120 protein-coding genes, 1 tRNA gene and 2 pseudogenes (2 of these 123 cut by a window edge) are annotated in these 108,606 nt (G+C 62.4%); 59 read left to right on the forward strand and 64 right to left on the reverse strand.

Going from position 1 to position 108,606, the window contains the following annotated elements; genetic code table 11:
• Positions 1–313 carry the 5' portion of a hypothetical protein gene (locus A3AU_RS0103990; protein WP_418001060.1) on the reverse strand. Its footprint begins 101 nt before the window's first position, so the window shows 313 of its 414 coding nt (coding positions 1–313); its start codon is at positions 311–313; its stop codon lies beyond the left edge, outside the window.
• Positions 314–414: 101 nt separating this feature from the next.
• On the reverse strand, positions 415–1,140 hold the full coding sequence (locus tag A3AU_RS0103995; RefSeq protein ID WP_027051644.1) for a DUF2259 domain-containing protein: 726 nt from the start codon (positions 1,138–1,140) through the stop codon (positions 415–417).
• A gap of 255 nt (positions 1,141–1,395) precedes the next feature.
• Here A3AU_RS0103995 and A3AU_RS0104000 point away from each other — a divergent pair, with 255 nt between their 5' ends.
• Positions 1,396–1,650 (forward strand): DUF2171 domain-containing protein, encoded by a 255-nt coding sequence (locus A3AU_RS0104000; protein WP_027051645.1) that lies wholly within the window; start codon positions 1,396–1,398, stop codon positions 1,648–1,650.
• Positions 1,651–1,735: 85 nt separating this feature from the next.
• Here A3AU_RS0104000 and A3AU_RS0104005 read toward each other — a convergent pair whose 3' ends face one another.
• Both A3AU_RS0104005 and A3AU_RS0104010 read right to left on the reverse strand, forming a co-directional pair.
• Entirely contained in the window at positions 1,736–2,758 is a 1,023-nt protein-coding gene (locus A3AU_RS0104005) for a P1 family peptidase (RefSeq protein ID WP_027051646.1), read from the reverse strand.
• Positions 2,758–3,825: a branched-chain amino acid ABC transporter substrate-binding protein gene (locus A3AU_RS0104010; protein WP_027051647.1), complete on the reverse strand. Its 1,068-nt coding sequence runs from the start codon at positions 3,823–3,825 to the stop codon at positions 2,758–2,760. The genes A3AU_RS0104005 and A3AU_RS0104010 overlap by 1 nt, the downstream gene beginning before the upstream one ends.
• A gap of 182 nt (positions 3,826–4,007) precedes the next feature.
• Here A3AU_RS0104010 and A3AU_RS0104015 point away from each other — a divergent pair, with 182 nt between their 5' ends.
• The 7 genes from A3AU_RS0104015 to A3AU_RS0104045 all read left to right on the forward strand — a co-directional run bounded on the left by A3AU_RS0104015 (position 4,008) and on the right by A3AU_RS0104045 (position 10,370).
• Positions 4,008–4,535 carry a flavin reductase gene (locus A3AU_RS0104015; RefSeq protein WP_027051648.1) on the forward strand — a complete coding sequence of 176 codons (528 nt, stop codon included), beginning with the start codon at positions 4,008–4,010 and terminating at the stop codon, positions 4,533–4,535.
• A complete protein-coding gene (locus A3AU_RS0104020) occupies positions 4,532–5,461 on the forward strand; it encodes an AAA family ATPase (RefSeq protein WP_027051649.1) in 930 nt (309 codons plus the stop codon). Before A3AU_RS0104015 ends, A3AU_RS0104020 begins: the two co-directional genes overlap by 4 nt.
• A 5-nt stretch (positions 5,462–5,466) precedes the next feature.
• Positions 5,467–6,720 (forward strand): vWA domain-containing protein, encoded by a 1,254-nt coding sequence (locus tag A3AU_RS0104025; RefSeq protein ID WP_027051650.1) that lies wholly within the window; start codon positions 5,467–5,469, stop codon positions 6,718–6,720.
• A gap of 49 nt (positions 6,721–6,769) precedes the next feature.
• Complete coding sequence (locus tag A3AU_RS0104030) at positions 6,770–7,108, forward strand: XdhC family protein (protein WP_027051651.1); 339 nt, start codon at positions 6,770–6,772, stop codon at positions 7,106–7,108.
• 3 nt (positions 7,109–7,111) lie between these two features.
• Positions 7,112–7,816: an XdhC family protein gene (locus tag A3AU_RS0104035; RefSeq protein ID WP_027051652.1), complete on the forward strand. Its 705-nt coding sequence runs from the start codon at positions 7,112–7,114 to the stop codon at positions 7,814–7,816.
• Positions 7,813–9,423 (forward strand): NTP transferase domain-containing protein, encoded by a 1,611-nt coding sequence (locus tag A3AU_RS0104040; protein WP_027051653.1) that lies wholly within the window; start codon positions 7,813–7,815, stop codon positions 9,421–9,423. The genes A3AU_RS0104035 and A3AU_RS0104040 overlap by 4 nt, the downstream gene beginning before the upstream one ends.
• A gap of 95 nt (positions 9,424–9,518) precedes the next feature.
• On the forward strand, positions 9,519–10,370 hold the full coding sequence (locus tag A3AU_RS0104045; protein ID WP_027051654.1) for an alpha/beta hydrolase family protein: 852 nt from the start codon (positions 9,519–9,521) through the stop codon (positions 10,368–10,370).
• Positions 10,371–10,396: 26 nt separating this feature from the next.
• Here A3AU_RS0104045 and A3AU_RS0104050 read toward each other — a convergent pair whose 3' ends face one another.
• Entirely contained in the window at positions 10,397–11,449 is a 1,053-nt protein-coding gene (locus tag A3AU_RS0104050; RefSeq protein ID WP_027051655.1) for a DUF1176 domain-containing protein, read from the reverse strand.
• Between the two features lie 140 nt (positions 11,450–11,589).
• Between A3AU_RS0104050 and A3AU_RS0104055 the strand changes: the two genes are divergently transcribed.
• Positions 11,590–12,096: a DUF1993 domain-containing protein gene (locus tag A3AU_RS0104055; RefSeq protein ID WP_027051656.1), complete on the forward strand. Its 507-nt coding sequence runs from the start codon at positions 11,590–11,592 to the stop codon at positions 12,094–12,096.
• A gap of 54 nt (positions 12,097–12,150) precedes the next feature.
• Here A3AU_RS0104055 and A3AU_RS1000000139705 read toward each other — a convergent pair whose 3' ends face one another.
• Positions 12,151–12,318 carry a hypothetical protein gene (locus A3AU_RS1000000139705; protein ID WP_167335220.1) on the reverse strand — a complete coding sequence of 56 codons (168 nt, stop codon included), beginning with the start codon at positions 12,316–12,318 and terminating at the stop codon, positions 12,151–12,153.
• Positions 12,319–12,699: 381 nt separating this feature from the next.
• Between A3AU_RS1000000139705 and A3AU_RS0104065 the strand changes: the two genes are divergently transcribed.
• From A3AU_RS0104065 to A3AU_RS0104075, 3 genes are all read left to right on the forward strand, one after another.
• Complete coding sequence (locus tag A3AU_RS0104065; RefSeq protein WP_051355278.1) at positions 12,700–13,176, forward strand: hypothetical protein; 477 nt, start codon at positions 12,700–12,702, stop codon at positions 13,174–13,176.
• Between the two features lie 124 nt (positions 13,177–13,300).
• The gene (locus A3AU_RS0104070) at positions 13,301–14,368 is read left to right on the forward strand and encodes an aldo/keto reductase (protein ID WP_027051658.1); all 1,068 of its coding nucleotides are present in this window, start codon (positions 13,301–13,303) and stop codon (positions 14,366–14,368) included.
• Between the two features lie 48 nt (positions 14,369–14,416).
• Positions 14,417–15,685 (forward strand): cysteine desulfurase-like protein, encoded by a 1,269-nt coding sequence (locus A3AU_RS0104075; RefSeq protein ID WP_032916784.1) that lies wholly within the window; start codon positions 14,417–14,419, stop codon positions 15,683–15,685.
• A 15-nt stretch (positions 15,686–15,700) separates the two neighbouring features.
• On the opposite strand, the gene A3AU_RS0104080 is transcribed toward A3AU_RS0104075, so the two are convergent.
• The 9 genes from A3AU_RS0104080 to A3AU_RS0104120 form a co-directional block, all read right to left on the reverse strand.
• Positions 15,701–16,729, reverse strand: a complete 1,029-nt coding sequence (locus A3AU_RS0104080; RefSeq protein WP_027051660.1) for a histone deacetylase family protein — start codon at positions 16,727–16,729, stop codon at positions 15,701–15,703.
• Positions 16,729–17,241, reverse strand: a complete 513-nt coding sequence (locus tag A3AU_RS0104085; RefSeq protein ID WP_032916849.1) for a GNAT family N-acetyltransferase — start codon at positions 17,239–17,241, stop codon at positions 16,729–16,731. Before A3AU_RS0104085 ends, A3AU_RS0104080 begins: the two co-directional genes overlap by 1 nt.
• A gap of 12 nt (positions 17,242–17,253) precedes the next feature.
• Positions 17,254–18,183, reverse strand: a complete 930-nt coding sequence (gene kce, locus A3AU_RS0104090; protein WP_027051662.1) for a 3,5-dioxohexanoate:acetyl-CoA acetone transferase — start codon at positions 18,181–18,183, stop codon at positions 17,254–17,256.
• Between the two features lie 4 nt (positions 18,184–18,187).
• Complete coding sequence (locus tag A3AU_RS0104095) at positions 18,188–19,573, reverse strand: aminotransferase family protein (RefSeq protein ID WP_027051663.1); 1,386 nt, start codon at positions 19,571–19,573, stop codon at positions 18,188–18,190.
• A gap of 1 nt (position 19,574) precedes the next feature.
• Positions 19,575–21,215: a N,N-dimethylformamidase beta subunit family domain-containing protein gene (locus tag A3AU_RS0104100; RefSeq protein WP_027051664.1), complete on the reverse strand. Its 1,641-nt coding sequence runs from the start codon at positions 21,213–21,215 to the stop codon at positions 19,575–19,577.
• An 8-nt stretch (positions 21,216–21,223) separates the two neighbouring features.
• Positions 21,224–21,988: an amino acid ABC transporter ATP-binding protein gene (locus A3AU_RS0104105; RefSeq protein WP_027051665.1), complete on the reverse strand. Its 765-nt coding sequence runs from the start codon at positions 21,986–21,988 to the stop codon at positions 21,224–21,226.
• Positions 21,985–22,644: an amino acid ABC transporter permease gene (locus tag A3AU_RS0104110; RefSeq protein WP_027051666.1), complete on the reverse strand. Its 660-nt coding sequence runs from the start codon at positions 22,642–22,644 to the stop codon at positions 21,985–21,987. Before A3AU_RS0104110 ends, A3AU_RS0104105 begins: the two co-directional genes overlap by 4 nt.
• A 12-nt stretch (positions 22,645–22,656) precedes the next feature.
• Positions 22,657–23,304: an amino acid ABC transporter permease gene (locus A3AU_RS0104115; protein ID WP_027051667.1), complete on the reverse strand. Its 648-nt coding sequence runs from the start codon at positions 23,302–23,304 to the stop codon at positions 22,657–22,659.
• 64 nt (positions 23,305–23,368) lie between these two features.
• A complete protein-coding gene (locus tag A3AU_RS0104120) occupies positions 23,369–24,151 on the reverse strand; it encodes an ABC transporter substrate-binding protein (protein WP_027051668.1) in 783 nt (260 codons plus the stop codon).
• A gap of 131 nt (positions 24,152–24,282) precedes the next feature.
• Between A3AU_RS0104120 and A3AU_RS0104125 the strand changes: the two genes are divergently transcribed.
• Positions 24,283–25,242 carry a LysR family transcriptional regulator gene (locus tag A3AU_RS0104125; RefSeq protein ID WP_027051669.1) on the forward strand — a complete coding sequence of 320 codons (960 nt, stop codon included), beginning with the start codon at positions 24,283–24,285 and terminating at the stop codon, positions 25,240–25,242.
• A gap of 15 nt (positions 25,243–25,257) precedes the next feature.
• Here the strand turns inward: A3AU_RS0104125 and A3AU_RS0104130 are convergent, their stop codons facing one another.
• On the reverse strand, positions 25,258–25,674 hold the full coding sequence (locus A3AU_RS0104130) for an acyl-CoA thioesterase (protein ID WP_027051670.1): 417 nt from the start codon (positions 25,672–25,674) through the stop codon (positions 25,258–25,260).
• 174 nt (positions 25,675–25,848) lie between these two features.
• On the opposite strand from A3AU_RS0104130, the gene A3AU_RS0104135 reads away from it, so the two are divergent.
• Together A3AU_RS0104135 and A3AU_RS0104140 are read left to right on the forward strand one after the other, a co-directional pair.
• Positions 25,849–26,097 carry a ParB N-terminal domain-containing protein gene (locus A3AU_RS0104135; protein WP_027051671.1) on the forward strand — a complete coding sequence of 83 codons (249 nt, stop codon included), beginning with the start codon at positions 25,849–25,851 and terminating at the stop codon, positions 26,095–26,097.
• A 134-nt stretch (positions 26,098–26,231) separates the two neighbouring features.
• Positions 26,232–26,717 (forward strand): SRPBCC family protein, encoded by a 486-nt coding sequence (locus tag A3AU_RS0104140; RefSeq protein ID WP_027051672.1) that lies wholly within the window; start codon positions 26,232–26,234, stop codon positions 26,715–26,717.
• A 34-nt stretch (positions 26,718–26,751) separates the two neighbouring features.
• On the opposite strand, the gene A3AU_RS1000000136770 is transcribed toward A3AU_RS0104140, so the two are convergent.
• Entirely contained in the window at positions 26,752–27,696 is a 945-nt protein-coding gene (locus A3AU_RS1000000136770; protein WP_245235411.1) for an isopenicillin N synthase family dioxygenase, read from the reverse strand.
• A 200-nt stretch (positions 27,697–27,896) separates the two neighbouring features.
• On the opposite strand from A3AU_RS1000000136770, the gene A3AU_RS0104150 reads away from it, so the two are divergent.
• From A3AU_RS0104150 to A3AU_RS0104170, 5 genes are all read left to right on the forward strand, one after another.
• On the forward strand, positions 27,897–28,292 hold the full coding sequence (locus tag A3AU_RS0104150; RefSeq protein ID WP_027051673.1) for a GFA family protein: 396 nt from the start codon (positions 27,897–27,899) through the stop codon (positions 28,290–28,292).
• 156 nt (positions 28,293–28,448) lie between these two features.
• On the forward strand, positions 28,449–28,646 hold the full coding sequence (locus tag A3AU_RS0104155; protein ID WP_027051674.1) for a hypothetical protein: 198 nt from the start codon (positions 28,449–28,451) through the stop codon (positions 28,644–28,646).
• A gap of 193 nt (positions 28,647–28,839) precedes the next feature.
• On the forward strand, positions 28,840–29,712 hold the full coding sequence (locus A3AU_RS0104160) for an undecaprenyl-diphosphate phosphatase (RefSeq protein ID WP_027051675.1): 873 nt from the start codon (positions 28,840–28,842) through the stop codon (positions 29,710–29,712).
• A 146-nt stretch (positions 29,713–29,858) separates the two neighbouring features.
• Positions 29,859–30,479 (forward strand): transglutaminase-like cysteine peptidase, encoded by a 621-nt coding sequence (locus A3AU_RS0104165; protein WP_027051676.1) that lies wholly within the window; start codon positions 29,859–29,861, stop codon positions 30,477–30,479.
• Positions 30,480–30,604: 125 nt separating this feature from the next.
• Entirely contained in the window at positions 30,605–31,396 is a 792-nt protein-coding gene (locus A3AU_RS0104170) for a phosphodiester glycosidase family protein (RefSeq protein ID WP_027051677.1), read from the forward strand.
• Here the strand turns inward: A3AU_RS0104170 and A3AU_RS0104175 are convergent.
• Together A3AU_RS0104175 and A3AU_RS0104180 are read right to left on the reverse strand one after the other, a co-directional pair.
• Entirely contained in the window at positions 31,380–32,015 is a 636-nt protein-coding gene (locus A3AU_RS0104175; RefSeq protein ID WP_027051678.1) for a DedA family protein, read from the reverse strand. The two genes, A3AU_RS0104170 and A3AU_RS0104175, sit on opposite strands and share 17 nt — an antisense overlap.
• Before the next feature lie 26 nt (positions 32,016–32,041).
• On the reverse strand, positions 32,042–33,004 hold the full coding sequence (locus A3AU_RS0104180; RefSeq protein WP_032916850.1) for a DUF1402 family protein: 963 nt from the start codon (positions 33,002–33,004) through the stop codon (positions 32,042–32,044).
• A 242-nt stretch (positions 33,005–33,246) separates the two neighbouring features.
• Between A3AU_RS0104180 and A3AU_RS0104185 the strand changes: the two genes are divergently transcribed.
• Complete coding sequence (locus tag A3AU_RS0104185; protein ID WP_027051680.1) at positions 33,247–34,332, forward strand: glycoside hydrolase family 25 protein; 1,086 nt, start codon at positions 33,247–33,249, stop codon at positions 34,330–34,332.
• A gap of 33 nt (positions 34,333–34,365) precedes the next feature.
• On the opposite strand, the gene A3AU_RS0104190 is transcribed toward A3AU_RS0104185, so the two are convergent.
• Positions 34,366–34,548: a hypothetical protein gene (locus tag A3AU_RS0104190; RefSeq protein ID WP_027051681.1), complete on the reverse strand. Its 183-nt coding sequence runs from the start codon at positions 34,546–34,548 to the stop codon at positions 34,366–34,368.
• Between the two features lie 458 nt (positions 34,549–35,006).
• Positions 35,007–35,159: pseudogene (locus tag A3AU_RS1000000140260) on the reverse strand (VOC family protein); the annotation flags it as partial.
• A gap of 198 nt (positions 35,160–35,357) precedes the next feature.
• Between A3AU_RS1000000140260 and A3AU_RS0104205 the strand changes: the two are divergent.
• Positions 35,358–35,807, forward strand: coding sequence for a lysozyme inhibitor LprI family protein (locus A3AU_RS0104205; RefSeq protein ID WP_027051682.1), 450 nt, complete (start codon positions 35,358–35,360; stop codon positions 35,805–35,807).
• Positions 35,808–36,139: 332 nt separating this feature from the next.
• Here A3AU_RS0104205 and A3AU_RS1000000138765 read toward each other — a convergent pair whose 3' ends face one another.
• The 7 genes from A3AU_RS1000000138765 to A3AU_RS0104245 all read right to left on the reverse strand — a co-directional run bounded on the left by A3AU_RS1000000138765 (position 36,140) and on the right by A3AU_RS0104245 (position 44,939).
• Positions 36,140–36,793: a hypothetical protein gene (locus tag A3AU_RS1000000138765; RefSeq protein WP_154674516.1), complete on the reverse strand. Its 654-nt coding sequence runs from the start codon at positions 36,791–36,793 to the stop codon at positions 36,140–36,142.
• Positions 36,794–37,082: 289 nt separating this feature from the next.
• Complete coding sequence (locus tag A3AU_RS0104220) at positions 37,083–40,865, reverse strand: vitamin B12-dependent ribonucleotide reductase (protein ID WP_027051683.1); 3,783 nt, start codon at positions 40,863–40,865, stop codon at positions 37,083–37,085.
• A gap of 671 nt (positions 40,866–41,536) precedes the next feature.
• Positions 41,537–41,848 carry a PilZ domain-containing protein gene (locus tag A3AU_RS0104225; RefSeq protein ID WP_027051684.1) on the reverse strand — a complete coding sequence of 104 codons (312 nt, stop codon included), beginning with the start codon at positions 41,846–41,848 and terminating at the stop codon, positions 41,537–41,539.
• A 116-nt stretch (positions 41,849–41,964) separates the two neighbouring features.
• Positions 41,965–42,453 (reverse strand): NUDIX hydrolase, encoded by a 489-nt coding sequence (locus A3AU_RS0104230; RefSeq protein WP_027051685.1) that lies wholly within the window; start codon positions 42,451–42,453, stop codon positions 41,965–41,967.
• Between the two features lie 210 nt (positions 42,454–42,663).
• Positions 42,664–43,164, reverse strand: coding sequence for a xanthine phosphoribosyltransferase (gene gpt, locus A3AU_RS0104235; RefSeq protein WP_027051686.1), 501 nt, complete (start codon positions 43,162–43,164; stop codon positions 42,664–42,666).
• 116 nt (positions 43,165–43,280) lie between these two features.
• Positions 43,281–44,114 (reverse strand): universal stress protein, encoded by an 834-nt coding sequence (locus A3AU_RS0104240; RefSeq protein WP_027051687.1) that lies wholly within the window; start codon positions 44,112–44,114, stop codon positions 43,281–43,283.
• An 81-nt stretch (positions 44,115–44,195) separates the two neighbouring features.
• Complete coding sequence (locus A3AU_RS0104245) at positions 44,196–44,939, reverse strand: competence/damage-inducible protein A (protein WP_027051688.1); 744 nt, start codon at positions 44,937–44,939, stop codon at positions 44,196–44,198.
• Positions 44,940–45,101: 162 nt separating this feature from the next.
• On the opposite strand from A3AU_RS0104245, the gene A3AU_RS0104250 reads away from it, so the two are divergent.
• Both A3AU_RS0104250 and A3AU_RS0104255 read left to right on the forward strand, forming a co-directional pair.
• Positions 45,102–46,103 carry an alpha/beta fold hydrolase gene (locus A3AU_RS0104250; protein WP_027051689.1) on the forward strand — a complete coding sequence of 334 codons (1,002 nt, stop codon included), beginning with the start codon at positions 45,102–45,104 and terminating at the stop codon, positions 46,101–46,103.
• Between the two features lie 54 nt (positions 46,104–46,157).
• A complete protein-coding gene (locus tag A3AU_RS0104255; protein WP_027051690.1) occupies positions 46,158–46,442 on the forward strand; it encodes a hypothetical protein in 285 nt (94 codons plus the stop codon).
• A gap of 101 nt (positions 46,443–46,543) precedes the next feature.
• Here the strand turns inward: A3AU_RS0104255 and A3AU_RS0104260 are convergent, their stop codons facing one another.
• The 4 genes from A3AU_RS0104260 to A3AU_RS0104275 form a co-directional block, all read right to left on the reverse strand.
• Positions 46,544–46,783, reverse strand: coding sequence for a DUF2188 domain-containing protein (locus A3AU_RS0104260; RefSeq protein WP_019857848.1), 240 nt, complete (start codon positions 46,781–46,783; stop codon positions 46,544–46,546).
• Positions 46,784–46,812: 29 nt separating this feature from the next.
• The gene (locus A3AU_RS0104265; RefSeq protein WP_032916788.1) at positions 46,813–47,091 is read right to left on the reverse strand and encodes a DUF982 domain-containing protein; all 279 of its coding nucleotides are present in this window, start codon (positions 47,089–47,091) and stop codon (positions 46,813–46,815) included.
• 133 nt (positions 47,092–47,224) lie between these two features.
• Positions 47,225–47,542, reverse strand: coding sequence for an SH3 domain-containing protein (locus A3AU_RS0104270; protein WP_027051692.1), 318 nt, complete (start codon positions 47,540–47,542; stop codon positions 47,225–47,227).
• Positions 47,543–47,671: 129 nt separating this feature from the next.
• On the reverse strand, positions 47,672–48,775 hold the full coding sequence (locus tag A3AU_RS0104275) for an NADH:flavin oxidoreductase/NADH oxidase (protein ID WP_027051693.1): 1,104 nt from the start codon (positions 48,773–48,775) through the stop codon (positions 47,672–47,674).
• A 158-nt stretch (positions 48,776–48,933) separates the two neighbouring features.
• On the opposite strand from A3AU_RS0104275, the gene A3AU_RS0104280 reads away from it, so the two are divergent.
• Together A3AU_RS0104280 and A3AU_RS0104285 are read left to right on the forward strand one after the other, a co-directional pair.
• Positions 48,934–49,512, forward strand: a complete 579-nt coding sequence (locus tag A3AU_RS0104280; protein WP_027051694.1) for an NUDIX domain-containing protein — start codon at positions 48,934–48,936, stop codon at positions 49,510–49,512.
• 116 nt (positions 49,513–49,628) lie between these two features.
• Positions 49,629–50,012, forward strand: coding sequence for a hypothetical protein (locus A3AU_RS0104285; RefSeq protein ID WP_154674517.1), 384 nt, complete (start codon positions 49,629–49,631; stop codon positions 50,010–50,012).
• Between the two features lie 78 nt (positions 50,013–50,090).
• On the opposite strand, the gene A3AU_RS0104290 is transcribed toward A3AU_RS0104285, so the two are convergent.
• Positions 50,091–50,176, reverse strand: a tRNA-Leu gene (locus A3AU_RS0104290).
• A gap of 281 nt (positions 50,177–50,457) precedes the next feature.
• Complete coding sequence (locus A3AU_RS0104295) at positions 50,458–51,126, reverse strand: outer membrane protein (protein WP_027051696.1); 669 nt, start codon at positions 51,124–51,126, stop codon at positions 50,458–50,460.
• A 185-nt stretch (positions 51,127–51,311) separates the two neighbouring features.
• Between A3AU_RS0104295 and A3AU_RS0104300 the strand changes: the two genes are divergently transcribed.
• Positions 51,312–51,698 carry a SecDF P1 head subdomain-containing protein gene (locus A3AU_RS0104300; RefSeq protein ID WP_027051697.1) on the forward strand — a complete coding sequence of 129 codons (387 nt, stop codon included), beginning with the start codon at positions 51,312–51,314 and terminating at the stop codon, positions 51,696–51,698.
• Between the two features lie 106 nt (positions 51,699–51,804).
• On the forward strand, positions 51,805–53,622 hold the full coding sequence (gene ade, locus A3AU_RS0104305; protein ID WP_027051698.1) for an adenine deaminase: 1,818 nt from the start codon (positions 51,805–51,807) through the stop codon (positions 53,620–53,622).
• Positions 53,623–53,643: 21 nt separating this feature from the next.
• On the opposite strand, the gene A3AU_RS0104310 is transcribed toward ade, so the two are convergent.
• Positions 53,644–54,798, reverse strand: coding sequence for an alpha/beta hydrolase (locus A3AU_RS0104310; protein ID WP_161633491.1), 1,155 nt, complete (start codon positions 54,796–54,798; stop codon positions 53,644–53,646).
• Between the two features lie 149 nt (positions 54,799–54,947).
• Positions 54,948–56,024 carry an alpha/beta hydrolase gene (locus A3AU_RS0104315; protein ID WP_027051700.1) on the reverse strand — a complete coding sequence of 359 codons (1,077 nt, stop codon included), beginning with the start codon at positions 56,022–56,024 and terminating at the stop codon, positions 54,948–54,950.
• A gap of 391 nt (positions 56,025–56,415) precedes the next feature.
• On the opposite strand from A3AU_RS0104315, the gene ilvA reads away from it, so the two are divergent.
• Together ilvA and A3AU_RS0104325 are read left to right on the forward strand one after the other, a co-directional pair.
• Entirely contained in the window at positions 56,416–57,672 is a 1,257-nt protein-coding gene (ilvA, locus tag A3AU_RS0104320) for a threonine ammonia-lyase IlvA (RefSeq protein ID WP_027051701.1), read from the forward strand.
• Positions 57,669–58,223 carry a DUF1697 domain-containing protein gene (locus A3AU_RS0104325; RefSeq protein ID WP_027051702.1) on the forward strand — a complete coding sequence of 185 codons (555 nt, stop codon included), beginning with the start codon at positions 57,669–57,671 and terminating at the stop codon, positions 58,221–58,223. The genes ilvA and A3AU_RS0104325 overlap by 4 nt, the downstream gene beginning before the upstream one ends.
• Before the next feature lie 5 nt (positions 58,224–58,228).
• On the opposite strand, the gene A3AU_RS0104330 is transcribed toward A3AU_RS0104325, so the two are convergent.
• Positions 58,229–58,516 (reverse strand): DUF2218 domain-containing protein, encoded by a 288-nt coding sequence (locus A3AU_RS0104330; RefSeq protein ID WP_027051703.1) that lies wholly within the window; start codon positions 58,514–58,516, stop codon positions 58,229–58,231.
• A gap of 139 nt (positions 58,517–58,655) precedes the next feature.
• Positions 58,656–59,096 carry a VOC family protein gene (locus tag A3AU_RS0104335; protein ID WP_027051704.1) on the reverse strand — a complete coding sequence of 147 codons (441 nt, stop codon included), beginning with the start codon at positions 59,094–59,096 and terminating at the stop codon, positions 58,656–58,658.
• 218 nt (positions 59,097–59,314) lie between these two features.
• Between A3AU_RS0104335 and A3AU_RS0104340 the strand changes: the two genes are divergently transcribed.
• The 3 genes from A3AU_RS0104340 to A3AU_RS0104350 are packed head-to-tail and all read left to right on the forward strand — an operon-like array spanning position 59,315 to position 61,285.
• Complete coding sequence (locus A3AU_RS0104340) at positions 59,315–59,911, forward strand: cold-shock protein (protein WP_032916789.1); 597 nt, start codon at positions 59,315–59,317, stop codon at positions 59,909–59,911.
• Between the two features lie 22 nt (positions 59,912–59,933).
• Positions 59,934–60,497, forward strand: a complete 564-nt coding sequence (locus A3AU_RS0104345; protein WP_027051706.1) for a DUF192 domain-containing protein — start codon at positions 59,934–59,936, stop codon at positions 60,495–60,497.
• A 20-nt stretch (positions 60,498–60,517) separates the two neighbouring features.
• Complete coding sequence (locus tag A3AU_RS0104350; RefSeq protein WP_027051707.1) at positions 60,518–61,285, forward strand: alpha/beta fold hydrolase; 768 nt, start codon at positions 60,518–60,520, stop codon at positions 61,283–61,285.
• 22 nt (positions 61,286–61,307) lie between these two features.
• On the opposite strand, the pseudogene A3AU_RS1000000137210 reads toward A3AU_RS0104350, so the two are convergent.
• Positions 61,308–61,595: pseudogene (locus A3AU_RS1000000137210) on the reverse strand (arginase family protein); the annotation flags it as partial.
• 9 nt (positions 61,596–61,604) lie between these two features.
• Here A3AU_RS1000000137210 and A3AU_RS1000000138770 point away from each other — a divergent pair.
• The gene (locus A3AU_RS1000000138770) at positions 61,605–61,907 is read left to right on the forward strand and encodes a LysR substrate-binding domain-containing protein (protein WP_245235412.1); all 303 of its coding nucleotides are present in this window, start codon (positions 61,605–61,607) and stop codon (positions 61,905–61,907) included.
• A 34-nt stretch (positions 61,908–61,941) separates the two neighbouring features.
• Here the strand turns inward: A3AU_RS1000000138770 and A3AU_RS0104365 are convergent, their stop codons facing one another.
• Positions 61,942–62,547 (reverse strand): HD domain-containing protein, encoded by a 606-nt coding sequence (locus A3AU_RS0104365; protein ID WP_027051710.1) that lies wholly within the window; start codon positions 62,545–62,547, stop codon positions 61,942–61,944.
• A gap of 144 nt (positions 62,548–62,691) precedes the next feature.
• Here A3AU_RS0104365 and cysE point away from each other — a divergent pair, with 144 nt between their 5' ends.
• Together cysE and A3AU_RS0104375 are read left to right on the forward strand one after the other, a co-directional pair.
• Positions 62,692–63,540, forward strand: coding sequence for a serine O-acetyltransferase (gene cysE, locus A3AU_RS0104370; RefSeq protein WP_027051711.1), 849 nt, complete (start codon positions 62,692–62,694; stop codon positions 63,538–63,540).
• A 152-nt stretch (positions 63,541–63,692) separates the two neighbouring features.
• Positions 63,693–63,896, forward strand: a complete 204-nt coding sequence (locus tag A3AU_RS0104375; protein ID WP_006200852.1) for a DUF3126 family protein — start codon at positions 63,693–63,695, stop codon at positions 63,894–63,896.
• Positions 63,897–63,949: 53 nt separating this feature from the next.
• Here A3AU_RS0104375 and A3AU_RS0104380 read toward each other — a convergent pair whose 3' ends face one another.
• Positions 63,950–64,681: a hypothetical protein gene (locus tag A3AU_RS0104380; RefSeq protein ID WP_027051712.1), complete on the reverse strand. Its 732-nt coding sequence runs from the start codon at positions 64,679–64,681 to the stop codon at positions 63,950–63,952.
• A gap of 123 nt (positions 64,682–64,804) precedes the next feature.
• Here A3AU_RS0104380 and A3AU_RS0104385 point away from each other — a divergent pair, with 123 nt between their 5' ends.
• On the forward strand, positions 64,805–65,143 hold the full coding sequence (locus A3AU_RS0104385; RefSeq protein WP_027051713.1) for a DUF6949 family protein: 339 nt from the start codon (positions 64,805–64,807) through the stop codon (positions 65,141–65,143).
• A gap of 120 nt (positions 65,144–65,263) precedes the next feature.
• Entirely contained in the window at positions 65,264–65,791 is a 528-nt protein-coding gene (locus A3AU_RS0104390) for a gamma carbonic anhydrase family protein (protein ID WP_027051714.1), read from the forward strand.
• A 49-nt stretch (positions 65,792–65,840) separates the two neighbouring features.
• On the opposite strand, the gene A3AU_RS0104395 is transcribed toward A3AU_RS0104390, so the two are convergent.
• The 5 genes from A3AU_RS0104395 to A3AU_RS0104415 form a co-directional block, all read right to left on the reverse strand.
• Positions 65,841–66,401, reverse strand: coding sequence for an ankyrin repeat domain-containing protein (locus A3AU_RS0104395; protein ID WP_027051715.1), 561 nt, complete (start codon positions 66,399–66,401; stop codon positions 65,841–65,843).
• Between the two features lie 119 nt (positions 66,402–66,520).
• Positions 66,521–67,279, reverse strand: coding sequence for an NYN domain-containing protein (locus A3AU_RS01000000134915; protein WP_032916790.1), 759 nt, complete (start codon positions 67,277–67,279; stop codon positions 66,521–66,523).
• A gap of 186 nt (positions 67,280–67,465) precedes the next feature.
• Complete coding sequence (locus A3AU_RS0104405) at positions 67,466–68,074, reverse strand: transglutaminase-like cysteine peptidase (protein WP_027051716.1); 609 nt, start codon at positions 68,072–68,074, stop codon at positions 67,466–67,468.
• A gap of 297 nt (positions 68,075–68,371) precedes the next feature.
• Complete coding sequence (locus A3AU_RS0104410; protein ID WP_027051717.1) at positions 68,372–68,989, reverse strand: PilZ domain-containing protein; 618 nt, start codon at positions 68,987–68,989, stop codon at positions 68,372–68,374.
• Positions 68,990–69,108: 119 nt separating this feature from the next.
• Positions 69,109–69,741: a PAS domain-containing protein gene (locus A3AU_RS0104415; protein WP_027051718.1), complete on the reverse strand. Its 633-nt coding sequence runs from the start codon at positions 69,739–69,741 to the stop codon at positions 69,109–69,111.
• Between the two features lie 449 nt (positions 69,742–70,190).
• Between A3AU_RS0104415 and A3AU_RS0104420 the strand changes: the two genes are divergently transcribed.
• Together A3AU_RS0104420 and A3AU_RS0104425 are read left to right on the forward strand one after the other, a co-directional pair.
• Positions 70,191–70,949, forward strand: coding sequence for a rhomboid family intramembrane serine protease (locus A3AU_RS0104420; protein WP_027051719.1), 759 nt, complete (start codon positions 70,191–70,193; stop codon positions 70,947–70,949).
• An 88-nt stretch (positions 70,950–71,037) separates the two neighbouring features.
• Positions 71,038–71,469, forward strand: coding sequence for a CBS domain-containing protein (locus A3AU_RS0104425; RefSeq protein WP_027051720.1), 432 nt, complete (start codon positions 71,038–71,040; stop codon positions 71,467–71,469).
• A gap of 50 nt (positions 71,470–71,519) precedes the next feature.
• Here A3AU_RS0104425 and A3AU_RS0104430 read toward each other — a convergent pair whose 3' ends face one another.
• A complete protein-coding gene (locus A3AU_RS0104430) occupies positions 71,520–71,777 on the reverse strand; it encodes a YjhX family toxin (protein WP_027051721.1) in 258 nt (85 codons plus the stop codon).
• Positions 71,778–72,059: 282 nt separating this feature from the next.
• Between A3AU_RS0104430 and gatB the strand changes: the two genes are divergently transcribed.
• From gatB to A3AU_RS0104445, 3 genes are all read left to right on the forward strand, one after another.
• Positions 72,060–73,559 carry an Asp-tRNA(Asn)/Glu-tRNA(Gln) amidotransferase subunit GatB gene (gene gatB, locus A3AU_RS0104435; protein ID WP_027051722.1) on the forward strand — a complete coding sequence of 500 codons (1,500 nt, stop codon included), beginning with the start codon at positions 72,060–72,062 and terminating at the stop codon, positions 73,557–73,559.
• A gap of 4 nt (positions 73,560–73,563) precedes the next feature.
• Positions 73,564–74,040: a GNAT family N-acetyltransferase gene (locus A3AU_RS0104440; protein ID WP_027051723.1), complete on the forward strand. Its 477-nt coding sequence runs from the start codon at positions 73,564–73,566 to the stop codon at positions 74,038–74,040.
• Positions 74,041–74,194: 154 nt separating this feature from the next.
• Positions 74,195–74,893: an AIM24 family protein gene (locus A3AU_RS0104445; protein WP_027051724.1), complete on the forward strand. Its 699-nt coding sequence runs from the start codon at positions 74,195–74,197 to the stop codon at positions 74,891–74,893.
• Positions 74,894–74,968: 75 nt separating this feature from the next.
• Here the strand turns inward: A3AU_RS0104445 and panC are convergent, their stop codons facing one another.
• A complete protein-coding gene (panC, locus tag A3AU_RS0104450) occupies positions 74,969–75,820 on the reverse strand; it encodes a pantoate--beta-alanine ligase (RefSeq protein WP_027051725.1) in 852 nt (283 codons plus the stop codon).
• Complete coding sequence (panB, locus tag A3AU_RS0104455; RefSeq protein WP_027051726.1) at positions 75,817–76,677, reverse strand: 3-methyl-2-oxobutanoate hydroxymethyltransferase; 861 nt, start codon at positions 76,675–76,677, stop codon at positions 75,817–75,819. The genes panC and panB overlap by 4 nt, the downstream gene beginning before the upstream one ends.
• A gap of 224 nt (positions 76,678–76,901) precedes the next feature.
• Between panB and A3AU_RS0104460 the strand changes: the two genes are divergently transcribed.
• The 3 genes from A3AU_RS0104460 to A3AU_RS0104470 all read left to right on the forward strand — a co-directional run bounded on the left by A3AU_RS0104460 (position 76,902) and on the right by A3AU_RS0104470 (position 78,463).
• The gene (locus A3AU_RS0104460) at positions 76,902–77,300 is read left to right on the forward strand and encodes an NADH:ubiquinone oxidoreductase subunit NDUFA12 (RefSeq protein WP_027051727.1); all 399 of its coding nucleotides are present in this window, start codon (positions 76,902–76,904) and stop codon (positions 77,298–77,300) included.
• A 136-nt stretch (positions 77,301–77,436) separates the two neighbouring features.
• On the forward strand, positions 77,437–78,018 hold the full coding sequence (locus A3AU_RS0104465) for a DUF2155 domain-containing protein (RefSeq protein WP_027051728.1): 582 nt from the start codon (positions 77,437–77,439) through the stop codon (positions 78,016–78,018).
• 61 nt (positions 78,019–78,079) lie between these two features.
• The gene (locus A3AU_RS0104470) at positions 78,080–78,463 is read left to right on the forward strand and encodes a hypothetical protein (protein WP_032916791.1); all 384 of its coding nucleotides are present in this window, start codon (positions 78,080–78,082) and stop codon (positions 78,461–78,463) included.
• A gap of 10 nt (positions 78,464–78,473) precedes the next feature.
• On the opposite strand, the gene aat is transcribed toward A3AU_RS0104470, so the two are convergent.
• The 6 genes from aat to A3AU_RS0104500 all read right to left on the reverse strand — a co-directional run bounded on the left by aat (position 78,474) and on the right by A3AU_RS0104500 (position 83,818).
• Complete coding sequence (aat, locus tag A3AU_RS0104475) at positions 78,474–79,091, reverse strand: leucyl/phenylalanyl-tRNA--protein transferase (RefSeq protein WP_027051730.1); 618 nt, start codon at positions 79,089–79,091, stop codon at positions 78,474–78,476.
• Positions 79,092–79,103: 12 nt separating this feature from the next.
• Positions 79,104–80,447, reverse strand: coding sequence for an acetyl-CoA carboxylase biotin carboxylase subunit (gene accC / locus A3AU_RS0104480; RefSeq protein ID WP_027051731.1), 1,344 nt, complete (start codon positions 80,445–80,447; stop codon positions 79,104–79,106).
• Between the two features lie 10 nt (positions 80,448–80,457).
• Positions 80,458–80,919 carry an acetyl-CoA carboxylase biotin carboxyl carrier protein gene (gene accB / locus A3AU_RS0104485; RefSeq protein WP_027051732.1) on the reverse strand — a complete coding sequence of 154 codons (462 nt, stop codon included), beginning with the start codon at positions 80,917–80,919 and terminating at the stop codon, positions 80,458–80,460.
• 26 nt (positions 80,920–80,945) lie between these two features.
• A complete protein-coding gene (gene aroQ, locus A3AU_RS0104490; RefSeq protein ID WP_027051733.1) occupies positions 80,946–81,380 on the reverse strand; it encodes a type II 3-dehydroquinate dehydratase in 435 nt (144 codons plus the stop codon).
• 145 nt (positions 81,381–81,525) lie between these two features.
• The gene (locus A3AU_RS0104495) at positions 81,526–82,362 is read right to left on the reverse strand and encodes a DsbA family protein (protein ID WP_027051734.1); all 837 of its coding nucleotides are present in this window, start codon (positions 82,360–82,362) and stop codon (positions 81,526–81,528) included.
• A 64-nt stretch (positions 82,363–82,426) separates the two neighbouring features.
• Positions 82,427–83,818, reverse strand: a complete 1,392-nt coding sequence (locus tag A3AU_RS0104500) for a tetratricopeptide repeat protein (RefSeq protein WP_027051735.1) — start codon at positions 83,816–83,818, stop codon at positions 82,427–82,429.
• Positions 83,819–83,965: 147 nt separating this feature from the next.
• Between A3AU_RS0104500 and A3AU_RS0104505 the strand changes: the two genes are divergently transcribed.
• Together A3AU_RS0104505 and A3AU_RS0104510 are read left to right on the forward strand one after the other, a co-directional pair.
• A complete protein-coding gene (locus tag A3AU_RS0104505; protein WP_027051736.1) occupies positions 83,966–85,114 on the forward strand; it encodes a pyridoxal phosphate-dependent aminotransferase in 1,149 nt (382 codons plus the stop codon).
• Positions 85,115–85,119: 5 nt separating this feature from the next.
• Positions 85,120–86,067, forward strand: a complete 948-nt coding sequence (locus A3AU_RS0104510) for a glutaminase (RefSeq protein ID WP_027051737.1) — start codon at positions 85,120–85,122, stop codon at positions 86,065–86,067.
• Between the two features lie 100 nt (positions 86,068–86,167).
• On the opposite strand, the gene A3AU_RS0104515 is transcribed toward A3AU_RS0104510, so the two are convergent.
• Positions 86,168–89,119 carry an Rne/Rng family ribonuclease gene (locus A3AU_RS0104515; RefSeq protein WP_027051738.1) on the reverse strand — a complete coding sequence of 984 codons (2,952 nt, stop codon included), beginning with the start codon at positions 89,117–89,119 and terminating at the stop codon, positions 86,168–86,170.
• Between the two features lie 650 nt (positions 89,120–89,769).
• Here A3AU_RS0104515 and A3AU_RS0104525 point away from each other — a divergent pair.
• From A3AU_RS0104525 to A3AU_RS0104560, 7 genes are all read left to right on the forward strand, one after another.
• On the forward strand, positions 89,770–91,032 hold the full coding sequence (locus A3AU_RS0104525; RefSeq protein ID WP_027051739.1) for an N-acetylmuramoyl-L-alanine amidase: 1,263 nt from the start codon (positions 89,770–89,772) through the stop codon (positions 91,030–91,032).
• Positions 91,033–91,246: 214 nt separating this feature from the next.
• The gene (locus tag A3AU_RS0104530) at positions 91,247–93,691 is read left to right on the forward strand and encodes a penicillin-binding protein 1A (RefSeq protein WP_027051740.1); all 2,445 of its coding nucleotides are present in this window, start codon (positions 91,247–91,249) and stop codon (positions 93,689–93,691) included.
• A gap of 126 nt (positions 93,692–93,817) precedes the next feature.
• A protein-coding gene (gene prfB / locus A3AU_RS0104535; RefSeq protein ID WP_154674518.1) for a peptide chain release factor 2 occupies positions 93,818–94,949 on the forward strand; the annotation gives its coding sequence in 2 pieces (ribosomal slippage) (positions 93,818–93,883 and positions 93,885–94,949; 1,131 coding nt in all).
• Between the two features lie 278 nt (positions 94,950–95,227).
• Entirely contained in the window at positions 95,228–95,605 is a 378-nt protein-coding gene (locus A3AU_RS0104540; protein ID WP_027051742.1) for a hypothetical protein, read from the forward strand.
• Positions 95,606–95,815: 210 nt separating this feature from the next.
• Positions 95,816–96,184 (forward strand): GFA family protein, encoded by a 369-nt coding sequence (locus A3AU_RS0104545; RefSeq protein WP_027051743.1) that lies wholly within the window; start codon positions 95,816–95,818, stop codon positions 96,182–96,184.
• Positions 96,185–96,334: 150 nt separating this feature from the next.
• A complete protein-coding gene (locus tag A3AU_RS0104550; protein ID WP_027051744.1) occupies positions 96,335–96,985 on the forward strand; it encodes an OmpA family lipoprotein in 651 nt (216 codons plus the stop codon).
• Between the two features lie 247 nt (positions 96,986–97,232).
• Positions 97,233–97,841 (forward strand): hypothetical protein, encoded by a 609-nt coding sequence (locus A3AU_RS0104560; RefSeq protein WP_027051745.1) that lies wholly within the window; start codon positions 97,233–97,235, stop codon positions 97,839–97,841.
• A gap of 67 nt (positions 97,842–97,908) precedes the next feature.
• On the opposite strand, the gene A3AU_RS0104565 is transcribed toward A3AU_RS0104560, so the two are convergent.
• Positions 97,909–99,489: a DEAD/DEAH box helicase gene (locus tag A3AU_RS0104565; RefSeq protein ID WP_027051746.1), complete on the reverse strand. Its 1,581-nt coding sequence runs from the start codon at positions 99,487–99,489 to the stop codon at positions 97,909–97,911.
• A gap of 192 nt (positions 99,490–99,681) precedes the next feature.
• Positions 99,682–100,452, reverse strand: coding sequence for an NAD kinase (locus A3AU_RS0104570; RefSeq protein WP_027051747.1), 771 nt, complete (start codon positions 100,450–100,452; stop codon positions 99,682–99,684).
• A gap of 214 nt (positions 100,453–100,666) precedes the next feature.
• Here A3AU_RS0104570 and A3AU_RS0104575 point away from each other — a divergent pair, with 214 nt between their 5' ends.
• Together A3AU_RS0104575 and A3AU_RS0104580 are read left to right on the forward strand one after the other, a co-directional pair.
• On the forward strand, positions 100,667–100,987 hold the full coding sequence (locus A3AU_RS0104575; protein WP_245235413.1) for a hypothetical protein: 321 nt from the start codon (positions 100,667–100,669) through the stop codon (positions 100,985–100,987).
• 184 nt (positions 100,988–101,171) lie between these two features.
• Complete coding sequence (locus tag A3AU_RS0104580; protein WP_027051749.1) at positions 101,172–102,143, forward strand: NAD-dependent epimerase/dehydratase family protein; 972 nt, start codon at positions 101,172–101,174, stop codon at positions 102,141–102,143.
• 13 nt (positions 102,144–102,156) lie between these two features.
• Here the strand turns inward: A3AU_RS0104580 and glf are convergent, their stop codons facing one another.
• Together glf and A3AU_RS1000000138780 are read right to left on the reverse strand one after the other, a co-directional pair.
• Positions 102,157–103,341, reverse strand: coding sequence for a UDP-galactopyranose mutase (gene glf, locus A3AU_RS0104585; protein WP_027051750.1), 1,185 nt, complete (start codon positions 103,339–103,341; stop codon positions 102,157–102,159).
• 17 nt (positions 103,342–103,358) lie between these two features.
• Positions 103,359–103,823 (reverse strand): hypothetical protein, encoded by a 465-nt coding sequence (locus tag A3AU_RS1000000138780; protein WP_154674519.1) that lies wholly within the window; start codon positions 103,821–103,823, stop codon positions 103,359–103,361.
• Positions 103,824–104,257: 434 nt separating this feature from the next.
• Between A3AU_RS1000000138780 and A3AU_RS0104600 the strand changes: the two genes are divergently transcribed.
• Together A3AU_RS0104600 and A3AU_RS0104605 are read left to right on the forward strand one after the other, a co-directional pair.
• The gene (locus A3AU_RS0104600; protein ID WP_245235414.1) at positions 104,258–105,037 is read left to right on the forward strand and encodes a hypothetical protein; all 780 of its coding nucleotides are present in this window, start codon (positions 104,258–104,260) and stop codon (positions 105,035–105,037) included.
• A gap of 144 nt (positions 105,038–105,181) precedes the next feature.
• On the forward strand, positions 105,182–105,382 hold the full coding sequence (locus tag A3AU_RS0104605; RefSeq protein WP_027051754.1) for a hypothetical protein: 201 nt from the start codon (positions 105,182–105,184) through the stop codon (positions 105,380–105,382).
• On the opposite strand, the gene A3AU_RS0104610 is transcribed toward A3AU_RS0104605, so the two are convergent.
• The 4 genes in view from A3AU_RS0104610 to A3AU_RS0104625 are tightly spaced (at most 3 nt apart) and all read right to left on the reverse strand, a layout consistent with a single transcriptional unit that may run on beyond the window.
• Positions 105,379–106,143, reverse strand: coding sequence for an MBL fold metallo-hydrolase (locus A3AU_RS0104610; protein ID WP_027051755.1), 765 nt, complete (start codon positions 106,141–106,143; stop codon positions 105,379–105,381). The genes A3AU_RS0104605 and A3AU_RS0104610 overlap by 4 nt on opposite strands.
• Before the next feature lie 3 nt (positions 106,144–106,146).
• Entirely contained in the window at positions 106,147–107,211 is a 1,065-nt protein-coding gene (locus A3AU_RS0104615) for an ABC transporter ATP-binding protein (RefSeq protein ID WP_027051756.1), read from the reverse strand.
• Positions 107,208–107,990, reverse strand: coding sequence for an ABC transporter permease (locus A3AU_RS0104620; RefSeq protein ID WP_027051757.1), 783 nt, complete (start codon positions 107,988–107,990; stop codon positions 107,208–107,210). Before A3AU_RS0104620 ends, A3AU_RS0104615 begins: the two co-directional genes overlap by 4 nt.
• A gap of 2 nt (positions 107,991–107,992) precedes the next feature.
• Positions 107,993–108,606: the 3' portion of an ABC transporter permease gene (locus tag A3AU_RS0104625; RefSeq protein ID WP_081709443.1), read on the reverse strand. The gene runs 268 nt beyond the window's last position; 614 of the gene's 882 nt are visible here — the last part of the coding sequence; the start codon falls outside the window, past its right edge; it ends in the stop codon at positions 107,993–107,995.

Genomic DNA, 108,606 nt, shown 5'->3' on the forward strand with positions numbered 1-108,606 from the left:
CCACCGCCATCGTAAAGGCGAGCTGAAACCCCCAGGTGAGGGTGAAGACGGGTGCATGCCATTCGGCATAGTAGGATCGGTATTGCAAGGCATAGAGCCCGGCTGTCAGCCCGATCGTCGCGGCGGCAAGGCACACCATCGCCGAAGCGAAGGCGACCTCCGGGCCTCTTGCGAGTGAGACCAGCCGTGCCGCGAACACGCCGACCGGAAAGGCCAGGGCGCCGCCGCCCGCAAACAGCAGCGACACCGTGCGGATCTTGTCCGGCGTCACCCAATTGTCCAGCAACAGGTTGACCAGCGCACTGGCACCCATGGCCACGGCCCACAAGAGCGATCCAAAAAGCGCTACGCGCCACCCTGGCAAGGCGCGGCGGAGATAGTTCAAATTGCGGCTGGGTGTGGCGGGGTGCGATGTCACAGGCGGCCGGTCACGGCAATCCAGCGAAAATCCGGCCCTTCGAAGCCATATTGGCGCACCGCGATCAGCACCGCATAGGCGCTGAGGCTGTCCATCGAGAATGTCTGCACCGCGCCGATGCGGTAGGTGTTCGGGCAGCCGCGGCTCTTGGGGATCGACTTATCCTCATGCAGAAGTCTGGTGGTGCCTCCATCCTGCGCTTCGATGCGCAACAGCCGGAAGCCATTGATCTCGCCCTGGCTCTCGCAGCCCTCGGTGTTGTTCATGCCGAGCTCGTCCAGCCGGAACTCGAGCGGCTGGTCGACCGGAGAAAAGATCGGCCGCGGATTGACCGCCATCCGGTGCGGATCAGCCGAAAGCTCGGTCACCGGGTTGAAACCCGCTGTGATGCCGCGATTGGCGTTGAGTTCGGCCTGGCTGACGATGGTTTCGCCTTTCTGCCGGGCCTGGAGGCGGGCAGTGCCGAGAGTCGCATTCTCGTCGTCGAGCCGGACCTTGATTGGCGTGCCCTTGAGAAAGCTGTCATTGCTCGTGTCGATGTAATAGCGGTTGGCATAGGGAAAGCCCGACCCGTCCTGGATGCCATACTCTTCGAAGGCGAAGACGCCGCCGCCCTTGCTGAAGCCGAGGATTTCGAGCTCGGCGACGTCGCCGGCCTGGGCGGCGATCGACGCCGCAAGCTGTGCGGCCAGGGAAACGACAAACAGGAAAAGCATTCGCATCGGTTCTTCTCTCCGGCAGCCGGGGTCGTTGCAATCCCTAAAGCAATTCCAGGAAAAAGTGTGAAACGGCTTTCCGGGAAAGACGCGTAGCGCTCCCATGGGAATTGCATCAAACAAAGAGATTGAGCAAGGCGCCGTTTCCGTGAAACGGGACTGCTCTGGCACGACGAAATCAAAACGTCGTGCCGGTCAAAAGCCAATGCATCCAATCGGCCCGTCATCTGTTATTGTCGGCAGTCCCAATGGAGAACCACCATGACCGACACCAGCAAAATTCGTGAGCATATGGAAGTCGTCGGCGCCGATGGCGTGCATGTCGGCACTGTCGACAAGGTCGACGGCCAGCGCATCAAGCTGACCAAGGCCGACAGCGGCGAGGGTGCTCACAAAGGCCATCACCATTACATTCCTCTGGCCCTGGTTGCCGAGGTCGACGGCAAGAAGGTGTGGCTGTCGGCGAATTCCGATGTCGCGGTGACGTTCGAGGAAGAAAAATCCGATCCGACCTGATCGAAGCTATTCCAGGAAGGTGTGAAACGGCTTTCCCGGTAAACCGCGTAGCGTTTTCCCTTGGGATTGTACTAAACCAAAGAGATTAACGACGCGCCAACCAGACCGGGAACAGGTCATTGTCGGCTGGCGTCGCGGCAAAAACGCCGCGGCTGATGGCGCGCGCCATGGTTGCGCCAGCCGCGGCGTAGACGTCGATTGCGGCGTCGGCTTCGAGCCGAATACCGCTCGTTCCCGTCGCCAGAGCGAACACCAGATCGCCGTCCGCCGGGGTGTGCGTCGGCCAGATGGCGCGCACGAAGCCGTCATGCGCCGACATCGCCAGGCGTTTTGCCGCCGCCTTGGTTAGAACGGCATCCGTCGCGATGACCGCGATGGTGGTGTTGCCGCCGGTTTCCATCTGCCTGCCTGCCCGCTTGTCGCGGTATTTCAGCAAGATCTCCGCGGCATCGTACGGCATCGGCGAGGGATAACCGAGCCCGCCGAACTCATCGCCGATTTCGAAGGGGGCCGCCCAGAAATGGCGGGTGCGGCCGACGGTCACCGATCCCGTCGGGTTGACGGCGGCCAGCGCACCGATGGTGACGCCATTATCGAGCAGCGTCGAGGCGGAACCGAGGCCGCCCTTCAGTCCCGAGGTCAGCGCACCGGTGCCTGCACCCGCCGTGCCGAGCTGGAACTCGGTGGCGGCGGATTGCGCTGCCTCATAGCCGAGGTCGCGGTAAGGGGGATAACGGCCCCAATCCTTGGCTCCCCCATTGCGCAGGTCGAACAGAATCGCCGCCGGCACGATCGGCACGCGAAAGCCGCCCACCTCGAAGCCGATGCCGCGCTCGCGCAGCGCCGCCTGCACACCGGACGCGGCGTCAAGGCCGAAAGCCGAACCGCCTGACAGCACCACCGCATGGACCGCCTCGACCAAATTGTGCGGTTCGAGCAGGTCCGTTTCGCGCGTGCCCGGCGCGCCGCCCAGGATCTGGACCCCGGCCACCGCCGGCTCGTCGCAAAGCACCGTCGTCACGCCGGACTTCAAGGCGACGTCGGAAGAATTGCCGACGCGCAGTCCGGCAACGTCGGTGATCAGATTGCGCGGACCGGTGCGGAACATCAATTGCTGTCCAGGGGCACGAAGCGGGTGCCGTCGAAGCGGAAGACGCGGTAGATGCTCCGGCTGAGGTCGCCCTTGGCATCGAAGCGGATCGGCCCGATCGCCGTGGGGTAGTCGTGACCTGTCAGCGCCTCGGTCAGCGGCTTGCCCGATGACAAGGCTAACGCTGCCTTGGCGATCTCGACCGCCGCATAGGCCGGCAGCGCGTAGCCGTCCGGCACGATTTTCTGCGCGGAGAAGCTTTGCAGCACTTTTGCGTCGGCGGCTTCGGCCCATTCGGGCGGCGCTATCATCAGCGTCCCCGTCGCATACGGCACGTCGCCGGGCGGCGTGCGCAGATTTTCACCGCCGGCAAAGACGATGCCGGCCTGGAGCTGTGCGGCATCGCGGCCCATAATGGAAATGTCGTCGCCGTCGCCGCCGGCAAAGACATGCGTGGCGCCGGCCTTCTTCAGCCGGCCGATCATCCCGATCTGGTTGTCGAGTTGCGGCCGGAACGTATCGACGAACACCGGCTTGAGCGCCGCTTGCTCGGCGGCGGCGCGAAACGTCTCGGCCATTTCGCGGCCGTAAATGGTGCCGTCGTCGATGATGGCGAACAGATCGTCCTGCCACAGGCGGGTGAGGGTAGCGGCTACCGCGTTGCGCTCATCGTCGCCGCGCGGCCCCAGCCGATAGACCGGCCAGCCGGTCTTGGCGCGGCGGTCGGTGAGGCTTTCCGTACGCACGCCGACGGTGATGACCGGAATGTTGGCATCCTTGAGGATCGGCATCGCTGCCTCGATCGCTTCCGTGCACAGAAAGCCGACGACGATACTAACCTTGGCTGCGGCGAAGTCCCTGGCCGCGGCGGCCCCGCCATCTGATGTGCAGGCGTCATCCTCGGTCTTGAATTCGATGCCGTTCGCCTGCGCTGCCAGCCCGGCACCGGCCTCGATTTGCTTCCCGAGGATGGCCGACGGTCCCGACAAGGGGGCGACGACGCCGATCGTGAGCGTCTGTGCGCTGGCTGCGCCGGCGAGGAACAACCAGGCCAGCGCGGCGGATATCGTTGTCCCGGGTCGCATGCTGCCGAAGAGTTCCTCCAAGCCCGCGAAGAATTGCGCGGGCACCAATTCCCGCCAAGACCTAAAGGCTGCCCGGCCTTGGTGCAACACGCGAATTTGGGGATATGGGTCAAGCACTTCGCTTGTGGCATGTCGTATGTCGCCATATATAGCGGTAGGGTTCTGGCTATGGACAATCTCCGGTGCTGAAGAAGAATGACATTGGGCCGCAGGCCTATCGCGACGCGATGAGCCATTTTGCCGGCCACGTCCATGTGGTCACCACAGACGGGCCGGCGGGCAAGCGTGGCACGACGGTGATCGCCGCTTGTTCGGTGTCGGATACGCCGCCGACCATTCTGGTCTGTCTCAACCGTGAAAATGCCAAGAACGAGTTGTTCGTGAAAAACGGCCGATTTGCCCTGAACACGCTGGCCTCGCACCAGGAGCCGCTGTCGATCGGTTTTTCCGGTATCACCGGCCTGTCGCTTGAAGAGCGTTTCGCGCTCGGCGAGTGGGATGTGATTTCAACCGGTGCGCCGACGCTGAAGGGTGCACTCGCGGTGTTCGACTGCGAACTGATCGACACCAAGGACCTGGCCACCCATCGTGTGCTTTTTGGCAAGGTGACAGGCTTGCGTATGGGCGATAATTTGCGGCCGCTGATCTATCACGCCCGCGGCTACCATGTCCTCGACAGCGGAGCGGCGGCGTTCACGGAGAAAGAATGACCGAGCAGAAACCGCGCCCCGTTCCGCGGACGATCGACGAGACGCTCGATCTCCTGACCGGCGCGGACTATGTGGCGGACCGGTCGCTGGCGACCGTGCTCTTTCTGTCGCTGCGGATGAACCGGCCATTGTTCCTCGAGGGCGAGGCCGGTGTTGGCAAGACCGAAATCGCCAAGGTGCTGGCACAGGCGCTTGGCCGCCGGCTGATCCGCCTGCAATGCTATGAGGGGCTCGATGTTTCCTCAGCCGTCTACGAGTGGAACTACGCCGCGCAGATGATCGAGATCCGAATGGAGGAAGCGGCCGGCAAGGTCGACCGCTCCGCCATGGAGCGCAACGTCTTCTCCGAAAAATACCTGATCCGCCGCCCTGTGCTCGATGCGCTGACCGGCAAGACGGGTTCCGCCCCTGTCTTCCTGATCGACGAGCTCGACCGCACCGACGAGGCGTTCGAGGCGTTCCTGCTCGAAATCCTTTCCGACTATCAGGTGACGGTGCCGGAGCTCGGCACCATCAAGGCGGAAGAACCGCCCATCGTCATCATCACCACCAACCGTACCCGCGAGATCCACGACGCGTTGAAGCGGCGCTGCCTCTATCACTGGGTCGATTATCCCAATGCCGAGCGCGAATTGGAGATCGTGCGACGCAAGGTGCCGCAGGCCAACCAGCGGCTTTCGGCGGAGGTGGTCTCCTTCATCCAGAAACTGCGCCAGATCGAGCTGTTCAAGGTGCCGGGAGTCGCGGAAACGATAGACTGGGCCGGCGCGCTGACAGAACTCGACAAGGTAGCTCTCGATCCGGAGACCGTATCCGACACGATCGGCGTGCTATTGAAATACCAGGACGACATTGCCCGCATCGGCGCGGGCGAGGGCCGGCGCATCCTCGACGAGGTCAAGGCCGAGCTCGCGGCGGCGGAGTAGCGGCAATGAAGGCGCCGGGAGAGGCCGACCCCAGAGAGGCGACGGCGGACGGACGCATCGCTGACAACATCGTCTATTTCGCCCGTACCTTGCGCAAGGCAGGCATGCGGGTCGGGCCGGCTTCCGTCAAGGATGCCATCGAGGCGGTGCTAGCCGCCGGGATTGGCTCACGCGACGATTTCTACTGGACGCTGCACGCGGTGCTGGTGTCCAGGCATGAGGACCACCCGACTTTCGACGAAGCGTTCCGGCTGTTCTGGAAATCGCGCGAACTGATCGAGAAACTGCTGGCGATGTTTTCACCGATGGCGCCGGACGCCAGGGAGAAGCAGAAGCCGCGCGCGGCCGAAAACCGCGTCAACCAGGCGATGTTCGAGGGCCACCAGAAGAACCAGCCACCCCAGGAGGTCCCCGAGATCGAGGTCGATGCCCGCTTCACCTTTTCCGGCAACGAGGTGTTGCGGGGCAAGGACTTTGCCCAGATGAACGCCGCCGAGATGGCCGATGCCAAGAAGGCCATCGCCGCGCTGCGATTGCCTTTCGACATGGTGCGGACCCGCCGCTTCAAGGCCGATGCGCATGGCCGCCGCATCGACCCGCGCGCCATGATGCGCCAGGCGGCGCGCACCGGCGGCGAATTGATCCTGCCGAAATTCCGCTCGGCCCGCGAAGTCCATCCGCCGCTGGTGGTTCTGGCCGACATTTCCGGTTCGATGAGCCAGTACACACGTATCTTCCTGCATTTCCTGCATGCGCTCACGGAAAAACGCCGCCGCGTGCACACCTTTGTCTTCGGCACCCGGCTGACCAACCTGACCCGGCAGATGCGCCATCGCGATCCCGATGCCGCCCTCGCCGACTGCTCGGCGGTGGTCAAGGACTGGTCGGGCGGCACGCGCATTGGCGACACGCTCGCCGAGTTCAATCTGATATGGTCGCGGCGCGTGCTGGGGCAGGGCGCGGTCGTGCTTCTGATCACCGACGGTCTGGAGCGCGACGATGTCGCTGGCCTCGCGGGAGAGATGGAGCGGCTGCACAAATCCTGCCGGCGGCTGATCTGGCTCAATCCCTTGCTGCGCTTCGACGGTTTTCAGGCCCGCGCCCGTGGCGTCAAGGCGATGCTGCCGCATGTCGACGAATTCCGTTCGGTGCACAATCTCGACGCGCTCGCCGACCTCTGCGCCTCGCTGGACAAGCAGTCGGCGCGTTCGGTAGACCCGCGACGGTGGATGGACGCTGGCGCCAGGCACGCCGCATAGCCATATGTTTTCTCGGCTCCCTGGAAAACAGACCCTGAGAGAAGCAACGATGAGCGACAACATTTATCTCGACGAGGCTCGCGATCCGCTGATCATCGCGGAAGGCTGGATGAAGGATGGCAAGGATGTCGCTATCGCGACCGTGGTCGAGACCTGGGGGTCGGCGCCGAGACCGGTCGGCAGCCACCTGGTCATCGACTCCGAAGGCAATTTCCACGGATCGGTGTCGGGGGGCTGCGTCGAGGGTGCGGTGGTGAGCGAGGCGGTCGACGTGATCGGCTCCGGCAAAGCCAGGATGCTGGAATTCGGTGTTGCCGATGAAACCGCCTGGCAGGTCGGCCTGTCCTGTGGCGGCCGTATCAAAGTCTATGTTGAAAGACTAGGCTGAACCATGGATCCTTATGCACTGAAGACGCTCAATACCGAACGCCGCGCCCGCCGCGCGGCGATCCTCGTCACCGATCTCGGTGATGGCCGCGATCGTGTCGTGCGCGAGGGTGACCAGGTCGCCGGCGATCTTGGAGCGGCGATCGCCAAGGCATTCCGATCGGGCAATTCCGGTTCGGTCCAGGCGGAAGGGCGGACCTTTTTTCTCAACGCGCATCTGCCGCAGCCGCGCCTGGTGGTGATCGGCGCTGTCCATATAAGCCAGGCGCTGGCGCCGATGGCGAAAATCGCCGGTTACCCCCTCGAAATCATCGATCCGCGCACCGCCTTTGCCACACCGGATCGTTTTCCCGATGTCGCCTTGCATGCCGAGTGGCCGGAAGACGTATTGAAGCGCCAGCCGCTCGACAGCTACACCGCGCTTGCCGCCGTAACCCATGACCCGAAGATCGACGATTTCGCGCTGAAGGCGGCCCTCGATGCGAATTGCTTCTATGTCGGGGCGCTCGGCAGCAGAAAGACGCATGCCAAGCGCGTCGAACGCCTGCTGGCGCTGGGCGCGAGCGCCAACCGGATCGCCCGCATCCACGCGCCGATCGGGCTCGACATCGGCGCCGCGAGCCCCGCCGAGATCGCCGTAGCCATTTTGGCGCAGACCATCTACGCCTTCCGTTCGCGCGGCCTCGATGCGAAAGGCGCCGTGGCGTGAAATTCGGTCCCATCCCAATTGAAACCGCCGAAGGCGCGGTGCTGGCACATGCCACCACCGCCGGCGAAAAACGTTTTCGCAAGGCGCACCGGCTGAGCGCGGACGACGTCGCCATACTCAAAACGGCAGGCATCTCGCAGGTCGTTGCGGCAGTGCTGTCCCCGGACGATCTCAGCGAGGACGCCGCGGCGCAACAAATTGCCGAGAGCATGACTTTCAGCGGCATCGAGGCGAGGCCAGCCGCCACCGGCCGGGTCAATCTCCATGCCAATGCATCAGGCATCTTCACGGTCAGCGCGGCTCTCGTCGACGCCATCAACGCCGTCGATCCCGCCATCACCATCGCCACGCTGGCGCAGCATGCCCCGGTCGAGAAAGGCCAGATGGTCGCGACGGTGAAGATCATCCCCTTCGCGGTCGCCTCCGCCGTGGTCGAAGCCGTCCTGCGGATCTGCGCCGGCGGTGAGATCTTTGCCGTCAACGCCTACAAGCCGGTGCGCGTCGGGGTCATCCAGACGGTGCTCCCGGGCATCAAGCCCGGCGTACTCGACAAGACGCTACGTGTCACCGAAGCGCGGCTGGCGCGCTCGGGCGGCAGGCTGACGGCGGAGCGCCGTACGCCGCATGAGGTCGCGCCGGTGGCACAAGCCGCCGCCTCGCTGGCGCGCGACAACGACATGGTGATCATCTTCGGTGCCTCGGCGATGAGCGATTTCGCCGATGTCGTTCCGGCGGCGATCGAGATGGCGGGTGGAACTGTCATCCGCGCCGGCATGCCGGTCGATCCCGGCAATCTGCTGGTGCTCGGAACGCTGGCCGGCAAGCGCATTATCGGCGCGCCTGGCTGCGCGCGCAGTCCTAAGGAAAACGGCTTCGACTGGGTGCTCGACCGTCTTGTTGCCGGGCTCGACGTCACTGCTAAGGATATTGCCGGCATGGGGGTCGGCGGGCTGCTGATGGAAATCCCGACGCGGCCGCAGCCGCGCGAACCGCTGCCGGCCAAAAGCCGGCTCAAGGTCGCCATCGTACTTCTGGCGGCGGGCCGGTCGAGCCGCATGGGCGGACCGAACAAGCTCATGGCGCTGTTCGACGGCAAGCCGCTGGTGCGCCGCACCGCCGAGCGCGCGCTCGGCTCGAAAACGTCGGGAACGATCGTCGTCACCGGCCATCAGCGCGAACGGGTGTGCGCGGCTTTGTCGGGTCTCGACGTCACCTTCGCCGACAATCCGGATTTCGCCGATGGCCTGTCCACCTCGCTGAAAGCTGGTATTGCCTATCTGCCTGAAGACACCGCCGGCGCGATGATTGTTCTAGGAGATATGCCTGGCGTCGTGTCTGACGATCTGGACCGGCTGATCGATGCCTTCCGCAAGGCCGGAGGCAATTCCGTGGTCCGCGCTTCGCATCAGGGCAAACGCGGCAACCCGGTGCTTCTGCCACGCTCGCTGTTCCCGGCCATCGCTCATCTCGAAGGCGATACCGGCGCGCGCCATCTGGTCGAGGCCGAAGGGCTCGACGTCATCGATGTCGAGATCGGCGAGGGTGCATCCGTCGATGTCGACACCCGCGAGGCGCTGGAAGGCGCCGGCGGCGTGCTGCAGGATTGACAAAGCAGAGCCGGAAAACGCATGGCTGAGCGATGTTTTCCAGTTCACCAGCCTTTGCGCTTCCACCCCCGGCATGCCGCGCTGCCCTCACAGCCTTGCTTTTCTTTTTTTGTTCGGCCGCCGATGCCGACACATTGTCCCTAAAATCCTTCAAGGACGATCTTTTCGCCTATCCGGCCACGCTTTCGTCCGACGGCAACGGCGCCTATACGGTCATCGACTACCGCGAGATGCGCGACATCAACCAGCGCGACGAGGTGCCGGAAAAGCGCGTGCACGCGCAATACACCGACACCAGCGTGCGCAAGGTGCAGCAGGATCTGCTTTTGAAGACCGATGCCGGCGATGTCAGGCATGTCGCCGTCGGCAAGACGCAAGGCGCCGGCATCATCGTGCTTTATCTGCACGGGCAAGGCGGCAGCCGCAAGCAGGGCGTCGACGATTTCACCTTCGGCGGCAATTTCAACCGCATCAAGAACCTGATGGCCGGCAATGGCGGTCTTTATCTCTCGCCTGATTTCCCCGATTTCGGCGACAAGGGCGCAGCACAAGTCGCGGCCTTGATCGATCACTATGCCGAACAGTCGCCGGGTGCGAAAATCTTCGTCGCCTGCGGATCTATGGGCGGTGCGCTGTGCTGGAAGCTTGCCGGACGCAAGGACACGGGCGGCCGCATAAATGGCTTGCTGCTGCTCGGATCGCTATGGGACGAGAGCTTTTTTGCCAGCCCCGCCTTCAAGCGCCGCGTGCCGGTCTTCTTCGGTCAAGGCAGCCATGACGTGGTCTTTCCGGTGGCGAACCAGGAAGCGTTCTTCCGCTCCATCCTGGCCAAGTCGAAGACCTACCCGACCCGCTTCGTCCGTTTCGAGACCGGCACCCACGGCACGCCAATCCGCATGGCCGACTGGCGCGGCACGCTCAATTGGATGCTGTCGAAGGCGCCTTGATCGACTGGCCTGAAGCCGTCCGGTGCTCAAGGCGCGGTGTTGTAGTCGACGACTGTCTGCGGGTTTTCCTCGCCATCATAGGACGCGTCGACATCGTACTGGACCAGCGAGAAATCGCCATTGCGGAACAGATATGTGCCCGATGAAGAGGCATCTCCGACGCCGCGCCATTTGTTGAACGTCGTTATCGTGTGGGCATCCTTGTCATAGTTGGAATTGGTCGCCCAGCCTGTTGTCCGGAAGCCGACGATGTGCATGGATTCGACCTTCCCTTCGCTGTCATTGTTGACGTAGCGAATGTCCATCTCGGGCTCGGTGAACTGCAACTGTTGTACCCCTGAGACATCGTCGCTCATGTAGTAGACGGAGTTTTCATTGTAGGCTGCGGCCGAGCAGGAGAAATGGAAAAGACGTGTTTCCTTGTCGGGGTCGGCGGGCTGCGCATTCGCGTCCTTGTACTTGATCGAAAAAGTCTCCGGCTCATTGGCCAGAAGCTCCTTGTCGCACTGGTCGCCGTAGGTTGCCAGGAAAGCCTTCTTGGCCTGCTCCAGAGCCGCATCCTTCTTGGGCGGCGGTGGGCCGTCGCCGCAGCTTGGCGGTACTGCCTCTTCGAAATCGGCGGTCGATGGTTTCAGCGCGCCCTTGTCGATGTGGATCGGATCGAAGGGCGGCGCCGCCTGGATCTGGGCATTCACCTGGCGCAGCGTGTAGCAGCCGGCGAAAACCTTCGCCTGGCCGTTCTTGTCGGTGGCCTGAATGGCAACCGGCACGTTGTAGTAGATGCTGCCGGCCGCACCCTCATCCGAGACGTCACCGGTTTTGACCTCCACCTTGTCGGTACCGTCATAACCCTTGACGAACGTATCGAAATCCTTTGCCGGTTTGGTGTCTCCATAGTAGCCCCAGGCCCGCGCGAATTCGTGCCGGTTGATGGCGCTGTAGAGCGAACGGATGACCGCTTCGGCGCTTGAACGGTCGTCGACATAGGGCGCGTCGGGTGCGTCGCCGGCTGCCAGCGCCGCTTGGCCGGATACGGCAAGGGAGAAAAGGGCAGTCGCTGCGAGAAGGACGCGTCTCATCGGGAATCTCCGCTCGATAACGGAAATTCTACCACGGCGATTGCGGCGGCGTGGTGACGCGGAGCCTGCAGCGCTTGAAGAATCGTGCGCACAGGCGCTACGTCGCTTCGCCGGCGCTCAGGCCGGACAGGAGGTTTGACGTGACGATATCCATGTATGAGGCATCCGTGCCCGTGTTTTCGGCCAGGCTGAAAGCACTTTCCAGTGTGCTAGCGGCCGCCGAACAGAATGCGCTTGACCGCAAGATCGACCCGCAGGTGTTTTTGACCGCGCGGCTCGCGCCCGACATGTTCGCCTTGACCCGGCAGGTGCAGATCGCCACCGACCATGCCAAGGGGGCCCCCTCGCGGCTGGTCGGCCGCGAGGTGCCGAAATACGAGGACAATGAGGCGAGCTTTGCCGATCTCGAAGCCCGGATAGCCAAGACGCTCGCGCTTCTGGCGACCTTTTCGGCCGCCGATATCGACGGTTCCGACGACAAGGTGATCGAGTTGAAGCTCGGCGGGCGCGAAACGACATTGGGCGGCATGCAGTATCTGCTGCATGTGGCCATGCCCAATTTCTACTTCCACCTCACCACCGCTTACGACATCCTGCGCCACAATGGCGTGCCGCTCGGCAAGGCGACATTCTTGGGATCGCGTTGAGGGGTAGACATTTGGAGATGTCCCGGATCAGTCCGGGACATCTCTGACATCCAATTAGCGAATGGACATTTCGCGGGCGATGCGCGGAAAATCGGCGGGCTTGATGCCGATGTCGGCGCGGTCGGCATTGCTCATCGAATGGAGCAATGCGAGCGCCGCGCGGTATCTCAGATGTTCCTGCGGGCGCGGCCGGGCGAACATTTCCGTGAAGAAACCCATCATTCAGGCTCCCTGGTTGGTCCTCCACGGCAGCCAATATAGGTGAATCGTGACAATTGTGCAGTGCAGCATTTGCATGCCTGCCATGTCCGGATGATTTGCATAAAATTTCTTTCGACCCGGTGAAACTTCCGCGTCGCGCGAATCGTAGCCTTCGAGGCTGGCACATGGCCAGTTTTTCCTCGCCACTCCTGGCGAATTTCCGGACTGCATGAAAGTGCAGTCCGGCTTTTGTTCGAGGGGCCGGCGTGTTCCCTCGAACGACTAAATTCATTGCGATCGATGGCATGTATTTTTAACGAGCCGGTTCTATGGTCTGGAAGCCTGACGGTCAGGCGAGGGGAGGCTGATATCGCTACCAGCGCCAAGCGTGATTTCGCTTCGCTGCTCGACGACCTCTTCGTTGCTTCCGACAAGGGTGACGGAACGGGGGGCGACAGCATCGAGGGCGACGAGGCCGGTGCGCGTCCGTCCATTCCATTCGACTATCTTTCGGTCGCCGATGAGCTCCATTCCGGCCGTATCAAGGTGTCGGCCGCCGAATATCGCGAGGCCGGTGCCGATCTGGCGAGCGAATTCGCCGCCTTGCTCGAACACGCCAAGCTGGCCCTCGCTGCCGAGGACCCGAGGCCCGAGGAAAAGCTGCCGCCGATCGACCCCGAATCGATAGCGGCCGAACTGGGATTGAACCAGCCTAAGAGCGCTGCCGATTTCGGCCGCATGCGCCGCAGCTTTGCCTTCACCAACCATCCCGATCGCGTCGCCCCGCATCTGCGCCAGCGCGCCATGATCCGCATGCAGGTGGCCAACATGCTGATCGACGAGGCCAAGCGCCGTGCCGTTGCCGGCGCCCGCCGCTAGCTAAGCGCCGCTGGCTCACGCAAAAGTCGGCTCGGCGAGGCTTGGAGAGCGCCGTGGCTTTCCTTATAGATGAGGTCTCCCTCCCGCGCCGCCGCGCACGCTTTTCCCTCCGGAGCAGAATCCCATGCAAAAACGCCGTCTCGGTCGGACCGATCTTCTTGTCACCCAGATTTGCCTTGGTTCGATGACCTGGGGCCAGCAGAACACCGAGGCCGAAGGCCACGCTCAGATGGACCTGGCCTTCTCGCGCGGCGTCAATTTCATCGATACCGCCGAACTCTACCCGATCCCGCCCAAGGCGGAGACGCAAGGGCGGACGGAAAAGATCATCGGCAGCTGGATGAAGGCCAAGGGCAACCGCGACAAGGTTATCCTTGCCTCCAAGGTCGTCGGCCGCACAGCCAATAGCTGGTTTCGCGGCGACAGGCCGTCGCAACTGGTGCGCGCCGATATCTTTGACGCGATCGACAAGTCGCTGGCCAAGCTCGGCACCGATTATCTCGACCTTTATCAAGTCCACTGGCCGGAGCGGGACATTCCCTGGGGCGCCAATCCGACGCGCGTCGGCGCGGTGGCGCGGCGCGCCGATGCCGACGGCGCCCCGGCCAACGAAACGCCGATCGCCGAGACGCTTGGAGTCTTCGATGAGCTGGTGAAGGCAGGAAAGATCCGTCATTTCGGCCTGTCGAACGAGAGTTCCTGGGGCGTGATGCGATTCCTGGCCGAGGCCGACAAAGGCATCGGCCCGCGCGTCGCATCGATCCAGAACGCCTACAATCTCGTCAACCGCACCTTCGAGGTGAATCTTGCGGAGGTCTGCGAGCGCGAACAGGTTTCGTTGCTTCCCTATTCGCCGCTGGCGCAGGGATACCTGACCGGCAAATACGACCATGGCGCCCGCCCGCAGGGCTCGCGGTCGCAATTGTTCAACCGCGGCCAGCGCTACGAGACGCCGAATGCCGCGGAAGCGCTGCTCGAATACAATGAACTGGCGCGCTCCTTTGGCATGGAGCCGGCGCTGTTTGCCAATGCCTATGTGTCGAGCCGACCCTTCGTCACGTCGAACATCATCGGTGCCACGACCCTATCCCAACTCGAAATGGCGCTGTCCTCGGTCGATGTGGTCTGGACAGAAGAGATGCAGAAGGCGGTGGACGCGATCCACCAGCGGGTTGGCAATCCCTGTCCTTGATCGGTTAGGGCGGGAAAATTGTCACGGAATAACAAAGGGGTGGACACGATGGTGGATTTTCCGATTGAGGCCGTGCGTGGAAAATTTCCAGCGCTTTCGCTGACCGACAAGGGCCGCCGCCGCATCTGTCTCGACAATCCCGCCGGCACGCAGGTGCCGCAGGCCGTCGCCGATGCGGTGTCGCACTGCCTGCTCACCACCAATGCCAATCTCGGGGGCTTTTTCGAAACGACGATCGCCGCTCAAGCAGTCGTCGACGAGGCGCATCAGGCGATGGCCGATTTGCTTGGCGCCGCGAGCCCTCAGGAAATCATCATCGGCGCCAACATGACGACGCTGACCTATCATATGTCGCGTACGATTGGCCGCACGCTAAAGCCTGGTGACGAGCTCATCCTCACCCGTATGGATCACGAGGGCAACGTCTCGCCCTGGCTGCAACTGGCCGAGGACCTTGGCCTAGTCGTGCGCTGGCTGCCGTTCGATGAAAAGAGCTGGCAGGTCGAAGAGGTGACGTTGGCCGGGCTGCTGTCGGACAAGACACGGTTGGTCGCGTTGAATTATGCCTCGAACCTGACCGGTTCCATCAACCGGGTCAGGTCTCTGACCGCCATCGCCAAACAGGCCGGTGCGCTGGTTTATGTCGACGCCGTCCAGTTCGCGCCGCATGGCCTGATCGACGTGCAGGAACTCGGCTGCGATTTCCTGATCTGCTCGGCCTACAAGTTCTTTGGCCCGCATATGGGCATAGTGTGGGGACGGCGTGACATCATCGATGGCCTTAAACCCTACAAATGCCGCTGTTCATCCAACGGCCTGCCGGAACGCTTCGAGCTTGGCACGCCGCAGATCGAGCTGATGGCCGGGCTCACGGCGGCGGTCGACTATTTTGCTGAGCTTGGCACAGCGGCGGGTGAGGGCGGTTCGCGCAGGCAGAAGATTGCCAGGGCGTTTGAAGTCTCCATCGCCTATGAAAACCCGCTGGCGCAAAGGCTGATCGACGGCCTGTCCGACATTCCGGGCCTGACCATCCACGGCATCACCGATCGCAAGCGGCTCGGCGATCGCGTGCCGACTGTTTCCTTCACGGTGGACGGCATCGTTCCGGAGACGATCGTGCGCCAGATGAACGCTGAAAACATCTTCCTGTGGTCCGGCCACAACTACGCCTGGGAAATCGTCCACCAGCTCGGCATTCCAGCCGACCAGGGCGTCGTGCGCATCGGCATCGCGCACTACAACATGGCGGCTGAGATCGACGAGACGCTGGAAACCGTGCATCGCGTCATCGCGATGCTCAGGCAGCAACGCTCGTGACACGAGCTTGACCTGTCACCTCGCCTTGCCGCCGAACCCGGTAAGGAAGGCGGTGAGATTGTCGCCGAGTTCGTCGCAGAGATAGCCGCCTTCCTGGACGATGACCGTCGGCAGGCCGAGCTTGGCAATCGCCTCACCAATGCGGGAGAATCCTGGCGTCGTCACCGAAAGCCCGCCGAACGGATCGCCTTCGAAGGCGTCGAGGCCGAGCGCCACGACAAGCGCGTCGGGCGAGAAGGACCGGATGCGCTGGAACGCAACGCCGAGCGCTTCCAGAAATGCCGCGTCGGCGGATTTGCGCGGCAGTGGCAGGTTGAAATTGTAGCCCAAGCCCGGGCCTTCGCCACGCTCGTCGGCGTGGCCCCAGAAAAATGGGTAAAAGCGTACCGGATCGGCATGCAGCGAAGCGGTCAGCACATCGGGCCGCGCATAAAAGATGCCTTGCGTGCCGTTGCCGTGGTGCAGGTCGACATCGAGGATGGCCACCCGCGCTGCCTGCTTGCGCAGCACCTGTGCCGCAACGGCCGAATTGTTGATGAAGCAGAAACCGCCGGCGACATCGGCAAAAGCATGATGGCCGGGTGGGCGGCACAGCGCATAGGCAGCCGGCGCGCCAGCCATCACCGTTTCCGCCGCCTCGACGGCGCTCCAGGCGCTCCACAGCGCGCTTTGCCAGGTTTCGCCCGAGATCGGGCACGCTGTGTCGGCCATGTGGTAGCCGGCCTGGCCGACCGCGGAGGCGGGGTAGGAGCCGGTGCGAGCGATCGGATGGATATTAGGGATTACTTCCGCCGAGGCGCCATCGATGCGCTGCCAGCGCTCGAAAATGTGCTCGAGGAAGTCGAGATATTCGGGTGTATGCACGGCTGAGACTGGGCCGAGCCCGTGATCACGTGGCCGCTCTATCGTGCAGCCGGCGGATTTTGCGCCAACCAACAATCGCTCGATACGCTCCGGTTTTTCCGGATTGGGCTGCGACGCACCGCTCGAAAGAAACGCCTTTGGGTCGTGCCGCTTCTGCTCCTCGGCGTAAAAGGCTTTCATCACTGCTCCCCATTGCCCGATGCATCGGCGAACGCGAAAAAGGCGTCGCCGATGATCTTTTGCGTCTGTTCGTAGCTTGACCAGGCAATGCCCAGTCTCTCGTAAAAGGCCTTGGCGCCGTCATTGTCGGTGTCGACCGACAGCCTGAGATAGACGCCGCCCTGTTTCCGGCACTCGGCCGCGACGCGCCGCAGCAGCCGCTCGCCGATCTTGCGGCCACGAAACCGGTCTTCGACATAGAGGTCCTGCACATAGACGCCGGGCCGTCCCATCCAGGTCGAAAAGATCGGGAAATGCAGGCACAGACCGGCGAATTCGCCGCCCACCTCGGCGATCAGGGTCGAGAAGGCAGGCTTTTCGCCAAAGCCGTAGGTCTTGAGATCCTCCACTGTCGAGATGATTTCCTCGGGCGCGCCGATGTGCGTGCCGAGTTTCAGGATCGCGGCGTGGATCGTTTCGACATCGTCGATCCGGCCGGGGCGGATGAGGACGTCATTGGATGTTGGTTTGATCACGGTCGTATCTCAGAACGCCACCCGGTCGCCACCCTTGAGCGCCAGCATGTCGCGTGCTTCGGCCGGCGTAGCAACCTCCAGCGACAGTCCATCGAGAATGCCACGGATGCGGCGCACCTGGTCGGCATTGGATTTCGCCAACTGGCGGCCATCGTAGAGACTGTCTTCCAGCCCGACGCGGACATTGCCGCCCATGGCAGCGGCGATCGAGATCAGCGGCATCTGCTGGCGGCCGGCGGCCAGCACCGAGAACCGGTAACTGTCGCCAAAGAGCTTGTCGGCGATGCGCTTCATGTGGATGAGATTGTCCGGGTCGGCGCCGATGCCGCCCAGAATGCCGAGGACGAACTGGATGAACAGCGGTCCCGAGACCAGCCCCCGGTCGCGGAAATGCGCCAGCGAATAGAGATGGCCGACATCGTAGCACTCGAATTCGAAGCGCGTGCCGCAGCCCTTGCCCAGTCTTTCCAGCACGCCTTCCATGTCGGCGAAGGTGTTCTTGAAGATGGTGTCGCGGGTGGCTTCGAGCAGTTTCGGTTCCCACTCGTGTTGCCATTCGCGTGGCTTGTCCAGCATCGGGAACAGCGCGAAATTCATCGAGCCCATGTTGAGCGAGCACATTTCGGGTTCGGCGCGCAGCGGCGCCGCCAGCCGCTGGTCCAGCGTCATCAGCGAGGACCCGCCGGTGGTGATGTTGATCACCGCATCGGTCGCCTGCTTGATGCGCGGCAGGAACCGCATGAACACGTCCGGATCGGCCGTTGGCCGTCCGTCCTTGGGGTCGCGGGCGTGCAGATGCAGGATCGAGGCGCCGGCTTCGGCCGCCGCGATCGCGTCCGCAGCGATCTGGTCCGGCGTCACCGGCAGGTAGGGTGACATCGACGGCGTGTGCACCGAGCCGGTGACGGCGCAGGTGATGATGACTTTTCGCGGCGCCATCGCTCTAGCCCCGGCCTTCGACCGGCAGGTCGAGTTCGGCGGCCAGAACCTCCAGCGAGTCGCCGATGATGGAGACGATCTCGCCGACCTGTTCGGCCGTGACGATCATCGGCGGCGCCACCATGAAATTGTCGCCATCGACACCGCCCTTGACCCGGCGGCCATAGATGATCAGCCCACGCTCATAGGCGAGGTCGAGCAGACGCTGCGTCGCCTTCTTGCTTTGCTCGATTGGCTTCAGCGTGTCGGGATCGGCAACCATTTCGGCACCGGTCAGCAGGCCCTTGCCGCGAACGTCGGCGATGAAGGGAAAACGCTTCGCCAGCCCCTTCAATCCGTCCATCAGCACATCGCCCATGGCGGCGGCATTGGCGATCAGGTCGAGCCGGTCCATTTCGCCGAGCACGGCGAGCCCGGCGGCGCAGGCCAGCGGGTTGCCGGCATAGGTGTGGCCATGCTGAAAGCCACCGGAAGCAAGCAGCGGCTGCACCAGCCGCATAGGCGCGGCCAGTGCGCCGAGCGGCGCATAGCCCGACCCCAGTCCCTTCGACAGCGCGACGAGGTCGGGCTTGCAGTTCCAGTGGTCGCCGCCGAGGAATTTGCCGGTGCGGCCGGCTCCGCTCATCACTTCGTCATGGATGAGCAGGATGCCGTAGCGGTCGCAGATCTCGCGGATGCGCGCATAATAGCTGTCGGGCGCCACCAGCGCCGCCGTGGCAGCCCCACCTATCGGCTCCATGATGAAGGCGACGACGCTCTCCGGGCCTTCGGCCACAATCTTCTCCTCCAGCATGTCGGCGTAACGGATGCCGCGCTGCTCCATGGAAAGATTGTCGCGGTCGCGCCAGGCGGTCGGCGCGGGCACGGTCGGCATCACCCGCATCATCGGCGTGAAGGTTTCGGCCAGCGCGTCGTCGCCGGTGATCGACAGCGAACCCAGCGTACCGCCATGATAGGAGGGGAAGCGGGCGATTACCTTCCAGCGGCTGGGCTGGCCGGTGGCCACGGCCCACTGCCTGGCCAGCTTGATGCAGGATTCCGTCGCTTCGGAGCCACCGGAGACAAAGAAGATGCGGTCCATGCCTTCCGGCAGTTTCTCTGCGAGTTTCCGGGCCAGCTCTTCGGCCGGTTCGTTCTCGAAATGCAGCCGGTAGGCGAAGGTGGCACGGTCCATCTGCCGCTTCATGGCGTCGAGCACATTTCGGTTGGAATGGCCGATATTGGCGACCATCGGCCCGCTCGAACCGTCGATGAAACGTCGGCCGTCCTGCGTCCACATATAGATGCCTTCCGCGCGGTCGATCAGCGGCCGGCGCAGGCTGGAGAGGTAGAACAGATGCGATTCTCGGCGCGCTTCGGTGGCTTGAGCGGCGGTCTGGGTCTTCGACATGTCAGGACTTTCCAAGGTAGCGATCAAGAACATTCTGGGTGACGCGTTCGACCATCGGGTCCTGTCTTAGCAGGCCGGCCACCCATTCGCAGCTTCCGGCATGGAACACCTCGCCTCTGCCACGCGGGAAATTGACGATCATGCCGTTGCCGCGTTTGACCTTTTCGAGATTGGCATCGCTCGCCTCGCCGAACAATGTCTCGGCGGTGAAGCGGCCATCCTCGTCGGTTAAAAACTGGTCCTCGACCGGAATGTCGGCGCTTTCTTCGACTTGGGATGCCATTCCGACCGCGAGAACCTGCAACCCATCTGGCGCCCCGCTGTCGGATGTGGGGGAAGGAAGGCCGCCGCGTATCTCGAAGTCGAGCCCGTCGACCTCATAGCCGTAGACATGGCTGTCGGCGCCGAGCAGGTCGCCATAATAGATGCCGGTGCCGGCAAAGGCCCAATGCTCCGGCCGGTAGACCGGGAACCCGCGCACGCCGCGCGGTGCGCAGCCGCCCCATCCGGTATAGACGCCGCGCGTCGCGTTGAGCCCGAAAGTCGCCGAACCCGGCCGGCCAATCTCAGGCGCCTCCCAGGAGTTGGTGGCGCGGGTGACGTCGCCGCCGCGATAGGCAGGATCCTCGGCGCGGGCGCGGTATTTGTAGCAGACCTGCCGGCGGCCCTCGTCCTCCAGCCTGGTCTGCCACATGAAGTTGCCGGCGAACCGCGCCGCATGGCCGCCGCGGGTCACATAGGTGTCGACCGCGTCGCGCATTTCCCACGTCCAGTATTCGTCATGGCCGACGAAGACAGCGCAGTCATAGCCGTCGAGAATGTCGGGAGAAAAATGCAGGTCGTGCTGGCTGGCGAGATCGACACCATAGCCGGCCCGCTCGGCGAAGCGGAAGAAGTGGCTGTCGTAGCTCGCCCAGCCGGACGAGGCGTATTTCTTCGAATGGCCGGTGGCGAGCGCCCATTCCATATGCGGATAGCGCGGCACCGTCTTCGGCGGTACGGCGACTTCCAGCGGCACGCGCGGCGCATCCCTGGGCAGCACGACGAAGCCACGGCACCAGGGACGCTGCGTCGAGACAACAGGCGAATACTGGTTGCGGTCCGGCCCGGTGATGCCCTGATAATGGTTGGAGCCGCCCCAGGTGTTGTAGGCGAGCCACGTGCCCGTCGCTGCCACCTGCAACACGCGGCCAAGCTTCTTGCCCGGCTGTGGGCTGACGATGATCAGATGATGGGATTGTATCGGCCTGCCGTCGCGTCCGTCGGCGGTGAGTGTCACCCGATAAGCGCCGGATGGCCAGTCGCCGCCGACGTGGAATTCGAACGAAGCCTCCCAGCCGCAGCCTTCGGCGGAGCACTGGTCCGGGCTGTCTTGCCAGCGCGACGCGATACCTGCCTTGTCGAACACCTTTGTCTCGGTGCCACCATCGCGGATGATCGCCACATTGTAGGACGGTGCCGTCGAACTGACATGCAGCGTCACCGTTTCGCCGGCGCGATAGGAAAAGCGGTCGCTATAGCACCAGATCTCGCCGCGCTCGCCGTCCATGCCTGGCCACTCGTAATAGTGGCCGCGCACTGCGTGGCGGCGCTGCTCCGCTGTCAGACCGAAATCCGGGAATTCTTTGGGTAATTGGGTCATCGTCTCACTCAGGCGGAAAGATATTTCTTGAGGAAAGTGCGGGTGCGCTCCTTCCGCGGCGTGCGGAAAATCTCGCCCGGCGGGCCTTCCTCGACGACCACGCCGCCATCCATGAACAGCACCCGGTCGGCGACTTCGCCGGCAAAGCGCATCTCATGCGTTACGATGAGCATGGTCATGTGTTCGGCGGCAAGCTGTTTCATCACCGCGTTGACCTCGTCGACCAGTTCGGGATCGAGAGCCGAGGTAGCCTCGTCGAAAAGCATCACCTTGGGCTGCATGGCCAACGCACGCGCGATAGCCACGCGCTGTTTCTGGCCGCCCGAAAGCCGCGACGGGTAGGCGTCGATCTTGTCAGCAAGCCCTACCTTGGACAACAAGCCAAGCGCCAAGGTCCGGGCTTCGGCTTTCGCCATGCCTTTGAGGATCACCGGTCCCATGGTGATGTTTTCGATGACGGTCAAATGCGGGAACAGGTTGAAGTGCTGGAACACCATGCCCATTTGCTGGCGCACCCTGTTGATGTGACGCTCGAAGGCTTGGCCGTGCAGTGGCTGGTTGACCTGCACGCCGTCCAGCCAGACCTCACCGTCGTTCAACGTCTCGAGATGGTTGATGGAACGCAGCAACGTGCTCTTGCCGGAGCCGCTCGGCCCGATGATCGCTACGATCTGCCCACGGTCGACCGACAGGCCGATCCCCTTCAGGACATCGACGGCGCCGAAGGATTTGCGGGCGCCACGGACCTCGACCATTGGCCGTTGCATGCTCATCGGGAAACCTCCACATGTCTTTCAAACCGATGCAAGGCCGCTTCGAGCACGAGGTTCAGGATGTAGTAGAGCGCGGCGGCCGTGATGTAGAATTCGAACGGGCGGAAGGTTTCGCTGATCGCCAGCTGTGCCGAATGGACCAGCTCCGCGATGCCGATGACGGAGACGATCGAGGACTCCTTCAAGAGCGCGATCAAATTGCTTCCGATCGGCGGCGCCGTGTTGCGGATGGCTTGCGGTATCACGACGTAGCGCAGCGTCCGCCACTTGCCGAAACCGATGCTGCGCGCGCCTTCCGTCTGCCCGGCATCGACCGCCACGATGCCGGCGCGGATGACATCGGCATTGTAGACGGCAAAGTGCAGGCCAAGCCCGATGATGCCGGCGGCCAGTGCCGGGATGTCGATGCCGACTTGGACCAGGCCAAAATAGATCAGGAAGAGCTGCAGCAGCAGCGGCGTTCCCATGAACACCCACATGAGGGCGCGCACCGGATAGGCGAGAATTGCCGGAGCATAGAGCACGATGACGGCAAACAGGATGCCGAAGGCGAAGCTGAGAACTCCCGCCGATACCGTCAGCACTGATGTCCACCAGGCACCTATCAGCAGGAGGTCCCAATAGGGCGCGACGACGGTGAAATCCAAGCCTTGCATTGTACTCCCCCGTCAGGCGATGGCGAAACGCTTGTCGAGCATGTCGACGATGCGGGCGACGGCGTAGACCATGGCCATGTAGAGCAGCGCCGCGACGCCAAAGATTTCGAATGGCTTGTAGGTCGAGCCGATAAAGCGCTGGGCAGTGTAGGTCAGTTCCACCACCGAGATGGTCGAAACCAGCGCCGAACCTTTCAGCAGTGCGACGGTGTTGACGCCGAGCGGGCGGATCATCAGCCTGGCCGCTTGCGGCAGCACGACCTTGCGCAAGGTTTGCAGCCGGCTGAAGCCGATCGTGCGGGCGGCTTCCGTCTGGCCTCGGTCGACCGCCACCACCGCGCCACGGATCGATTCCGCCATGTAGGCGCCGATGTTGAGGCCAAGGCCGATGACACCGGCCGCGAATGGATCGAGGTTGATGCCGACCTGCGGCCCGCCGAAATACAGCACGAACAGCTGGATCAGGCACGGCGTCCCGCGAAACAGGCTGACATAGACCGAGCCGACTGCGCGCAGGATCGCGGATTTCGACAACCGTGCAGCCGCGGCCAATGCCGCCGCAAACAGCCCCAGGACCAGGGCCAGCGCTGTCAGTTCCAGCGTCACCAGCGCGGCTTCCACGAAGAACGGGAAGACGCGGCTCATCAGGGATAGATCCATGGGACAGTCCGGCAGAAGTAGCGTTTGGCCTCAGGCGGATTTGACCGCCTGAGGCCGGAGGAAATCAGCGGATGTCGCTGCCGACCCACTGCTTGGAGATCTTCTCGTAGGTGCCGTCGGCCATCATGCCGTCCAGTGCCTTCTGCATGGCGGCCTTGAGCTCGGGATTGTCCTTGCGGATGGCAATGCCGATGGCGACGCTGCCGCCTTCGATGTTGGGCGTGTCGAGCTTGCGGACTTTCTCGCCGGTTTGCTTCACGGCGACCATGACCGGGATGTTGTCGACGACGATGGCGTCGACGCGGCCGGCCTTCAGCTCCAGCAGCAGTTCCGGCAGGCCCTTGTAGGTGCGGACGTCCCAGCCACCCTGTCCGCGTGCCCATTTCTCATGCGTCTCGCCGAGCGTCACGCCAAGGGTCTTGCCCTTGAGGTCGTCGAGGCTCTGCACCTTGGAGTCCTGGTTCACGAAAACCGCGCGGCCGGCGTGGTAATAGGGGCCGACGAAATCGACCACTTTCTCGCGCTCGGGCGTGATCGTCATCGAGCCGACGACGGTGTCGTATTTGTTGGCGAGTAGCTCGGCGATGATGCCGTCCCAGGCCGTGGTGATGATGGTGCCCTTGACGCCGATGCGTTCGGCGATGGCCTTGCCGATATCGGCATCGAAGCCCACGACCTCGTTCTGGTCGTTGACGAAGTTGAAGGGCGGGTACTGCCCGCTCATGGAGATATTCAGTTCACCCGCCGCCTTGATCTTTTCGAGGTCGTCCGCCTTGGCCGCAACGGCGGTGAAGGTCGATGCGAGCAGCAGCGCCGCGACCGCGATGCGGGAAAATATCTTGTTCATCAGGATTCCTCTGGATGGAGCGCGAAGGCTTGTTCTTGGGAGGCGTTGGGGCGCTCTCCTGATGGCAAGGATTGCCTTTGCGGGAGCATTGCGCAAATAGATAATGGGAATAAGGAGCATAGATATCAGGAATGGCTTTGCCTCGCCCCGAACGGCTTGTCTGGGATCTGGACTGGAACCTGCTACGAACCTTCGTCGTCATCGCGGAAGTGAAGAGCATCACCCGCGCCGCCGAGCGGCTCAACCTCAAGCAGCCCAGCGTCAGCAACGCCTTGCGGCGCCTGGAGGACCGGGTCGGCCGGCGGCTGGTCGAGCGCGACGCGACGCGTTTCGAGCTGACCGAGGTCGGGCGGCTGATCTATGAGCAGAGCGTCGAGGTGTTTGGCTCGATATCGCAGCTGCCGCTGTTGATGCGCGGCATCAGCGACGACGTCACCGGCCACGTCATGATCGCCACGGCAAGCCATGTCGTCTCGCCGTTGTTCGATCGGGCGCTGGCGGAGTTTCATCGTAATTATCCGCGCGCCAGCATCACCATCTCGGTCGCGGCAAGCACGGAAGTGGCCAAGCAGGTGCGGGATCGCCGCGCCTCTTTCGGCATCTGCCTGGTCAGCCAGCGCGATGCGGCGTTGGACTACGCGATGGTCTACCGCGAATTCTTCGGCTTTTTCTGCGGCCCGCAGCACAGGTTTTACGGAAAAACCGGACTGACGCTCGCCGATCTGCGGGGCGAGCCGTCGGTATCCTTTCAGACAGACCATATTTCGGACGCGCTGCGGCCGGTGGCGTTGCTGCGCAGCGAGGCCAAGCTGAACGCCGATGTCGTCGGCGTGTCCTCCAGCCTGGAAGAGGTCCGGCGCATGATTGTCGCGGGGCTCGGCATCGGGCCGCTGCCGCTGCATGTGGCGCGACGTGACGTGGCGGACGGGATGCTGTGGCGGCTCCCGCCTTACGATGCGCCTCCGGCCATCGACATCTTCCTGCTCACCAACCCCGAAAAAGCGATGAACCGGGCCGAGAAGGCGCTACTGTCGGGACTGCAGGTGCTAATCGACGAGACGCCGCTCGAAGACCGCATCTACGTCAGCTGATCGATCGAAGCCCGCTCATTCGATCAGGAATACTGCCGCGCGGTTGCGCATCGGCTCGTCCAGCGCCACCGATGCCCGCGCGACGAGATCGAAGCGTACGCTGGTGGTCCGGCTCGATGCATGGACGATGCCGTCGAGCGATCCGGACATCACCTGTTCGAAGCTGACCGAGGTGCGGCCGATCTTTACCACATGCGAGCGGATGGTGAGGAGCGAGCCGGCTTTGGTTTCATGCCGATAGTCGATCTCGGTGCGCACGTCGGCCCATCCGGTCTGCGCGCCCTGGGCGCCGTCCTGTCCGGCGATATGGCCGAGAATCTGGAAGCTGGCATCGTCGAACATCGCCGCGTAATGGCGCACGTTCATGTGTCCCATCACATCGCACATCCACGGGTGCGCGACACCGACAAAGCTGACGAGGGATTTGCTCATTGGAGATTCCGCGGAGGTTCCGCGCCTTCGTTGAAGATCACCAGACGCCATATCGAAATGCGCGGCGACAGGCAAACAAGCTACTCGAGCCTTGTATTCGTTAGCCGCGCCCTTGGCCGCCTTCCGCAAACCGACTATCTCTTGGAAGGCGGCACTTCCGCCACGGGGACAGGCATGCTCAGAGTGCAAAAGGTCAAGGTCGACGATATCTACGTGCCGACGGCGCGCAAGAAGACATTGCATCCCGAGACCGTGCGCCATCTTGCGGAAGACATTCTGGAGAACGGCATGAAGTCCCCGATCCAGGTCCGCCACGACGGCAAGCGTCATATCCTCGTCGAAGGCCTGCACCGGTTGGAAGCAGCCAAGTGGCTCGGCGAGACCGAGATAGATGCCTATCTCGTGCAAGCCAAGCGCCACTGACGCGGACTCGGTTGCGGTTCTCCCAGCACATAGCCTCCTGAGTTTTGCCGGCCATATTTTTCTTCTGATATGTCGGGTTGCGTTCTGTCGGCTCGTCCTTGGGGCGGAAGCCAGATCAAACCGAGGAGACCACCGTGGCCACCAAGCTCGACATCGCCCCCGCCAATGACCGCGAACTGGTTGTTGCCCGCATCATCGATGCGCCGCGAGAGAACGTCTATCGCTGTTGGACCGACCCAAAGCTGGTCACGCAATGGTTCTCGCCAAAGCCGTGGACGACCCCGCGGGCCGAGATGGATGTTCGCACTGGCGGCTCGAGCCTTGTCGTCATGGCCGGCCCCGACGGCAATGAGTTTCCCAACCCCGGCGTCTTCCTGGAAGTCATTGCGGGCGAGAAGATTGTCTTCACCGATGCCTATACGCAGGCGTGGGAACCCTCGGCAAAGCCGTTCATGACCGGCGTGCTGACCTTCGAGGACGCAGGCGAGGGCAAGACCCGCTACGTCGCGCGCGTCCGCCACTGGAGCGTCGCCGATCGCGAACAGCACGAAGCGATGGGCTTTCACGCCGGTTGGGGCCAGTGCACCGACCAACTCGAAGACCTCGCCAAAACGCTTTGATGCGGGACTGCCTGGACGACGACCGCGCCGAGGCTCAGGAAACCTTCGCGCGGCGGGGCTGCCTCAGATGCTTGATGCCGCTCATCTCGACGAAGTTCGTCGCCGCATCCCAGAGATAATCACCATAGAGAAATGGCTCGAATGCCTCGGCGCTGCTCATTGGCAGCGGCGCGATCTCGGCATCGACACGCGGTTCATAGAAAAACGGGATTGAAAACCGAACTGTCTTCGGCGCGATCACCCGGTGCCGCGTCGCCCGCACACGCCCGCCTGTCCAGCGCTCCAGCAACTGGCCGAAATTGACTGCCAGCGTGCCGTTGGCGGGCGGCACATCGATCCATTCGCCGGCGAGGTTCTTTGCCTGCAAGCCCTCGACGCCGTCTTGCGCCAGCAAGGTGACGAAACCGGAATCGGCATGTTCGCGGCCGATGATGGCGCGCGTCTCGCCCTTATGGATCACCGAGAAGTCAGGCCCGCTAATGTCGACGCCGGCATTGGCGTCGCGCAGGGGATAGCGGATCAGGCGCAGCGTCGAGATGCCATGCTCGAAATAGGGATCGAAGATCGTTTCCGGCAGGCCAAGCCCGCGTGCGATCGACCGCATCAGCGCATTGCCGACCGTCTCCATCGCGCGATAATAGTCGGCCGCTGCCGCGCGCCAGCCGGGCAAGGCATCCTCTGCCGGCAAGGGCGTCGGTTCGCAAAGCGGATCGTCCGAGCCTGAAATACCTGCCGTGTCGGCGATGTCCGGCCCCATGTCGATGCCTTCCTTGTAGGAAACGGCTTTCGGCTGCAGCGGAAACCAGCCGCGATAGACGTTTTTCCTGGTGCGATCGAAATTCCAGCGCAGCAATTTCTGCTTCTCGGTGTCGGGAAGGGCGAAGATGCGCAGCAATCGCCCCCTGTTGTCCGGCGTCAGCCAGGCGTCGCCTGGAAAATCGCGGACCGCCATGAAGCCGATCCCCGATGCGGCGGCCATGATCCGGGCGTCGGTGCGGTCGCGGCGGGCGAGGGCGGCCCGAACAGATCCGCGATGCCGATGGTCTCGATGTCTTGCGTCATGCTTTTCAAGTCCACCACATCACCGTAATCGATGGCATTGTATCAAAGCTTTTCAATTGACCCTGTCGGTCGCGCGACTACCTTGACGCTGATTTCCTCTATCTGTGGATCGGGACGATGGCCAGACATCAAGGCGGCTGCCTGTGCGGAGCGGTGCGCTATAGCGCCGACGCGGCGCCCATCAACGAACGCATCTGCCACTGCCGGCTTTGCCAGAAGGCGATCGGCGCCGCCTTCAACGCGCGCGTACTGTTTCGCATCGATGACGTGACGATCGAGGGGCCGTTGGCGACCGTGAACACCTCGCCCGATCTCAAGCGCGGGTTTTGCCCAAGCTGCGGTACCACGATGTTTTCGCGGCGCGATTCGGCCGGCATCATCGGCATCACCACCGGCTCGCTTGACGATCCCTCGGGCTTCAAGCCGCAAATGCACATTTTCACGGCGTCGAAGCAGCCTTGGTTGGTGCTCGATGATGGCCTGCCGCAATATGAGGGCGCTCCACCAGCCTAGTTAGGTCCTCCTTTCTTCCACAAGAGGAGAAGGGAGGGTGAGACCATGACCAAAATTAGTCCCAAAACGACACGCGATAGCCGGCAAAACGTCATTGGCGGGCCATTATTGTCTTCTTATCTATGCTGCGCGGGCCGGCATTCGAGGAGACGACGGATGAACGACAGCATCAGCACCTTGGACGAGCTTTTGAACGACCCGATGGTCCTGCTTGTGATGGAGCGCGACCGCGTGCGTCCGGAACAGGTGCGGACGCTGCTCGAACGGGCTCGCAAGCCGGCCGTCGAGGAGCCTGTTGTTCCGCCCGCGCATGTGATTGCCAGGACCTGCCAGAAGCTCTGGCTGTGCCCGTAATCGCTTTGCGGTTTTTCCTCCATTGGAACTCGGAGCCGGCCCTGTGGCCCGGTCTTGAAATGTGGGTATCCGGCGCGACGGCGCGGGAGCTTACAAATCCGTAAATTGATTATCCGGTCCACGACGGTATGGCTTGCCCGGGACCGACCGGTCTCTCCATCACAAGTTCGATCCCTCACACACGGAACCTGACATGGCTGACATCTGCACCCAGGGCGTGGACACGGGGTTTGTCGGCCTGGGATTTGCCAAGGTCGCCTTTCTCGGCCTGGTGCAGGGCATCACCGAGTTGCTGCCGATTTCCTCGACCGCCCATATGCGCATCGTGCCGGCGGTGCTCGGTTGGCAGGATCCGGGCTCTGCCTTCTCCGCCGCCATGCAGCTTGCCGCCCTTGCCGCGGTCGTGAGCTATTTCTGGGGCGATGTCAGGGATATCCTGTTCGGTTCGCTCAATGCTCTCACGCGGCGCGATTTAGCCGACCGACATTTTCGGCTGGCTTCCTGGATCGTGCTGGCGACGATCCCGATCGTCATTGCCGGCGTGACGCTGTCAGGCGTTCTCAACGCCTGCAATTCGCCGCTGCGCAGCCTGAGTGTGATCGGCTGGTCCTGCATCGTCATGGCGATCCTGCTGGCGCTGGCCGAGATTTTCGCCCGCCACAAGCGCACCATCGCGGAAGCATCGCTAGCCGACGCGCTGCTCGTCGGTGTCGCCCAGATCGGTGCGCTGATCCCCGGCGTCTCGCGCTCGGGCTCGACCTTGACGGCGGCGCTTGGGCTCGGCTTCAAGCGCGCCGAGGCGGCGCGCTTCTCGTTCCTGCTCGGCCTGCCGGCGATCGCGCTGGCCGGCCTCAAGGAACTGTGGGAACTGCACAAAATTCATCTCGACAGCCATGGCTGGTCGGTTCTCGCCACCGGGTTGGTCGTCGCCTCGATCTCCGCCTTCTTCGCCATCTGGGGGCTGATGCGCGTGCTGGAGCGCTTCTCTGCCTGGCCCTTCGTCATCTATCGCGGCCTGCTTGGCGTCTTCCTGTTGCTCGGCGTGGCGATGGGATGGCTTGCCTAGCCTGGCTCGATCGGGCCTCGGTGTTGCGCGGCTGCCACCCGCAACGTGCATAAGTCAGTCCGCGAAGATGTGATCGGTAGGTTTGATTGACACGGGAAGATAACAGCCCTTAACGTTCTGTTAATAAAACAGATGGGTGGGGCCGGATGGCATCCTCGATGGGTTGGCGCCGCAGGGCGAAGGGGCTGGGGCTGGCGGTCGCCTTGACCGCTTTCTGTTCGGTGGCAGCCTATGCCGCGCCGGCTTCCATGGTTGTCGGCGGCTCGACCTCCCAGCCGATCGGCCATTATGATTTTTGCAAGATCCATGTCGCCGAATGCTCGATCCGTTCTCCCGACAGCGCACCGGAGCGGCTGACAGCCAAGCTTCTGCACGAGATCTCAGCCGTAAATCTCTCGGTCAACACGCGCGTCAAGCCGATGAGCGACATGGACAATTACGGCAAGGACGAGTGGTGGGCCTATCCGGACAACGGTTTTGGCGACTGCGAGGATTACGCGCTGGAAAAGCGGCGTGAGCTCAACGGCCTCGGCATTGCCGTCGCCAATCTTTTGATGACCGTGGTCCGCAAACCCGACGGCGAAGGTCACGCCGTGCTAACGGTGCGCACCGACAAGGGCGACTTCATCCTCGACAATCTCGTCGACAAGGTCCGCCTCTGGAACCAGACGCCCTATCGGTATCTGAAAAGACAAGCGAGCGACAACACCGGGCACTGGGTTTCCATCCTTGGCGGTGACGAACAGCTGGTCAGCGCCGTCAAATAGTCTCGCCCGGCTTGCCGTGCCTGACCGCGGATTGCGACCCGCGCCTGTTCCAGCCCGGTCTTCGACAATGCCGGGTGGCGATGCTATCCACGGCGGCTCGTTGGAACTGGCAATCTGGTAGGAGCATGGATTTTCTGACGCTTTTCAACTCCGCGCCCCTGCTGCTGGGCCTGGTCAAGGCCGCCTTGCCGCAGGCCGTCGCCTCCACGATGGCGTTCGGCCAATGGTTCGTGTCACTGCCGCCGTGCCGCGACTTTGCCTTCGAGGCGAGCAGCTATCTCGTCTGCGAGGTCGATCCGAAGCTCTATTCGATCGAATTGTTCTGGAAGGACGCGGCCGGCAAGCCCTTTCAATCGCTGCATAATCTCGACAATGTCCAGCGCGCGGCTGGCCGCACCATGCTGTTTGCCATCAATGCCGGCATGTATCATCCCGACCTCAGGCCGGTCGGCCTCTATGTTGAACGTGGCCAGGAAATGGCCGGGGTGAAAACGGGATCGGGAAGCGGCAATTTCTCGCTGCAGCCGAATGGCATCTTCTACATCGGCGGCGGCAAGGCCGCGGTCCGGGCGACCAGGGACTTCGTCCGGAAGCGGCCGCTCATCGACTATGCCACCCAATCCGGCCCGATGCTGGTGATCGACGGCGAGCTTCATCCGAAATTCCAGTCCGACGGCACCTCGCGCAAGAGCCGCGATGGCGTCGGGGTGCGCAAGGATGGTGTCGCGGTCTTTGCCATTTCGAACGGCACGGTGAATTTCCATGCATTCGCCCGACTGTTCCGCGATGCGCTCGGCTGCGACAATGCGCTGTTTCTCGACGGCACGATATCCAGCCTGTTCGCGCCCGCGATCGGGCACAACGACGACTACTGGAATCTGGGACCGATGATCGGCGTATTCAGGAAGCGCGGCTAGGCTGGCGCTTGCCGCGGAGCTTGAGAACGATCACGGCGACGATGATCGCCGCAATGGCTGCAATCGCCGCTATCCCGAAAAAACTGGTGACATCGAGCTCCGGGATGCTGCCGGCGCCCTTGGCCACCAGCCATCCCGGGGACAGCACGGCTGGGGCCCAGATGATCGCCGACAGGATGTTGGCGATCTGGAAGCGGCGTCGGTGCATGCCCATCATGCCCGCGACCAGCGGTACGGTGGCGCGGACCGGGCCGAAGAAGCGGCCGACGAAAACCGCAGCAAAACCATAGCGATGAAAGAACAGCCGCGCCCTGGCGACCTCGCGGCGATAGCGCCTGAGCGGCCATTTATGGACGACGCCGCGCCCCAGCCATCTGCCCAGGAAGTAAGAAACGGTGTCGCCCAGTGCCGCCCCGATCATCGCTGCCAGAAGAACCGGCAAAGGCTGGACGATGCCGGCGCCCACCAGGCCACCGACGATGATGAGCACTGTGGTGCCGGGCAACAGGATGCCGACCAGCACCAGTGACTCGCCAAAGGCCAGCAGCCCGACGACGAGACCGGCCCATGCCTGATGGTTCTCGATGAAAGAAACGCTCTGATCGATGAACGACTGCACGCAAGCTCCCTGATAAAAAGCGTTTCTCAGCTGCCGCTGTCGAGCAGGCTTCTGAGGTCGTCGAGCTTGTCATTGACTAGCCAACCGTAATAATTCTCGACCGGCAGTTTGCGGCCCTTGCCGCCGGCCAGCGCCGCTGCCCGCTGCCGGGGCTGGCCGACATTGTAGAGGGTCGCGGTGATGCCGGGATTGCCCGAGATGTCAAAGCCCTGTTCCTTGTAGGCGTCGATGGCGTCGCGCACGATGGCGGCGATGTAGACGATGCTGCGGTCGGGATCCATGACGTCGCGATAGATCGCCTGCGGATGATCCGGCGTCAGCCTGTCGTAACCGCTTACACGGTTGACGAGATCGGTCACCTCGAGCGCGGTCAGCGGGCTGATCTGGCCGAGGCCGAATGTCTGGCCGGCGAAGAAGGGTTGGAAGAAGGCCTGCTGGAAGGTCATCGCGTCGTAGGTGACGCCGTCGACAGTCTTGCCGCGGAAATGCTCGACCCACACCCGGTCTCGGCAGCTCCACAGGGCGGCACTGTCCTTGGCCTCGGCGCAGGCCGCGAATTCCGGGCGCTGGACGAAGGTCTGCACCGGCACGCCCTTGTAGCGGAAGGCGAAGTCGAGGCCTGAATAGGACAGCGCCTTCACATAATAGGTCTGGACCGAGCCGACAGCCGTCACATTGTAGGTGTGTTCGCCGACCAGCGCCCCGATGATATGGATGGGGTCGATATCGTAGGCCGCAGCCACCTGCTTGATATGCGCCACCAGTTTCTTCTCGTGCTTCAGCAGCGCCACGATCTTCTCGTATTTTTCCGCGTAGGTGGTCTTGAAGGCGCGGGTTCGCGTCGCCGATGCATCCGGGATCGGCGGCTGCGTCTGCGAGCGATTCCCAGGGGGAACGACGGTCAGCGTGCTGGCATGCGCGGTCGCGGCCAGGAGCGCGCCGCCGCAGCAGAGGGCCGCGAGCAGGGGGACTAGAAGAAACCGCTGCAACGCAATCATCGCTCGCCTTTTTGGGAATCGTGGAGAGTGCCGACGGCAACCGCCGCATACCGTTCTCAACAGTCACATCATGGCGCTGTCAAGGCTGAGCCGGCCCGCGTTGGCGAATGCCTGAAACGGGTCACACATGGTAAAAAACTGATTCAAACTTTATTGGTAATTTCTCGTTCATAACTGGGCTGGTTGTCCGTCGGCCGTCGCCTTCGGTCTGTTGTGTTTGAGTACAGGTCCAGATGCGGTTACCAGGCGTCATCAGTTTCGTGATCGCATCGCTGTGCCTTGCCGGCTGTTCGTCGACATCTGGCATGGACGCGCTCGACATGCAGAAGCCGTCGAACGAAACCACCAGTTCGGTGGTGCGGCCAAGCGCGCCGGTCGCATCCGTTTCGACGGCCAAGGCCAGCAATGCGCGCAGACGGGCCGCGCCGGTCGACGACGCCCCCCGGCCTTTCAGCCTCGCGGAGGAAGAGACGGTGGCGTTTCCGGCGCCCGACCTGCCTGTCACCGCCGAGCCGCCGGCCGCCGAGGAGGCGGTCATCGAGCCGGCAGCCCTGGTCTCGCCGCCAAAGCTGCTGTCGCGGGCGGCGCCGCCGATGCTGGCCGGACCGGTCACCCGCTACGGTTTTCGCGATGCCAAGCCGATCGATTTCGGCCGCTCCTCGCCAAGGCATCTTGCCGTGCACGGCGTTGACGTATCGCGCTGGCAAGGTGACGTGAACTGGCAGAAGCTGCGCGCCCAGGGCGCCAACTTCGCCTACATCAAGGCGACCGATGGCGGCGACCATCTCGACCCGATGTTCATGAAAAACTGGCGCAATGCCGATGCCGCGGGGCTGAAGCGCGGTGCCTATCATTTCTTCTACTGGTGCCGCACCGCCGGCGAACAGGCCGACTGGTTCATCCGCAACGTGCCGAAGGTCGATGGCGCCTTGCCGCCGGTGATCGACGTCGAATGGAACGGCGACTCCTCCTGCCAGCGGCGCCCGTCGCGCGAAAAGGTGCTGGAGAAGATGCAGGTGTTCATGGACAAGCTGGAGCGCCACTACGGCCAGCGTCCGATCATCTACACCTCGCCCGATTTCTATCGCGACAACCTCCAGGGCGCCTTTCTCGACTACCCGTTCTGGCTGCGCGCCGTGGCGCGGCATCCGTCAAAGGTCTATCCCGGCCGCAAATGGCTGTTCTGGCAGTATTCCGGCTCCGGCCTGTCGCATGGCGTGACCGGCCGCATCGACCTCAACGTCTTCCATGGCGACGAGCGGCAATGGCGTGCCTGGGCAGGGGCCGGCGGCCGCCAGATGATGGCCGACGCGGATTAGGGCTCGCTTCGCCCTTCGTGCTGGTCCTGCCGCCTACTGGAGCTGGTTGCTCCCACCGTTTCTGTCCTCGCTCAGCCGCAGCCTTCTCCGCAACGCCATGATCTCGGCAATCGCGGCATCGATCATGGTGAGAAGTGTAAGCGTATCGTGCTGGGTTGGATCGGCTCGGACGTAGGCGAGCTGGTTGACGATATCGTCCTCGGGTTCGTCGCTCATGTCCGCTTTCCGGTTGCTATCTTCCAGACAGTCTCATTCGATCCGATCCGACGTCAAATTGCATCTATATCACTTCGTCGTGTGGCTGGCCGCCGCACGCCCCTATCCAACAACTATGATCGCCAAACCTATCTTGAGTGATGGCGACGCGATTCTTCGAAGGTGGCAAAGGCAAGAAACGCGGAGAATGCCGAGAAGGTAAGCAGCACTGCGGTGACAACCATCAGGTCGTAGGTCGACATCTTCATTCTCCCTTGGGTAATAGCCAAGGAGACAGCACCGGCGATGTGTACGCGTTGATCTGGATCAACCGATCTGTCGGTGCCGGCGCCCGGTTGGTTCGGTTGGAACGGTGTGTCCGGGTCATGCCTATCGAAAAACAGCGGAGGTTGACGGAGCTTAGGGGGCATGTCACCCCTTCCTCGCTACCTCTTCGTGCTGGCTGCTTCGCTAGAGGATCAGGTCGAGACCTCGCCGATCATCGCCTCGATGTTGTAGCCGTCGGGGTCAAGCACGAAGCGGGCGTAATAGTTCTGCGCATAATCCGGACGCGGGCCGGGGGCGCCATTGCCCGCGGCACCCGCTTCAAGTGCTGCTCGATAGAAGGCATCGCAGGGGGGGGTCGCTGTAGCCAGTGTCGGACTGGATGCTCAAAGAACAGCCGCAACGTCAAGTGTGACGACAGTTGCCCCGGGGCTCGCCGGCCGGTCTCTGCACCGACCTGCGTCCGGGCATATTGCCTTCACAATGGCGGAAGAGGATTCTGCGAGGCGCGGTTCTCACGGCGCTTGAGATATTCGGAGGACAAAATGCGGTTCGGCAGCGGAAGATTTTGGCTCATCGGCGCAGCGGCGGTCTGCCTGGCGGCATTCCTGTTGCCCGCGACCCCCATGGCATCGGGTTTGAAAGACGCGACCGCCGACACACTCGATCGCTGTCTGAATGATCCGGCCAATGGCTCGACCGCAGGCCAAACCGAATGCGAGGCGGCGGCAACCGATGAGTATGATCGCCGCGTGAATGCCGCCTATGCGACGCTCATGCACGAATTGCCGCGTGAGGCGGCACAACAGCTGCGCCTGTCGCAACGCGCCTGGCTGGCTTTTCGTGACGCGGAGGCGAAGGCGCGGGACGCGCTCTATGAAACGAGGCAAGGCACGATGTACGTGCCGATGCAGGCCGCCGACACGACCAATGTCATCCGCGATCGGGCGCTTCTGCTGGAAGGCTATGTCCGTGTCATGGCGATCGATAAATGATGGGTGGTTGCTTATGCTGCCTGGCCGGTCACGTCTAGCTAGACTTCGCGAAGCGTCGAGGCGCACTCGGGCGAAAGGTCGCCGAAAATCCGCAATTTTCCTGCGATCACCTTCGAATACAAGTTGGCGACAAGACATTTCGCGGCTCGCCATCAGATCGATCACGCAGGCTTATCGCGTCGGTGATGATATGCACCGTAGCGTGTGCGGACGAGCCTGCTCCGTTGCGGCCGCCCCTTGAAAAATGCGTTTGCTAGCCTGACGATGGTGTTAAATGTTGCTGGCTCGGCTCCCTTGTTCCCCCGACAAAGGAGCCGCGCGTAGCAATCCACTCATGCCAGCGGATGTGGTGGAGCCGGCGGAGTTCGCCGATCCTTCGTGGGCGCACGCAATTCTTCCTCAACGCTCAAGATAATTTCTTCGATCCTGAGCGCGAGATTGTGTCCAATAGCGACGTATCGATCATCCACAACTGACCAGAAAAGCTGGGAGTCGAGCAGTGATAGAACAACAAGATTATCTACCTCTGGGTAGCTTAGCTTGATCAACGAGAGGGTTCCGATAGTCAATCTGTTTGAAAGAGGGGGCTTCTTTGTATTCCAGAGATGAACGGCACATCGTTTGCCATCTATCACCGTCCCAAAATCGGCTGAGAAGCCGAGTTTGAAAACGGCGTTCGGGCTGGTGTAAATATGGGGCTTAACTTCAAAGAGTTTTGAGGGATGGGAAGTACGCCAATCCAAGAGGGTTGCGAGGCCTGCCTGGACGGAAGTGCGCTCTGGAAGTTTTGCTATGCGACCTACGGATTCGAGCACATTCTCTATGCTTTCGCCCTTCGCTAGCAATCGGTTAGCATGGAGGCGCAGCGAGCGATGAAAGTCATACGAGCTATCGCTTGGAGAAAGCCTTTTTCTCAATTCAGTACGCTGCGGCCTCGGATTGAGGGAGATCAATTTTAGATAAGCTGAGGTTCCAAAAGTAGACATTTTCTGTGTCCTGTTTTGCCTCAGCTACCTCGACTCTAAGTCCCGACTCCCCATATGGTAACCTTGCTACAGGAGAGGTCGTCAGGTCTCTTCGTCCCGCGTTGGCTTTGGCTCATTCGCGGTATCCAAGGCCGACCTCATGAGGGTCGGCCTTGGTGTTTTTGGAAGATGTCACATAAAGACATCGTTATGCGTTGTACTCTTTTTGTTCCTTTTGCCATTTCGGCCCGATCTTATTATGACCGGGCCGATGATGTTGCGCGTTCTAGCAGCGCCGCTTCGATTTTCCTCAGCTGCACCCGCTCGTGGCGCCGCAGGTATCGCACTTCTCACACGTCCCATTTCTTACCATCGTGAAATTCTGGCACTCGGAGCAGGAATTGCCGGTGTAGCCTTGCAGCAGTGACTTGGCGCGGCGGTCGGCGGCGAGTTTCTTCGCTTCGGCCGCCTCATTCGCCGCGGCATCGGTGAACAGCGCAGCCGTGGCATCCGACGTCTCGGAAGCAGCGCCCGCCGCTTCTTCGAAGGCGATGTCCTCGGCTAGTTCCTTGGCCCGCTCCTCATAGTCGCGCTTGTAGGCGACCGCCTCGTCGCTGGCCGGCTTCAACGCCAGCACGTTGGAGCCGGAGAAGGCGGTCGGCGCCGAGCGGGCAGGGGCTCCGGCACCGGCAAAGCCCTTCGGCTCGTTGCCGATCGCCCTCGAAACCAGCTTCACCGGCGAACCGCGGGTCAGGCCCTTGGAGACGGCGTCGGTCTTGCCTTCGCTGATGCCACGGCCAAGTGCGGTGTTGGAGAAGTCCGACTGGTCGACATGGGCAAGGTCGTTGCGGCCGAGATAGGAGATCGCCAGCTCGCGGAACACATAGTCGAGGATCGACGTCGCGCTCTTGATGGCATCGTTGCCGATGACCATGCCGGCCGGCTCGAACTTGGTGAAGGTGAAGGCGTGCACATATTCGTCGAGCGGCACGCCGTACTGCAGGCCGAGCGAAATGGCGATGGCGAAGTTGTTGAGAAGGCCACGCAGCGTGGCGCCTTCCTTGTTCATGTCGATGAAGATCTCGCCGAGGCGGCCATCATCATATTCGCCGGTGCGCAGGAAGATGGTGTTGCCGCCGATCTTGGCCTTCTGCGTATAACCCTTGCGGCGGCCAGGCAGCTTTTCCTGCTCGCGCGACACGCGCTCGATGATGCGCTCGACGATGCGTTCGGTGATCTGTGCCGCGCGTGCCGCCGCCGGAGCCGCGATCAGCTGTTCGACCGCCTCGTCCTCATCCTCCTCGCCATCGGCGAGCAGCGAGGCATTGAGCGGCTGCGACAGTTTCGAGCCGTCGCGGTAGAGCGCGTTGGCCTTCAGCGCCAGCTTCCACGACAGCATGTAGGCGCTCTTGGCGTCTTCCACCGTTGCATCGTTGGGCATGTTGATGGTCTTGGAGATGGCGCCGGAGATGAAGGGCTGCGCCGCCGCCATCATCTGGATGTGGCTGTTGATCGACAGCGAACGCTTGCCGATCTTGCCGCACGGGCTGGCGCAGTCAAACACGGCAAGGTGTTCGGCCTTGAGGAAGGGCGCGCCTTCCAGCGTCATCGCACCGCAGACATGGATGTTGGCGGCCTCGATGTCCTTCCTGGAGAAGCCCAGCGCCGGCAGCATCTCGAACGAGAAGTCGTTAAGCTGCTCGTCGGTGAAGCCAAAGGTCTCCTTCACCCACTCGGCGCCGAGCGTCCACTGGTTGAAAACGAACTTGATGTCGAAGGCCGACTTCAGCGCCGCATTGAGCGCCGCGATCTTGTCGTCGGTGAAGCCCTTGGCCTTGAGCGAGCCGGGATTGATTGCGGGCGCCTGGTTGAGATTGCCGTGGCCGACCGCATAGGCTTCCATCTCGCCGATCTGGGCTTCGGAGTAGCCGAGCGTGCGCAGCGCTTCCGGCACGGCGCGGTTGATGATCTTGAAGTAGCCGCCGCCGGCGAGCTTCTTGAACTTCACCAGCGCGAAGTCGGGCTCGATGCCGGTGGTGTCGCAATCCATGACCAGGCCGATCGTGCCGGTCGGCGCGATGACGGTTGCCTGCGCATTCCGGTAGCCATGCTCCTCGCCAAGCTCGATGGCGCGGTCCCAGGCGGCTTTCGCATGCTCGGCCAGCGCCTGCTGCTTGAGGTCGGAAGCGACCAGCGGCACCGGGTTGACGGCGAGCTTCTCGTAGCCGTCCTTGTCGCCATAGGCGGCGCGGCGATGGTTGCGCATGACGCGCAGCATGTTCTGGGCGTTACGGTCATAATCCGGGAAGGCGCCGAGCTCGGAGGCCATTTCGGCCGAGGTGGCATAGGCGACGCCGGTCATGATGGCGGTGAGCGCGGCGCAGATGGCGCGGCCCTCGTCCGAGTCATAGGGAATGCCCGAGGTCATCAGCAGGCCGCCAATGTTGGCGTAGCCGAGGCCGAGCGTACGGTAGTCGTAGGAGAGCTTGGCGATCTCCTTCGACGGGAACTGCGCCATCATCACCGAGACTTCGAGGACCATGGTCCACAGCCGCACCGTGTGCTCGTAGGCCGCGATATCGATCGTGCCGTCGGCGTTGCGGTAGGGCAAAAGGTTGATCGAGGCGAGGTTGCAGGCCGTGTCGTCGAGGAACATGTATTCCGAGCACGGGTTGGAGGCCCGGATCGCACCGGCCGAAGCGCAGGTGTGCCAGTCGTTCATCGTCGTGTTGAAGTGCAGGCCGGGATCAGCCGACGCCCAGGCGGCATAGCCGATCTTTTCCCAGAGATCCCTGGCCTTCAGCGTCTTCAACACCTTGCCGTCCTTGCGGGCGGTAAGGTGCCAGTCAGCGTCCTGCTCGACGGCGCGCAGGAAATTGTCCTTCAGCGACACCGAATTGTTGGAGTTCTGGCCTGAAACGGTCAGGTAGGCGTCCGAATCCCAGTCGGTGTCGTAGGTCTTGAACGACATCGAGGTGTAGCCCTGCTTGGCGAACTGGATGACGCGGTAGATGTAATTTTCCGGCACCGCCGACTTCTTGGCCGCCTTGATCTCGCGCTTCAGCGCCGTGTTGATGGCCGGGTCGAAGCAGTCATCGTCATGGCCTTCGCAATTGACGCAGGCCTTCATGATGGCTTCGAGATGCTTCTTGACGATCTTCGAGCCGGTCACCAGCGAGGCGACCTTCTGCTCTTCATTGACTTTCCAGTCGATGAATTCCTCGATATCGGGGTGGTCGGCGTCGACGATGACCATTTTGGCCGCACGGCGCGTGGTGCCGCCCGACTTGATGGCGCCCGCTGCACGGTCGCCGATCTTGAGGAAGCTCATCAGGCCGGACGAGCGGCCGCCGCCGGACAGCTTTTCACCTTCGCCGCGCAGCAGCGAGAAGTTGGAGCCGGTGCCGGAGCCGTATTTGAACAGGCGCGCCTCACGCACCCACAGATCCATAATGCCGCCCTCGTTGACGAGGTCGTCCTGCACGCCCTGGATGAAACAGGCATGCGGCTGCGGGTGTTCGTAGGAGGATTTCGACTTGGTCAGCTTGCCGGTGAAGGGGTCGACATAGAAATGGCCCTGGCTCGGACCGTCGATGCCGTACGCCCAGTGCAGGCCGGTGTTGAACCATTGCGGCGAATTCGGCGCGACGCGCTGGGTGGCCAGCATATAGGCAAGCTCGTCGCGGAAAGCGCGCGCGTCTTCCTCCGACTTGAAGTAGCCGCCCTTCCAGCCCCAATAGGTCCAGGTGCCGGCCAGCCGGTCGAACACCTGGCGGGCGTCGATTTCCGAACCAAAGCGCTCGGCCTCCGGCAGCTTGGCCAGTTCGGCATCGTCGGCGACGGAGCGCCACAGGAAGGAGGGGACGTCGTTCTCCTCGACCTTCTTCAGGCGCGCGGGGACACCGGCCTTGCGGAAATATTTCTGGGCCAGGATGTCGGCGGCGACCTGGGAGAACTGTGCCGGCACATCGATATTGTCGAGACGGAACACCACCGAGCCATCCGGATTCTTGATCTCGGAAAGCGCCTTGCGGAATTCGATCTCCGCATAAGCTGATTGGCCTTGCTTGGTGAAACGACGCTCGATGCGCATTGGTCCGGTCCTTTTGTCTATATATAGCGCTTTTCCGAGGGGATTTCTCTACCCCATTGCGAAACGCGCAGTCCGCCGCCGGCCGGCATTGCGAACAACGCCGGCATCTCCTCTTCGCAAGCTATTGCCACGCTCACGACAAAACGCCTTGCCAGGCGCTTGCCGAGACTGCCAACCGACCTTGCGGGTCCCTCAAGACTGATTTTTTCGATTCCCTCACTCGAGGGAAATTCACACTATCTAGCGTCGAACCTACCTGCAAACACTAAATATAGTATTAACAGACAATTTATTCCAGTCCGACAATTCTCCCTTTCGTCGCCCCAACACCCCACAATCCCAACGCTTCCGCCGGCCTCGTAAACAGGCGCAAATGCGGGAAAAAACGCACATAATCCGGGAAAAAAGACCGGGCTCAGAACTTTCCGGTCGCACTCTCAACAGGAGCGCATGGCCTATAAAAGGCGACTCGGTTTGCGCCGTCAAGGATTCGTTTGCGTAGCTTTTGTGACCCCAACATCTTGTGTGTCACGCATGTGGATAACGGGGATAGAAATGCGCCGTGCGATTGCCATTTCGGGCGGCGGATTTGCCAGCCGGCGACGGTCGGGAGGCGACAGCCGGGAGCGATCGGCTCGGCGGCAAAAGCCTCCCGGGCTCGCCCCCCGATGTCAGCCGTAATGCAGCTTCGGCTTCGGCTCGGTACCAGTAAACTGGACCCCGATCCTGTCGTTGCGGCGCCAGCGCACCTCGCAGCGATAAGCGACCCCGTCAAGCGGCACATAAAGAAGGAAACGATCGGGTACCCGCGACTCGAGCGGTATCTTCAATTCGGCCCCGCCAGCATGCTGGTTGCGCAGCATGACGGCGATTTCCGAATTTTGAATCCCGGTGATGATCGTCGCGCCCTTGAGCACGCGCGGACGATGCTCGCGCTGTGGCTCGCCGGGATCTTGCTGAAGTGAGTCTACAGGATTCGCCATTGATGAAACCCAGATTGGCACATCTTCTAGCGGGCAATGATTAGCAAACCCTTCACAGCCATGTCACAGGGGTTGTAAAGGCGCAACCAAATACACGGCATGCGGGCAATCCCCGCTCAGGCAAACCTATGCGGGTCGGCGCAGAAATAGGCGATGATCTGGCAAAGGTCCGGCTCGTTGACCATGCGTACTGCTTCGCTGGAACTGACCCATTTGCGGGTGCGGGAGTGCTTTTCCTTCCAGCGGTCGGCAATCTTGTCGACGAGCAGCGGAAACACCAGCACCTCGCAGGGCACTTCTTCGCCTGATCCCAGCACCTTGGCATAGAAGTAGCGGCCGGCTTCGAGATGAGAAACGCTTCCACGCAATCCGGCTTCCTCGCCGGCCTCTCGTGCCGCTGCCTCGCTGAGCGGCTCCCTGGCCTCCGGCCAGCCCTTTGGCAACACCCAGCGGCCGGTATCGCGGCTTGTGATCAGCATGATCTCGACGCCGTTTCCGGTATCGCGCCAGGGCAGGGCGGCAACTTGCAGGCGGCACGGCGCGTTGCCGAAGAGTCGCCGGACCCTGTCAGCCAGATGGTTATGCGTCGTTGGCCTCGTTAACATCGGAGAAGCTAGCCCCAGCCTCCAGAATCGTTTGCCACCTTACGAATCTTACGGCTAATTGTGACCAATAAAAGTAAAAACTTCGCTCAGGCCGGCCGATTTCCACCAACAGAGACCGATTCCATAGGATATCCTGCCCCGCAGACCCATGTGCCGAAGCGAATATTATCGCCGGTGACGGCGTAATTGGAAAAAGCGGCGTGTCGCGAATCAGCCGGCGTGGTCGTCGGCGATCGGCTTCTGATAGGTGAAGCCCATGTCCCAGGGGAAATAGATCCAGGTGTCCTGACTGACCTCGGTGACGAAAGTATCGACCAGCGGCCTGCCCTTCGGCTTGGCGTAGACGGTGGCGAAATGCGCCTTGGGCATCATCGCGCGCACGATGCCGGCGGTCTTGCCGGTGTCGGTCAGGTCGTCGATGATCAGCACACCGGCGCCGTCGTCGGCGAGCAGCGCGGGCGTCACCTCCTTCAGCACCTGCAACTGCCCCTGGCTGGTGTAGTCGTGGTAGGAGGCGACGCAGACCGTCTCGATGATGCGGATGCCGAGCTCCCGCGCAATGATCGCCGCCGGAACCAGACCGCCGCGCGTGATGCAGACGATCGCCTTCCATTGCCCTTTATTGGCGCCGGAAAGCCGCCAGGAAAGTGCGCGGGCGTCACGATGGAACTGGTCCCAGGAGACCGGAAAGGCTTTTTCGGGAAGGGACATTTTTCGCGCACTCCGCAGCACGCGAGAGCCGCGTGCACAAAAACAGGGGAATGCGCGCGGAATTAACTGGTAAACCGTGGACTTGGCAAGGGCGGCCGGCAGCGATGGCTGTGGACTTATCGCGACAGGAAGGCCGCCACCTGCGCCGTGCGCAGCACCGTGCGCGTCACTCCGCCGAACAGGAGCTGCCGCAGCCAGGAATGGCTATAGGCGCCAAGCACCAGGAGATCGGCGCCGGTCTCGGCGACCCGGTTCTGAATCATGTCGTCGACCGAGGCGCCGTCCGATTTCTGCACCGAGACACTGACCGCGGCGCCATGGCGCGACAGGGCCGACGCGATTTCGGCGCCGGCGGCCTCGGGGCTTTCGTCGAGCGTATCGGGCGGATCGATGACCAATATGTCGGTCTTTTCGGCCTCGATTATGAAGGGCAGGGCGTCGAAGGCGGCGCGTGCGGCCTCCTTGCTGCCGTTCCAGGCGAGCAGCACATGTTTGAATGTGGTGACCAGCGGACCGGTGCTCGGCACCACCAGCACCGGTCGGCCCGCATCATAGACCAGCGTGTCGACATCGGCGCCCGGGTCGCCGCCCGTCTCGCGTTGGGCAGCGATAATGAGATCGGCGGCGCGCACGCTTGAAATTCCGGTCAGCGCGCTGTCGCCAGAGAAGCTCTCCAGGCTGCGCCACTCGAAGGACAGGCCGGAATCCTCGATGCGCCGGAGGAACACGGCCTGCAGCTTGTCGGCCCGCTCCCGGTTCATGTCGGCGGAGACCTGCAGGAATTCCGTATCCGGAAAGCCCGTCGCCGAGGTGTAGGGTACCGGAACCGCCTCCGCATGGATGCCGATCAGATGGCTCTCGAAGCGGCTGGCGAGCGGAATGGCGCAGTCGAGCACGCGTTCCGCGTCCTGCTCGTTCTGCAGAATGGCAACGATGGTCTTGAAGCGCATGGTGATCCCTCAATCTGGCGAGCCTTGGAGCTCGCGTTCAGGAAAACGTCGCCGCGCAGGGCTTGGTTCCGGCCGGAGCCATCAACTCGCCGTCGCGGCGAAACCCGCCACCATCGCCTCGACATCGGCGCGCGCGGCGTCGAGCGCCGCCTGGCTGCGGGCGCGAACGACCAGTTCGGTCCAGAACTTGCCGTCGCCATACTTTGGATAGGAGCCGATGATCGTTTCCGGATGCGCTTTCTGGATCTCGCCCAACGGCCCGCCGACAAGGCCTTCGCCGAACGGACAGTGCACCGTGGCCGACAGCATTTTCGTGCCTGTCTTCAGCGTCGGCACGACATTGTCGAGCATGGCCTGGAAGATCGAGGGCACGCCGGCCATGACGTGGACATTGCCGATGCGAAAGCCGGGCGCCACCGATACAGGGTTGTCGATGTGGTCGGCGCCGCGCGGCATCCGCGCCATGCGCTTGCGCGCATCGGTGTATTCGATGCCGCGCGCCGCGTAGCTTTCGCCCAGCATCGCATAGGCCTTGGCATCGTATTCGCAGGGCACGCCGAACGCCTTGGCGATCGAATCGGCCGTGATGTCGTCATGGGTCGGGCCGATGCCGCCTGTGGTGAACACGTAGGTATAGCGCGCACGCACGGCATTCACCGCAGCTATGATCTCGTCTTCCTCGTCGGGAACGATGCGCACTTCCTTCAAGTCGATGCCGATTGCCGTCATGATGTCGGCGAGGTGGCCGATGTTCTTGTCCTTGGTGCGGCCGGACAGAATCTCATCGCCGATGACAAGCATGGCGGCGGTAACGATTTCAGGCATGGGAGGCTCCGGCTGACGGCTCGCCTGAGATAGCGCGCCGCGTGGCTGTCGGCAATGCCGCGCGGGCGGTGAGTATCGGTGTCCCGCTGCACCCGTTTCGATGCGAGGTTGCAGCGTGACCGGATGCGGGTAAGCTCAAACCGTTTCTGGTCCAGGTGAACAATGCCGTTATCGATCCTGTCTTGGCTGCTGGCCGTATTGTTGCTGGCGGTGCTGGGGGTGGCCTGCCTGGTGCTGGCGACGCTGTGGATCGCGGCAAAGGCGCGGAGACTGGTGCCGCCGGTCGGAAAATTCGTCGAGATCGACGGCAACCGCATCCACTATGTCGATGTCGGCGAGGGCAGGCCGATCGTCTTCCTGCACGGGCTTGGTGCGCAACTCCATCACTTCCGGCACACTTTGTTCGGCCATTTCGGCCCGGGCTACCGGTTGATCGCGCTCGATCGTCCGGGATCGGGCTATTCGGTGCGCGCGAACGGCGCCACCGGCCGGTTGCCCGAACAGGCGGCCCTGGTGCGCCGCTTCATCGAAAAGCTGGGGCTGGAAAGGCCGCTGGTGGTCGGCCACTCGCTGGGGGGCGCCATCACGCTAACCCTGGCCGTGGACCATCCCGACGCGATTTCGGGCATCGCCTTGCTGGCACCCTTGACACATCTGGAACCCGGCATGAGCGAAAAGGTCGGCGCGCTGTATATTCGATCGCGCCTATGGCGTTGGATCATGGCTTATACGTTGGCGATACCGACAAGCCTGCGATATGCGCGCCCGACAATGGAACTCGTGTTCGCGCCGCAGACCTTTCCCGCCAATTATATGGTCGAGGGTGGTGGGTGGCTCGGACTGAGGCCCCGTCATTTCCATGCGACGTCGAGCGATATCGTGGCCGTCGAACAGGATCTCGGACGTATCGAGCGACGCTATGGCGAAATTGCCATGCCCGCCGGCATCCTGTTCGGAACCGCCGACCGCGTCATCGACATCCGTATCCATGGCGAGCCGATGCTCGGCAGGATCGAAGGGCTCGATTTCGAGCCAGTCGACGGCATCGGCCATATGCCGCAGTTCATCGAGCCCAGGCGGGTCATCGATTTCATCGAGCGGATTGCCGGCCGTGCGTTTGCATCACCACAGCCTCACGACAATTTCAATGAACCAACCGGCTGACTGCCGGGTTTACCCCGTGTCGCACCCAAGGCGACCAAGACACGGAGTAATGCAATGTACACGAAACTGCTCGCGGCATCGGTTCTGACGATCGGTCTCGCCACGTCGGCGATGGCCCAGTCATCCGACGGCGCATATTCCAGCCATCACAACTGGTGGCCGTTCGGCAATGAAGAGTCTTCTGGCATCGACCAGAACACGACCGGAAGCATCAATGGCGACCGGTCCGGGCTGGACAGCCTAGGCAATTCGGGTCCGGCCGGCCCTTGTGCCTACAGCACGGCCGGGCCTGACGCGAATGCCCAGGGCAATGTGAACGATCAGTACTGCGGCAAATAATTCAGCCGCTGGGCAGCCGCTGGCCGCGGGATGTCGTCTCTCCTGACGTCCACGGTCGGCGCCCTGCCTGTTCCTGTCGTCAAACTCTTTTCGCGGATGATCTAGTCTGACACTTCGGTCTGTGGCCGGTCGCGGCCGTCGGCCAGTTCTTCATGCCATTTGCCGTCGGCATCCTCGTACTGGATGCCGTCCGTCGCGCCCGCCACCTGCTGCTCTGCCGAGGCGATCTCGGCGGCGCGCAGCGCATCCTGATGGGTGGGAAATGTCTCCGAGAAGGTCGAACCGACCTTGTAGGCCCAGCCGCCGTCATGCTCGACGATCTTGTAAGTCAGCTTCGCCATCAAAACCTCCGGTTGAAAGGTCCGCCTGCTCAATGCAGCCGGTCGTCGGGAAGCCTGTCGTCGGGCACCAGCACTTCCGATTCCCTGGCGGCCTCGATCAATGCCCGTCGCGCTTCCGCTGTCGAACGATAACCTTCCAGCACTTTGAGGCAAGTGTCGAGGGCGTCACGATGGCGCGGGCCGCGATTGAGCGGCCACACAGTCATCAGGCACTCCGCCGCTTCCTGCGTGCTGCGGATATGGCGATATTTGCCGACATGGCCAAGTTCGACCACGACCGGCGTTTCAAAGGGCTTGTTGTCCATCATGGCCGCAACGCAAAACAGCCAATTTGGTTGCAAACGTGGCGCGAAACCTGCGCCCAAACGTCTCAGCTTTCATTTGGAGACTCTGCTCCGGCGGTCGTCCGAGCCCCCCCCGGAGCGACATCGAAACAGCAGCTCAATAGCCGCAATCGTTGCGTAGCCAGCGTGCGTTCGCCCAGCCGGTCGTGCCGCCGATTTCGACCTGGTACCAGTTGCCGCGCCGGTCGAATATCTCGGTGTGATCGCCGTTGAAAAGCTGTCCGATCATCCGCGATGACGAGTTCGGCCGTGCCCGCACGGCGAGAAAGCCGCTGCCTGTGGCCAGATTGTAGCGCCCCGACAGGCCGTGCACCGTGCCCTCGCAATACTGCGCGACGCTCGCCGTCGATGAATTGAGCCAAAAACCGGTCGCCGCCGCCAGCATTGCAGCCGGCAAGAATGCCCTGAACGACATGATTACCTCCCAAGCCCGGCCGCGCCCGCCGCAGCCCTCACCCAACGTAACAGTTCGCGGCAAGAATTGAAGCCGCGTTGTCGCAATCGGGCAGGGCAGGATCGTGTCGATTTCGGCAGGCCGGGCCGGTCAGCCCGCCGCCTTCATCCAGTGCTGCATCGTCGTCACCGAGCGGGCGAGCTGCGGCGCCGGATGAATCTTTTCGCTGAACGTGGCTGCCGCGCGCCAGCCCCAGCGCGGATCGGCCAGGAAGGCGCGCGCCAGCGCCACCATGTCGGCGCGACCCTCGGCGATGACGGCCTCGGCCTGCCTGGGATCGTCGATCAGGCCGACGGCGCGGGTCGCGATGCCGGCGCCGTTGCGCACGGCTTCCGCCAGATGCACCTGGTAGCCGGGGCCGGTGGGCAGTTTCTGCAATGGCGAATTGCCGCCGCTGGAGCAGCAGAGATAGGCGACGCCCTCGGCCTTCAGCGCTTTCGCCACCGCGATTGCGTCGTCGACGTCGAAGCCGCCGTCGACCCAGTCCTTCACCGAGAGCCGCGTGCCGAGCATCAGCTTCGGCACCGCCTTCTTCACGGCCCGGGCGATTTCGACGACAAGGCGCATGCGGTTGTCCAGCGACCCGCCCCAACGGTCGGTGCGCTGGTTGGACAGCGGCGACAGGAACTGGAAGATCAGGTAGCCGTGTGCGGCGTGCAGTTCGATGAAGTCGAAGCCGGCGCGTTCGGCCCGCTTGGCGGCTTCGACGAACCGCTCGATGAGCTGCAGGACCTCCTCGTCTTCCAGCGCGTGCGGCACGTTCCAGCCGGTGTCGTAGGCGATGGCCGAGGCCGAGACGGTCTGCCAGGGATCTTCGTTCGGCTGCAGCGGCCCGCCGCCTTCCCAGGGCTTGCGGTTCGAGGCCTTGCGGCCGGCATGCGCAAGCTGTGTGCCGAATTTCGTGCCCGGTGCTGCGACGCGTCGGGCCGCGTCCAGCGTGCGCCGCGCCGCGGCTTCGTTGTCATCGGAATAGAGGCCGAGGCAGCCATGCGTGATGCGCCCGCGGCGCTCGACATCGGTCATCTCCACCGTGATCATGCCGGCGCCGGACATGGCCAGGTTCATCCAGTGGTAGAGATGCCAGTCGCTGGCTGAGCCGTCCTCGGCCGAATACTGGCACATCGGCGCCACCGCGATGCGATTGGGAAAGCTCAAACCGTCGAGCGTGATCGGCTGGAAAAGCGATGTCGTCATGAAAGGACTCCGGGAGGGGAACGCGCTATTTAGGCAACGGAACCCTCCCATACCACACACGAGAGAGTGAAGCGCGTCCTGGACCAATCGCCGACCCGATTGCGCCGCCGCCGCTTCGCGGCTACGCCTGCGCTCGGCGGCAAATACCGAGGTATCCAATGGAAGATCGCATTCGTATCCGTTCCGAGGAGGTTCTTTCGGACGACTGGGCGGTGCTGAAGAAGACCGTGCTCGACTATCGGCGGCGTGACGGCCACTGGCAGACGCAAATCCGCCAGACCTATGATCGCGGCGACGGCGCCGTGATCCTGCCCTACGATCCTCAGCGTTCGACGGTGCTTCTGGTGCGTCAGTTCCGTTATCCCGCCTATGTCACCGGCCACCGCGAGCCGCTGATCGAGGCCTGTGCCGGGCTGCTCGACGAAAACGATCCGGAGACCGCCATCCGCAAGGAAGCCGAGGAAGAACTCGGCTACCGGTTGAACAAGATCGAGCGGCTGTTTTCGCCTTACATGAGCCCGGGCAGTGTCACCGAAAGGCTGTGGTTCTTCGTCGCCCGCTATTCACCCGCCGACCGCATCTCGGCCGGCGGCGGCGCTCCGGAAGAAGGCGAGGACATCGAGGTTCTGGAAATGCCGCTCGACGATGCGCTGGCCGGCATCGCCGACGGCCGCATCGTCGATGCCAAGACCATCATCCTGATCCAGCATTTGAAGCTGAACCCCATCACTGCTTGAATCCCAGGTTTGATCTACGCTCGCCGCTTTCAGCCTGTCGCCGACGATTTGACTTGGAGCAATGCGGCACCGGGTTACCGGCCGTAGAGATCGGGTTCAATCGTAGGGATTTGGATATGATTTTTCATGCAACGACGAGAAGCGCGGCGCTCGGCACGGTCGTCTCGATTCCAGCCATGGGAGCCGCTACGCTGCCGAGGACTTCTGCCGCGAACGTGAACGAAAGCCCGATCCTGGCGGGCTTCCGGCGTTGGGAAGCGCTTAGGAATTCGATCTCTTTTGGCATTTCCGACAATGATCTGAAGCGTATCCACAGGGGTATGTCGGAAATCGTGGGAACTATGTTGGCAATACCGGCCACAACCACCCATGAATTCGCGGCGCAGTTTATGGTCGTTTGCAGCGGCGACGAGATCGAATACCGGCAGGCTGCGCGCGAACTCCATGCTCACGCACAAACCCTGGTCGGTATGGCGTCACTATGTACAGGACACCACTGATTCAACGGCCATCGTGCCCGATGTCTCCGTGACCGGCGTTGCGCCCCTCCAACTCGCCCAGCGATATTTCTTTGAACGTGGTGCGGACGACGGGAATCGAACCCGTACGATCAGAGATCGAGGGATTTTAAGTCCCTTGCGTCTACCAATTCCGCCACGTCCGCAGATCAGCCCTTTTCAGATGCCAAAGACAAGCCGTCAAGTCGTGATCTTGGCCATGCCTGAACGCGCACCCCAGACGACGGCTTATGGCGATACTGGTGCGATCACGGAATTATCCGCGCCGCGGCCACTGGTAGGATGTTCATGCGGCGGATTTGATCCGCCAAGGCCGGCGCCTTCAGGCCCAACCCAATCCCCCCGCCCACTGGGGGCGTCGGCCGCCCCTCTCATCGAGATTGTTTACTACGTCACGGCGTTCGCTCGCCGGTCGCTATTGGCGCGCTCAGAACTTGTAGCTCAGATTGATGCCGACGGTGTTCAGCTTCGTGTCCTGGTCGCGGGCCACGAAATCGGCGGATCCATCATAGTGCTCGGAGCCGAAATCGTAGTAGCGATACTGCGCGCCGACAATGAACTTGTCTGTCAGCGCATAGTCGACGCCGGCACCCACACTCCAGCCAACAGTCGTGCGCGTCTCGGCGAATGCGGATCCCGCGGCTTGCGACGTCTCGATACCGGCGAAGGCGATGCCGCCCATGCCGTAGACCAGCACACGATCCATTGCATATCCGGCCTTGGCGTTGACCGACCCGAACCATTTGATATCGGTGCCAACGACATTTCCGGGTCCGCCGAGTTCCGCCGTGCCATCGATCGAGGAATAGTTGAGATCGGCTTCGGCGCCGATCACCGCCTGGTCGAACTGCCACAGCCCGGCGACGTGCCCGCCGATGAAACCGCCATCAATGTCGGGCGAGACGGAAAACGGTCCACCGTCGTTCCCCGAGATATCGGATTGGCCCCAGCCATAACCTGCCTGCAGGCCGGCATAGTATCCGGTCCAGTCGAAGCCGGGCGCGGTCATCGGCAAGTCGACTGTCGGGTCGGCCGCGAGAGCCGGCATGGACAGGACGGCAAGAAGGCCGGCACTGGCGACGACAAGGCGATACATTCGAACTCCCCGGGTGAAGAGTTGGAAAAATCCAGGGAGCCAAGGTAGACCGCTTTGCGACAAAACGGAATCCTGTTTCTGGCTGCGGTGTGTCGTTCGCCAGGCGTGGCCTGGAGGCCGAGGGCACCTGGCATTGCCCAGGGGCCGTCAGCGTGCAAGATGGCCGTCTTGCTGGGAAAATTCCGATGATCAGCCTGGCTCGCCTCATCGCTGGAACGGCCATCATGCTGTTCGCCTGCGGCCTCGCCATGGCCGAGCCGTTGACTCTCGCCATTGCCAAAGCCGCGGTTGTGTCTGATCAGGCGTCGGTCCAGATGGGACTCAACCTCAAGATGACGCCGGACAGCGCAAAGGCGTTCGCCGACTTCACCAAGGCCAATGTCGGCAAGGTGGTCGATCTCAGCGTCGACGGCACCGTGGTGGCGTCACCGCGCCTGGTCGAACCGATCCTCGGCGGCGAAGTGATGCTCAACGGCACCTTCGCCCCAGGTGAACTCCAGCATCTCGCGGAACGGATTTCGGCCGGAGGTGCGAAAGTCACCGTCGAGGTCAAGGCTGAACAGCCTTTGTGAGGGCGAAGGGCTTCCGTGAACGCTGCCTAGCCCTAACCCCATCCGTTGTTTGGCGCTGGTCAAAACCAGGCAGGCTTGGCAAAGTCGCGCAAACAGGAGTCCCTTCATGGCAAAGAAGCCGGCGGCGCATGCGACGAAACCAAAACCCTGGAAGGAGATGGCGACTGATCTGGTCGACGTCGCCATGGGCCGCAAGCCCGCCGATCTCGTCATCCGCAACGGCCGTTGGGTTAACGTTCACTCCGGCGAGATCATCGCCGGCACCGACATCGCCATATCAGGCGGCCGCTTCGCCTATTGCGGGCCGAATGCCAGCCACGCCATCGGCCAGGGCACCAGGGTGGTCGACGCCGGCGGGCGCTATCTGGTGCCCGGCCTGTGCGATGCGCACATGCATGTCGAGAGCGGCATGGTGACGGTGACCGAATTCTGTCGCGCCGTCATTCCGCACGGCACCACCTCGATGTTCATCGATCCGCACGAGATCGCCAATGTGCTTGGCCTGCCCGGCGTGCGGCTGATGCATGACGAGGCGGTGGCCATGCCCATCAACGTGCATGTGCAGATGCCGTCCTGCGTGCCTTCCGCACCTGGGCTGGAGCACGCCGGCGCCGAGTTGACGGTCGCCGATGTCGCGGAAGCGATGACCTGGGAAAACATTATCGGGCTCGGCGAAGTGATGAATTTTCCGGGCGTCGCCGCCAACGATCCGGTGATGTCGGGCGAGATCGCGGCGACGGTTCGTGCCGGCAAGACCGTCGGCGGCCACTATGCCTCGCGCGATCTTGGCTTGCCGTTCCACGGCTATGTCGCCGGCGGCCCCGAGGACGATCACGAGGGCACGCGCGCCGAGGACGCCATCGCGCGCGTGCGCCAGGGCATGAAGGCCATGCTGCGGCTGGGCTCGGCCTGGTACGACGTTGCTTCGCAGATCAAGGCGGTGACCGAAGGCGGCATCGATCCGCGCAACTTCATCCTGTGCACCGACGACAGCCATTCCGGCACGTTGGTCCACGAAGGCCACATGGACCGGGTGGTGCGCCACGCCATCAGCCAAGGGTTGAAGCCGGTGACGGCGATCCAGATGGCGACGATCAACACCGCCCAGCATTTCCGGCTGGAACGCGAGATCGGTTCGATCACGCCAGGGCGGTTGGGCGACGTGCTGATTGTCTCCGATCTCGCGGCAATGACCATCGACGAGGTCTATGCGCGCGGCGTCAGGCTGGCCAAGGGCGGCAAGCTCGAGATCGACATTCCGGCCTACGACTATCCGAAGACGGCGAAGAACACCGTCAAGTTGGGCAAGAAGCTGAAGGCCGGCGATTTCGACATTGTCGCTCCCAAGGGCGCCAACGAGGTGCGTGTGCGTGTCATCGGCGTCATCGAAAACCAGGCGCCGACACGGGCGCTGGAGGCCGATCTTGCCGTCGAGGACGGGCTGGTCGCCATGGATCGCCGCAACGACGTCTGCCAGATCGCGCTGGTCGAGCGCCACAGGGGCACCGGCGGCGTCACCAACGCCTTCGTTTCCGGCTTCGGCTACATGGGCGATTGCGCCATGGCCTCGAGTGTGGCGCACGACGCCCACCACATCATCTGTGTCGGCACCAACAAGCAGGACATGGCGCTGGCGGTCAACCGGCTGGGCGAAGTCGGCGGCGGCGTCGTGCTGTTCTCCAAGGGCAAGGAACTGGCGCTGGTCGAAATGCCGATCGCCGGGCTGATGTCGGACGAGCGCGCCGAGATCGTCGCTGCCAAGGCTGAGAAACTGACCGAGGCGATGCGAAAGATGGGCTGTTCCCTGAACAACGCCTACATGCAGCATTCGCTTTTGGCGCTGGTGGTCATTCCGGAACTCAGGATTTCCGACGTCGGGCTGATCGACGTCACGACCTTCCGGAAGGTCGACCTCTTCGTCTAAGACCAGGCACCGGCGCCTCGCTCACCCGCCGGTGACGATGGTCAGCACCTTGAACGGCGTGGTGATAACGACGTCGGCGACCGAACCGACGGCCTTGCCCAGGCCTTCGCCGACATTGGCGAGATCCGCCGGGCTCTCATCGGCAGCCAGGCCGGCCGGCGTGCGCAGCCGGTTGCCAAGCAACTGCACCAGGATCGGATTGTCGGCGAATTTTGCATGGTTGAGGCCGCCGTCGCCGCCCTTGGCCTTGGTCAGGTCGACCACGGAGACGCCGTAGCTGGCGAGATCGGCCGCATTGCCATAATCGCCGACACGCGGCTTGTCGCCAGAGATAAGTGAAGACAATTTGAGCGCCCGGTCATCGGCTGACAGCAGCACGGCAAACGGCTTGTCCGGCTTGCCGTAGCGTATCATCTGCTTCTTGAACACGTCGACATCGATGTCGGGTGAAGCCAGGACGACATAGCCGAGCTTGCCGCCGAGATCGCGGTCGCCAGTGATGGCGAGCTGGCGCAACGCCTCCATCGTCAGCCAGGTACCCATCGAATGGGCGATGATGTCGATGCTCTTGACCCGTGTCTTGGCGAGCATCCTGAGCGTCGCCTCGAGATCGTCACGAGCGGCGTTGGCGCTGTCCTTGTCGTAGATATAGCCCGTCGTCTTGGCGCTCGAGGCCCATGAGAACAGCACCGGCGTGCCCGGATATTTCGTGTCGTGGGCGATCTGCGTCAGCCGGTAGATGCCATCGTCGAAGCCGTTGTTGAAGCCATGCACGAAAACCAGCGCGCGGTCGCCACGCATGGCGATGTCGGCGCCGACCGCCTTGGCGAATTGCGGCGCATCGGCGTAGTGGACGACATCGGTGGCGGTGAATTGCTTGGCCGGGTTCGAGTTGGCCGAACCCTTGGCCCGCTCGATAGCTCCGACCTGGTGGACTTTCGGCACGGTGACATCAACGCGGGCGTAGCTGGTGGTCAAGGAGCGATCGCCGTCGAATACCTGCCGCGAATCCTTGGTCGCCTGCTGCCGGGTGGTGGCGACGAAAATTTCGTGGGTGGCGGCGATGTCGGAGGCAGGCACGGTGACCGTCGTCTTGTTGAGCAGATCGTGCGTATTACCGGCGCAGCCGGCGACCAGCAGCGTCAGGGTTACGGCGACGAAACGGTTGAAGCGCAAGGTCAAGCGCCGGCTCCCATGACGGGGGACGTCAAAAACATGACGCCGCTCGCTCTTCCGATAAAGCCAGAGACCGGCGCGGTCCAGTTCAAAGTGAGCTGATGCCTCCGCAATGGTGAACAGGCACGGCGAAACCCGTGGCGCCGCATCTACTGCCCGAGCAGGCTGATCCGGTCGGTCACGTCCCGGTCGCTGGCAAAGCCGTCATCCTCACGCAGCCGCTGGCCGATCATCTTCACCAGGGTTGGATTGTCGGCGAATTTCGTGTGGTTGAAGCTGTCGCTGCCCTTGACCTTGGAGAGATCGACCACCGTCACGCCATAGGAGGCAAGGTCGGCGGCATCCTTGTAGTCGCCGACGCGTGGCCGCGAGCCGGCGATCAGGCCGGACAGCCTCAGCGCGCGGTCGTCATCCGACAAGAGCAGGATGAACGGCTTGTCGGGCTTGCCGTAGCGCCGCATCTGGCTCTTGAACACGTCGACGTCGATATCGGGCGATGCCAGCACCACGTCGCCCAGCTTGCCGCCCAGGTCACGGTCGCCGCTGATGGCCATCTGGCGCAGCGTTTCCATGGTCACCCAGGTTCCCATCGAATGCGCGACAATGTCGATGCGCCGCGCGCCGGACTGCTGCAGCATGCGCAAGGTCACTTCGAGCTGGTCGCGGGCGGCGCTGGCGCTTTCCTTGTCGTAGACATAGTCGGTGGTCTTGGCGCCCGACGCCCAGGAAAACAGCACCGGCGTGCCTGGGTAGCCGGAATCGTGGACGATCTGGGTCAGGCGGTAGACCGCGTCGTCGAAGCCGGTGTTGTAGCCGTGGACGAAGACCATGACGCGGCCGCCGCGTGCCGCGATATCGGCGTTGAGCGCGCTGGAGAATTTCGGCTGCGTGTCGTAGCCGACAACCTCGGAAGCCATGAAATATTTCGTCGGGTCATCCGACTTGCCGCGTGAGCGCCGTTCGATCTGACCGGTCTGGTGGACGCCTGGCACGGTGACGTTGACGCGGGCATAGTTCAGCGTGGCCGAGCGCTCGCCGTCGAAAACTTTGTTGGGATCGTCGGATTTCTTGCGCGTCGTGGCAATGAAGATCGAGTGATTGCCAGCGATTTCCGTCACCGGCACGGACATGACGGCGCTGCCGAGCAGTTCCTCGGTTCTACGGCCGCCGCCGCAGCCTGCCACCAGCAAGGCAAGCACAAGAATGCAAATCGTCTTCAAATGCACGTCAAAATTCCACTCGAGCCCAAAAGGGCATCCACCCTCCGCGACATCTCCCCAGCAGGCGAAGTGCGGCGGAAGTAAGTCGTGTCCAGCCGAAATGTGACCGGCATCCGGCCACGGCCGTCGCACTGTTGCGTGAAAGCCAATGGCGGTGGGGGTGGCTGAAGGTGGGAGGAAGGGGCAGCGTCCTCTGTCGGCGGGATGCCGCGCACGGCACCCGTTACGTTCGCTCCACCGCGAGGCGACTTTCATGAACAAATGCCTCCAAGTGGCTGCACGCAAGCCAGGAATTCGCCGTGGCGGATGTGAGCGCTACGGGACAATGGTCTTGAGGGACCGGATATGCGATAGGCTGGTGTCTTACGCGCCTGCGGGCGGTTCGGGATGATCTGCCATGACAAGTTTTTCTTCGCGCGTCGCTACCGCTGCTGCCGCGATCCGCCAGATCTTTCTGGCAACGCCGCTGCAGGAAAACGACTATTTGTCGAGAAAGACCGGGGCTCGGGTGCTGTTGAAGCGCGAGGACCTGAGCCCGGTGCGCTCCTACAAGATCCGCGGCGCCTTCAACTTCTTTCGCAAGGCGCTTGCCGCCGGCAATCAGGCCGAACTGTTCGTCTGCGCCTCGGCCGGCAACCACGCGCAGGGTTTCGCCTTCGTCTGCCGCCATTTCGGCAAGAAGGGTGTCGTGTTCATGCCGGTGACGACGCCGCAGCAGAAGATCGACAAGACCCGGCTGTTCGGTGGCGATTTCGTCGAGATCAGGCTGGTCGGAGACTTTTTCGACGACTGCTATCGCGCCGCCTTCGAATTCACTGAAAGCTCCGGCGCCCACATGGTGCCGCCCTTTGACCACAAGGACATCATCGAGGGGCAGGCGACGGTCGCCTATGAGATCGCGGACCAGATGCCGGGCTCACGCATGCCCGACATCATCATGCTGCCGGTCGGCGGCGGCGGGCTCGCCGCCGGCGTAACGCATTATTTCGCTGATCAGGACCGAGAGGCGCGTTTCGTCTTCTGCGAGCCGGCCGGAGCGCCGAGCCTGCATGACAGCCTCGCGGCGGGAAGGCGGCTGAAGCTCGCCAAGGTCGATAACTTCGTCGATGGTGCGGCGGTTGCCGAGATCGGCCGCGAACCCTTGCGGTTTCTCAAGGATTTTGCCGCCGACACGGTGCGGCTGATCCCGGAAAACCGGCTCTGCGCGACGATGATCGAGATGCTCAACGTCGAAGGCGTCGTGCTCGAGCCGGCCGGCGCGTTGGCGATCGACGCATTGAAGGATTTTTCCAGGAAGGAGATCCGGGGCAAGACCATTGTCGCGGTGGTCTCGGGCGGCAATTTCGATTTCGAGCGGCTGCCGGACGTCAAGGAACGGGCGCTGCGCTACGAGGGGCTGAAGAAGTACTTCATCATCCGCTTCCCGCAACGGCCGGGCGCGCTGCGCGACTTTCTCGAAATGCTGGGCCCGGACGACGACATTGCGCGTTTCGAGTATCTGAAGAAGTCGGCGCGCAATTTCGGCTCGGTGCTGATCGGCATCGAAACCAAGGACCGTCGCAACTTCGACCTGCTGAAGGCGAATTTCGAGGCCGAGGGCGTCCAGTATCAGGACATCACCGACAACGAGACGCTGGCGGGGTTCATCATATGAGCGGAAAAATCTTCATCGCTTTGTTTTCCGGCATCAATGTCGGCGGCAACCGCATCGTCGAGATGGCGGAGCTGCGCTCGTTCTTCGAGGATCTCGGCTTTTCCGGCGTCGCCAGCTATGTGCAGAGTGGCAATGTCGTTTTCCGGGCCGGCAAGGGCGACGCCGCCACGCTGACCAAACAGATCGAAACGGCTTTCGCAACGAAATGGGGCTTTCATTCGCGCATCATGGTGCGCGATCTCACCTGGCTCGAACGGCTGGTGAGCCAAAATCCCTATCCGGAAGCGGCCGCCGACCACACCAAGCTCCATGCCTACGCGCTGGAGCGTGAGCCGACCGTCGATGAGGTGGCGCGGCTGGCTGAAAAATGCACCGGTCCCGAGCGCTTCGAGGTCAAGGGCGATGTGCTCTACTTGCATGCGCCGGACGGGCTCGGCAAATCCGTGTTCGCCAACCTTATTGGGCGCGTTCTCAAGGTGCCGGGCACCGCGCGCAACTGGCGCTCGGTGCTGGCGCTGCTGGAAATGGCCGGCCAGGCAGGCAAGAACTAAGCTGGTTACGCGGTCAGTTTCCAGTCGAAGGTCAGTTCCTCGCGGAAAGCAAAGCGTTTGATGTGATCGGCGACGACGCTTTCCAGCCGCTCGATCGACCCGGCTTCGTCGGTCGACACCGTGATGTGCAGCATGCTCGCATCGGCATCCATGATGGTGCGGCCGAGCGACAGATCGATCGTGCCATGGGTGGGATCGAATTCGACCGGGAATTTGTGCGCCCAGTGCTTGCACAATTGCTGCAGGTAGCGGCTGGCATGTTCGGTGGCGACGTCGGCGTGGCTGGACGGCATGGTGGAATTCTCCGCGGGCAGGCGCCCATTTGCAAGGCAATGCGCCGGCGCTGTCGCCGGCGCGATTTCGCACAGATAGGCGTCGTCTTGCCGAACGCCAACGGCTGGCGGGCGGTATCCGCCGGTGTCAGGTCGACGCCTACCAGCTTCCGGTGTTGGGCATCGAAGCCCAGGGTTCGGCCTTGGCCTTCGCCGGACCTTTCTGCAGCAGCTCGATCGAGATGCCGTCCGGCGACCGGATGAAGGCCATGTTGCCGTCGCGCGGCGGCCGGTTGATGATCACGCCATTGTCCATCAGATGCTGGCAGGTGGCGTAGATGTCGTCGACCTCATAGGCGAGGTGACCGAAATTGCGCCCGCCCTTGTAATCTTCCGGATCCCAGTTGTAGGTCAGTTCGACCAACGGCGCCTTGTTGTTGACGCCGCTCTCCTCGTCTTCGGAAGCGGCGAGGAAGATCAGCGTGAAGCGGCCCTGTTCGTTTTCGTAGCGGCGGACCTCCTTCAGTCCGAGCTTGTTGCAGTAGAAATCGAGTGAGGCATCGACATCGGTGACGCGGACCATGGTGTGCAGATAGCGCATGGGATTTTCCTCGGTATGTTTGGGTTGCGGCGCAACATAGGGTCGGCCCGCTGAAAGGGCAATCTCGGCGGCCGGCGATGCCGGCAAAGAACAAATCCGGTATTCCCGCAATGAACCGTGAAAAAAGGCAGGGAAGGTCTTGCACACACCGGAAGCCGCGGTGTTAATCTGGCGTCAAGAATCAGTTGCGGTGTTCTTGCAAAAAAGGGGGCATTCTTATGGGGGAAAAGGCCTCTTTGACGGGGCGGGCCGGAACCCTTGGCGACGCCTTGACGCGCGACGAAGGCGGCGATGCCGCCGACCTGACCGAAATTGCCGGCGCCATCAAGTGGTTCGATGTGGCCAAGGGCTACGGGTTCATCCTTCCCGATGACGGTGTCTCGGGCGATATCCTCCTCCATGTGACATGTCTTCGGCGGGACGGCTTCCAGACAGCCCTGGAAGGCGCGCGCGTGGTTTGCCTCGTCAAGCAGGGCGATCGCGGGCTGCAGGCGTTCCGCGTGCTTTCCATGGATGTCACCACCGCCGTCCATCCCGCGGAAATGCAGGAACAGCGCACCCATGTCGCGGTTACGCCGGAGAGCGGGCTCGAACGCGCCCTGGTCAAATGGTTCAACCGCACCAAGGGCTTCGGTTTCCTGACGCGCGGCGAAGGCACCGAGGACATTTTCGTCCATATGGAGACCTTGCGCCGCTACGGCATCACCGAGCTTCGGCCGGGGCAAGTTGTGCTTGTCCGTTTCGGGCGCGGTGACAAAGGCCTTATGGCCGCCGAAATTCACCCCGATATGGGCACCTTGCCGGTCTCGCATTAGGGCGACTGGCCGAGGATTTCATATGTCTCACAGGAATTCGCTGACGGCGGGCGTGATGTGCGCCGTTGCTGCATTCATGATCGGCGCAGGCGCTTTCTTCTATTTCCAGGTCCCCGGCGCGGCCGATGGCCGGGCAATGATCCTGCCCGTCGACCCTGCACCGCTGGTCGCGGTGACGAAAGGCGGTGAACGATCCTTCTCGATCGAAGTCGCCGACACCGAAGCCGAGCGTGAGGCCGGCTTGATGTTTCGCGAGGACATGGCAGCCGACCATGGCATGCTGTTCGTCTTCGACGAGACACGCGAGGTCAGTTTCTGGATGAAGAATACGCCGATGCCGCTCGACCTGATCTTTGTCGGCCAGGACGGCAGGATACGCGCCATCAAGAAAGGGGAGCCGCAATCCGAGGCGATCGTCTCGCCCGGTGAGCCGGTCCGTTTCGTGCTCGAGCTCAAGGCCGGCACCGCCGCCCGGGACGGCATCGCCGACGGTGATCTTTTGCGCCATCCGGCGATCGGCACGGCATCGGGTCCCGGCATGCCACCGGCGGACAAGGGCGATTCTCCCAATGTCGGCTCGAAGTGAGCGTGGAAGATCGCCTGCCGATGCAGTTTTTTCCTCATGATGGCTTCGATCTTGCCTTCCTCGACCGCCAGCCGGCATCGGGCGCTGGCGATCCCGTGCTCATGATCCACGGCTTCGCCTCGACCCACTACGTCAACTGGGTGTCGCCGGGCTGGTTCAAGACGCTCAACGAAGCTGGGTATCGCGCCATCGCCTTCGACAACCGCGGCCACGGCTCGTCGTCGAAGAGCTATGACGAAGCCGATTACTCGCCCGCGAAAATGGCGTCGGACGCGGCCGCCCTGCTCGATCGTCTCGGCATCGAACGCGCCCATGTCATGGGCTATTCGATGGGCGCGCGCATCGCGGCGTTCTTGGCGCTGTCCGACCCGGACAAGGTGGCGACGCTGGTCTTTGGTGGCCTTGGCATCGGCATGATCGACGGCGTCGGTGATTGGGATCCGATTGCCGACGCACTGCTTGCCGACGATCCGACTGCCACCACCCATCCGCGCGGCCGCTCTTTCCGCGCTTTCGCCGACCAGACCCGCAGCGACCGCCGGGCGCTCGCCGCCTGCATCGCCAAATCGCGGGAATTGCTGAGCGAGCAGGACATTGCCCGCATCGCCCAGCCGACGCTGGTCGCCGTCGGCACGATGGACGATATTGGCGGTTCGCCCGATGAGCTTGCCGCCCTGATGCCGAACGCCAGGGCTTTCCACATCGAGGGCAGGGACCATATGCTGGCGGTCGGGGACAAGACCTTCAAGCAACGCGTGCTGGAGTTCTACGCCGAATATCCGCTTTGATCCCGCGCGCGGGTGTCTGGGCTCAGTCCGGCGCCCTTGCTCCTTGCACCGACTTCGCCAGCACGCACAGCAGTTCGAACATCATCGTCGCGCCCGCCAGCGCCGTCATGCCGCCGAGATCGAATGGCGGCGCCACCTCCACGACATCGGCGCCGACAATGGTCAATCCGTCGAGCAGGCGCACCATTTCCTGCGCCTCGCGGGTGGTAAAGCCGCCGAGCTCGGGCGTGCCGGTTCCCGGCGCCATGGATGGGTCGATGCAGTCGATGTCGAAGGTCACATAGGTCGGTCCGGTTCCGGCGATGCCGCGCGGTTTTCGGTGCGCAGCTATCGGCATTTCGACGATCTCTATCTGGTCGGCCATCCCAGGGCGAGCGCGTCGGTCGTTCACATGGAGGCGCAGTTGATGCTGATCCTGTCGGGCAACTTCATCGGCTTCCTGCCATGCCACTTCGCCGATCCGTGGGTCGCGGCCGGAGACATGCGGGCGATCAGGCCAAGCGCCTACTCTTTCAGTTCCATCCACCGCGTCGCCTATCGCAAGACCGACGCCCAGCGCTCGCTTGTTCAGGCGTTTCTCGCAGCCCTCTTCGGGACAACGCCCCTGTCCGGATCCGCCTAGATCCAAGGCAATCCCGCAAGCGCGCCAGGCGCGGTCAGGACGGTTCTTGCAAGGTCTCCAGCGAGCGCGCCATGTTGAGCCTCGCCTGCGGCTCGAAGCGCTCCCGGAACTCCTCTGTGTGGAAGATGTGCGGGCGGGCGAGGAAATCCTTCAGCACCGCACCCCGGCCGGCACGCCACATCGGCTCCTCCACCCAGTCGTATTCGCAGCGGACCGCGCGTTCATAGGCGTCGAACGCATCCGGCGCGGCACCCAGGATCGACAGGTCCATATCAAGAAACAGGCTGGCGTCGCGTGTGGCCGCCGCGTCGTCGAACCGCGTCAGCTTGTGCGCGGCGGTGGCGACGATCATCGCGCTGATGCGGTCGAGGCGCTCGGCATCGACGCGGCCCGCGAGTTTTTTCTCGGCAAGCGCGGCGCTTCTGATCTCATTGTCCTTGGCTCTGCTGTCGTAGATGGCGTCATGGAACCAGATCGCCGCTTCGACGGCCTGCGGGTCATCGAGCAGCGCGCGATAATCGCCGGCCAGCGCCAGCATCGCCTCGATATGCGCAAGGTTATGGTAGTGGCGATTCCCGGCGCTGTAGAGCGCCGACAGCGCGGTTTTCAGGGCCATGTCGATCAAGGGTTCGTTTTCCATGGCTGCTTGAATTCCTGCGAACCAAATCCATTTGACGAAGCACTAAGGAAAATTGAGTTCAATCATGCTATGATCTGCCTTATATGTGCGGCCAGACAACGGGCAAGCACAACCGGCAAGCCAGCAGGACGCAGGACGACGTCGATGAATAGCATCAGCATTTCCCGCCACAGCGCGTTGCAGCCGGTCGATCCGATCTGGCGTTCGATCCGCGACGAAGCGATGGAGGCGGTCAACCGTGATCCGCTTCTCGCGGCGTTCCTCTATTCGACGATCCTCAATCAGGAAAGCCTGGAAGAGGCCGTCATCCACCGGATCGCCGAGCGGCTTGCCCATCAGGACATCGGCTCCGATCTGATCCGCCAGACCTTCAAGACCATGCTGGCCGACGACAAGGAATGGCCGACGACCGTGCGTGTCGACATCCAGGCCTACTACGACCGTGATCCGGCCTGCGACCGCTTCATCATGCCGGTGCTCTATTTCAAGGGCTTTCATGCCATCCAGACCCATCGGCTGGCGCATTGGCTGTGGAACCAGGGCCGCAAGGATTTCGCCCTGTACCTGCAGAGCCGTTCGTCCTCGGTCTTCCAGACCGACATCAACCCGGCCGCGCGCATCGGCAAGGGTATCTTCATTGATCATGCCACCGGCCTCGTCGTCGGCGAGACCGCGGTCATCGAGGACGACGTGTCGATCCTGCATGGCGTGACGCTGGGCGGTACCGGTAAGGCCGGTGGCGACCGCCACCCCAAGATTCGCCGTGGCGTGCTGATCGGCGCCGGCGCCAAGATTCTCGGCAACATCGAGATCGGCCATTGCTCGAAGGTCGCCGCCGGTTCGGTGGTGCTGTCGCCCGTGCCGCATAACAAGACGGTTGCCGGCGTGCCGGCCCGGGTCGTCGGCGAGACCGGCTGCGACCAGCCGTCACGCCAGATGGACCAGCTTCTGCCGTCGCAGAAGATGGACCAGGTGATCAGCTTCGATATCTGATTCCGCGCCGGCGCGCTTGTCCGGCGTTATTGCGATTTTGCCAACGGTGCTGCCGCTTCCGGTGCAATACGGCCGGCTTGCCTTTACATCGCCATTGTCGACGTGCCAGAAGCGCCGTTCAAACCAGCAAGCCCGATGATCGGAGAAGACTGTTGAAGCCGGACGAAATCAGAAAGCTGGACGCCTATTTCAAGCGCGTCTTCCAGAACCCTAAGCTTGAGGTCAAGGCACGGCCGCGCAAGGAAGATTCGGCCGAAGTGTATGTCGGTGACGAGTTCCTCGGCATCGTTTTCAAGGACGAGGATGACGGCGACTACAATTTCTCGATGGCGATCCTCGACATCGATCTGGCCTGAGCCGCGAGCCGATGGCGGCCGCGCAGAGCGCGGTCGGCCTCGGCATCTGTCAGTCAATGGCCGGGCTTCAGAATCCGCCCGGCCTCTGCCGTCATCGCCGCGTCGAGCGCTTGCCAATCGCCCAGGAATTCCTTGGGAAAACGATAGGTGAGGCTGAGATCGTCGCCGACATGGATGTCTCGCTCGCAGGGCGCCAGCGATTGACCGGCACTCGGCCCGCTCAGGCAGCGGGCCACGAAAGGGTCCTTGCCCTGGCGCTTGCCGACCACCAGCACCTCTTTCAAATAGCCTGATTTCTCGTTGAACCCGTAGACCGTCGTCCCGCCGGGTCCCGGAATGCCGGGTTGCACGATCAGCGCGCTGTAGATCGGCGCGAACCGGCCGCTCATGTCGCGCGACATCATCTGCGGCTCGAAGGACAGGAAGATGATGGTCCTGTTGTCTTGCGAATGGTTGAAATCGTCGCGAGCGGCCTCGCTGTAGCCGTCCATCTGGGGATAGCGCAGATAAAGGTCGAGACGCGAGGCAATGCCGTCGCGCCGGGCCTGGCCAAAGCGGATGAAATTGGCCGGCACGGAAATCACATTGTTGCCGATCACCACCCGGCGCACCGTCGTGTCGTCGGTATATCCGGCCATCGCGATGGAATGGCCGAACCATTTGCCGCCGAGGCTGATCGCTACCGACAGCAGGGCAAGTGCGGCGAACGCATGCAAGACCCTCCTCATCAGCATGGAATCGACCACGGTGAGTTCGGGGCCGTCGGCGATTGCTGCCTGCTTCATCTCGATCCTCATCCAACCGCCGTCCGCCATTGCCGGTGTCTCTCGGCGGCACACATCGAGCGGCACGGCTCTTGCAGCCTTCCTGAAACGACTGTGCGATTTCATGGTAAATGGAAGGTTAAGATGGCTGGGATGGAACTCTTCCTGTTCGCTTTTGTCGTCGGGTTGACGGTTTGCGGGCTGACGGGCTCGACGATGGAACTGGTGTCGGGCCGCAAGGTCGCCTTCGCCGAGCCTTACGTGTCGCCCTCGCATGTGCTGCGCTCGCTGGCAGTCACCGCTGGCGCCGGGCCGTTCATGCTGGTCAACGATGCGCTCGACGCCCGGCGCGAAAACCGCATTTCGACCATAGCGCTCTTGTCGTGCGGCTGCACCGCGATTGCCTGGTCCCTGGCGCTCGGCATCGTCGTGCTTGCCATTGCCTCATGGACGATCAGTCCCTTGTCGCGGCTCGGCTTTTGATGGAACCGAGCCGCTCCAACCATTCGTTTCACGCAATTCCGGACGGAAAACCGCTGCGCACTTTTCCTGGAATTGCTCTACGGTCCGGCATTCCAGCCTGAGACGATTCGGAGACCGACAATGCCGCTTTATGCGATCGACGGAACGGAGCCCAGCTTCGCGGATGCGGATTCAAACTGGATCGCGCCCGATGCGACGCTGATCGGCAACGTGAGCGTTGGCCGCAATGCCGGTTTCTGGTTCGGCGTCGTTGTCAGGGGCGACAACGAGCCTGTTGTCATCGGCGCCGATACCAATGTGCAGGAATATACCGTCATGCACACCGATCCCGGCTTCCCGCTGACCGTCGGCGAAGGCTGCACGATCGGCCACCGCGCCATGCTGCATGGCTGCACGATCGGCGACAACAGCCTGATCGGCATGGGCGCCATCGTGCTGAACGGCGCCAGGATCGGCAGGAATTCGCTGGTTGGCGCCGGCGCGCTGGTCACCGAGGGTAAGGAATTTCCAGACAATTCGCTGATCGTCGGCTCGCCGGCCAAGGCGATCAGGGTGCTGGACGATGCGGCAGTCAAAAGGTTGCGCGGCTCGGCCGCGCACTATGTCGCCAATGGCAAGCGCTTCAAGGCGGGACTGAAGGAGGTTTGAGGCCAGCCTGGCCAATACCTGTCGCCGACCGTTCTAATCGCGAGCCAAGTCACTGTCCGCTGGAGCCGCGCCCGGCCATTGCATCGCGCAGCAAGGACGCGCCGGCTTCAAAGCCGGTAATGTCGGCTTCCTCGGCAGCTGTCCTGTAGTCGTCGATCCGGGTTTCGAGCGTCGGGTCGGCGCCCGCCGCCAGAAGCAGACGGATCGCGTCGGCGCTACGAACGGCCACCGAATAGTGAAGCGGCGTCCAGTCGTTCACGCCGCGCATGTCGGGATCGGCGCCACCGTCGATCAACAGCTGGACGATTTCCAGCCGGTCTGACCGCTCGGTGGACAGTGCGGCTATGATTGCCGGAAACCCAGCGTGATCACCATAATTCGGATCCGAGCCCGCATCGAGCAAGGCCGAGATGAAGCCGACGGGGCTCCAATAGATCGCATATTCCAGCGGGTGCCCGAGGCCGAGCTCAAACGGCATGCACTCGTCGAACCAACGGGACGAGCCACCAAGGGCTTTGCCGAGACCATCGAAGTCACCGGCCCTGAAGGCCTCGTCGATCGCCTTGAACAGACGATGGCGCTCGCACCGATCTTCCGGGATTTCCAGCATGGCAGTGATCCGAGAGACGAAAGCAACGGTTGATAGTGCCTCGATCGGCTACGTGTGGAAAGGGCGGGTTGGACGTTCGGACGAGCGTGGCAACGGCGACCCCCCTGTACGCTACGCGCCTATTGCTGAGCGGATTTGTTTTTTCCCTTTTTACCAGCCACAGGCTTGATCCGGATCCGCATCGCTCCCCCTTTGGGGGCCTCAATTTCGAATTCGGCTGTGCTCCTAACCAGGTCACTCAGTTTGCCGAAACCATACGTGCGAGGGTCAAAATCGGAGAAGAGGTTCGAGAGCTGCTTTCCGAATGTGCCGAGCAGCACCCAGCCATCCTCGCTGTCCATCTGGCCAATGACTTTCTTGAGTATGGGCATCGCGGCACTGGACGATCGAAGCGGCTTTGATGCGGGCGCTGTGTCTGGGATGTTTGCCGGGCCGCGCAGAAGATTTTCCGTGTAGATGAACCGGCGGCAAGCCTGCCGAAAGCTCTCCGGCGTCTTCTGCTCGCCGAAGCCGAACACATCCACGCCCTGTTCACGTATACGGGCGGCGAGCCGTGTGAAATCACTGTCGGAAGAAACCAGACAGAAACCGTCGAAGCGGCCGCTATGGAGCAAGTCCATCGCATCGATCACCAGCGTGATATCGGAGGCGTTCTTCCCGGTGGTATAGGCGAACTGTTGCTGCGGAATGATTGCGTGCTTCGCCAATATGTCCGCCCAGCCCTTGGACCGAGTATTGGAGAAGTCGCCGTATATACGACGCACGCTTGCCTCGCCGATCTTCGCGATCTCCTCGAACAAGCCGTCGGCGATCTTGGCGGAGGTGTTGTCAGCGTCAATAAGGACCGCAAGACGTGGTGATCGAGCTTCGGTGGGCATAAAACCTCCTGCGCCGATGATATCTTCTAGAGATATCGCGATGTGGACGCCATGCCATCGAAGTTGGATCAATTTTGGCATCCACCGCCAGAAATGGCGGAGCCGGCCCGGGGACAGGGCCGGCTCCTTTGACCCGGTCGTTGGGGACGGGGAGGGTGGGGACTCGACCGGGTTTCTCGTTACGCCCTAGCGGACGCTGGCGACCGCGTCCGAGCGGCCGTCGTTGATCGTCACCCAAACGCCTGAATTCTCCGTCGATTGGCGCTTGAGATAGGTGTAATCGGTGTCCGTCCAGGACAGCACCTTGGTTTCCAGATTGTCGAGGATGAACTCGCCGAGGCTGGTGCGCACGGTCAGCACGGCATGGCCGTCGCCATTCGGCTGGCGCGCAACCGTCATCAGCAGATCACCTGCCGGCACGCCTGCGTCCATCAGTTCGCGGCGCTTCTCCAGCGCGTAGTCCTCGCAGTCGCCAAAGCCATTGTCGGGATAGGCCCAGTACTCCTCGACACCGTAGTTCTCCATGTCGGTGCGCGGCTTGATGCGGGTGTTGACGGAATTGTTGATGTTGACGATCGTCGCCCACAGCTTGCGGGTCAGGTCGACCGGCGCTCCCTTGGGCGTCTTCTCGTTGCATTCGCCAGGGATGCGCTGGCAGAATTCATAGTGGCCAACAGGCTGCGTGGTCCGTCCGCCGGTGTGCATATAGGCCGGTCCCGCGGCATATGCTGATCCCCAAGCGGAAAGCTGCATCGCCATTGCCAACAGCAACAGCTTGCCCCTCGTTTTCTTCATTTTTAGTCTCCCCGTTCGAAGGAGACATTGCCACGGCTGGATTTATTTGACGCAAAAGCGCGAAGCAGACTTTAAGTAAAACGCCAGTAGAATAAACATAAAATTTGAATCATTTGAGTATTGAATTGTTTGAATTGCCGCGGCTGCCCTACTGGGGTGCGGCATTTCCACCGCTGCCGGTAGCAGCGTCGGGCTATTCGAAGCGACGTCGATCGCTTCCGGATGGATTATCGGTGGCAGGTCTCAGGAAACAAAAACCGGCCGCGAAGGGCCGGTTTGATTGTCTGTGCGTACGGCTCAGGCGCGCGGCGTGTTGAATTCGGAATCGAGCGTTTCGGGGCGCTGGATGACGGCGAATTCAATGGCGACGCCATCCTCGAAATGGCGAACAATCTGGCCGCGCATGGTGCCGAGCATGACCTGGACGCCGATCGCCGGCTTGACATCGATCTCGATCGCGGCGCCCGACAGCGACAAATCGATGATCCGGCACTGGTATTGGCGGCCATCGGTGAGTTGCAGCACGCTGGTCGGGTTACGCGGCGCGACGCGCTCGTGGCGGCGGTCTTCCGGCAGGTCGAGCTCGTGCTTGTTGGCAAGCCAGGTCAGTTGCGCCGCCAGCTTGTCCTTCTTGCGGTCGGACGCGATCACCGTCATGGCGAAGCCGTCCTGCAGCGTGCGTGTGACGACGCCTTCGATGCGGCCGATATGGTCGATATAGGCGATGACTTTTTCGCCAGGCATGCCGATGCGATCGGTGCGCAGAGCGACATTGCCGGGCGACATATCGACAACCTGGCAAGGATGCTCGGTGCGGTCTTCCAGCATGAAACGCCCGTATATCTTGACCCGGACGCGCTGAAAGTTACGCCTTTCAGCTTGGGACGGCGCGTATTCGACCGCCGCTGACCTCATGACTGCCTACACCCCGTTTGGCATTCCCGCGCGTCGATGCGAAGGACTTCATCACAGAAGTACAACAAAGCGGGTTAACAAAGGGAAAAAACGAGCCTCCAGGACTGTGCGATCATCAACTATTCCTCGCGCCCGCCGTCGAAGACGACGAGGTGGCGGATGCGGCGCGAGCGGCCAAGCGCCGAGATCGTATCGGGCGCCTCGAGTTCGGCAGGAACAAGCGAGGGAACGTCGATCGCTGGGCGGTTGTTGAGCAGCTCTTTTTCCGGATCGATGACGCGGATCGAATCGATCATCGCGTCCGTGATCGGGTCGGCGCCGAGCCAGAACGGCTTTTCCGCGGCGCTGATCACGCCGAGGCAACGCGGGTTTTCGACGCCACCGTCAAGCGGCAAGGCAAGCAATTCGAACTTGTTGGAGCGGCCGTTGCGGCTGAACCCCTCGAAGATGATCAGTACTACCGATTTCTGATCGAAAACCCCATGAATGAGCCGTGAGATCAGGCGCTGATCCTTCTCGCGCCACAGGGACGGGAATGAAAAGCCCTTGAGCTCTCGGCCATAGCAGGCACAGAGCCTGGTGCCGGCCAGGCGGAACACGGGCTGCCCGCGCGTGTCTTTTTCCAGGATGAACGTGTCGGCCAGCAGCGACTTGATATCGGCCGGTTCTACCTCCGAGCGCTTCGGAGCAGGGCGTCCGTCACGCAGGCGGTTCCAATAATGGAACAGCGTGATCGATCCGTTTTGGTTCATGGTATGCTGCTCCGCGCATTCTGTCGTCTGATGTCCCATCGGTGAACAGAAGGGCGCCCTCCGATGACCTACATGCGTTGCGGAGCAGGAAGCGTGCCAGCGTCGTTAACACTTGTTCACGGGTCGGGGCCGTTAAGGTTAACAACTGGTTTACGTTGCGCGCGAGCAGGCCCTGTGGCACATCAAAACCACTCCAAAACGGTCGTTTTCGCGACGATCGGCAGCACTTCAGTCAAGAGTTTCAGGGGAACAGGGGACTCGACCGGCCGTTCAAGGGAAACCTTGGACGGCTTCTTTTTTGATTCGCGCCCCGTGATTCGCGGTTAACGCCGGGCGTGCTTTTCACTCATCGCAGCACCTGCGGCGTCGGTTGTTTCGAGAACAGGCTTGTTCCAAGTCAGGCATCCTTGCTCTAAAGCTCGCGCATCGAAGCCTTGGACCAGACGCATATGAGTGAACCGGTGAACCCTTCGGACCTCGAACACACGGACCCAACGCCGGAACCCCGGCGCGAACCCGTGTTCAACCTGCCGCCGATCGTGCTGGCGGTGATCGGCATTTGCGCGGCCGTCTTCCTGATTGAAAACTATCTGCTTACCACAGCGCAGGACAACGCATTCGTTTCAAACTTCGCTTTCATCCCAGTCCTCTATACCGGGCAATACGGCTTCGACTGGTTCCTGTTCACCCGGCCCTTCACATACGCCTTCATGCATGGCGGCTTTGCCCATATCGCAATCAACATGGTCTGGCTCGCCGCCTTCGGTTCGCCTCTTGCCAATCGTCTGGGCGCGCTCTGGTTCGCTCTGTTTTTTGCCTTCACAGGATTGGCTTCGGTGGCTCTGTTCTGGGCGATGCATCCCTACGGCGAGGCGCCGCTGGTTGGTGCGTCGGGTGCCATTTCAGGCATGATGGGCGCTGCCGCGCGTTTCGGTTTCCGCACCGACCGCTCGACCGGCAAGGCTGCCTTCGCCGGCCCCGTGCTGCCGATCGCGATAGTGCTGCGTTTGCGTGGCGTAGTGATCTTCCTCGCTGTTTGGATGATCATCAACCTCGCCACCGGCCTTCTCGGCTTTGCCCCCGGAGTGGACGGTCAGATCGCCTGGGAGGCCCATATTGGCGGCTTCGTCGCCGGCTTCTTTGGCTTGCGCTGGTTCGACCGGCGATGGCAGTCGCCCGAATGGGAGGCCAGCGACCACCGCACTTGAAATGCGGCCGATCACGGCGCACGATGTTCACTCTTACGTGAAAGCCGGTCTGGGCAGGGGACCGGCGGGCGAAGCAGAGGAGGACGCCATGACGGTTAAGGCAATTCTGGAAAGAAAAGGCCACGACGTGTTGACGCTCGGGCCGAACGAAAAGCTCAGCGAAGCCATCCGCATCCTGGCCGAACACAAGATCGGCGCGCTGGTCATCACCAATGGCGACCGTAAGATCGTCGGTATCCTCTCAGAGCGCGACATCGTGCGGGTCGTCGCCAAGGAAGGCGGTGCCGCGCTCGATATAGCGGTGCGTTCGGCGATGACGCCGAAGGTGAAGATCTGCAACGAGAACCACACCGTCAACGAGGTGATGGAGATCATGACGCGTGGCCGCTTCCGCCATCTGCCGGTGGAAAAGGACGGCCTGCTCGACGGCATCGTCTCCATCGGCGACGTGGTCAAGCGCCGCATCGAGGATGTCGAGCGCGAGGCCGACGAAATCAGGGCCTATATCGCCACCGCCTGAGCGGCGGAAAGGAAACCGCCGGCCGGCGACCCGACCGGCGGCTCCACAGCCTATCTGTTGTCGAGTTCGGAACGAACGAGTTCGAGTCCGCGCCTCGTGATGCGGTAGGGACCGCCAGCCGACGACGAAACCGCCTTTTTCCGCTTCAGCTTTCGAAACAGGTCGAGATCGACGCCCGGATAGTGCCAGCCGTCACGGGTCAGGCATTTGACGGAGGCGATCCGTTTCTTCTCGTTCTTTTCGATTTCAATGCGTCCGCCCTGCGCAAGCAGGTGCAGGATGCGCTGTTCAGTGCGCGAAATATCCATGTGAGAGTTTTCCGGGAAAACAAAAAAAGCCGCCGCCGCGAAAGCTTCGCGGCACGGGGTTTTTAGGTTTTCTGCCCTGCCTGGCTACGAGGTCAGGGCCCTACCGGGACTGAGCGTAAGTGGACATCCACTCTCCATTGGGATGAGCGTCCTATAAGCGAAAGCGGCTGAGAAGGCCAGCCTGCGGCTTTGCGCTTGTCTCTTTTGGCGGTTTGCACTAGCGAAGTTGCACACCAAAATATGCGTTCGCGCATATTCAGCAGTTCCAATTTGCAGGCCGCCATGTCTCTCATCGATACCCGCACGCCCGACGCAAAACGCCTCATCCCGGGCGCCACCGGCGATTGGGAAATCATCATTGGTCTCGAAGTGCATGCGCAGGTCATCTCGGAAGCAAAATTGTTCTCCGGCGCCTCGACTGCATTCGGGGCGGCCCCCAATGCCAATGTCAGTCTGGTCGATGCTGCAATGCCGGGCATGCTGCCCGTCATCAACGAAGAATGCGTCAAGCAGGCGATCCGTACCGGTCTCGGGCTGAAGGCGCAGATCAACCACAAGTCGGTTTTCGACCGGAAGAACTATTTTTATCCCGATCTGCCGCAGGGCTATCAGATCTCGCAGTTCAAGCAGCCGATCGTCGGCGAGGGCACTGTGATCGTTTCGGTCGGACCGGACCGGCAGGGCGAGTTCGAGGACATCGAGGTCGGCATCGAACGGCTGCATCTGGAACAGGATGCGGGCAAGTCGATGCACGACCAGCATCCAACCATGTCCTATGTCGACCTCAACCGCTCCGGCGTGGCGCTGATGGAGATCGTCTCCAAGCCTGACCTGCGTTCCGGCGATGAGGCCAAAGCCTATGTCACCAAGCTGCGCACCATCATGCGCTATCTCGGTACGTGCGACGGCAACATGGATGAAGGCTCGCTGCGCGCCGACGTCAACGTCTCGGTTCGCCGGCCCGGTGGCGAGTTCGGCACCCGCTGCGAGATCAAGAACATGAACTCGATCCGCTTCATCGGCCAGGCCATCGATTATGAAGCGCGCCGCCAGATCGCTATCCTCGAGGATGGCGGCAAGATCGACCAGGAAACGCGGCTGTATGATGCCGTCAAGGGCGAAACGCGCTCCATGCGCTCGAAGGAAGAAGCGCACGATTACCGCTATTTCCCCGATCCCGATCTTCTGCCGCTGGAATTCGACCAGGCCTATGTCGAGGCTTTGGCCAAAGGGCTGCCGGAACTTCCCGACGACAAGAAGGCGCGGCTCATCTCCTCGCTGGGTCTGTCGACCTACGACGCCTCGATCCTGGTGTCGGAAAAGTCGGTCGCCGACTATTTCGAGAAGGTGGCCGCCGGCCGCGATGGCAAGCTCGCCGCCAACTGGGTCATCAACGACCTGCTCGGACAGCTGAACAAGGCCGGCAAGGACATTGAAAATGCTCCGGTTTCGCCCGATCAGCTCGGCGCGGTGATCGACCTGATCAAGGATGGCACCATCTCCGGCAAGATCGCCAAGGACCTGTTCGAGATCGTCTGGAATGAAGGCGGCGATCCGCGTGCGCTGGTCGAGAGCCGTGGCTTGAAGCAGGTCACCGACACCGGCGCCATCGAGAAGGCGGTCGACGAGGTTATTGCGACCAATCCCGACAAGGTCGAACAGGCGCGCGCCAAGCCGACCATGGCCGGCTGGTTTGTCGGCCAGGTGATGAAGGCGACCGGCGGCAAGGCCAATCCGCAGGCGGTCAACGACCTCGTCAAGGCCAAGCTCGGCATCGAGTAAGACCATGTTCGTCCGCACTGCCGGCGATCGCGACCTCGCAGCCATCAGGGCATTGCTGGTTGAAACCTGGCATGCGACCTACGACGCCATATACGGCGCCGCCAAGGTCACCGAAATGACCGATGAGTGGCACTCGATCGCGTCCCTGAAAACGAGGCTGACCAAGCCGGTCAGCGAATTCGTTGTTGCCTGCGACGGCAAGCGCCTTGGCGGCGTGGCCTTTGCCGAAAGCGTCGATGGCGGCAAGCTTGTTGTCCTGAAACAGCTCTATGTGCTTCCCAGCCTGCAGGGACGGGGCATTGGCGGTATGCTGCTCGACGAGATCATCGACAGCTTCCCTGAAGCCCACGCCATCCGTCTGGAGGTGGAGGAGCAGAATTCACGCGCCATCGCCTTCTACGAAGCGAACGGTTTTCAACGATCCGGCGACGTTGGCGGGCACGCCGGGACGCTCGTCTACCAACGCCCTCTTATCGGGTGATTGCCGCGTCGAAGGCAATCCGGATCACCTTCGCGCGAGCGGCACGGCACGTGCCCGGTTTTCGTTTGACGGCCTGATGGTCACACACCAAGCTGCCGCGGCTGACCGTGCGGAAGCCGGAATGGGCTGGCGTGCAAGGCGGCGAGGGGGAATCATGCCAAGCTTGCCGGAATTGATGCCGACCCAGGTGTCGGATGAAACCTTTGGTGGCGTCACCTATCACATAGCGGGTGAGTTGGTGCCCGTGCTTTCGGTCGATGTGACGCGAATGCCTGTCTATTTCGAGCACCACATCCTGTTGTGGAAGAATTCCACCATCACCATCGGCCTGAAATCGCTGAAAGGGGCGCTGAAGCGCATGATGGCCGGTATGCAGATTTTCGTCACCGAGGCGTCGGGAGCAGGCATCATCGCCTTCAGTCGTGATGGACCGGGCCACATCGTGCCGATCCATCTCAGGCGTGGCGAGGAGATCCAGGTGCGCGAACACCAGTTCCTCGCCGCCACCGGCAACGTCGACTACACGTTCGAGCGTGTACGTGGCCTTGCAACGATGCTGTTTGGCCAGAGCGGCTTCTTCATCGACCGTTTTCGCGGCGATAGCGGCGACGGCATCGTCTGGCTGCACGGCTACGGCAATGTCTTCGAGAAGACGCTTGCCGCTGGCGAGACCATCGACATCGAGCCGGGCGGCTGGCTGTTCAAGGATAGCTCGGTCAGGATGGAAACCAAGATCGACCGGCTGTCGAGCGGCTTCTTCGGCGCCAACGTGAATTTCATCGTCAATCGCTTCACCGGTCCGGGCCGGGTCGGCATCCAGTCGATGTACCTGCATATGCCGACAGAGGAATAGCTCCGGCAGGGCCCGAGGGAGAACAAAACCGGCATCAGTGCAGGCTGGCTGCGCAAGCTCCGGTGACCCGCTGACTTAGGCGGTGGGAACGTCCACATTGTCGATCAGTCGCGTCTTGCCGAGCCAGGCGGCGGCAAGCAGGCGCCCCGCGCGATCGCGGCGCCAGGGCGCCAGGGTCAGGCTTTCGCGGGCTTCGACATAGTCGATCTTCTGGAAGCCGGCGGCGATCAGGGCGCGGCTGGCTTCACCGGTCGCGTCATCTTGAGGTGCGCCGGTCGACATTGCCGCTGCCGCCTTGCGCAGGATCGCGTTGAGCTGGCGGGCGACCGCGAGTTCGGCCTCGCCGAGATAGGCGTTGCGCGACGACATGGCGAGGCCATGCGCGTCGCGTATGGTCGGGGCGCCGATGATCCCGACGGGCAGGTCAAGGTCGCAGCACAACTGCCTGACGACGCAAAGTTGCTGATAGTCCTTCTCACCAAAGACCGCATAGTCGGGCGTTGCCTGCAGAAAAAGCTTGGCCACCACGGTGGCGACGCCTTCAAAAAAGGTCGGCCGAAAGTCCGATTCGAGCCCGGCGGTTGGGCCGCCGACCGAAATCTTGGTGGCAAAGCCGGCGGGATACATCGCGCCAACCGTCGGCGTGAAGGCAAGATCGGCCTTGACCGTCGCCAGCATGTCCAGGTCGCGGGCAAGCTGGCGCGGGTACTTGTCGAGATCCTCGCTCGGCGCGAACTGCGTCGGGTTGACGAAGATCGACACCACGCTGCGCTGGGCTTTCTCCCTGGCGATCCTGATCAGGGAGAGATGCCCTTCATGCAAGGCGCCCATGGTTGGCACCATGGCGACGCGCAGGCCATCGCGCCGCCAGTCCTGAATCCGCGCCCTGAGCGCGGCGACGTTATCGACGACGTCAGGCCGGCTCATGCCTCGTCTCCGCCATTTGTGCCCGAAAAGGCTGTTGAGCCCGAAAAAACATGGGCAGGGCCGGGGAATGTCCGGTCTCGCACCTCCGCCGCGTAGCGTTCGGCGGCATGCGCGATCACGCTGCGCAGATCGGCATATTCCTTGACGAATTTCGGCACACGGTCGACGGTCAGCCCAACCATGTCATCGATGACCAGGATCTGGCCATCGCAGTCGCGGCTGGCGCCAATGCCGATGGTTGGAATGGCGATGCGGCGTGTGATGTCGGCAGCGACCGCCTCGATGGTGCCTTCGATGACCACGGAGAACGCGCCGGCACTTTCGACGGCGAGCGCGTCTGCCAGGAGCGCCGCGATCGCCTCGTCCGTGCGGCCCTTGATCTTGTAGCCGCCCTCCTTCTCCACCGATTGCGGCAGCAGGCCGATATGACCCATGACCGGAATGCCGGTGGCAACGATCGCCGCGATTTGCCGCGCCATGTCGACACCGCCTTCGAGCTTCACCGCCTGGCAGCCGGTCTCTTCAACGATGCGCCGTGCCGAGGCCACGGCCTGCACCGCCGAATCCTCGTAGCTGCCCGCGGGCATGTCGATCACCACGCAGGCCCTGGCAGAGCCGCGCATCACGGCCTGGCCATGCGCGATCATCATTTCGAGCGAGGCGCCCAGTGTCGTCTCATGGCCATGCAGTACCATGGCGACGCTGTCGCCGACCAGAAGCAGGTCGACATGGGGATCGAGCAGGCGGGCGACGGGATAGGTGTAGGCCGTCAGGCAGACCAGGGGGATGCCGCCCTTGCGGCGGCGAATCAGCTCGGCGCCGATGCGAATGTCGGTGGTCGGCAGTTCCGTGGCCAATCGTCACCTCCCTCGGTCCACGCCGGATTGGATCCGCATGGGCGCGCTGAGCTTTAGAAAGAGCCGAAAGGCTTGGCAAGTGTGCATCCCGCCGTCTCGGGGCTGGTGGGCTTGTGTAGGATGCCTGGCGCGCCATTTGCGCGCTCCTTGCGGCAAAACCCTTGCCTTCCCGAAGGCCTGACGCCATAAGCAGGAAACAGCGCCGCCCGCGCGAGGGTTCTGAGATGAAGACTTTCCTGACGCAGTTTTTCACCTGGTGGAACAGCCAGACGCTGGGAACACGCCTGCACACCTGGCGGTACGGCAAGAGGGTCGGCCAGGATGAGGTCGGCAATGTCTATTACGAAGGCGGTATCGATTCGGAAGGCCGCACGCGCCGCTGGGTCATCTACCGCAACTATTCGGAAGCCTCGGCAATTCCGCCGGGCTGGCACGGCTGGATCCATCACCGCGTCGAACTCGCGCCGCCCAGCGACGACTACAAGCCGCGCGACTGGCAGAAGCCGCATCAGCCCAATCTGACCGGTACACCGGCGGCCTATCGCCCGAAGGGCTCGGTGCTGACCAACCAGCATCGCCCGCAGGTCACGGGTGACTATGACGCCTGGACGCCCGGGTCGTAAAAGCCCTCGGGTTCGGCAAAGTGCAAGCCGGTCCTTTCTCGCCACAATTGGTGTTTAGCTGCTTGCTGATCGAAAAACGGCGACTAGCCTTGGCGATCGACGGAATCACCCGGACGCGAACCACCGGTACCCCCATATGAGCTTTTTCAATCCGATATCGACGGGCGGCCTTGCGCTAGCCGCCAGCCTCGCCGTCAGCACCGCCGCCTTTGCGGCTTCGTCCACACCGGCTGCACCCGCCGCGGCCGCGCCGGCGGCGCCCTCGGGATCGGATCGGATCACCAACGCGATCGCCGAGTTCGCCGGCATCGACAAGATCACCGGCCGCATCATCACCTTCGATGTCTATATCGACGAGACGGTCCAGTTCGGCGCTTTGCAGGTGACGCCGCGCGTTTGCTATTCGCGGCCGCAGACCGAGGAGCCGAAGACGGATTCCTTCGTCGAGGTCGATGAGATCACGCTGGATCGCAAAATTCGGCGCATCTTCACCGGCTGGATGTTCGCCGAAAGCCCGGGTCTCAATGCTGTCGAACATGCCGTCTATGACGTCTGGCTGAAGGAATGCAAGCAGAAGTCGGATGTGCCGCCGCCCGATGCCGCCAAGGCCGACGCTTCGAAGCCGGCCGCGACCAAACCCGCTTCAGCCAAGCCGAAGCCGGCGGTCACCCCGGACGCGACAGAATCGGACCCCACGGAACCGGCTACGACAAACTGATCCGTTCGGAACCGCCACGATCACCGCGCGTTTGACCCCGTACAACGCGGAGGATCAGCCAATGTCGGACAGCAAGCGGATCACAGCCAGCAAGAAGGAATTGCTGGACCTCGAAAGAGGGTTTTGGACGGGCGATGAGGCGTACTTCGCGGCCAATGCCGATGCGGAGTGCCTGGTGGCCTTTCCGCAAATGGCGAAGGCGATGGACAACGCCGATCTGGCCAAGACCGCGACCAAGCCCAACCGTTGGCGCGATCTCGATATCGACCTCAAGGGAATTATCGAACCGGGCAGCGACATTGTCATGCTGACCTACGAGGCGCATGCAACGCGAGAGAATGGCGACCCCTACGCGGCGCTGGTCAGCACCGGCTATGTCCATCGCGTCAACGGCTGGAAGATGATGTTTCACTCGCAGACACCGATCGATGCTCCAGCGAAGTAAGGGCTGATCCCTAGGGAAAGAAGATCGCTTCGCCCTTCAGTGCATCGGCCAGCATCTTCTCATATTTGCCACGTGGCACGTCGACCGCCCCGAAGCGCTTGAGGTGCTCAGTGGTAAACTGCGTATCGAGCAGCGCGAAGCCGCGTGACTTCAGCCGTTCGACGAGATGCACGAGGCAGATTTTCGATGCATCCGTCTCCTTGGAAAACATGCTTTCGCCGAAGAACACGCGTCCGAGCGATACGCCATAAAGCCCGCCGACCAACTGGTCCTGATGCCAAGCCTCGACCGAATGGCAATGGCCCATGCGGTGCAGTTGCACATAGGCCTCGCGGATCGGCGCGTTGATCCAGGTCGAGCGCCTTTCCTCGCGCTTTTCGGCGCAGCCGTCGATCGTGGCCTCGAAATCGAAGTCGAAGCGGATATCGAACGGGCTTTTGCGGATCGCCTTCCTCAAGCTTTTGGGCGTGTGGAACCCATCGAGCGGGATGATGCCGCGCGTCTCCGGCCGCACCCAGAACACTTCCGGGTCGCTGGCGCTTTCGGCCATCGGGAAGACGCCCGAGGCATAGGCCTTGAGCAGGAGGTCGGTGGGGATGCGATAGCCGGGCGCGTAAGGGCGGGTCATCGCGTCCCCGGACTACTCTTCCTTGGCCAGGTATTTTTCCAGCCAGTGGATGTCATAGTCGCCATTGGCGATGTCGGCATTGCCGACCAGATCGCGAAACAGCGGTAAGGTCGTCTTGATGCCATCGACGACGAACTCATCGAGCGCGCGCCGCAGCCGCATCATGCATTCGACGCGGTTGCGCCCATGGACAATAAGCTTGCCGATCAGGCTGTCGTAATAGGGCGGGATCTTGTAGCCGGAATAGACGCCGGAATCGACGCGGATGCCGAGACCGCCTGGCGTGTGGAAATGCGTGATCGTGCCGGGCGAGGGGGTGAAGGTGCGCGGATCCTCTGCATTGATGCGGCATTCGATGGCATGGCCATTGAACTTGATGTCTTCCTGCCTGACCGAAAGACCGCCGCCCGAAGCAACGCGGATCTGCTCGTGCACAAGATCTATGCCGGTGATCGCTTCCGTCACCGGATGCTCGACCTGCAGGCGCGTGTTCATCTCGATGAAATAGAACTCGCCATTCTCGTAGAGGAATTCGATCGTGCCGGCGCCGGAATAGCCGAGATCGGCAATCGCCTTGGCGCAGATGCCGCCGATGCGCGACCGCTCCTCGGCATTGAGCGCCGGTGAATTGGCCTCTTCCCAAACCTTTTGGTGGCGGCGCTGCAGAGAGCAGTCGCGTTCGCCGAAATGCACTCCGCGGCCAAAGCCGTCACCGAACACCTGCACTTCGATGTGGCGCGGCTTCTGCAGGTATTTTTCGATGTAGACGGCGTCGTCGCCGAAGGCGGCACCCGCTTCCGAGCGCGCCGTCTGCAAGGCGATGTCGAGGTCCGCCTCGGTAAGCGCGACCTTCATGCCGCGCCCGCCACCGCCGGCCGAGGCCTTGATGATTACGGGATAGCCGATCTCGGCGGCTATGCGCTTGGCTTCCTTCTCGTCGGTAACGGCGCCGTCGGAGCCGGGCACCACCGGAATGCCGAGGCGCTTGGCGGTGCGCTTGGCCTCGATCTTGTCACCCATGATGCGGATATGGTCGCCGGACGGGCCGATGAAGGTGATGTTGTGGGCCACCAGTATGTCGGCGAACTTGGCGTTCTCCGACAGGAAGCCGTAGCCCGGATGCACGGCGTCGGCGCCGGTGATCTCGCAGGCCGCGACGATCTGATGGATGTTGAGATAGCTGTCGCGCGATGGCGGCGGGCCAATGCACACGCTTTCGTCGGCAAGCCGCACATGCATGGCGTCGGCGTCGGCCGTCGAATGCACCACCACCGTCTGGATGCCGAGTTCCTTGCAGGCGCGCAGCACCCGAAGCGCGATTTCGCCGCGATTGGCGATGAGGATCTTCTGGAACATCCGGCCCGCTCTACTCGATCACGACGAGCGGCATGCCGTATTCGACCGGCGTCGCGTCCTCGAACAGGATCGCCGTCACCGTGCCGGCACGCGGCGAGGGGATCTGGTTCATCGTCTTCATCGCCTCGATGATGAGCAGCGTCTGGCCTTCCTTGACCTTCTGGCCGACCTCGATGAACGCCTTGGCGTCGGGCGATGGCGCCAGATAGGCGGTGCCGACCATCGGCGAGGTGACCGCGTTCTTCGACACGTCGACCGTTGCCGGTGCGGCCGTGGCTGCAGGCTGGGCAACAGTTGCCGGCGCATAGCTGGGCGGGGGGGCCGCAATCGCATGGACGGCAGGCGCCTGCCGTGACACGCGGACCTTCAGGTCGCCCAGTTCAACCTCGATCTCGGTCAGGTTGGTATCGTTCAGTATGCCCGCCAGATCGCGGATCAGTTGCTGGTCAACACCGGTCTTCTTTATCGACATTTTCGAGCCTTCTGTTTGTTGGCCGGTCATAGGCGTGCGGCCAGCGCCTGCAGCGCCAGCGTGTAGCCGAGCGGCCCAAAACCACAGATCATGCCGACGGCGACCGGCGCGACCATGGAGACGTGGCGGAATGATTCCCGCGCATGGATGTTGGAAAGGTGAACTTCGGCGACCGGCAGCGGCGCGACCGAGCGGATGGCGTCATGGATCGCGATCGAGGTGTGGCTGTAGGCGCCTGGATTGATGACGATGCCGGCAGCCTTGTCGCCGGCTTCCTGGATCCAGTCGACGAGGTCGCCCTCATGGTTCGACTGGCGGAAATCGATCTCGAGCCCGAGCGAGGCGCCGGTCTGCTTGCAGTCGTCGGCGATCGCGGCAAGCGTCTTGCCGCCATAGATCCCCGGCTCGCGCTTGCCGAGCGCGTTGAGATTGGGACCGTTCAGGACGAAAACCGTTTTCAAAAAAACCGACCTTTTCCGGCGCCGGTATCAAACCGGCGCGCAGGGCCTCTATACCGGGCATAGCCGTCCGCGAAAAGAGCGCAAGTGCGTTCTTTCACTGTCCACAACAGGTCGAAATGCGCCCGTGAAGAAAACCCCCGGCTGATCAAAGCGCGGCTTTCGCCGCCTCGATCTTTTGCGCCAGCACGTCCTGCCCGAGAGCCCCGAACACCACCTCGTTGCCGACGACGTAGGACGGCGTTCCGGTGATCGACAGCTTGTTGGCAAGATCATAGGTCTTCGAGAAGGCCTCGGGGATCGACGGATCCTTCATCTTCTCGCGCAGCGTGGTCTCGTCGGCGCCGAGCGAAAGCGCGATCTTGATCGCGGCCGCTTCGGTGGCGCGTCCCTGGCCGCCGAGCAGCGCATTGTGGAATTCGCCGTATTTTTCCGGCATCATCAGGTGGAAGGCCATGGAGACGACGCTGGCCTTTTGCGAATCCGGGCCGAGGATCGGGAATTCCTTGAGCACGAAGCGCAGATCAGGATCGGATTTGGTCAGCGCCCGCATGTCCTCGATGGCGCGTTTGCAGAAGCCGCAATTGTAGTCGTAGAACTCGACGATCGTCACCTTGCCATTCGGGTTGCCGACGATGCCGTCGAAGCTGGAGTTGAAGATCTGCTCCTTGGCGTTCTTGATGACGCCGAGCGCGGCCAGGCGCTGCTCTTCCTTCTGCTTGGCCTCGAGCGCGTCCTGCACTTCGAGCAGCACTTCCGGGTTCTTCAAGAGATAGTCGCGGATGATTCCCTCGACTTCGGTACGGTCGATCTTGGTATCGGCAGCCTTGGTATCGGCCCCCGCCGTCTGGACGGGCTGAGTCGCCTCGACAGGCTGCGCCGTACCGGCCTTGGCAATCTGCGGGCTGCCGGCCACGAAACCGAAAGCCAGCATGGCAAGGGCTACAGCGACCCCCGTGGTGCCCAACAGCAGTGCCTTTTTCATCGTTCTCGTTCCTTTTGCCTGTTTCCCGGTCCGGCTGTGTCGCGGCGCGTGAGCGGAAGGTTCACTAGATCTTGCTTGACGCTTTGTAGTTTATGATATCCTGGGCCCGTATCCAACGCGGCTCGCCGCGCTTCATCTGCTGCTGCGCCCGCATGGCGAAAATCTTCGCATCCTTGTAATTGCCGGAATAGAAGTGACCTTCGGCGGTCGCAAGCTCGGCGCCGGGTATGTCGCCCAACTCGCCATAAGCCTGCGCCAGATAACGATACCCCTCGGAATTCTCCTTGTCGCGCCCGAGACCATTGTTGATCTGCACGACGGCCTTCTTGAGCGAATCGGGCGTGCCGACTGCCATCAGCGCCTGGCCTAGCGAGACGGGCAGCAAACCGGATCGCGCCGGATCGAGGCTGACCGCTTTCGCGTAGGCTTCCGCCGCATCCTTCGGCTTGTTCGCCTTCATCAGGATGTCGCCTCGCAATTCCTGGAAATAGGGGTTCTTGGGCTGCGCCTTGATCAGGGCGTTGGCCTTGGCGAGTGCGCTGGTGATGTCGCCGTAAAGATAGGTCGATTGGGCATCGCCATAGAGCGCGGCGAGGCTGCCCCGCATCTTTTGCATCAGCCGCGCCGCCGCAGCCTGGCCTTCCATATAGACGGCGATCTTCACCCGCATCATGTCATGGCGCTGCTGCAGCGCCGGCGGGTCGAGCCTATCGACATTGGGACTTTGCTTCACCAGCACTTCGAGATTGGCGATGCGCTCCTGCGGCATCGGATGGCTGATCCGGTAGGGGTCGACCTGCGTACCGGACAAGGACAGCGCGCTCTGGAAGCGGGCGAAAGTCTTCAGCATGCCCATGCCGGACTGGCCGGTGGCGTTGAGATAGGTGATCGCCGAGCGGTCCGCGGTCGTCTCTTCGGTGCGTTGGTAGGCGAGGATGCTGCGCTGTGCCATCTCGCCGCCGCCGGCGGCAACACCCATGCCGGCGCCGGCAAGGCCGCGGCTGTTGGTGGTCGCACCGGCAACGATGGCGCCGGCGCCAAGCAATGTCGCGATGATGGCCATCGTCTTGGCGCGCTCGAGCTGGTCACGCAGTTTCTGCTGGTGGCCGCCGGCTATATGGCCGGCTTCGTGCGCGATGACGCCAATAATCTCGTTGGGCGTTTCGGCCGTCATCAGCGCACCGGTGTTGATGAACAGCCGGCGCCCGGTGACGAAGGCGTTGAAGCTGGAATCGTTGACCAGCACGATGTCGATGCCGTCATTTGCCAGCCCCGCCGCCTTGAAGATCGGTCGCGCATAGTCGCGCACCAGGGCCTCGATCTCGGCATCGCGTACCACCGGCACGTTTTGAGCGAAGGCGGTGACCGAACTCGTCGTGGCAACGGCGATGCCAAGCGCAAGCGTCGTGAAGACACGCGCAATCCTGGCAACCGTCGATCTGGGTCGGCTCATCATGACGTGTCCACTGGTAGACGAGCGGGCGTAGGATGAAAAGTCGGCACCGGAAAAACTTCCTCAACTTGTGATCCTCACATCAATCGGGCATTTGTGCGGCGCACGTATTCGACGGCATGCGTGCCCAACCGTCGGGATAGGGATAAAATGGTCGTTTCACTCTCACGCCGTGGCAATGTCGAGCCCTTCCACGCCATGGATGTGCTGGCCGAGGCGAACCGGCTGAGGGCCCAGGGCGTGCCGGTGATCTCCATGGCGGTCGGCCAGCCGTCAGATCCGGCGCCCGCACGGGTTCGCGCCGCCGCGGCCAACGCCTTGCAGGATGGACGCATAGGCTACACCGACACGCTGGGGCTGACGGGGCTGCGCAAGGCGATCGCCGAGCATTACGCGGATCACTACCGGATTGAGGTAGAGCCTGGCCGGATCGCGGTGACCACCGGTTCGTCGGCGGCCTTCAACCTAGCCTTCCTGGCGATGTTCGATCCGGGCGATCGCGTCGCCATCGCCGCGCCCGGCTACCCCGCCTATCGCAACATCATGGCGGCGCTCGGCATCGACGTGGTCGAGATCGAGCTCGGTGACGCTGCCTATCTGCATGCCGGTCATCTGGAGGCGGCGCACCGCGAGAAGCCGCTGAAGGGCGTCCTGTTTGCAAGCCCAGCCAACCCGACCGGTGCGGTCATCCCGGTCGATGAACTGTCGGCGCTGGTCAATATGGCGCAGACACTGGGCATCGCCGTCATTTCCGACGAGATCTACCACCGATTGGCCTATGGCGCGCCGGACACCACGGCACTTGCCTTCGGCAACAGCGTGACAGTGATCAATTCCTTCTCGAAATACTATTGCATGACCGGCTGGCGCATCGGCTGGATGGTGTTGCCGGAAGAGCTGGTGCGACCGGTCGAACGCATTGCCCAGAGCCTCTACATCTCACCGCCGGAACTGTCGCAGATCGCCGCGATCGAAGCCTTTGCCGCGACCGACGAGCTGGAAGCGGTCAAAGGCCGCTACGCCTGGAATCGCGATCTGCTGATGAAGCGCCTGCCCGAACTCGGCTTTCCGCTGGCAGCGCCCATGGACGGCGCCTTCTATGCGTTTTGCGATGTCACCCGGCACACCAATGACAGCATGGCCTTCGCGCGCAAGATGCTGGCCGAGGCGCATGTCGCGGCGACGCCCGGCCGCGATTTCGACACCCAGGCGGGTCACCGCACGATGCGGTTTTCCTATGCCGGCAGCCACGACGACATGGTCGAGGCGATGGCGCGCATCGAGCGCTGGTTGAGGTAGCATCCATGCCGGAACTCGAACACGCCCCCAAACTTGATCAGGCATTAGCCGAAGTCGCCGCCGAAATGGCCGAACGCGAGGATCGCGGCGCTGTCGCTACCTACATTCCTCAATTGGGCAAGGTCGATCCAAGGAAATTCGGCATCGCCGCCGTCACCAATGACGGCCGCGTGCTGACGGCGGGTGATGCCGACCAGCCGTTCTCCATCCAGAGCATCTCCAAGGTGTTCACCTTGACGCTGGCGCTCGGCAATGTCGGCGATGCATTGTGGAAGCGGGTCGGGCGCGAGCCGTCGGGCAATCCGTTCAACTCCATCGTCCAGCTCGAGCACGAGAACGGCATTCCGCGCAATCCGTTCATCAATGCCGGCGCCATCGTCATTTCGGACATTCTGCTTGCTGGTCACCAGCCGCGCGAGGCGATCGGCGAGATCCTGCGCTTCATCCAGTTCCTCGCCGACGACGAGACCATCATCATCGACCGTGAGGTCGCTGCCTCCGAACGCGCTACGGGTTATCGCAACTTCGCGCTCGCCAACTACATGAAATCCTTCGGTAATCTTCATCATGCACCGGAACTGGCGCTCGGCGTCTATTTTCACCATTGCGCCATCGCCATGAGCTGCCGGCAGCTGGCAATGGCCGGCCGCTTCCTGGCCAATGGCGGCAGGAACCCGGCGACCGGCCATTCCGTGGTGTCGGCCGAGCGGGCACGGCGCATCGGCGCCATGATGCTGACCTGCGGCCACTATGACGGCTCCGGCGACTTTGCTTTCCGTGTCGGCATTCCGGGAAAAAGCGGCGTCGGCGGCGGCATACTGGGCATCGTGCCAGGCGTCGCCTCGCTTGCCGTCTGGTCGCCCGGCCTCAACGCCAACGGCAATTCCAAGCTGGGCTCGATCGCGCTGGAAAAGCTGGCCCAGATGATGAACTGGTCAATCTTCGCGCCTTAGCCTTTTGTCCGGTTGGAAGGCCAGATATGAAAAATCCCGCGCCGTCTTTCGATCGGCGCGGGATTTCCTATCAGAAAATCATTTCAGCCAGTTGAAAAGCTTAGAAAAAGCCCTTCCGCTGCCACCAGCCGCCGCGCTTCGGCTTTTCTTCCGCCTTGGCTTCCGGTTCATTGGCTACGGTCGAGGAAACCACCGGCACGACCGGTGCGTCGATCACAGCCGGCTTGCGTCGAGACGGCCGCGTCTTCGCAGGCGCTTCCACCGCGGCAGCCGCCACCGTTTCCTCGGCAACCGCCACCGGAGCCTCGACCGGCGTTTCCGCGGCCGCTTCCACAGCAGTCGTTTCGGCGACGGCCTCGGCGGCCGCCTTCTTCGGCTTTGCCGCGCGACGCGGCTTCTTGGGCTTCTCCGGGCTCGGCACCTCTTCGCTCACCGCTGCCACCGGCTCTTCGGCCGTGGCAACCGCCACCGGCTCGATCGAAGCAGGCTCGCTTTCGGAAGCATCAGCCTCTGAAGCCTCGGTTGCTTCGCCGGCGTTTGCCTCGGTCTCGCCTTCGCCGTCTTCACGGCGGTTGCGCTTGCCGCCGCGCTTGCCGCGACGGCGCTTTTTGCCCTGGCTGTCATCAGAAGCCTGCACCGCCTCGTCGGAGGCGCTGGCAGCGATCGGAGCGGCGTCGTCCGTTTCGGTGTCGTCGTCGTCCCCCGCGTCCGCCGATCCGGCGAAATCGCCTGGAGGAGCGGAGATGGATGAACCATCCGTAGGCGAGCCATGCTCGCGGTCGCGATCACGACCGCCGCGACGCCTGCGACGCTTGCGACGCTTGCGGTCGCGGCCTTCGCCGTCCTCGCTGCCGGCAGCCCGCGGCTGCTGGTTCTGCTGCGGCTGCTGGCGTGGCTGCTCGGCCTGCACGGGTGCCTCATCATCTTCCTCGACGACGACAATCTCGTCCTCGGGCTCGTCAGCCTCGACATAGGCCGGCAGGCTGCGCGCCTCGACGAAGCCCTCGGGCTTTTCGGCCAAAGCGCCGCGGAAGATCGCATAGTGCTGCGAGCCAACCGCATCGTCGGCCTCGATGGTGATGGTCAGGCCGAAGCGGCTTTCCAGTTCCACCAGCGTGCCGCGCTTGTGGTTGAGCACGTAGAGCGCGGTCGCCGCGGGCGCGCGCACCGTAATGTGGCTGCGCGAATCCTTGAGCAGGAATTCCTCGATGGCCCGCACCACCATCAGCGCGACCGACGAATCGGAACGAACATGGCCGGTGCCGCCGCAATGCGGGCAGGGCTTCATGGTCGATTCCAGCACGCTGGCGCGGATGCGCTGGCGCGACATCTCCATCAGGCCGAAATGCGAAATGCGGCCGACCTGGATGCGCGCGCGGTCGTTCTTGAGGTGATCCTTCAGCCGCTTTTCGACGGAGCGGTTGTTGCGATTCTCCTCCATGTCGATGAAGTCGATGACGATCAGGCCGGCCAGATCGCGCAGCCTGAGCTGACGGGCAACCTCCTCGGCCGCTTCCAGATTGGTGTGGAGCGCCGTGTCCTCGATCGAGTGCTCCTTGGTGGAGCGGCCCGAATTGACGTCGATGGCGACCAGCGCTTCGGTCTGGTTGATGATGATGTAGCCGCCGCTCTTCAGCGTCACCTGCTGCTGCAGCATGCGGTCGAGCTGCGCCTCGATGCCGTTGCGCACGAAGATCGGTGTCGTGTCGCGGAACGGCTGAACCACCTTGGCGTGGCTCGGCATCAGCATGCGCATGAAGTCCTTTGCCTCGCGATAACCTTCCTCGCCGGAGACAAGAATCTCGTCGATGTCCTTGTTGTAGAGGTCGCGCACCGAGCGCTTGATGAGGCTGCCTTCCTCATAGACGAGGGCAGGGGCGGTGGACTGGAGCGTGAGATTGCGCACGTTCTCCCACAGCCGCATCAGATATTCATAGTCGCGCTTGATTTCGGCCTTGGTGCGGCTTTCGCCGGCGGTGCGCAGGATGACGCCCATGCCTTGCGGCACTTCGAGATCGGCAACCACCTCCTTGAGTCGCTTGCGGTCGACCGCGCTGGTGATCTTGCGCGAAATGCCGCCGCCTCTCGCCGTGTTCGGCATCAGCACCGAATAGCGGCCGGCAAGCGACAGGTAGGTGGTGAGTGCGGCGCCCTTGTTGCCGCGCTCTTCCTTGACCACCTGCACAAGCAGGATCTGCCGGCGCTTGATCACTTCTTGGATCTTGTACTGGCGGCGCACCGGCTTGCGGCGGTTGCGCACTTCCTCGAGCGCATCCTCGGCACCGACCGATTCGACTTCGTGATCATCCGGATGCGAGGACTGTACTTCCTCCAGCATGCCGCGATCATTGTCGCCGGACGTTGCTTCAGCGCCTTGTTCTGTCTCAGCGACGGGCCCGGAAATCACATCGCCTTCGACAGCGGCGGCAATCGATGTCGGGCCACCCTCGCGGGTTTCGGTTTCGTCCTGCTCGCCGGAACCTTCATCATGGCCTGAGGTATCGGCATGCCCCGAGCCATCTGAATGTTCCGATGTATCGGCTGCATGTTCGATGATCTCGGAGGTGTGGGAGATCTCCTCGACAACGATGTCGCCACTGTCGTCGCCTTCGCTTGGCTCGCCGGAGCCTTCGCCTGCCTCGCCGGCATCGCGCTTGTGCTCACCGCGGTCGCGGCTCTTGCCGCCGCGCCGGCGGCCGCGCCGTCCGCGATCGCGGCTCTGGCGGTCTTCGCCGTCGCCATCCTCGTCCTCTTCGTCTTCGGCCTCCTGCGCTTCGGCGCGCAGCAGTGCCTGACGGTCGGCGACCGGAATCTGGTAATAGTCGGGGTGTATTTCACTGAAGGCGAGAAAACCGTGACGGTTGCCGCCATATTCGACAAAGGCTGCCTGAAGGGAGGGTTCGACGCGCGTTACGCGGGCGAGGTAGATATTTCCTTTGAGCTGCTTCTTGTCCTGGGATTCAAAGTCGAATTCTTCGATACGGTTACCGCGTACGACGACAACTCGTGTTTCCTCCGGGTGGGAGGCGTCTATCAGCATTTTGTTGGGCATTATTTCGTTTCCCCCCGGCAGCCGTCAGCCGCAGCTGGCGAGGCAAAGCCCGCTGCTGTGTGTCTGGAGAGTGGGTGCCGGATAATTGAATGTCCGCCGGACGGTGCCTGCGTGTCATGGCGGTGCCGCCCGCTGCCATACTGGCGCGGTTTGATGCGGACCTTTCCATGATTGCGCTTGAAGCCATCGTCACCAGCGGAACCTTTTGAACCAAAGCCCGGAAACCGGACCAGCTTGTTTGCTCATACAGAGCCGGCGCGGGAACAAACCCGGCCGTTTTCCTCACGCAGGTGATTCCCCCGCCACGGGAGCACACCTGCGAAATTCGTCGCAATCACCTGAAGCCTTTTCGCGTGAAGCGAAAGGAGCCGCCTTTCATCTGACCCTGTAGCAGGAAGCTGCGGAGGAGGGCGGTTCCAGGATTGCAGTGATCCACTATCGCTTTTATGATTTGGCGGGGTGGAAGGCAACCCCGATTTCCGATGCCGGCAAAAAGCAGTTCCGTAGCGTAAGCCTGGTTCCAATCCTTGCGTGAAAAGGCTTGGTTAACCTTCTCTGGATACCAATCGTTAATCGAGTTCGCGGCCTAACCGGCACTTCGACGAAACGAGCGGGCGCCTGGCGCCAAACCGGGAGCGACTGGAAGAGAGATGGGACTGGCAGACTTCACAGACAAGGGATGTCGTGTCGGCGGCCGGATTCTGCGCGTCTTCTGTCTCTTGCTGCTGGCGGCGATTTTCCAGGCCCTTTCTCCTGTTGCCAATGCAGCCGACGCGCCGCTCGTGGCAAAAGGCTACAAGATGGCGGGCGATGCCACCAAGATGCGCATTGTCATGGATTTCGATCGCGAGCCGGACATTAAATGGTTCCTGCTGCGTGGCCCCAATCGTCTGGTCATCGATCTGGCGAATACCAGGCTGGCCATCGACGCAAAGGATTTGAAGCCGCGCGGCCTGGTCAGGGGCGTGCGCCTTGGCGCACTTGGCGAGGGCGTTTCGCGGCTGATACTGACCGGCAAGGGACCGTTCGCCGTCGACAAGCTGGATGTGCTCAAGAACGAGGACGGAACCGGCTATCGCATTGCCATCGACATGTCGGCCGCATCCGAGCGGGAGTTCGACGCCGCCCTTGCCAATCAGGCGCTGACCACCAGCTCGACGGTTTCGACCGACAAGGGCGGGCGGGTCGGCACCGGGCCAGTCTCCAATCCGGGCCACCGCTTCACCATCGTCCTCGATCCCGGCCATGGCGGTGTCGACGGCGGCGCGGAGGGCCTGAACGGCACGATCGAGAAGAACGTCACGCTGGCCTTTGCCACGGAGCTGCGCGACAAGCTCACGGCGATCGGTAAGTACGATGTCTTCATGACCCGCGACACCGATGAATATCTGCGCCTGGACGACCGCGTCCGCATTGCCCGCCAGCATGAGGCCGACCTGCTGATTTCGATCCATGCCGATACGATCAGCGTCAAGGGCATCCGCGGTGCCACCGTTTACACCGTCTCCGACAGGGCGTCGGATCCCGAGGCGCAGGCGCTTGCCGACCGCGAGAACCTGTCCGACCAGTTCGCTGGCATGGTCATCAAGGACGACAACAAGGAAGTGACCGACATCCTGATCGACCTGATCCGCCGCGAGACGCACACATTTTCGATGAGTTTCGCCCACACCTTGGTCGGCCAGTTGTCGACCAGCGTCGGCCTTATCAACAATCCGCAGCGTTCCGCCGGCTTCAAGGTACTGAAGGCGCCGGACGTGCCATCCGTGCTGGTCGAACTCGGCTATCTCTCGAATGCCAAGGACGAGGCGCAACTGCTCGACGCCGAATGGCGCGGCAAGGCGGCGCAAAGCATCACCAATGCCGTTGCGCTGTTCGCTTCCGCCCGGGCCGGCGCGGGAACCGGTGGCTGACATGCCTTGCGGCGCCTGCAACCAGAGGCGGCGTTGCCGGATGACAACACCCGCGGCCTTTTATTTCAAGCGCGCGGTCACGAAAGCAGGCCTTGCCGTATTTTGTCCACATGGTGGCGACATGGGTTTTCGATTACGGTTTGGGACCGGCTCGAAAGCTTGCGTGGAAGGCGGCTTCGTTTAGGAAATTCCCGAACCAAGGACTGGAGCGGGTATGATTCGTCTCATTGGCTATTTCTTCGGCATCGGCACGACGCTGGCCCTTTTGGTCGCGGCGGGCGTTGCGATCTATATCGGCCACGTGGCGAAGGATCTGCCTGACTACGAAGTGCTGGCCAAGTACGAGCCGCCGGTGACGACGCGCATCCATGCCTCGGATGGTTCCCTGATGGCGGAGTACGCGCGCGAACGGCGCCTTTATTTGCCGATCCAAGCCATCCCGGATCGAGTCAAAGCGGCATTCCTGTCCGCGGAGGACAAGAATTTCTACAACCACCCTGGTGTGGACATAACCGGATTGGGCCGGGCGGCGCTCACATACGTTTCGGGTGGGCCTATGCAGGGCGGTTCGACGATCACTCAACAGGTTGCCAAGAACTTCCTTCTCACCAACGAGCGCTCCCTGGAGCGTAAGGTCAAGGAAGCCATCCTTTCGTTCCGCATCGAACAGGCTTACTCCAAGGATCGCATCCTTGAGCTCTATCTCAACGAGATTTTCTTTGGCTTCAACGCCTATGGCGTCGCCGGCGCCGCACTGACCTATTTCGACAAATCGGTAAACGAACTGACCGTGGCCGAGGCTGCTTACCTGGCGTCGCTGCCGAAAGGCCCCGCCAACTACAATCCCTTCAAGCACGCCGATCGCGCGCTTGAGCGGCGCAACTGGGTCATCGGCCAGATGGTCGAGAACGGATACGTGACCCCCGAAGAGGGTGCCAAGGCGAAGGCCGAGCCGCTTGGTGTCGCCCCACGCCGCACCGGCTCCTATCTCTTCGCTGGTGAGTATTTCACGGAGGAGGTTCGTCGGCAGATCATCGCCCGCTATGGCGAGAACGCGCTCTATGAAGGCGGCCTGTCCATTCGTACCACCCTTGACCCGAAGGTCCAGCTCATTGCCCGCAAGGCGATGCAGAACGGCCTGATGAAATACGACACGCTGCGCGGCTATCGCGGGCCGGTGAAGACGATTGACGTGTCTGGCGACTGGGGCGTTCCGCTCGGCGCCGTCAAGGGGCTGGAAGACGTTCCCGAATGGTCGCTCGCCGTCGTGCTCGACTCCTCCGCATCAGGCCTATCGATCGGCCTGCAGCCCGCGCGCCAGGCGTCGGGCGACATCGTCAAGGAGCGCGTCGAAGGCACCGTCAGCAAGGACGATATGGGCTTTGCCATGCGCCATCTGGTCGACGGCAAGACGGTCAAGGCCAAGTCGCCCGCCGACGTGCTGAAGCCCGGTGACGTCATCTTCGTGCAGAAGAACGAAGGCTCCGACAACACCTATAGCCTGCGTCAGGTCCCCGAGGTGGAAGGTGGTTTGATCGCCATGGACCCGCACACGGGCCGCGTGCTGGCCATGGTCGGCGGCTTCTCCTATTCGCAGTCGGAGTTCAACCGCGCCACCCAGGCAATGCGCCAGCCGGGTTCCTCGTTCAAGCCGATCGTCTATTCGGCCGCCCTCGACAATGGCTACACGCCGGCCTCCGTGATCATGGACGGGCCGATCACCATCCAGAGCGGCAACACGACCTGGACGCCGAAGAACTATGACGGCACCGTCGCCGGACCGGCGACGCTGCGCTCCGGCATCGAAAAGTCGCGCAACCTGATGACGGTGCGGCTTGCCAACGACATGGGCATGAAGCTGGTCGTCGAATATGCCGAGCGTTTCGGCGTCTATGACCATCTGGCGCCGTATCTGCCGATGGCGCTGGGCTCCGGCGAGACGACCGTGATGCGCATGGTCTCGGCCTATTCGATCATGGCCAATGGCGGCAAGTCGATCAAACCATCGCTGATCGACCGTATCCAGGACCGCTACGGCAAGACCGTGTTCAAGCAGGATGAGCGTGGCTGCGAAGGCTGCAACGCACCTGAGTGGAAGAACCAGCCGGAACCGGAACTGGTCGACAATTCCGAGCAGGTGCTCGATCCGATGACCGCCTACCAGATCACCTCGATGATGGAAGGCGTGGTGCAACGCGGTACCGGCGCCACCATCGGTGAACTGGGCCGCCACATCGCCGGCAAGACCGGCACGACCAACGACGAGAAGGACGCCTGGTTCATCGGCTATACACCGAACCTCGTGGTCGGCCTCTACATGGGCTACGACACGCCGCGCGGTCTTGGCCATGGCGCCACCGGCGGCGGTCTCGCCGCCCCGATCTTCAAGGATTTCATGCGGGTGGCGCTGGACGGCACGCCCAATGTCGACTTCAAGGTTCCCGACGGGATGAATTTGATCGCCATCAATCGCAAGACCGGCATGCGTGCCGCGTCGGGCGATCCCGGCACCATCATCGAGGCCTTCAAGCCGGGCACCGGTCCTGCCGACAGCTATTGGGTGATCGGCATGGGCGCCGACGGCTCCAACGCATCGGGCGGCCCACTGTCGCCGCAGGCGAACCAGGCCATCCAGGACGGCGGCGGCGGTCTCTACTGACGGCTGCCGATGCACGCATTGGGCTGGCCGGAAGGCCGGCCCATTTCGCTTTACACATGACGGCGCCGTCCCTATGTATCGCGCCGACCGAAGTGTCACTTCAGCAACAGGACAAAATACCAGGCCATGCGCGCGGAAACGCAGAATATTGTCGACGAGATCAGGCAGGCGATAACCCTGCTGAGGAGGCATCTTTGACTGGGATCAGGCCATAAAGCGGCTTGAATACCTGAACGTGCGGGCAGAGGATGCCAGCCTCTGGAACGAACCGCTGGAAGCGCAGAAGCTGATGCGTGAGCGCCAGGGCCTCGAGGAAGGCATCGCGGCGGTCAAGGGCCTGACCCAGGCGCTGGAAGACAATATCGGTTTGATCGAGCTCGGTGAGGAAGAGGGCGACGAAGGCGTCATCGCCGAGGCCGAAGCGGCCATCCGTTCGATGCAGGGCGAGGCGAAGGCCCGCCAGGTCGAAACGCTGCTGTCGGGTGAAGCCGACGCCAACGACACCTACCTCGAAGTCCACGCCGGCGCCGGCGGAACGGAGAGCCAGGACTGGGCCTCAATGCTCCTGCGCATGTACACGCGCTGGGCCGAGCGCCGCCGCTTCAAGGTCGAGGTGCTGGAAGTGCATGACGGCGAAGAGGCCGGCATCAAGTCCGCGACGCTGCTGATCAAGGGGCACAATGCCTATGGCTGGCTGAAGACAGAATCGGGCGTTCATCGCCTAGTGCGTATTTCGCCCTATGACAGCAATGCGCGCCGTCATACGTCCTTTTCCAGTATCTGGGTCTATCCGGTCGTCGACGACAGGATAGAGATCGACGTCTCCGAATCCGATGTCCGCATCGACACCTATCGCTCGTCCGGTTCGGGCGGCCAGCACGTCAATACCACCGATTCGGCCGTACGCATCACCCACATCGCCACCGGCATAGCGGTCGCCTGCCAGGCCGAGCGTTCGCAGCACAAAAACAAGGCCAAGGCCTGGGAAATGCTGCGCTCGCGTCTCTACGAGGAAGAACTGAAGAAGCGCGAAGCGGTGGCCAACGCCACCGAGGCCTCGAAGAGCGACATCGGCTGGGGCCACCAGATCCGCTCCTACGTGCTGCAGCCCTATCAGCTGGTCAAGGACCTGCGCACCGGCGTCGAAAGCACCAGCCCGTCGAGCGTGCTCGACGGCGATCTCGACGAGTTTATGGAAGCATCGTTGTCGCAGCGCATCGAAGGCGGCGCTGGTGAGGCTGTGGCGGATCTGGACTAGCGCGTCCCGCACCAAGCGGTTGCGCCCGCTCGCATCTCGTGGGACGAGCGGGTCATTATCAAAGGCACGGTTCTGCGCCATCTGGCCCGCAACCGATGCCAGCCTGCGACGTAGCAATTTCTTGCGCCGACTCACATTTCGGCTCACCATTTGCGGCAGGAGGAGGCAAAAGCATTTATGGCCGGTCGCGGCATATCTGCTGACGATTGGCCGCTGGGAAGACACGTTCCGGGAACGGGCAAGCGAAACGCTTGAACCTCGTTTGAAAGGAACGTCCCATGTTTGCCGCCAATTCCCGATCGGCCATCGCCGCTCCATCGGTTGGCCAGCTTCTGCTTCCTTTGTTCGCGGCCTCTGCGATCGCCGTCCTGACGACGCCTGCCTTGGCGCATGACGCCAAGCCGACCGCAGCCAAGCCGCAAGGCTGGAGCTACCCGTTCGCCTGCTGCGCGAACTACGATTGCCACGAGGTGTCGCAGACCTCGATCAGCGAGCGTCCGGAAGGTTATGTCATCAAGGACACCGGGGAGGTGTTGGCCTACAGCGACAGACGCATCAAGAATTCGCCCGACGGCGAGTTCCACTGGTGCGCGCATGAGGCCGGGCTCGATGCCGGCAAGACCATCTGCCTGTTCGTGCCGCCCTCGTCTTACTGATGCATGTCGCTCAAAAGTGATCGGTTTTGATCGAACGACATGCATAAAGTCAAAGACCTAAAGCGCGCCCCATGTATCCGGTTCGGCGCGACGTGCTTTAGGGTTTGCTGTCGGCGGTTCATTCTTGGAATCTGGTGACAGACAGTTGTCAGGATCGTTTCCTTATGGTGCCCTGCCTTATAGGCGGCGGACAATGGAGAGGTGATGTTGATGACCATCAAGGGAAGCTGCCACTGCAAGGCGACGACATTCGAGGTTTCCGAAGCCCCGCGGACGGTGACGCAGTGCACCTGTTCGTTCTGCTCGAAACGCGGCTCGCTCTGGGCCTATTACACCCCATCGCAGTTCAAGCTCGTCACGCCACAGAAAAACGTCGCCTTCTATCAATGGGGCTCGAAAACCGTAAAGCATGGTTTCTGCGCCACTTGCGGCTGCGGCACGTTCACCGAAACACCGGACTGGTCGACCGGCGAGCCGGATTTCGACAATCCGAAGATCAGCGTCAATTCGCGGCTGTTCGACGATTTCGATCTCGACAAGGTGGAAGTGGTGGTCATCGACGGCAAGAATCTCTGGTAGCTGGGCGAGGCGGTCGTCACGTAAATGCCCCCTGGAAAAGCCGTCGCCGTCGCTTTTCCCGTTCCGCTTTTTGCCGCAATTCATGGTACAAGTCGCGGGAAGGGCTGATTTGGCGCCGTAGAAAAGGCGCGACTTGGAGAGGGACCATCTATGAAGAAGACCGTGCTCGTCGCCGTGGCGACGGCTCTGCTCGTGAGCGCCTGCACCACCACCGATCCGTATACGGGCGACCAGAAGATTTCCAACACGGCCGCTGGTGCCGGCCTCGGCGCCCTGGCAGGTGCCAGCCTTGGCCTGCTTGCCGGCGGCAATGACCGCCGCAACGCGCTAATCGGCGCTGGCATCGGTGCGCTGGCCGGCGGTGCCATCGGCGCCACCATGGATCAGAACGAAGCTGAACTGCGCCGGCAGCTCCAGGGTACTGGTGTCAGCGTCACCCGCAGTGGCGACCAGATCATCCTCAACATGCCGTCGGACATCACCTTCAATGTCGATCAGGACGCGGTGAAGCCCGGCTTCTATCCGGTGCTGAATTCCGTCGCTCTGGTGCTGAAGAAGTTCAAGCAGACCACGGTCGACGTTTTCGGCCACACCGATTCGACGGGTGGCGAACAGCACAATTTCGACCTGTCGCAGCGCCGTGCGCTGGCCGTCGCCAACTATCTGTCCGGCCAGGGCGTCGATCAGCGTCGCTTTGCCGTCACCGGCTTTGGCAAAACGCGGCCAATCGCCTCCAACGCGACAGCCGCTGGCCGCGAGCAGAACCGGCGTGTCGAAATCCAGTTGTCGCCGCTCACCTGATCTGTCGGCGAATGAATGTGAAACGGCCCTCCTTGCGGGGGCCGTTTCTGTTTGGCCGGCTATCGGCGCTGTTCAGCTTGTCGATCATTATAATTAGTAGTAGCTAAAATAATAGCTTTCCCGCGGTCGTCCAAAGGAATAGAATTATTGCCGTTCCAGAGGGGATGAGGCGGTGCAACTGGCCGCGCGATAAGCATTTTCCGCCTCCGTCTTGCACGGCCAGAATTAGCAAGTCTGGGAGGAATGCATGACAAGAACAGCCAGCCTTGGGCGCTGCGGCGTCCTCGTTTTGACAAGCATTGCCGGTGTGTGGTTCGGCCTCGCCACGGCACGAGCCGAGGATGCCAGCAAGGCCGATATCGATGCCTTGAAAAAGTCGCTCGCCAAATATGAGGACTATACGGCCGCCGTCCGCGACCTTTATCTTTCGACGGTCGGCTGCGTCTACTACAGCGGAGAAAAGATAGCGGGCGCGATGTATTACCCGAAGGGCGCCATGGGTATCCATTTCGTCAATGTGCCAAGTGTCGGCCAGAAACTCGACCCGATGAAGCCCAACGTCCTGATCTACGAGCCAACCAAGAAGGGCCTGAAGTTGGTCGGCGCGGAATGGCTGGTGCCGCTGACGCCGGATGTCAAAGCGCCGCCGAAGCTGTTTGGCCAAACCTTCATGGGCCCGATGGAGGGACACTATCCGCTCATCCCGAGGGAGTTCGTCCACTACGATCTTCATGCCTGGCTGTTCAGCGACAATCCGAACGGCATGTTCAGTCCGACCAATCCGAACGTGAAATGCAGCAAGGCCGAGTTTCCGATGCTGGAAAAGCCGACCAAGATGATGCCGGGCCCAATGTAGCGGCTGAACAGGGCCAGAAGCTTACCGAAAGGGCAAGCCGGCTGGCCTGTCTAGAAAGCGGTCGGGATCAGACCTTGGCGACGATGCGCATGAAGGCCGGCATGTCGTCGCCGAAGCCAATGGTGGTGTCGTTATCTTCCTGGTGGCGATGGCGGGCAGGGCGGTTGCTGTCGCGCTGCGGTCTGGTGTCGCCGCGTTCCGGCGCGCGATCCGCGGAGCCCTTGCGCTCGCTGTTTTCCGAGCGGATCGCATCCTTGCGCGCGCGCCGCTCGCCGATGTCGGCGACAGCCGTCTCGGCCACATCGGGCTGTTCCTGCTGTGCGACCGCGCTTGAGGCATCTTCCTCGCTGTGTCTGGCGCGACGTTCGCCGCCCTTTTTGCGCTCGCCCCTGTCCTTGCGATCATCGTCCTTGCGGCCGGCGCGGCGTGGCGCGCCCTTGCCCCGGCGCGGCGCATCGTCTTCACCTTCGCTGGCGACCACGGTCGACAGGTCGCCGTCATGCCACTCGATCTTGGTGCCGATCAGCCGTTCGATGGCGTCGATGTATTTGGTGTCGGACTTGGTCGCGATGGTGAAGGATTTGCCGGAGCGCCCGGCGCGGCCGGTGCGGCCGATGCGGTGGACATAGTCCTCGGCATGAATCGGTACGTCATAGTTGAAGACATGGCTGACGTCGGGAATGTCGAGGCCGCGCGCGGCGACGTCCGAAGCCACGAGGTAGCGAAGCTTGCCGTCCCGGAAGTTGGCCAGCATTTGCATGCGGGCGCGCTGGTCCATGTCGCCATGCAGGGCGCCGGCATCGAAATCATACTTCAGCAGCGAGCGGAACAGTTCCGACACTTCGATCTTGCGGTTGCAGAAGATGATGGCGTTCTTCAGCTCCGCGTCCTCGGCCCGTATCAGGTTGCGCAGCGTCTCGCGCTTGTCCCACGGCTTGGAGCCGGATTTGACCAGTCGCTGGATAATGTTGGTGGCCGCCGACGCAGCCTTGGAAACCTCGACACGCACCGGCGCGTGCAGGAATTTTTCCGTCAGCTTGGTGATTTCCGGTGGCATGGTCGCCGAGAAAAACAGCGTCTGCCGGGTGAACGGGATCATCTCGCAGATACGCTCGATATCGGGGATGAAGCCCATGTCGAGCATCCGGTCGGCCTCGTCGATGACGAGGATTTCGACGCCGTTGAGCAAAAGCTTGCCGCGCTCGCGGTGGTCGAGGAGACGACCAGGTGTCGCGATCAGCACGTCGGCGCCACGCTCGAGCTTCTTGTCCTGCTCGTCGAACGATACGCCGCCGATCAGGAGCGCGATGTTGAGCTTGTGGTTCTTGCCGTATTTGACGAAGTTTTCTTCGACCTGCGCGGCAAGCTCGCGAGTCGGCTCGAGGATCAGCGTGCGCGGCATGCGGGCGCGGGCGCGGCCCTTTTCCAGCCGGGTCAGCATCGGCAGCACGAAGGAGGCGGTCTTGCCGGTACCGGTCTGGGCTATGCCCAGCACGTCCTTGCCGAGCAGGGCGTGCGGGATGGCACCGGCCTGGATCGGCGTCGGCTGCGTATAGCCGGCATCGGTAACTGCGGAAAGCACCTTCGGCGACAGGCCGAGGTCTGAAAAGGTCAACGCTTCTTGAGCGATCGTGGTGTCTGAGGACAAGTGTTGTCGTCTTTGGCTGGTTCGGGGAGGCGCAACGTTATTCGTCGCGGCAAGCGCCACGCGCCTGCAAGATTGGCATTGCGATTAGGCGCAAGTCCGCGATTTGTCAACAGAAACGGGCGGGATTGGCGCGATTGTGAAGTTGTAACCTTAATCGCGGTGCTTAATCCGGCCGCTTGTCTCTATGCCGGCTCAGTACCGGAACTGTTCGGCCAGGATGCGCTCGTTCCAGGAGTGGTTGGGGTCGAACAGCAAGGTTGCCGTCGCTGTCGGCGACTCGCGCACCGTTACCGAGGTCACCGCCTTGACCTCCGTGTGGTCGGCGGCAGCGTTCACCGGCCGCTTTTCCGGCTCCAGAATATCGAAGCGCACGGTTGCCTTGTTGGACAGCAATGCGCCACGCCAGCGGCGCGGGCGAAACGGGCTGACCGGCGTCAATGCCAGAAGCGGTGCGTCGAGTGGCAGGATCGGGCCGTGCGCGGAAAGATTGTAGGCGGTGGACCCGGCCGGCGTCGCGATCATGACGCCATCGCAACTGAGTTCCTCGAGCCGTATCTGGTCGTCGACGCTGATGCGGATCTTGGCCGTCTGGTAGGATTGGCGCCACAGCGCCACTTCGTTGATCGCCAGCGCCGAGACGGTTTCGCCTTCCGAGGTGACGGCCAGCATTTCCAGCGGGCGGATGGTTTCGGCGACCGCGGCCGCAATCCGCTCGGTGAGCCCTCCCGAACGGTACTCATTCATCAGGAACCCGATGGTGCCACGGTTCATGCCGTAGACCTTCTTTCCGGTCCCCATCGTGTCGCGCAAGGTCTGCAGCAGGAATCCGTCGCCACCCAGGGCCACCACGATCGAGGCCTCGGCGATCGAACGCTGGCCATAGCGCGCCGACAGGCTCTCCAACGCCGCCTTGGCGTCGGATGTGTCGGACGAGACGAAGGCGATGCTGCTGGCTGTGCTCATGGCTCCCCGATCACGACCGATTGGCGGCGGCGGTCCGGCCGCGCCCGCGCCGGGGTAGCATGGTGCGGGCAAGTCTGCAAAGAGACCCGTCGCGCCACCGGCAAAGCCATGTCGCGACACCATCGTCGCGACCGCCAGGTCGCGCATCATGACAGGGCACGTGCGAATGTGATGGTTAAGACGGGGCTTAAAGTCTCGTAAAGATGGATGGATCATGTTAGCCGGCATGGATGGCGCGGGGGCGCCCGCAGCATTGCCGTATCCTTCGGGATGCCAAAAGGATGCTGTGGCAGTTTTGATTTGTGCGCATGATCCCGGGATGACCTTGATGTTCGGGGAGAGCACGCGCCAGCCAGACGAGGCCGTCATATTGCCGGTAACACGCCTGATCATCGTCTTTTTCATGCTGGGTAGCTTCGCGCTGGTCTTCGCCGCTCTCGTGCGACAGTCGGAAAGCAGGAGCATCAGGCCGTTGCCCACGGCCTCCCGCTGCGGCGATGCAGCCGCAATGCCTTGCCCGCAACGGGCGCTGTAGCCCACCAAAACGCCTACCCGCCCGCGCCACATATCCCGGCCACGGTTTCATGCTCGGGCGACCGGCGATCGGCTGGCGCAAGACAAGTTTTGATCGCTGCAATTGCGACATCGATGAAAGCACTGCTAGAAGACTTTCGGTCTTGATAGGGCACTGTTCCTGTCGTTTCTGGAAGGAAGTGCCCATGCCGCGCAGCGTGTTGGTATCTGGAGGCTGTGGCTTCATTGGCTCCCATCTTGTCGATCGCCTGCTGCGCCGCCATGACCTGGAAAGGCTTGTCGTCGTCGACAATCTGTGGACCGGATTGCGCGACAACATCGCCCATGTCGCGGACCCGCGGTTCAGCCTGCAGATCGCCGATGCCGAAACGTTCACGGCCGGCCGGGATTTCGACGAGATCATCCATCTCGCGTCACCGGCTTCGCCGGTATGGTACATGCGCGAGCCGGCGCGCACGATCAGGGCCAACATAGGCGGTGCGCTCAATCTTCTGTCACTGCTCAAGCCCGGCGGTCGCTTCTGCTTTGCCTCGACTTCGGAAGTCTATGGCGACCCCCATGTGTCGCCGCAACCGGAGAGCTATCGGGGGTTTGTGGACTGCACCGGGCCACGGGCCTCCTATGACGAGAGCAAGCGCTGCACCGAGGCGCTGCTGTTCGAAGAGCAACGGATCAGCGGGCTCGATATCCGTGTCGTCAGGCTGTTCAACACCTACGGGCCGCGAACGCGCATCGATGACGGCCGCGCCGTTTCGAATTTTATAAGCCAAGCCCTGACCACAGGCATATTAACCGTCTACGGCGACGGCTCGCAATCGCGCAGCTGGGGTTACGTCGACGACATCGTCGATGGCTTGGAGCGTTTCTTCTGGCGCGACAGCGTCTCTCACCAGGGCCCCTTGAACATCGGCAACAATCGCGAGGTCTCGGTTCTCGAGATTGCGAAATTCGTCAGTTCGCTTGTGCCGGGCAGCCGCATTGAACACCATGCGCCTGCTCCGCAGGATCCGTCGAACCGCTGCCCGGACTTGACCCTGGCAAGACAGGTTCTGCCTGGATGGGAGGCAAGGACCGCCTACGAGGAAGGGATCCAGCGCACCTTCGAATGGTTCAGCCGACAGATTGCGACCGACGGCAGATCGGCGGCAAGGGCCTGAGGGACTGGACCTGTCATAGCGACCGTGAGACAGAATCGAGCTTGCCTGCGAAGTAGGGTCCAAGCACGGTTTCGAAGGCCTTCAAGGCCGCGCCGATTGCCTGGTGCATGTCGAGATATCGGTAGGTGCCCAACCGTCCGCCGAGATGCAGGTTTTTCTCGGCGGCCGCCCGTTCGAGATAGCGACGGTACACCGCCTGGTCCCGTCGTGTGTCGATCGGGTAGTAAGGCTCGTCGGAACGACTGGCAAAACGGGAATACTCGCGGCCGATGAGTGTCCTGTCGCCCTTGTGCTCACGTTCCGGATTGAAATGCCGGAATTCGACCACGCGTGTATAGGGCACGGCTTCGTCGGCATAGTTCATGATCGCCGTGCCCTGATGATCCGGCGTGTCCATGACCTCGAGGTCGATATCGATGGTCCGCCAGCCGAGTTCGCCCTCCAAGTAGTCGAAATAGCGGTCGATCGGACCGGTGTAGACAACCGGCAGGTCTTTTGGCAGCAAGGGTTTGATATCGAAAAAATCGACGCCAAGCCGTGTTTCGATGAGCTCGTGCGCGAGCATTTTTTCGAAGATCGCCGTGTAGCCATCCACAGGTTGGCCCTGGAACCGGTCGTTGAAGTAGCCGTCCTCGAATGTGTAGCGGACCGGCAGGCGCGCGATGATCTGCGCTGGCAGTTCGCGTGGGTCTGTCTGCCATTGCTTGGCGGTATAGCCCTTGATGAAAGCCTCGTATAGCGGACGGCCGACGAGGGATATCGCCTTCTCCTCGAGATTGGCCGGCGGGCGATCGCCAAGCTCGGCTGCCTGTCCGGTGATCATGCCGCGCGCCTCGTCCGGGCTCAACCGCTTGCCGAAGAACTGGCAGATCGTGGCAAGGTTGATCGGCAGCGGATAGACCTTGTCGCGATAGGTCGAGAACCCACGATGGCGATAGCTCGTGAAACCGGTGAAGGCGCGCAGATAATTCCAGACCTCTTCGTTGGATGTGTGGAACAGATGCGGCCCGTAGCGGTGGATCTCGACGCCAGTGGCGGGATCCTGTTCGGTGTAGGCATTACCGCCAATGTGTTGGCGCCAGTCGATCACCAGCACGCGCCGGCCAAGTTGTGTGGCGATGCGCTCGGCGAGCGTCGCGCCATAAAAGCCGGCGCCGACGATGAGAATGTCGGCTTTGCCGAGCAGGTTCTTGTCCATTCGCGGATTTGCCGTCCTCATGGTTCGAGCATCATCTGAGACAGGTCGGCCGGCTTGAAACATTGCCTGCGCGGAAGGCGCCATAACAGTTCCATCAGTCGACGTGCCTGACGAAACTCATTTCGGTCCACGGCATAGTTGGCCACCATGCGCAGGCCGATGATGGGTCGCGATCGCCAAAGCCTGCCTTTGCGGTCGACGGCCTCGTAAGACAGGGGAAAGAACTCGCCGAAACGATATTGCAACGCCAACTGTTGGTATTCCGCTTCGGCCGTCCGACCGGACTTGGGCATTGCTGTCGCTACGTGAATTCCCACTGGCCGCGTATGACGAACGGGCAAGGCGTCGAAAATGACGATCAGATCAAACCCGCGTCCGGGATCGGCCGCTCCCCATCCGCGATGAAGAGAGTTGTCGCCGGCCCTGACGATGACAAGATTGTGGTGGTTCGCATTTGCCAAAGGTCTGCTTTCGACAGTCATGCGCGGGTCCGTGATTTCACAATGGCGGCGAGCCCTACACGAAAGCAAGATTGATGCAAAGGGCCGCCAGCGACCGGCGATTTTCCGGCCGACATCGAGGGAGAAGGTTTATTGCCAGTATGACTGGTGTGTCGAGGCCGAGTGTGTCAATTCAAGAACCGGAAGCTCGTGGCCTGAAACCTGTTTTACGAACCGCTATTGCCGGGATCGGCCATTGTACTGTCGTAACGATAGCTTCCGATGACCAAGACGCCGCTTCTATACGCTGCCACTCATAGGACGAGCATTCCATGAAACTGATTGTTGTGACACCGGCTGGCCGCGAGAAATATCTTCGCCTTCTCAGTCATCACGTCCTGAAAAGCCCTGAGGTGCACGAATGGCATCTGTGGGACAATTGCCGCAACGAAGCCGATCGGGCCTATCTCCAGCGATTGGCTGCCAGCGATCCGCGCTGCAGGATCAAGCAACTTCCGCATGCCGATGGCGGTTTCAATGTCATCGGCGATTTCTATCGTTTCTGCGACGATGCCGAAGCTTTCTACCTGCGCCTCGACGACGATGTGGTTTTTGTCGAGGACGGGTTCTTTCAGCGGTACATGACGAGGGTCATGGCCGAAAGGGGCTCGGCCATCTGGTACGCACCTCTGATCATCAACAATGCGATCTGCAATTCACTGCTCAAGCAGCTTTCCAGGGTCAGGATAGACGGCCCGCTTACCTGCCAGGCGTCGTGCGAATTCTCCTGGGCTCACGCCAGCTTCCCGGAGGCGCTTCATCCAGTCTTCGTCGAAGCCGTCCGGACCAATCGGCTTGATGATTTCCGGGTGCCGGACCGGGAGATCAGGTTGTCGCGCTTCTCGATCAATGCAATCGGATTTTTCGGGTCGGACATTGTCAGTCTGGGAGACGGATTCCATCCGCCGTCAGGCGATGAGGAAGAATGGCTGTCGGTGACGTTGCCGACCAAACTGGATCGGCCAGGTAAGATCTTTGGTGACATGACCGTAGCGCATTTCAGTTTTTATCCCCAGGAACGTCAATTGCTGCGAACCAACATTCTCGACGGCTACTATGAGATCGCCGGCTTGCCCGCTCCAATCTACGAGAAACCCCCGATCCGCTTGAGAGACCGGCTGAGGCAATGGAGGAGAGGCCGGAAGGCGTCGACGCCACCACGCTACACGATCTCGCTTCCACCTGTCACAACCTGAAGAGTGCCATGGCCGCTGAGCGCGCCAAGCAAGTCTCTCGGATCGTCAGCTCATAGAAGTGTTTGCCAGCGCCTTGCATGACCTCGCGAGGTAAACCGGCGCGTCCTTCAACCGGCGCCGGCGTTCCTGTAGAAATCGATTGATATGAGACGGCGGCCACACGGGCCGCTCAACGGCCGCGCGCCGCCGCTAAAGCCGATCCGCCGCAATCTGAACTACCTGGTTCATGGCGCCTGGTACCGGGATCACCTCAATCCGGCCGGCCGCGACACCGACGTGTTGCGCAAGACCATGCTGCTCCTGCTGCATCAAGCCTTTCCACGGCACTTCGACTTGATGCCTTAGCAGGGGCGCTGCCGCAGATGGCAGCCGGCCTGACGCTTCCGCGCCAGGTACTCATCGATCAGCTGGCGGTAGCGCACCTTGCCGAAGCTCGGGAAATGGCCGCCATGCACCACCGAGACATCGAGGTCGCGCATGGCGAGCAGCGTTTCCATGTAGTCCGGTATATCCGAGTGGTAGACGTCGTCGATCAGCGGCCCGTCATAGATGATGTCGCCGGACAGCAGGATGCCGGTCTTTTTCTCGTAGAGCGCGATGCCGCCGGGCGAATGGCCGGGCGTGTGGATCACCTCGAAGGCACGGTCGCCTAGATCCAGAATGTCGCCATGCCCAAGCAGACGGTCGGCCGGCGCGGGCCTGACTCTGTAGCGTGCCGTGTCCCAGCCATGCGGCTGGCGATCGAACATCTCCTCGGTGGCATAGGTGCCGGCGGCGGTCCATTCGTTGCGCGGATCGGCAAGAATCTTCGCCTCGGCGCTGTGCACGCAACGGTCGGGAAATTCATGGTGGCAGCCGATATGATCGAAATGGGTGTGGCTGGCGACGCAGGTCAGCTTGCGCTCGCTCACCAAAGGCACATGGCGCCTGAGGCTGAAATGGCCAAGCCCGGTATCGAACAGGAGATCCCGGTCGCGGCCGCGCACATGCCACATGTTGCAGCGGAAGAACGGCTTGATCCAGGGCTCATGGATCAGCGTCACGCCGTCGGCCATGCGGATGGTTTCATACCAATCCGGCGCCTCGATGACCGGCAGCATGCTCATCCCTCAGTTCGCCAGCAGGATCATGTCGCCAGCCTGGCATGAAATCGCGACCGTGTCGCCGGTCTGGACGGTGGCGGAAGCCGGAGCCTTGGCGATGAACCGCAGTGCCGCATCCACGGTCGAGGTGGCCAGCACCCGTTTGAAGCTGCCCTGGAATACGACGTCGCTGATTTTTGCCATGCCGAGCCCGACGCCGCCTTCATTGGCGCCGAGGACAAGATGTTCCGGACGGATGGCGAGGGCAACTTGCGCCCCGGCCTGCGCGGCGCCGGGCACACAGACCGAGCCGATCGGCGTTGCCACGGTCGCGGTGCCGCCCTTTGCCTCCGCCACGGTTCCGGAAAGGATCGTGCTCTCGCCCATGAAAGTCGCCGCGAAACGCGTCGACGGCCTGGCATAGACGCGCTCGGGCGGCCCTTCGTCCTCGATGCGGCCGTCGTTCATCACCACGCAATGGTCGGCCAGCGCCATTGCTTCTTCCTGGTCGTGGGTGACATGGATGAAGGCGGTCCCGACCCGCTTCTGGATCGCCTTCAGCTCGTCCTGCATCTGCCGGCGCAGTTTGAGGTCGAGCGCACCGAGCGGCTCGTCGAGCAATAGCACCGCGGGCTCGATGACCAGCGCGCGCGCCAGCGCCACGCGCTGCCGCTGGCCGCCGGAAAGCTGGTGCGGTTTCTTGTCGAAGGCGGCGGCCAGCCCGACCAGCGCGAGCGCCTCACGCGCCCTCGCGGCGCGGGTCGCGCCATCAACGCCTTGCATGCGCAGCCCAAAGCCGACATTGCCGCCGACGCTCATATGCGGAAACAACGCATAATCCTGGAACACCGTCGTCGTCGGGCGCCTGGCCGGTGGCACGGACGTGCAGTCCTCGCCGCGGATGAACACCTTGCCTTCGCTCGGGGTGACGAAGCCGCCCAGGATGGACAGCAGCGTCGTCTTGCCGGACCCCGATGGCCCGAGCAGGATCGTGTAGCTACCCGGTTCGATCCGCAGCGAGACGTCCTTCAGCACCGCCAGCTGCCCAAAACGATGGGAGACGTTGCGGATATCGACCAGAGGCGCGGTCATGTCTTTCTCCGGCGCAGCAATGTCAGTTCGAACAGCACCACCAGCACGATGGAAACGGCGAAGACCAAAGAACCGACCGCGTTTGTCTTGGGGTTGAGGCCGGAACGCAGCAGGTTCCAGATTTCGACCGGCAGCGTGGTGTCGAAGCGGGTCAAAAGGAAGGAGATCACGAATTCATCCCAGGAGAACGTCATCGACAGGAAGAAGCCGGCGAAGATCGCCGGTGCCATGACTGGCACAGTGATCAGCAGCAGCACCTTCCATTCCGGCGCGCCAAGATCGCGCGCGGCGCGTTCGATGTTGATCTGATGGTCCCCCATCTGGCTGTAGATGATGGCGAAGCAGAGCGGCAGGTTGATCACGACATGGCCGATGCCGGCCGCCAGCAGCGACTTCGGCACGCCGGCCCAGTTGAACAGAACCAGCAGTCCCATGCCGATGATGAGATAGCTGACCGTCAGCGGTAGCGTGATCAGCCCGCGCAGCAAGCCCGAACCGGGCAGCACGAAGCGCGCAAACCCCCAGGCGCAGAGGAAGCCGAGCGTGACGGCGGCCAGCGACGAGATAGAGGCCACCAGCAGCGAATTGACCAGCGCCGAAGTCAACCGCGCGTCGGAAAGTACCGCCTCGTACCAGCGCAATGACGGGCCGGTGAACGGCGGAATGGGGAAGGAGGTCGACTGCAGCGAAAACAGCACCAGCACGACCACCGGCAGGAAGATGAAGCCGTAGACGGCAAGCGCATAGAGCCAGGAAACGATGCGGACAGACTGGCGCATTGTCAGGCCCGCTCGATCTTCAGCCAACGCGCGCAGGCGAGGTAGGCGACGGTTACCACCGCCATCAGGATGATCGACAGCGCCGAGGCCAGCGGAAAATCGCCGCGCCGGCCGATCTGCATCATCACCAGCTGCGGCATCAGCAGCTCGTTGTTGCCGCCCAGAATCTGCGGCGTGATGTAGTCTCCGATGCACAGCACGAAGGTGAGGAAGGCGCCGACCATGATGCCGGGCAAGGTGAGCGGCAAGATGACATGCAGGAAGGTGCGCACCGGCCCGGCGCCGAGATCGGCGGCGGCCTTGCGGTAGCTCGGGCTGAGCTGCTTCAGATTGGCGAAGATGGTCAGCGTCAGCAACATGACGAAGAAATGCACGAAGCCGGTGACGGTGGCTAGCCGAGTGTTGGCGAGCTGCAGCGGCTCGTTGATCAGGCCGGAGCCGGTCAGCGCGCGGTTGATGACGCCATTCTGCGCCAGCACCAGCAGCCAGGAATAGGAGCGTACGACATAGGACGTCCAGAACGGCAGCACGGCCAGCATCAGCGCCAGCCTTTGCCAGCGTTCCGGCACCTGTTCGGCAAGAATCCAGGCGAAGGGATAGGCGAGCAGCACAGAGA

This window comes from Mesorhizobium erdmanii USDA 3471 (genome assembly GCF_000472705.1).
Taxonomy (GTDB): domain Bacteria; phylum Pseudomonadota; class Alphaproteobacteria; order Rhizobiales; family Rhizobiaceae; genus Mesorhizobium; species Mesorhizobium erdmanii.

Bases quoted from the DNA above. Each gene is read 5' to 3' on its own strand.
- A3AU_RS0104240 (WP_027051687.1), bottom strand. From the start codon at position 44,114: ATGCGCTTCAAGACCATCGTTGCCATTCTGCAGAACGAGCAGGACGCG.
- ilvA (WP_027051701.1), top strand. From the start codon at position 56,416: ATGACAAGTTTTTCTTCGCGCGTCGCTACCGCTGCTGCCGCGATCCGC.
- A3AU_RS0104550 (WP_027051744.1), top strand. From the start codon at position 96,335: ATGAAGAAGACCGTGCTCGTCGCCGTGGCGACGGCTCTGCTCGTGAGC.
- A3AU_RS0104470 (WP_032916791.1), top strand. From the start codon at position 78,080: ATGTCGGACAGCAAGCGGATCACAGCCAGCAAGAAGGAATTGCTGGAC.
- A3AU_RS1000000136770 (WP_245235411.1), bottom strand. From the start codon at position 27,696: ATGGCCGCCGCATCGGGGATCGGCTTCATGGCGGTCCGCGATTTTCCA.
- A3AU_RS0104265 (WP_032916788.1), bottom strand. From the start codon at position 47,091: ATGATGGACAACAAGCCCTTTGAAACGCCGGTCGTGGTCGAACTTGGC.
- A3AU_RS1000000138765 (WP_154674516.1), bottom strand. From the start codon at position 36,793: ATGTCTACTTTTGGAACCTCAGCTTATCTAAAATTGATCTCCCTCAAT.
- A3AU_RS0104220 (WP_027051683.1), bottom strand. From the start codon at position 40,865: ATGCGCATCGAGCGTCGTTTCACCAAGCAAGGCCAATCAGCTTATGCG.
- A3AU_RS0104425 (WP_027051720.1), top strand. From the start codon at position 71,038: ATGACGGTTAAGGCAATTCTGGAAAGAAAAGGCCACGACGTGTTGACG.
- A3AU_RS0104135 (WP_027051671.1), top strand. From the start codon at position 25,849: ATGCTCAGAGTGCAAAAGGTCAAGGTCGACGATATCTACGTGCCGACG.
- A3AU_RS0104385 (WP_027051713.1), top strand. From the start codon at position 64,805: ATGGCTGGGATGGAACTCTTCCTGTTCGCTTTTGTCGTCGGGTTGACG.
- A3AU_RS0104495 (WP_027051734.1), bottom strand. From the start codon at position 82,362: ATGAAAAAGGCACTGCTGTTGGGCACCACGGGGGTCGCTGTAGCCCTT.
- A3AU_RS0104190 (WP_027051681.1), bottom strand. From the start codon at position 34,548: ATGAGCGACGAACCCGAGGACGATATCGTCAACCAGCTCGCCTACGTC.
- A3AU_RS0104010 (WP_027051647.1), bottom strand. From the start codon at position 3,825: ATGCGACCCGGGACAACGATATCCGCCGCGCTGGCCTGGTTGTTCCTC.
- A3AU_RS0104225 (WP_027051684.1), bottom strand. From the start codon at position 41,848: ATGGCGAATCCTGTAGACTCACTTCAGCAAGATCCCGGCGAGCCACAG.
- A3AU_RS0104430 (WP_027051721.1), bottom strand. From the start codon at position 71,777: ATGGATATTTCGCGCACTGAACAGCGCATCCTGCACCTGCTTGCGCAG.
- A3AU_RS0104410 (WP_027051717.1), bottom strand. From the start codon at position 68,989: ATGAGGTCAGCGGCGGTCGAATACGCGCCGTCCCAAGCTGAAAGGCGT.
- panC (WP_027051725.1), bottom strand. From the start codon at position 75,820: ATGAGCCGGCCTGACGTCGTCGATAACGTCGCCGCGCTCAGGGCGCGG.
- A3AU_RS0104620 (WP_027051757.1), bottom strand. From the start codon at position 107,990: ATGCGCCAGTCTGTCCGCATCGTTTCCTGGCTCTATGCGCTTGCCGTC.
- accB (WP_027051732.1), bottom strand. From the start codon at position 80,919: ATGTCGATAAAGAAGACCGGTGTTGACCAGCAACTGATCCGCGATCTG.
- A3AU_RS0104580 (WP_027051749.1), top strand. From the start codon at position 101,172: ATGCCGCGCAGCGTGTTGGTATCTGGAGGCTGTGGCTTCATTGGCTCC.
- A3AU_RS0104515 (WP_027051738.1), bottom strand. From the start codon at position 89,119: ATGCCCAACAAAATGCTGATAGACGCCTCCCACCCGGAGGAAACACGA.
- A3AU_RS0104260 (WP_019857848.1), bottom strand. From the start codon at position 46,783: ATGGCGAAGCTGACTTACAAGATCGTCGAGCATGACGGCGGCTGGGCC.
- A3AU_RS0104170 (WP_027051677.1), top strand. From the start codon at position 30,605: ATGGATTTTCTGACGCTTTTCAACTCCGCGCCCCTGCTGCTGGGCCTG.
- A3AU_RS0104330 (WP_027051703.1), bottom strand. From the start codon at position 58,516: ATGCCGTCCAGCCACGCCGACGTCGCCACCGAACATGCCAGCCGCTAC.
- A3AU_RS0104245 (WP_027051688.1), bottom strand. From the start codon at position 44,939: ATGCCTGAAATCGTTACCGCCGCCATGCTTGTCATCGGCGATGAGATT.
- A3AU_RS0104155 (WP_027051674.1), top strand. From the start codon at position 28,449: ATGAACGACAGCATCAGCACCTTGGACGAGCTTTTGAACGACCCGATG.
- A3AU_RS0104380 (WP_027051712.1), bottom strand. From the start codon at position 64,681: ATGAAGCAGGCAGCAATCGCCGACGGCCCCGAACTCACCGTGGTCGAT.
- A3AU_RS0104445 (WP_027051724.1), top strand. From the start codon at position 74,195: ATGCCAAGCTTGCCGGAATTGATGCCGACCCAGGTGTCGGATGAAACC.
- A3AU_RS0104075 (WP_032916784.1), top strand. From the start codon at position 14,417: ATGGTGGATTTTCCGATTGAGGCCGTGCGTGGAAAATTTCCAGCGCTT.
- A3AU_RS0104365 (WP_027051710.1), bottom strand. From the start codon at position 62,547: ATGGAAAACGAACCCTTGATCGACATGGCCCTGAAAACCGCGCTGTCG.
- A3AU_RS0104130 (WP_027051670.1), bottom strand. From the start codon at position 25,674: ATGAGCAAATCCCTCGTCAGCTTTGTCGGTGTCGCGCACCCGTGGATG.
- A3AU_RS0104025 (WP_027051650.1), top strand. From the start codon at position 5,467: ATGAAGGCGCCGGGAGAGGCCGACCCCAGAGAGGCGACGGCGGACGGA.
- A3AU_RS0104465 (WP_027051728.1), top strand. From the start codon at position 77,437: ATGAGCTTTTTCAATCCGATATCGACGGGCGGCCTTGCGCTAGCCGCC.
- A3AU_RS0104050 (WP_027051655.1), bottom strand. From the start codon at position 11,449: ATGAGACGCGTCCTTCTCGCAGCGACTGCCCTTTTCTCCCTTGCCGTA.
- A3AU_RS0104005 (WP_027051646.1), bottom strand. From the start codon at position 2,758: ATGTTCCGCACCGGTCCGCGCAATCTGATCACCGACGTTGCCGGACTG.
- A3AU_RS0104420 (WP_027051719.1), top strand. From the start codon at position 70,191: ATGAGTGAACCGGTGAACCCTTCGGACCTCGAACACACGGACCCAACG.
- A3AU_RS0104440 (WP_027051723.1), top strand. From the start codon at position 73,564: ATGTTCGTCCGCACTGCCGGCGATCGCGACCTCGCAGCCATCAGGGCA.
- A3AU_RS0104335 (WP_027051704.1), bottom strand. From the start codon at position 59,096: ATGCGCTATCTGCACACCATGGTCCGCGTCACCGATGTCGATGCCTCA.
- A3AU_RS0104350 (WP_027051707.1), top strand. From the start codon at position 60,518: ATGCAGTTTTTTCCTCATGATGGCTTCGATCTTGCCTTCCTCGACCGC.
- A3AU_RS0104345 (WP_027051706.1), top strand. From the start codon at position 59,934: ATGTCTCACAGGAATTCGCTGACGGCGGGCGTGATGTGCGCCGTTGCT.
- cysE (WP_027051711.1), top strand. From the start codon at position 62,692: ATGAATAGCATCAGCATTTCCCGCCACAGCGCGTTGCAGCCGGTCGAT.
- A3AU_RS0104500 (WP_027051735.1), bottom strand. From the start codon at position 83,818: ATGATGAGCCGACCCAGATCGACGGTTGCCAGGATTGCGCGTGTCTTC.
- A3AU_RS0104605 (WP_027051754.1), top strand. From the start codon at position 105,182: ATGAGACGGCGGCCACACGGGCCGCTCAACGGCCGCGCGCCGCCGCTA.
- A3AU_RS0104120 (WP_027051668.1), bottom strand. From the start codon at position 24,151: ATGAACAAGATATTTTCCCGCATCGCGGTCGCGGCGCTGCTGCTCGCA.
- A3AU_RS0104295 (WP_027051696.1), bottom strand. From the start codon at position 51,126: ATGTATCGCCTTGTCGTCGCCAGTGCCGGCCTTCTTGCCGTCCTGTCC.
- A3AU_RS0104270 (WP_027051692.1), bottom strand. From the start codon at position 47,542: ATGTCGTTCAGGGCATTCTTGCCGGCTGCAATGCTGGCGGCGGCGACC.
- A3AU_RS0104100 (WP_027051664.1), bottom strand. From the start codon at position 21,215: ATGACCCAATTACCCAAAGAATTCCCGGATTTCGGTCTGACAGCGGAG.
- A3AU_RS0104325 (WP_027051702.1), top strand. From the start codon at position 57,669: ATGAGCGGAAAAATCTTCATCGCTTTGTTTTCCGGCATCAATGTCGGC.
- A3AU_RS0104105 (WP_027051665.1), bottom strand. From the start codon at position 21,988: ATGAGCATGCAACGGCCAATGGTCGAGGTCCGTGGCGCCCGCAAATCC.
- accC (WP_027051731.1), bottom strand. From the start codon at position 80,447: ATGTTCCAGAAGATCCTCATCGCCAATCGCGGCGAAATCGCGCTTCGG.
- A3AU_RS0104250 (WP_027051689.1), top strand. From the start codon at position 45,102: ATGCCGTTATCGATCCTGTCTTGGCTGCTGGCCGTATTGTTGCTGGCG.
- A3AU_RS0104095 (WP_027051663.1), bottom strand. From the start codon at position 19,573: ATGTCGAAGACCCAGACCGCCGCTCAAGCCACCGAAGCGCGCCGAGAA.
- A3AU_RS0104205 (WP_027051682.1), top strand. From the start codon at position 35,358: ATGCGGTTCGGCAGCGGAAGATTTTGGCTCATCGGCGCAGCGGCGGTC.
- A3AU_RS0104255 (WP_027051690.1), top strand. From the start codon at position 46,158: ATGTACACGAAACTGCTCGCGGCATCGGTTCTGACGATCGGTCTCGCC.
- A3AU_RS0104115 (WP_027051667.1), bottom strand. From the start codon at position 23,304: ATGGATCTATCCCTGATGAGCCGCGTCTTCCCGTTCTTCGTGGAAGCC.
- A3AU_RS0104300 (WP_027051697.1), top strand. From the start codon at position 51,312: ATGATCAGCCTGGCTCGCCTCATCGCTGGAACGGCCATCATGCTGTTC.
- ade (WP_027051698.1), top strand. From the start codon at position 51,805: ATGGCAAAGAAGCCGGCGGCGCATGCGACGAAACCAAAACCCTGGAAG.
- A3AU_RS0104395 (WP_027051715.1), bottom strand. From the start codon at position 66,401: ATGCTGGAAATCCCGGAAGATCGGTGCGAGCGCCATCGTCTGTTCAAG.
- A3AU_RS0104185 (WP_027051680.1), top strand. From the start codon at position 33,247: ATGCGGTTACCAGGCGTCATCAGTTTCGTGATCGCATCGCTGTGCCTT.
- A3AU_RS0104505 (WP_027051736.1), top strand. From the start codon at position 83,966: ATGGTCGTTTCACTCTCACGCCGTGGCAATGTCGAGCCCTTCCACGCC.
- A3AU_RS0104460 (WP_027051727.1), top strand. From the start codon at position 76,902: ATGAAGACTTTCCTGACGCAGTTTTTCACCTGGTGGAACAGCCAGACG.
- A3AU_RS0104530 (WP_027051740.1), top strand. From the start codon at position 91,247: ATGATTCGTCTCATTGGCTATTTCTTCGGCATCGGCACGACGCTGGCC.
- A3AU_RS0104110 (WP_027051666.1), bottom strand. From the start codon at position 22,644: ATGCAAGGCTTGGATTTCACCGTCGTCGCGCCCTATTGGGACCTCCTG.
- A3AU_RS0104540 (WP_027051742.1), top strand. From the start codon at position 95,228: ATGTTTGCCGCCAATTCCCGATCGGCCATCGCCGCTCCATCGGTTGGC.
- gatB (WP_027051722.1), top strand. From the start codon at position 72,060: ATGTCTCTCATCGATACCCGCACGCCCGACGCAAAACGCCTCATCCCG.
- A3AU_RS01000000134915 (WP_032916790.1), bottom strand. From the start codon at position 67,279: ATGCCCACCGAAGCTCGATCACCACGTCTTGCGGTCCTTATTGACGCT.
- A3AU_RS0104405 (WP_027051716.1), bottom strand. From the start codon at position 68,074: ATGAAGAAAACGAGGGGCAAGCTGTTGCTGTTGGCAATGGCGATGCAG.
- A3AU_RS0104035 (WP_027051652.1), top strand. From the start codon at position 7,112: ATGGATCCTTATGCACTGAAGACGCTCAATACCGAACGCCGCGCCCGC.
- A3AU_RS0104570 (WP_027051747.1), bottom strand. From the start codon at position 100,452: ATGAGCACAGCCAGCAGCATCGCCTTCGTCTCGTCCGACACATCCGAC.
- A3AU_RS0104610 (WP_027051755.1), bottom strand. From the start codon at position 106,143: ATGAGCATGCTGCCGGTCATCGAGGCGCCGGATTGGTATGAAACCATC.
- A3AU_RS0104160 (WP_027051675.1), top strand. From the start codon at position 28,840: ATGGCTGACATCTGCACCCAGGGCGTGGACACGGGGTTTGTCGGCCTG.
- A3AU_RS0104525 (WP_027051739.1), top strand. From the start codon at position 89,770: ATGGGACTGGCAGACTTCACAGACAAGGGATGTCGTGTCGGCGGCCGG.
- A3AU_RS1000000139705 (WP_167335220.1), bottom strand. From the start codon at position 12,318: ATGATGGGTTTCTTCACGGAAATGTTCGCCCGGCCGCGCCCGCAGGAA.
- kce (WP_027051662.1), bottom strand. From the start codon at position 18,183: ATGGCGCCGCGAAAAGTCATCATCACCTGCGCCGTCACCGGCTCGGTG.
- A3AU_RS0104280 (WP_027051694.1), top strand. From the start codon at position 48,934: ATGGAAGATCGCATTCGTATCCGTTCCGAGGAGGTTCTTTCGGACGAC.
- A3AU_RS0104415 (WP_027051718.1), bottom strand. From the start codon at position 69,741: ATGAACCAAAACGGATCGATCACGCTGTTCCATTATTGGAACCGCCTG.
- A3AU_RS0104390 (WP_027051714.1), top strand. From the start codon at position 65,264: ATGCCGCTTTATGCGATCGACGGAACGGAGCCCAGCTTCGCGGATGCG.
- A3AU_RS0104510 (WP_027051737.1), top strand. From the start codon at position 85,120: ATGCCGGAACTCGAACACGCCCCCAAACTTGATCAGGCATTAGCCGAA.
- A3AU_RS0104080 (WP_027051660.1), bottom strand. From the start codon at position 16,729: ATGAAAGCCTTTTACGCCGAGGAGCAGAAGCGGCACGACCCAAAGGCG.
- A3AU_RS0104165 (WP_027051676.1), top strand. From the start codon at position 29,859: ATGGCATCCTCGATGGGTTGGCGCCGCAGGGCGAAGGGGCTGGGGCTG.
- A3AU_RS0104125 (WP_027051669.1), top strand. From the start codon at position 24,283: ATGGCTTTGCCTCGCCCCGAACGGCTTGTCTGGGATCTGGACTGGAAC.
- A3AU_RS0104030 (WP_027051651.1), top strand. From the start codon at position 6,770: ATGAGCGACAACATTTATCTCGACGAGGCTCGCGATCCGCTGATCATC.
- A3AU_RS0104285 (WP_154674517.1), top strand. From the start codon at position 49,629: ATGATTTTTCATGCAACGACGAGAAGCGCGGCGCTCGGCACGGTCGTC.
- A3AU_RS0103995 (WP_027051644.1), bottom strand. From the start codon at position 1,140: ATGCGAATGCTTTTCCTGTTTGTCGTTTCCCTGGCCGCACAGCTTGCG.
- A3AU_RS0104230 (WP_027051685.1), bottom strand. From the start codon at position 42,453: ATGTTAACGAGGCCAACGACGCATAACCATCTGGCTGACAGGGTCCGG.
- A3AU_RS0104020 (WP_027051649.1), top strand. From the start codon at position 4,532: ATGACCGAGCAGAAACCGCGCCCCGTTCCGCGGACGATCGACGAGACG.
- A3AU_RS0104560 (WP_027051745.1), top strand. From the start codon at position 97,233: ATGACAAGAACAGCCAGCCTTGGGCGCTGCGGCGTCCTCGTTTTGACA.
- A3AU_RS1000000138780 (WP_154674519.1), bottom strand. From the start codon at position 103,823: ATGACTGTCGAAAGCAGACCTTTGGCAAATGCGAACCACCACAATCTT.
- A3AU_RS0104150 (WP_027051673.1), top strand. From the start codon at position 27,897: ATGGCCAGACATCAAGGCGGCTGCCTGTGCGGAGCGGTGCGCTATAGC.
- A3AU_RS0104340 (WP_032916789.1), top strand. From the start codon at position 59,315: ATGGGGGAAAAGGCCTCTTTGACGGGGCGGGCCGGAACCCTTGGCGAC.
- A3AU_RS0104000 (WP_027051645.1), top strand. From the start codon at position 1,396: ATGACCGACACCAGCAAAATTCGTGAGCATATGGAAGTCGTCGGCGCC.
- A3AU_RS0104275 (WP_027051693.1), bottom strand. From the start codon at position 48,775: ATGACGACATCGCTTTTCCAGCCGATCACGCTCGACGGTTTGAGCTTT.
- A3AU_RS0104575 (WP_245235413.1), top strand. From the start codon at position 100,667: ATGTTAGCCGGCATGGATGGCGCGGGGGCGCCCGCAGCATTGCCGTAT.
- aat (WP_027051730.1), bottom strand. From the start codon at position 79,091: ATGACCCGCCCTTACGCGCCCGGCTATCGCATCCCCACCGACCTCCTG.
- A3AU_RS0104070 (WP_027051658.1), top strand. From the start codon at position 13,301: ATGCAAAAACGCCGTCTCGGTCGGACCGATCTTCTTGTCACCCAGATT.
- A3AU_RS0104615 (WP_027051756.1), bottom strand. From the start codon at position 107,211: ATGACCGCGCCTCTGGTCGATATCCGCAACGTCTCCCATCGTTTTGGG.
- gpt (WP_027051686.1), bottom strand. From the start codon at position 43,164: ATGTCCCTTCCCGAAAAAGCCTTTCCGGTCTCCTGGGACCAGTTCCAT.
- glf (WP_027051750.1), bottom strand. From the start codon at position 103,341: ATGGACAAGAACCTGCTCGGCAAAGCCGACATTCTCATCGTCGGCGCC.
- A3AU_RS0104545 (WP_027051743.1), top strand. From the start codon at position 95,816: ATGACCATCAAGGGAAGCTGCCACTGCAAGGCGACGACATTCGAGGTT.